A 115,343-nucleotide genomic window follows, 5' to 3' on the forward strand; every position below is an offset into this window, starting at 1 on the left:
GAATACCTTGGTCAACCACGCTTCATCTGCCGCGTCCAAGGTGGGGGTAATGATCTTCAAACAGGCTGAGCGAAACTCTGCGGCCTCAGTTTTCCAGGTTGACTGAATCAGCTCGCGCCCCTGCTGAGGATTGCGATCGCACACTTGCGTCAGCAGCGCCAATCGATCCGCTGTCGTGCCCGTCTCCCAGATCCTGACATCTAAGCGATTGCGATCGCGCGCATAATCCCAACTGTCGTTTTGAGCCGCCAGCCACTGGCCCCGCTTGCCCAGAACGAGCAGGATTGCGGGTCGGAGCGGCACGTTTTGCCGACCAACATCCAGTAGCTTAGGCAACATCTCTGGTGAAACTCGCTGACCCGCCTGTGCTGCCAGATTTAACCATTCTGGCAGTAATGCCCGCTCGTCCCCGGTCAGAATGCTCTCTAAAAGCTGAGTTGCGATCGCACTACAGCAGGGTAAATCAGTGCGATCGCAGGGTTCCGGTAGCGGTATATCCTGTTGCGGAGCAGTCCAGCTCGCCTGACGGTGTAAAGCCAGTATGCCAGCAACCTGTAGCATATGGGCAGCGGGTGAACTGGCATCGAGTTGAGCCAATACATTCGCCAGCGGTGAATCCGCCAAAGCGGGTAGAGCAAACGGCTGGCGGTCGCTGCCAATCAGGGCCGCCTTAACCACGTCTTGCCACACATCCATTAGTTAATCCCCCAATAGCGATTGTCGGCAAAGACGCCCAGCGGCGTGAAGTGGAGCTGAGCCCACTCCCCAAAGACCGTCACAGGTTGCCCACCTGCCAGAGCCACAATTTCCCAAAGTTGCGCGACAGGTAAACTCACGGGTAAGTAATCCCCTGCGGCATCGCGTACGCACCATTGTTCCCCGTCTTGCAGCAGATGTACCGTTTGCAGCGCCATTGGAAAAACGTCCAACCAGGGGTTTCGAGCCAGAGCTTGCCGCCAAGCCGTTAATGCCAGAGCAATCGCCCCATAGCCGGACATGCTTGTTAAAGATTCCGGGATTGCGTGGCGCGTTTTAACTAAAGCCCGCTGGGGATAAGCGCTCGGAAAAAAGACCAAATCTGCATCCACGTTCATCCCCGGCACAAAACTGATATCAAACGGCTGATTGGCCACCGAAAAGCTGAGCAGCAGCGCTGCCTGCTGAGTTTGCTCGCCCCACAGCCAGGTGCGCTGCACCTTCAACCGTTCTTCTTCTAAAACCCGCTTACCCAAAATGCACCAGCGATCGCGGATCACTTGGGCCGCATCATCAGCCAGCAACTCATCTTGGTTTTGCGTCCAGCCAACCAGCGATCGCAGATCAGCCTGCAGATCAGAAGGCAGTGATTCCAAGCGCTCATAGCCCGTCAAGGCCAAATACAACCGACCGAGATGCGCCAAGAGCCGCTCCGGCCACTGGGAGTTGCCGCTATAGGGCAGACTTGATGCTGCTCGCAGTTCACGGGCCAGTCCGGCAGCCTGGGCATCAATCAAGCGAGCCACTGGTGTTTCCCAAAAGCTGTAAGATTCAGACTGAACAGAGGCCAATCCCCGCCGCAGAACATCTTCTAGCCAGCGCTTCAGGTCAGCAATCCCGGCCTGAACTTTTTCTTCTCGCTTGGCCACACGCTTGGCCTGGGCCGCCGGATCTTTGGGAGCCGCTTTTTTCTCAGCTTGAGCCTGTTGACGCTGATTGCGCTTTTCCAACCACTCGGCCACCCAATCCGGCGGTTCTGCCGTTTGGAGCGTATCCGGTTGCGCCGCAAAAATCAAAAACAGCCCCAGACCGTGCTTGCAGGGGAACTTGCGGCTGGGACAGCTACACTTGAAAGCTGGTTCAGTCAGGTCAATTTGCGTCCGATACGGCTGCTTGCCGCTGCCCTTGCAGGCTCCCCAGATCGCCTGGTCATTTTGATTTAAACTCTCCCATTTAGTTGCGATCGCTAATTTTTTAGCGTTTTTGGTTGAGCTGTCATCGGGTGATAGAGCCAGAACTTGCTCTGTTGTCCAAGTTGGTGACATTCTGTCTGGAGATGGGTTACTAGATTCCATTGGCTACGGGGCCATGAGTGGATGAAGCCGTGATCTGAATATCAAATAGCTATCTTAAGTAAGCCCAATTTCGCTCTCAATACAGCACAGCACAGCCAGGTTTATTGTGTCTGCGGAATCATAGAATCGTCACCAGCCCGGTTGAGACATTTATACAATCCAACGTTCCCACGCTCCGACGTTCCCACGCTCTAACGCTCCAACGCTCCAACGCTCCCAGAGTATCCTGTATCCCAACCAACGCAGCGGTTTAACGTTAATCTCCCAAAACCTGAAAAAATACCGTCCGCTGCCGTGGCCCGTCCAGTTCTATCAAAAAGACAGACTGGTAAGTTCCCAGCGCTAGCTTGCCGTCCACAATCGGGATTACTTCGCTATTATTCAGCGTCATTGCCATCAGGTGCGAATGGGCATTTATCGGTTCATCTTCCGGCACATCTCGCAGATGCAGGTCATTATGCAAATAGCGATCGCACTTTGGTGCTAGCTTTTCCAAGTAAACCCGGATATCTTCAAGCAAGCGTTCCTCGTACTCGTTAACCGCCAGCGCCGTCGTCGTATGTCGCGAAAAGACCAGCGCCTGACCGTTACGAATCCCAGTCGAGTCAATAAACGCCTGTAGACGCTCATTCAGGTTATAAATATCAATCGATTTCTCGGTTGTGATCGCTTCAAGCGTGTGCAGAATGGGCATTTTAAATAGAAGCTCTAGCTATTGACCAATATTTTTCGAATCGTGAGGCGAGAGGAGTAAGGAGTGAGGAGTTCTAATTTTGAGTTTTGGCTCAGTACTCAGCACTTATTCCTTTCCCTCCTTCTCCACATAATTCCTCCATCCCCCATACTCCGTAATCTCCTTCTGATCTTGGCAGAGAATCGGTTCGCCAATTACGCCCAGTACTGTTTCGCCGTCTTCCAGTTTCACTTTGCCGATGCTGAGGCCGGGGGGTTCTTGGAGGAGAACTTGGGCGATACCGTCTGCTGGGATTGACCAAACTTCAACTGCGATCGCAACTCCGCCTTCGGGGACACGAATCATGGCGGGATGCACGTCGTTGATTGACCACAGCCGATAGGCAGGTTCGGTTTTGGCTTCTTTGAGGAAGGTGGCGTTGACGGCGAGGAGGTTGCCATTGAGGGCGAGGCCGCGCATGAGGGTGCCGTTGACAGCAAGTTTTAGATTCTCGGTCACTAAGGTTAGCCTTTGGAATTGGGAAAGCGGTTACGGAACTGCATTTTAAGTCAAAATTGCGCCACCCATTAGTTTGCGGTAGCGGTATTCGAGTTCCGCTCGCAGATCTGGCCACTGTTCCAGTTCTGAATCTTTAGCCAGCACCTTTTCCGCTGCTTCACGGGCAATTTCCAACACGGCTTGGTCTTCCACCAAACTGGCTAGCGCAAAATCGGGTAGACCGGACTGGCGGGTGCCCAGCACCTGACCAGGGCCGCGAAATCGCATATCCATTTCAGCAATAAAGAAGCCGTCCTGGGACTGAGCCAAAACCTGGAGTCGCTGACGTGCCGTATCGGCTTTGGAACTGCTCATGAGAATACAGAATGACTGGTCGCCGCCGCGACCGACGCGACCTCGGAGCTGGTGCAGTTGAGCCAAGCCAAACCGTTCAGCATGTTCAATCAGCATCACGGTTGCGTTAGGGACATCGACGCCGACTTCTACCACGGTGGTTGAAACAAGAACGTCGGTTTTGCGATCGCGGAATGCCTGAATCGCCTCATCCTTTTCTGCTGAGGTCATGCGACCGTGCAGCAGGCCAACCGCAAAGTCGGGAAAGACCACTTCCTGCAATCGCTGATGTTCTTCGATGGCCGAGCGCAAATCTAGCTTTTCCGACTCGTCCACCAGCGGCAGCACGATATACACCTGCCGCCCAGAAGCAATTTCGCGCCGAATCAGGTCATAGGCATGGTTGCGATCGCGATTACCCAGCACCGTGGTTTGAATCGGTTTTCGCCCCGGTGGCAGCTCGTCAATTTGGCTCACGTCCAGGTCGCCATGCAGGGTGAGTGCCAGCGTGCGGGGAATCGGCGTTGCGGTCAGGGTCAGCACGTGGGGATTTTCGCCTTTCTGCTGGAGCCGTGCTCGCTGCTGGACGCCGAATCGATGCTGCTCGTCAATCACCACTAGACCCAAGCGGCTGAACTGCACTGGATCTTCAATCAGGGCGTGGGTGCCGACGAGGAGCGGTAATTCTCCCGTTTGCAGTTCGCTGTGGATTTGTCGCCGCTTGCTGGTCTTGGTAGATCCAGTCAGTAGCTCGACGGGCAGGTGCAGCAAATTGAACCAGTTGACCAGCTTGCGATAGTGCTGCTCGGCCAGTACCTCGGTGGGAGCCATCATCGCTACCTGATAGCCGGACTGAATCGCCGCCAGCGCTGCAATCACCGCCACGATGGTTTTACCGGAGCCGACATCGCCCTGCACCAGCCGATTCATCGGCACGGGTTCCTGAATATCGTTCAAAATATCGTTCACCACCCGCTCCTGTGCGCCCGTGAGCCGGAACGGCATGATCTCGTAAAACTGGTCGATCAGTTGGCCTGTCGGTGCAAGTACGGCGCGAGTTTGCTCTTGCCGCTGCTCCAAGCGGCGACGTAGGAGTCCCAATTGCAGGTAGAAAAACTCATCAAAAATCAGTCGTCGTCGTGCCAGTTCCAGTGCGGCGCGATCCGGGGGAAAGTGAATATGCGCGATCGCAACTGGCAATTCCACCAAACCGTACAGTTCGCGCAGCTTGGGTGGCAATGGGTCACGCAGAAATACTGCCGATGGCATTGCTTCAACCACGGCTTTGCGAATCATGTAGGCTTTGGTATCTTCCGTCAGCGGATAAACGGGGACAATCCGCCCCACGGTCAGCGACTCAATCGAGCTGCCCGTATGATCCAGCACCTCAATGTCGGGATTGTCCAGCGTCAGGCCATACTTGCTGGCTTTCACCAGTCCCGATGCCGCAATCACGCAGCCACGGGGATAGCGGCGCTTTTCCTGCTCTTGCCAACCGCGACTGGCATAGCGATTACCGGGTAGAAACCGACTGATGCGGATTTGCCCTGTCGCATCCTGCACAAACAGCTCAAAAATTGTCAGCTTGCTGTTGCGCGGACTGGTAAAGCAACTAACTCGCTTCACCGTGCCCACCAGCGTCACCGTTTCCCCCGGTTCCAAATCTTTAATCGTCACCTGCCGCGCATAGTCAATGTGGTCACGCGGGAAGTAATACAGAATGTCCTTGACGGTATACAGCCCCAACTTGGCTAAGCGATCGCTGTTTTTGGGGCCAATCCCTGGCAGGTAGGTGAGCGATTGGTCGAGCTGCGGTTTGCGAGTACCGGACGGTTTCTGTTCAGTAGCGGGAACTGTTTTGGGCGTTTTCAGTTTACGAGTATGAACCGCCGTTCCTTGCCCCGACGCACTCGCACCATTATTCGCATTGGCTGCCGCACTGAAATCCAGCGTTGTCTGTGTTCCTTCCTCCAGCGTTTTCTGCGTCCGATGCAAAAAACGTCGCGTCTCTGCTACCAAATGCCGCCGCTGAGCAAAACTGTAGTCGGAATAGCTGGCATAGCTCTCCGAGAACTCTTGCCAGCGCCGCCGATCATCCGTAGGCAGTTCAGCCGGAGCCTGCTGAAAATTAAGCTGCAAGAACTCACTGAAACGGTACTGCTTGCCCTCCAGGTCATTGAAGCCTTTATCAGCTTCGACCGAGAGCGCTTTCTGTAGCCGAATCCAGTCGGGGGAGGAAGGCATTGGTCAGGTCAGATCAGGGGAGAGAGGGCTTAGAGGACTGTCAAGGGAGTCGAGGGAGAGCAGTTGAGCTGCGGTTAGCGAGGTTGTTAGGGAAAGGGAGTCCGGGGAGTTCGTAAGGTGCAGACAGGCGTTGGCGCAGCTTGAGCGCTGCTCGTAGTCGTAACGCACCACAATCAACAGGTGTTGTTTTTAAGCGTTATTCTATAGTTCAAGCGATCTACTTGTACCCATGATAAATAATCGGGTGAGATGTTGATCAATCAGCTTAAAGGTATGACTTTAATCGGCAATTCATTTTAGTACCGTTCGCTGTTGGTACGTTGGGATCAGCGGAAAATTATTGCGATCGCACCTTATTGGTCTATCAAATCATCACGTTCAGCCTATAAACCTCAAAGAGCGATCGCAGTATAGATGTGCGATCGCTCTTTTGTTGATATGCCCAAAAACAAACATCTGTAGGGGCAGGTTTAGCCAACGCGTTTTGATCTCAAACCCAAACGGATCAACAAAACCTGCCCTTACCATGCCTCTACAAAACCTCATAGGCTATAACAGTGGACAGAGATGGTTTACCAGCGGAACTCCCATTCTGCATCGTAGATCCAGCATTTGAGTTATGGCGCAATCCAAAATTGATTTTCAGCCTTATCTGCGATCGCTTTGTAATGACGAGGAGTATCGCGAATGGCAGGCTCTTTATACTCACACAACGGCTGAAGGTCGCAAACAGGTACCTCAGCCCAAATTTTCGTCTCGGCTCAAACTACAGGCAGAAACTGTAAAGCCAAAGGAAGAACAATCAGGAACAGAGGAACCGCAAGGACAATATAAGCAGGTAGAACAGTGGGATGTATTGGAGGGACTACGCAAGTATGCAGCAGAACATGTGCTGCTAATTGGTAAACCAGGTTCAGGTAAATCTACGTCTCTCGAACGGCTGTTGTGGGAAGAAGCCAATAAAGCACTACAAGATCCGGATGTCAGGATTCCAGTTTTGATCAAGCTTCGACGATGTACTTCAACGATTGAAGGATTGATTCAAGACTTTTTTCGTCGTCATCAGTTGCAGCTTGAGCTAGTTGATATCGATTGTTTACGGCAACAAGGCAAACTGCTGTTGCTATTAGATGGACTGAACGAATTACCCGAAACCTTCAGAACAGAAATTGCTAATTTCTATGATCGGTACCGTAAGACGACACATATGATCGTCTCTACTAGAGATTTGAGCGTAGGCGGCACTCTGGGTATTAACAAAAAGCTGAAAATGCTGCCTCTCACGGAACCACAAACACAAGAGTTTGTACAAGGATATTTGGGAGAAGCGGGTGATGGTTTGTTTCAGCAGCTCAAAGGTGATCGACTACGGAAGTTTGCTGAAACACCACTATTTCTATGGATGTTGTGTCGAGTCTTTGCGGATGAGTGTATTCGAGCGGAAGAGGAACAACGAAGCCCCAAGCTGCCTGAAAATCTAGGACTTGCATTTCGAGAGTTCACCCAACTTTATGATCAGGGAACGCAAGAACAACAAGCGATTCAAGAGGATGCACCCGTTGATTCGAGAAAACAGTGGCCGGGACTACTGCGTCACTTAGCTTTTGCTTTGATGCATGATCAGGAACTAGTCGAGTTTCGACTGTCGATGCCGAGAGAAGAAGCAGAGAACCTGCTAACAGCGTGCTTGCAAAAAGAAGGTAGAGATAATGCCAGAGCTTGTGCTGAACGTTGGTTACAAGACTTACTGGATTATCACCTGATACAGCCTGTAAGACAGCCCAATTTTGAAGAACATATTGAGTTTCGCCACCAGCTTATTCAGGAATATTACGCGGCGGAATATTTGCTGCGGCTGTTGCCAGAGTTGAGTGATGAGGAACTGAAGCGGGATTATCTCAACTATCTGAAGTGGACAGAACCCGTTGCGTTGATGCTAGCGCTAGTGGATGAGGAAGCGCAGGCGTTACATGTAATAGAACTGGCGCTAGAGGTAGATCCATATCTTGGAGCAAGATTAGCTGGGGAGACAAGGCAAAGTTTTCCAGAGCAAGCAATTAATCTATTTTTGGAAAGAAGTTATTCTGAATATTGTCTTATAAGACTCTTAGGATTTACACGCTCCAAAGAGGCTATTTCATATCTTCAAGATTTTCTAAATAGAGAAGCTTTCAATGAGCAAGAGCTTGTATTTACATCTTTGCAACAGATTGGAACTAGACAAGCAATTTCCAATCTGAAAGATGCCATATTTTCTGAGGCAGATATTACTACACGTCGAGCTGCACTTTTGAAGTTGAGTGAGATCCCAGATCAAGAAAGTATAGAAACATTAATACAGATCGTTTCTGACAAAAGTGCAGAGTCAGATCTCCGGTCGCACGCTGCCGCTTCATTAGGCAGACTCAAATATCAATTTGATGATAAAAAAGAAGATATAGACTCATTACTATGGTCAATCGCAGTAGATGGAAATGAAGACTCCAATATTCGCGCTAATGCAATGTGGGACATGAAGATCATTGATAATGAGGTTGACACCACAGGTTTAGATACAAGTATATTTGAAGGCTTATCTATAGTTTTACAAAGTGGAGATTTTCCTGTTAGCTGGATCGCTAGCATTATGCTGGGAAGGCTCGGAGGTATGGAGGCTATAAAAATTCTGAAGAACGCATTGAGATCTGAAAATGCCTATGTGCGTAAGAATTCAGCTTCTGGACTATCTGTAACTAAAGGAGAAAAAGCCTTACATGCCATCCTTGAGGCTGTTCAGGAAGAGTTTGGAAGAATAAGAGGATCAGACTTTTATATGGACTCTACTCCTCTCCCTGATATGATCCGTTGTTTAGGAGATTTTGGATATAATCCGAATCTTTTTCAATATCTTTGTGAACTAGCGAGACGTGAAGAAAATGTTGATATTTGCCGAAGCGCAATAGCTGCTTTAGGTAAAACAGGGAAAGAAGAAGCAATCCCTATTTTAGTTGAAGCCGCATCTGGAAATATTCATTCAAATACTTTTCTAGTGCCAATGACTGCCGCTGAGGCGTTAGGAGATACAAAAACTACAGAAGCTATCCCTATTCTAAACAGTCTGTTAGACAATGAAAATCCTCGGATACGTGAAGGTGCAATTGCAGGTCTTGAAAAATTTAAAAATGAAGAAATTATACCTGCACTCATTCAGGGGCTTAAAGATGATCATCCAACTATCAAGCGCAGAGCTGCTGCTGCATTTGATAATATTGCCCTAGATTTGAAGAATGAGTGTATTGATGCTATTGATTATCTAATCCAATGTTTAGATGAAGACAATACTGATGTTAGGTTGCATGTAGCTCAAGCACTTTGGAAAATCGGAGATACGACTAGAGCAACTGATTTTTTGATCAGGATTTTACAGAATGAAGACAATTCCAGATTGCGAATGACTGCTGCAAGGGCACTGGGTAAGTTTCAAATTACGGAGAATCAGGAAATTCTTGACATTTTATTGTCGCTACTTGAAGATTCTGATCTCGGAACACGAATGTGTGCTGCTGAAGCTTTAAGTGAGATTGCCAAACCATCTGTCATTCGGGTATGTCAAATAGATTGTGTCAAAGGTAAAAACTCAAGTTGGAAAGCGATCGCTGAATTCAATCGCGAAGCGGTTGAGAGCGGGTTTCCAGTCGCGAATGGGCATGGTCCACTTTTTGGCAATATTTTGAATTGCCAAGTAGATAACTTTTAGGGCAGATTCATCGGTTGGAAAAGCTCGGTGGTTTTTAATCACCTTTCTAAGAGTCATATTCATCGATTCAATCGCATTGGTCGTATAGATTGCTTTACGAATCTCCGGTGAAAAAGCAAAGAAGGGAATAATCCGCTGCCAATGATGAAGCCAAGACCTGCTAATGGTTGGATATTGCTGGTCCCACTGCTCGGCAAACTCAACTAAGCGCTGCTCTGCTTCAGTCTCAGTGCTGGCCGTGTAAATCAGCTTGAGGTCTGCTGCAACCGCCTTACGGTCTTTGTAGGACACATAGCGGAGTGAATTTCGTACCATGTGAACAATGCACAACTGCACCTGGGTTTGAGCAAAGACCGCTTCAATGGCATCGGGAAAGCCAGTGAGGCCATCACAGCAAGCGATGAAGATGTCTTTGAGACCCCTATTTTGCAGCTCTGTGAGCACTTGAAGCCAAAATTTGGCAGACTCGTTCTGGGTCATCCACATCCCCAAGAGTTCTTTGGTGCCAGACAAGTTAACCCCAAGCGCCAAGTGAATCGCTTTGTTGATCACCCGCCCGTCTTGTCTGACTTTGACCACGATGGCATCAAAATAGACGATGGGATAAACCGGGTCGAGCGCGCGATTTTGCCAAATTTTACGCTCCGTTTCAACCGCATCCGTGACGTTCGAGATCAGCCCGGCTGAGACCTCAACGCCATACAGGTCTTGCAGTTGAGCCTGAATGTCACGGGTACTCATGCCCCTGGCATAGAGGGACAAGATCTTGTCATCAAAGCCCTCGAAGCGGGTCTGCCCCTTCTTGACGATGATGGGTTCAAACTCACTGTTGCGGTCACGGGGAACATTGATTTGAGCTTCTCCAAACTCCCCTTTGATGGTCTTCTTGCTGTGGCCGTTGCGGCGGTTACGAGTTGGCTTGACGTCGCTTTCAGGCTCCGCCTGTTGCTCGTCCAGATGGGTTTTCATTTCCGCATTCAAGCAGCGTTCCACCAAAGCCGCCGTGAGCTGCTTAAGAATCCCTCCATCCCCCAGCAGGTCTTCGGGATTCTGATAGCCTTTAAGCAATTCATCCAGGAGTTCAGGTCGAAAAGTCATAGTACGAGTCTCTTAGGTTCAATAGTTCATTAGATCTCATCTCTGACCTTTGACACAATCTAATTTACAATCCCTGTCATTCCTGAACTTCAACATCTATCATCAAAGATTTCAGAAAACTATATAGACATTGCAATTGAGACCATTCAAAAAAGATACAAATTCTATAATTACGGCGTTGCTCAGCTTGAGCTAGAGGCTGATAAGCAATCTTCACTAGTACCTAGTCAACCGATTTTTAATATCGAATCACTTGGTATCCTAAATATCAATCCCACCATCCACGGTCATCAATTTGGCACAACTAATCTTCCTACACACTCAAACGATAATGAATAATACATCTAATAACCAACCTACCTTTCACATCAAAGAAGTCGGTACTATCAACAACGGAGATGTCACCATTGAAGGTGATCAGATCGGTATTCAAAACAATTATCCTGAAGCGAAAAGAAGTGAGGCAGAACAGCAGCTTCAGTCCTTGTTAGATCAACTCCGCCAAAAATATCCTGATAAACCCGATGAGCAAATCTTTCAGATCTTGCTCGATGGTTTTGCCACCATGCCTCAACGCAATCCGCAAAACTGGCAACGCTGGCGCGATATCTTCAGTATTCTCTTTGCCGGAGGTGTTGAAGGCGTCAAAATTTTAGTTCCCGAAGTTGGCATTCCTATCGAAGTCGGTAAGCGCCTCTACGAAATCTACGACCGAAACCGCCAGAATAAGCAACTCCCTGACAGTTAAGCACACTTAAGAGGACGCTTATGAAAGTTAGATATGATGCCGAAGCCGACGTGCTGATTTTCGTTATGAAAGAGGTTCCCCCCAGCAATGCAATCTCCGAACCCGGAGGCATCATTGTTAGCTACGACGAAAATGCTGAACCCGTGAGCATCGAATTTCTCAACGCTTCCAAGCGACAACTGTTTAACCCCAGTGAAACCAGCCTCCAAGTCTTTCAGTGATGGCAAACAACATTACCCTAACATTTGCAACATCTCCCAATCATGTCTGTCAATAAACCGTTATTGACTCCACAGAGCAAATCCCGTACTGTGAAATGTTAAGTTGCTAACGCAAACATCACCTGCATGGCAACTGGATACCAAAAATCTAGTCACGCGACCCAGAGTTGGTGGAACAACTCTGAGCCGCTAACCGCTACGTTGATCACGCCAACGCAGAGGCTTGGGAGATTATAACCCTCCTGTAGCCACCCTGCATTGCACTTCAAAGCGCGGGGTGGCTGGATTTTTGGCTTTCCTCTGAAAGTCAAAACCCAGGAGAACACAATGACAACTCTCTTCCTTGGTGCTGCACCCGATGCCGCACCACAAACCGCTGCGACTCAGCCCAGTTATCCGACTCGCGACGGTCGCCATCCCCTGCGGATTATTCTGCTTGGCTCTCGTCCTGACATTATTGTTACGATCAAAAACCTGCATCGACGCGGCTTTGCCGAAGCCAACGAATGGAGCCAGCCCATTCCCTGTCCCAGTGCCGGAGACGTGGCGCGAGTTTTGGCTCAGCGACATCCGGATGATCAGATTAGTATTCTTACCCGTTATCTGAACTAAATCACAACCCTACTGGGGACATTTCGATTGTCCCCAGACCTCGTCGAACACAACGTCCGTCCTGAACCTCGTCGAATGTCGGAAACTGCGTTTCTGAAGGTGTTGCTGTAAGTTTTGGGGGTGCGATCGCACCTCATCTGATTCATAGACTCAATTAGGTAGTGACTCCATCTAGGTAGAGATTCTATGGGAGAGGATGTTATCGTAAAGTTATGTGAAACGATTTTCAGAATTGTTGGTTTTTAATGGCCTCAGGCAGATGCTTAGAGCTAAACCAACTGATTAAGCTAATTAAGTTTGAGTCAGTCGCGTTCACTCCTAGCCGACATGAACACCCATTCTCATATGACAGCTCATCATCGAGTCCTATATGTTCGACTTCCGTGCAACCCGATTTTTCCAATCGGGGTTGTGTATCTAGCGGATCATGTTCATAAGCTTTTTCCGGGAGTTGAACAGCGCATTTTTGACTTAGGTACGGTGCCACCCTTGGATTTCAGCTCAGCGCTGGATGAGTGCATCGACCAGTTCAAGCCGAATTTGCTGGTTTTCTCCTGGCGCGACATTCAGATTTACGCGCCCGTAGGCGGACGTGGCGGCAATCCGCTCCAGAATGCCTTTGAGTTTTACTACGCTCGCAATCCGTTTATTAAGCTGCGGGGCGCAATCGGTGGCCTGAAAGTCACAACAGCTTATTATGCTGAACTGTGGCGCAACTTGGGCTTAATCAAACGTGGCCTTAAGCGGGCGCGACGCTATCACCCAGAAGTCCGAGCCGTTGTTGGCGGCGGTGCGGTCAGCGTGTTCTACGAGCAGCTTGGCGATAAGCTGCCCAACGGCACCATTGTTTCCGTTGGTGAAGGTGAAGCCCTGCTGGAGAAACTGCTACGGGGAGAAGATTTCCTTGACGAGCGCTGCTATGTGGTCGGTGAGACAGAGATCCGCGATCGCATGATCCACGAAGCACCGACTAATATTGAAAAAACGGCCTGCAATTACGACTATATTGATCAGATTTGGCCCGAGTTTGAATACTACCTGCAAGAGCAGGACTTTTACGTTGGCGTCCAGACCAAGCGTGGCTGTCCCCACAACTGCTGCTACTGCGTCTATACGGTGATTGAAGGCAAGCAGGTGCGGATCAATCCGGCGGATGAAGTCGTGGCAGAGATGCAGCAGCTCTACGATCGCGGCATTCGCAATTTCTGGTTCACCGATGCTCAGTTCATTCCGGCCCGTAAGTTTATCCCCGACGCAATTGAGCTATTGCAGAAGATTTTAGACGCGGGCATGGACGACATTCACTGGGCCGCCTACATTCGGGCTGACAATCTCACGCCGGAACTGTGTGACCTAATGGCGAAAACCGGGATGAACTACTTTGAGATTGGCATCACCAGCGGTTCTCAGGAACTGGTGCGCAAAATGCGGATGGGCTACAACCTGCGCACCGTGCTGGAAAACTGCAAAGACCTGAAAGCGGCTGGATTCAACGACATTGTCTCGGTCAACTACTCGTTTAACGTCGTAGACGAGCGCCCAGAAACCATTCGCCAAACCATTGCCTACCACCGAGCGCTAGAGGAGGTATTTGGTGCGGATAAAGTTGAACCCGCCATCTTCTTTATTGGGCTTCAACCCCACACACATTTAGAAGAGTACGCTTTCAAAGAAGGCATTCTCAAACCGGACTACAATCCTATGAGCGTCATGCCCTGGACGGCGCGCAAGCTGCTCTGGAATCCGGAACCGATGGGTTCATTCTTTGGCGAGGTTTGCCTGGAAGCGTGGCGGCGCAATCCCAATGACTTTGGCCGTGAAGTGATGGATATTTTAGAAGAGCGGCTAGGTCGAGCCGATTTAGAAGATGCGCTCCAGGCACCTGTTGAACCCAATCGTCCGCCGTTGATGACTACGGCTCGCTAAACGCGCCCATAACGCGCCAATTAAATGCTCACCGTTTTACATCGCTCAATTTTTCAAAACCGCTGAAAACTATCATTTAACCATTACCTATGTTAGAAGGATCGATTCTTCATCAACTGGCCGAAAAGCAAAAGTCTTCCGATTCCGGCGCATCCCAGCTCAACTTTGGAGTTTACTATAAGCACACACTGGTAGCCCTTTGCCATGCATTAGAAGACTGCATTCTCGCCACACAGGATAAGCCATTAGTGGTTACGGCCTTCCAGCAAGGGAAATGGTACTTACAAGAAGCGGAACGCTACGGTGCGATCGCAGATTGCGCTGATCACATCACGATCATGGCGACCCCCGGCTCCGGCTTCCATGAGCATCCCACCAGCCAGCGCGATAATGTGACGCTGGTGGATCTCGCTCCGGATGACCCCGTCGCTCAAGAGTGGCATTTGATAATTCTGTCACCGGAATACACAGCGATGGTACTTTGCCAGGAGTTGTCACCCGAAGAATACGGCCCCGAAGGCACGCCCGATGAAGATCATGCCCGCAAGTTTTACGGCTTTTGGACATTTGAGCCAGAGCTGGTGCTAGAAACCGTGAAACTTGCGATCGCGCATATCGGTGCCTACAACCCCGATCTACAGCAGCAGCTTAATCAGGCTGCCGAGCAGTTTACTGTCAATTTGCAGCAGTCGGACAACCCACCCCAAACGCTGGAAATGAGTGACGTGGTGGCGCAGGTGGTGCAGTATCTGCAAACCAGTCGGTCAGAATTAGGACAGGATTTGATCGCTCATACCCAAGCACTGGATTACAACCTGGTGTCGAATGAGCTACAGGCATTTTTACGACTGGCTCAACTGGTTGACCTGTCTGATCCAACCAATCCGGGTGGAGCCGGAGAAGTCGCGGCTCTGGCTGAAATGATGGGCCAACTCATCGATATGCCCGCATGGCAGCTCAAGCGACTCCGCCTAGCCAGCGTTCTACACCGAATTGCCCCCGTGCAATCGATGGATTCCCTGGCTGAAGAGGCAGGGCCTAGTTGCCAGTTGGATCCTGGAGTGCAGGCGTTACGCACCATGCCACGACTGCGAGCCGTGGCCGAGATTATCACCCACCAGCACGAATGGTGGAACGGCACAGGTCAACCCGCCAAGCTGGAAGGCGATGCCATTCCGCTCGAATCGCGCATCCTAGCGCTTGCATCTCATTTTCAAGCCGTTGCAGCCCAAGAACAATCGGGTAAAGCCGTTCCTGTCCTCTCATCTGAAGCGTCTGATCACCTGACTGCGGCTCTGGAAGCTTGCCAATCTCAACAGGGCGAACGCTGGGATCCCAAGCTAGTTGATCTACTAGCGCTGCTGGTGCAGGGCATTCAGCAGGGACTAAGCCTACCGAGCATTCCACCCAAGTTCACCGCAGGCGTGGGCCTACTCGATCCAGAAACATCAAATAAAGCAACAACCTCGACAACTTCTGCGTAAAATTTATTGATCATTTCTCATTAGATTTCCACTAAAGCAGTGGGGAGCACGTCATCCGCTGAGGAGATAAAAATATAATGGAGTGAGTGCCCTTATCGGATCCTGACATGACTCCAGACCAGCGCGACCAAATGCAGCATCACGTCAACGCTTTAGCACAGATCCTCTATGACGACGCCAAGGAACAGGGGATGAGGATGACGAGCTTAGGCGAAATCGAGCAAACGGTCCGTGAGCAAGTGCACCGTCATGTGTCACCCAACTTAGGTCTTTTTTTATCGACACAAGCGTCGGCAAAGATGAAGGAGAAACCCGAAAGCTAACCAGCATCCTTGGCATATTGCAGGTTGGCCGACAGCAGGCCAAGCGGCTTGGAGTCAAGCCCAGAGTCCAGTTCAGCCCCCTGGTCGAGCTGTGTTGTCTGCAGATGGGAGCAACGGTGTCCTTCGTGCAGGCGAGTCGGGATGTTGAACTGCTCACCGGGGTCACCGTGAGCGCCAAGAGTGTCGAGCGCATCGTAGGGCGCAATCCGATTGAGTCATCGGCTCCAGAGGAGACAGTCAAGGAGATGGCTCTCGATGGCGGGATGGTTCGCCTAGTGACTCCGAGCGGAGAGCCCAGCGAGTGGAAGCAGTACAAGGCGGTGCGGCTGGACGGTGACGGTGTGGGTATGGCCTGGTTTGACGACAATGATGCGCTGTTGGCCTGGCTCAGGAGCCTTTGCTGGGCCAGTGTTGTGTTCTGCTTAGGAGACGGACACAGCGGCATTTGGTCGCTCTACCAACAGATGGAGAGGCTCACTCGCCAGGAGGTCTTGGACTGGTATCACCTGATGGAGAACCTGTATAAAGTGGGCGGTTCCCTTCAACGGCTCAACCAGGCCAGACACCTTCTGTGGCACGGTCAGGTCGATGAGGCCAGTGCCCTGTTTGCGGGGCTCAACTCTCAGCAGTCTCAACGATTTGGGAGGTATCTGGAGCGACATCGCGCTCGGATTGTCAACTACAGGTACTACCAGCAAGAGGGGATGCCGATTGGCTCAGGCCCGGTCGAATCACTCATCAAGCAGATTGATGCCAGAGTGCAGGTCGCAGGTGCGCAGTGGAACCCTCAGAATGTTCCTCAAATTCTGGCGCTCCGCTGCGCTTACCTGAACAACCAGCTCAACCTTTATTCTCTCGCCAGCGGATGACGTGCTCCCAAGCAGTGGATTGATAATTCTGAGCGTATCTGCAATCAACTGCTCATGCTGCATATCTTCGGAGTACAGAATGCAGCAGTTGCTTTGTAGTGCAGTTGCAATGACTAAACTGTCCCAGTAGGAGTATCCGTAACGAAGATTGATTTCAATTGCCTGCCTAACTTCTGATGTATTAACTTCCAAAACAGAAAACGCGTCGCTTAGATCTAAGACAATTGCTTGAGCATCCACTTGTGAAAAGATACGTTTTCGAGTTAGGACATTGTACAGTTTTCCCAAAATCTGAGTGCTGATTATCAGTGATGCGGTCTGATTGTTGATGACTTCTGCAATCATTTCTCCCTTATCTGGTGGATCTTTTGCAAAAAAATAAACCCAGAGATTGGTGTCTATAAAGACCTTATCGTTCATGAGCTTCTTCTCGCTCAAACTTGTAACCTGTAGGTAACTTGGCGGAATATTGTTTTGCCTTGTCTAAAAATTGACGCTTACGTTTTTCCAAGTCGGCTTCAGATTGAGTTGAAGAATCAGTATTTTCAATCAGAATTAAGGTCAGTTTTTGGCCTTCTAAAGCAGCATCTAGTTTTTCATCCAACACCAAATTGCCATCCTGATAAGTTGCCCTTAAGACTTTACTCATATTCTGTACCTGTGATCATGGTTAAAACTGAAGCTAGAAACTAAATTCTAGTTGCTGTGAATGCATATGGTGTACGCATTCACAGCAACTATTTATATGGAGTCCGGTTGAAAACCCATGCTTTATTTTTTGCAAAATGCTTGCTAAGCAAGCATTTTGCAAAAAATAAATTAGGTTCTTATACGCAGACTTGATATTAAGGATTCTCAACCTAAATATGTTACTAGCGTTGCACAACCTCAACAGAGGTTTCAACCTCTTCGTTGTTGGTGTACTCGCCTGCGTAGGTCATTACGCAAACGTTACCAAAACTGGCATGAGGTTCACAGGCGACTCCAGTGACCTGATAATCTGGCTTCAGCAGCGTTTCCCGATGGCCGCGATCGCTAACTCCGTCATCAATCAGCCACTGAATCACGTGCCACTCAGCGGTATGAATTGGGCTGTAGCTGATATTTTCACCCGCGATATCGTGATAAGTCCCATAGCGGTTGATCCGCTCAAATGGATCACTGTCATCGCTGCCGTAATGTCCCGTCAGGTTATTCAAACCTAGGTCAACAGCATGATCGTTTGCGCCCAAAGATAAACCCGCCACTGGTTCAAGCAACGGTAGCGCATCGGTAGTCTGTAAAACTGCGATCGCTTCTTCTACTGCACTGATACCTTCCTCAGTTTCAAGAATAAATGACTGATTTGGCAGCTTGAGCTGCATACCGTCATAGTGGGGCAATAGCCGTTCCAGTTTCTCGGCATAGGCGGCTGGATTGGCTCGCAAAAGATTGGTTTCCTCGATCAAAGCCCGTTCCACTTCAGAAAGTTCAAAACTAGACGGACTAGCAGATGGAGGGGCTGCCGCGATTTCAGTAGCGTTTGCTTCTGGTGCAACAGGTGTGGCTGCTGATGAATCACTGGGAGTTTGAGCGTTATCTACAAAATCAGCATCAGAGTTGCTGTCAGTGGTTGCCTGCTCCAACTGACTTGGCTCAGGATCTGAAACGTTGGCATCAAGATGACTGGAAACGGCTGTCTGCTGATTTTGGGACGCCTGATCAGATATGTCCTGGTTGGATAATTCCTGCGCGGGTGCATCGTGAGCGGATGCAACGGGTTCTAGCGAGTCTTGATCGGCGGTAGGCGTTGCGGCGCGAGTAGTCTCGGTTCTGGTCGTACTATCAACACTGTCTACCTTACTGCTAACAGTTTCGACTGGCTCAACGGTTTCAGCACTGGCTTCAGCATTTAGGTTCTCGTTGCCTAAGCCCTCGTTGTCAGCATAGTCGCTGGCGTAGTCCAACACACAGAGCATTTGCTGGCTCATGCGATCGCAACTCACGCCCATCACCGTAAAGTCAGAGCGCAGCAGAGTCGCCCGTGACGTGCGGTTAGGATTGCCGTCGCTGATCACAAGCTGCATGACCAGTCCTGCCGCCGTTTGGTTGCCATAGTTCAATAATTCAGCGGCCTGACCAGAGAGTTCACCATAGCGACCCACTCGATCTTCAGGCTGACTGCCATCGCTACCTGTTAAGGTTAATGCCCCGATCCGCATCAGATCCTGAACGTGGTCATGAGCGGCAAGATTCAAACCAGCAGAATGTGCAAGCGGTGGCAGCGGATCGAGCTGGCTGAGAACTGCGATCGCATCATCGATAGCAGCGACTCCTTCCACAGTCCGCACGCGCGCCTCATTCGGAAACGCCAGCGTCGTGCCATCGTAGTACGCCTTCACCTCCTCTAACCACGCCGCATAGGCAGATGGATTCGCCCGCATTTGATTGATTTCAGCGATAACGGCTGATTCTAAGTCAGCCGTTGTTGAATCTACAGCATCTGAGTTTGCCGCTTGTGGCGTGGTTGCAGGTTGGGCAGAGGCTGCTTCTGGCAGCGTCACTGGGGCACAAAGTCCTAATGTAGTGACGGTAAGCAGCAGTTCAATCAATCGACTCCGTACACTCATGAATCAAATGTTTTGGATAACACAACAGATTCGAGCCGATTTGCAAATTTTTTGAGGTGCAAACCCTCAAGAAACGCAAAAGGTGGCTTCGTACCTACCGTGCCCAGGCTGATTCATGTATTTTTTGCAACTCAGTATTCTTGGCTTGATCTTCAAGTTCAGTAGCTATTTATCAAGTTTTGTTAAGTTGGCGAGATAAAAAGCTTGATTTTTGACGTGTAAAGGCGTTTGCGAGGAATTATAGTGCGATCGCACGTCACTCCTGGCCCTGAAAGGGCATCAAAAACTTAGGCGACACATAGCGAATAACCTCGCCCTCGCCCTTATCATCGGGATCATAGGCTGAGATTTTGACTCGCTTTTCCGTCACGGACAAGACCGTTGCCTTGACTGGAAAAAAGAAATCTCCTGATACGCGTCTTGCCCATACAACGGTGTCGCCGGGTTGAAACATAATCCGTAGCCTCCTGTAACGTTTAGAACAACTGGACAAAAACGCCGTACAGCAGCGGAGCCAACATTAGTCCGGGTAAAAATGAGGCAACGCGAATCTTGGCAATTTCTAGCAAATTTAAGCCAATCCCCAAAATCATCAGGCCACCAACCCCGGTCATCAGCAAAACCAAAGGATTGGTATCTGGATTGGGCAACACCTGCGCAAATAGACCAGCCCCCAGCGATAGCGCTCCCTGGTAAACCAGCACCGACAAACTCGAAAACGCCACTCCGGCACCGAAGCTGCTAGTCAGCGCGATCGCAGCAAAGCCATCCATCGTCGCCTTCAGCGTCAGCAGCGCATTATCCTTCAGTAAGCCATTGTTGATACTGCCCACCAGCGTCATCGGCCCGATGCAGAACAGTAAACTCGCTGCCACAAAACCTTCTGTAAACTGGCCGCTGCCCCGCACCTGGCGCTTCAGCCAGTCGCCTACCTGCCCCAGCTTCTGCTCAATCTGCGCCCATTCTCCCACAATGCCACCGAACACCATCGCTAGTAGGCCAATGATAATTCCATCCACCGCTCCCGCCTTCACATCCAGCAGCCGACCCGCCATTGTAATGCCCAGAAACAGCGTCAGCAGCCCAACGCCTTGAGTGATGGCCAGTAACATTGATTTGGAAATGCGATCGCGCAGCAACAACCCCAAACCTGCCCCCACCAGCACAGTCGCCACATTGATCCAAGTTCCACTCGTCCGTAACCACAGTTCAATCAACATGCGTCAACACTATCTACTAGCTCACCCTTTTCTTATCCATCAATTTCTTATCTGCTTTTTTAGGTATTCAGATAATGATTTTTGAGTGTGTGGGCACCGCCCACACACTCAAAAATCATTACCTTACAAGGACTACCATTTTCTTATCTATTCATCTATTAACCGCTTACCCTATCTACAATCTTCCTCACTCCTCACCTTAGGGTGATTTCATTTCATCAACAAAAAACTTAGAGCCTCAATTTGATGTTACATAGGGGCGAATAGCCATTCGCCCCTATGTAACATCAATGTCTTCGGGTTTTCTCTGATAAACATGTTCCCCTGCTCCTCACTCAAAAACAAAGGGGATTACTCATCAGCAACCCCCTCAGTCTAAGTATGAAATTTTAGTTCTGTCTATGAAAGATATTCGCGAATGATGGTTGCCTGCACAATCATCAACGAGCAGCGATTCTTTCCTAGCTAACCACTTCCAGTTCATCTTCCCGTAGATGAGCCCGGAACCGCTTGCTGAATTTGACATAGATCGGGAAATTGGCGCTCACAGGACGCCCTTTCCACTCTTTTACAATGTCAACAACTTCACCTTCCATACCTTGGATGTTGGTTTCGTTGCCCCGATTTTCAGGATTGTGATAGACAACGACAGTATCTTTTACTCGAACGCGATCGCCAATATTCATTGCTTCAAACAGTGTTTTCGTAGTCCTATAGTGCAACAAGGTTTACTGAATATGATTACTCATGACAACCCCACACAACTCATCATTGTGGCATAGGGTTGCGGGCTGAGTAGATTGTATTTATAAATACTTTTTGATCTTTATCGATCTAGTCGATTCCGAGCATATTATCAAGCTCGCGTATCAGAATCCAATTTGTTTTTGTGAAAGCTAAGCCAAGCCAAGCTTTCACAAAAACAGGGGTGGCTGATTTTATTCTGTAACGTCTGATGTGGACTCTGATCCAGGATCATCTGGATCTATGGTCGAACGGTTAAGCTGCCACCAGGCAATGGTACCGACCAATACTGTGACCAGAAGCGCGATCGCAATTCTGGCCACCCAGAACATGAGCTGTCGCTGTGGTGCAGGCGGCACGGGCTGATTCAGATCGGCAATGACCTCATCATCGGCTCCGGCTTCACCGTAGAGCAACGCGCGGGAGGCTTCTGTTAGCTCCGACTCCGGCGGTTCCGGTGCAGGTTCGGGCGCGGTCGCAGGTAGGGATGTGCCGGGATACCGAACTCCAGTTTGGTAGTGCATCAGCACGACGGCGATGTTGTCGTGACCGTTCTTTTCATCGGCTAGGTCGATCCAGGAGTTGACGACCGACTCCAGCGGCACCATTTCTTTGCTGATTAAGCCAATAAATCGCGCCCAGGACTGTTCGACCCGGTTGCCGTCACTCAACCCATCCGAGCAGAGCAGCAGTACCCCATCTTCATCCAGAATCAGCCGCTGAATGTGGGGATGCAAGAAGTCCGCATCGCGCGTTCCCAGCGCTTGAGTGAGCGCCTCGGCATTCTCTTTTTGCAGGGCAGCGGCATAGAGTGCTCGTCCGGCCTGGGTTTCCCGTGCGGCAATTACGTCGTCAACGGTCAGCAAATGACAGCCATTGGGCGTAATCCAGTAGGCTCGACTGTCTCCCACGGAGGCGAGATATAGCTCATGGGTCTGTCGCCAGCCATCGGCGGCTTGAATCCGCTGCGGCACCACTAGCGCCATCACCAGGGTTGTGCCCATCCGCTGTCGTTCTGCCCGACCGTAGGCATTGTTCTGAAAGTCAATCAGATTATTGACCACCCGAATCGAGGCTTCAATCTGGCTGATGATCGTATCCGGCGAAACCAGATCCGGCTGTTCGGCAATTTCTTTGAGTAACGCCTGCATTTGGGGACGCAGAGATCGCACGGCCATCTGGCTAGCCACCTCGCCGCCTTCATGACCGCCGATGCCGTCGCACACAATCGCCAACTGAGGCACTCGGGCCGGATCGTCCGGTGGCAACAGCTTCAGTTCTTCCGTATCGGGATAGCAGCAGTCTTCATTACGCGATCGCAGTCTGCCTGTATCTGTTGTGCCCGACACCGTTAAACGCAGCGGTAATTGCGATGCCTGCTCCAGCAGCAGATGATTCAACTGGCGTCGCACCTGTTCGAGGGAGGTTTGACCTGCTTTCATCTGATCCACGATGCTCTGTAGCGGCTGCATGACAGCGGCTTGAGCTTGAGGAATCCAATCTGTCCAGAGTTCAGCTAAAATCTTCAGCGCTGTTTCCGGCGGAATCAGGTCAGCCGTAGGATTGGGGATTAACTCACACAGCCGTAATCGCCAGCCATCGACCCGTACTCCTTCCAAGTTCAAAACGCTTTCAGAAAGCTGCAAGTCTGCTAAGTCAAACCACAACTCCAGCATTTGCCAAAGCCAATACACTTGCCGCACGGCAGGCGCTCCTGGCCACTGTTTATAGAGTGCGGGACGCAACTGACCTTTAAGGTCAAACGGTACGTTGTCCAGCAGCAAAATCGCATCGTTCGGGGATGCTGTATTTTTGTCGCTGTACCAAATCTCATAGAGTCCCGGTACGTGAAACCGATGAAAATGAGCCTTTAAGTAAGGTAAGGCGCGAGCCGGAACCGTGTCTGGAGTTTTGGGTGAGGCCGCAGGCCGGAGATTGAGCCAGGTACGGGGAGCCGCGACATAGTAGTGATCGCCCAAAACGGTGCCGACGCTGTATTGATCAGCATTGTCCCCAACAGCCCATAGGTAGCGATAGGGCAGTGGAGTTTCACACTGGATGCAAACGCGCTGCCCAAGCGGATTCTCCGCAAACAGGCAGGATTCCTCAACGCATTGGATTCGAGGCTCAGCAGTCATTACAGATCACCCAGGCAGACAAACAGAGAATAGGCGAGCTTAAAAATTAAAGCGATTCGGCAGCGAATTTTCAAGCCTAGGTTAGGCTGGAAGCGGATGCAACCGTTTGGGGGTACACCCTAAGGGGTTACGCCCTACTATAGGCGCGATCGCACCTAATGGTTCTCGATCAGTTGTGATATGCAACTAAACTCAAAAACTGGTAGCTCCAAAATCATTACCTTATACGAAATCCAGCTAGAAAGAACCCGAACTATTTTTTGTAAAAGTCAGGCCATGCCTGACTTTTACAAAAAATAAAAACTGGTTTTTATCAGCGGATTTCATATAAGCACCACTATCTGAGAACTTATCGGGAAAATCGGTTGCAGACATTGAATATATCTACAGTGGCACAGAGGTTTGTGCAAAACGACTCATGAGTTCACCTATGTTTTGGGTCGTGGTAGGACTCGTGTTCTGCCTGATGGAACTATTTCTACCCACCGCATTCATCGAATTTACGCTTGGCATCAGTGCATTAATTGTGGCCGCTGTGGCCCTCATTATGCCGAGCTTTGGCGCACAGGTCGTCCTGTGGATTGCGTTATCTGTACTTTGCAATCTATTACTGCGGCGCTTTTTGCCCACGTCAACTCCCAGAGAGCTGGAAGAAAGTCGTGAAGCTCGTACCCTGACGGCAATCCCGCCTGGAAAAACGGGACGGGTGATTTACGAAGGGAATTCGTGGCAGGCCCGCTGCGAAGATGACGAAATTGCGATCGCAGCGGATGAATCGGTACATGTCGTGCGGCGCAAAGGCACAACTCTATATGTTTTGCCAGATCGCTTATTGCGCCCATAATTTAGGCGTTTGACTCGCTACAGTAGTTTAAGGAGTTTCAACATGAATCCGTTCGCTTGGCTCATTGTTCTGGTTCTGGGTGGCAGCACCGTCGCCAGTTCGGTCAAGATTATTAACCAGGGAAATGAAGCTCTGGTGGAAAACCTAGGCCGTTACAACGGCAAGAAACTCGGCCCCGGTCTGAACATTGTCATTCCCGTCGTGGAGCGGGTTGTCTATCAGCAAACCATTCGGGAGCGAGTACTGGATATTCCGCCGCAGCAGTGCGTCACCCGCGACAACGTCTCCATTACCGTAGACGCAGTGGTGTACTGGCGGATTATGAACATTGAAAAAGCCTATTACAAGGTCGAAAACCTCCAATCTGCAATGACCAACCTTGTTCTAACTCAGATTCGATCTGAGGTCGGCAAGCTGGAGCTAGATGAAACCTTTACTGCCCGATCGGAAGTAAATGAGATTCTGTTGCGGGAACTGGATGTTGCGACCGACCCTTGGGGCGTGAAAGTCACTCGGGTAGAACTGCGAGACATTGTCCCGTCTAAAGCCGTGCAGGACTCAATGGAGCTGCAAATGGCCGCTGAACGGCGCAAGCGGGCCGCCATTCTCACCTCCGAAGGTGAACGGGAAGCAGTCGTCAACTCCGCCCGTGGTGCGGCAGAAGCCCGCGTCTTAGAAGCCGAAGCTCGGCAAAAGGCTGTCATTCTAGACGCCGAAGCAGAGCAGAAAACTATCGTCCTTAAAGCTCAAGCTCAGCGCCAACAGGAGGTGCTGCGGGCACAGGCCACGTCAGAAGCGATGCAGATCATCACGAAGACCATTAGTGCTGATCCACAAACGCACGAAGCCTTGAAATTCTTGCTCACGCAGCAGTATATGGCAATGGGAGCTGAGATTGGCACCAGCAACAGCAGCAAGGTGATGTTTATGGATCCCCGCAATATTCCCGCGACAATTGAGGGAATTCGGGCAATGGTCGGCAACACTGAGAATGGTTCAGCCAGCTAGCATAGGCTATACCAGTTCTATGAGCGAGTGTTACAGACGGGACAGTGCTGAAAATTAGTTTGTAGTCACAGTGTAGAGAAACGGTATTAACTCTTGCGAGCTGTTCGCCAGCATTCGCAATCAGTGATATTTCAATCCATGTGAGATCCTCTGAGTTCCCGGTAATAGGAATTCAGAGGATTTTTGTTCAGCACTCACAACTTAATCAACCCAACCGATGTCATCATCCGACAACATGCTGTTCTGAGTCGATTTAGCTGGGACGACAGACTGTCGCCGGAGCCGCTTCGGTTCAGGATGGTAGTACGACTGAGGATTAATGCCGTGACTAGCGACCGGGCGGGCTGGATTAGTGTCTTCCAGCTCAGGCACACTTTCTGGCTGTGCAGTCAAAGATGCTGAGGTGGCAACCGGACGCTGAATTGGGCCGCGACGAGGCACTATTGCTGCACCCGGGCGGGCTGGGGCTGGTGTTGAACGGGCTGGGACTGGAGCTGAAGCGGCTGAAGACTGTAGATTTTGATTGACTTCTGTAAGCTGCAAAATCGTTTGCTTCGCTTCTGCGAGTTCCTGTTTCAGCTGCTGGGTTTGGTTTAGTTCAGTCTGAAGCTGGTGCGTTAACTTTTGCTGCTGCTTCAGTTCAGCCTGCAAATCTTGAATTTGTTGCTGTGTCGGATCAAGCTTTGCCTGGAGCTGTTTAACCAGAACAGATTGCTCTTGTAAGTCAGCCTCTAGATCTTGCACCTGCTGATTGAGGGTTGATTCTGTTTCCCGTGCTGCATCCAGCTTAGATTCTAAATCGGTAATCATGTCGTTCAGCTCAGCTTTAGTAGTGCGGCTGGAGCGTTTAACGTGATCATCAGTGTCGTCATCCGCTTCATCGAAATCCGCCTCACTAGAGGTAGTTGAGGATTGATCCGATGGTTGATCGTCTACGTCTACTGCGGTGGTGTCTACCGTTGCGATCGCAGCATTTGTTTCAACCTCTGGCTCTGCATCGTTCGACTGATCAGGTGATTGATCAGTCGAGTCTGGGGCTTGAGCTTCTTCTCGTAATAAATCAGATAAGCGTTTCTTAGCCATTATGACCTCCAATCCTGCTGAATTTCGTTGGCAACTTGGCGATAATCTGCTTCGGCAGCGCGGCTTTGTTTGCCCCGCCATCGTACAATGGATGTCCCTTCTAATGCAGCCCGTTCATGGGCTTTGTAACTGCGGATAAATCCCTGGCAAGCGGGGATTTGGCATTCCGCCAGCGTCTCTTGAGCTTCTTGTGTTTCGCGAATGCTACGCGGATCGACGCGCGTCAGTAAGACTCGATAGCTTACCTTAGCGGGCTGCACGGCTGTGCGTACCGTTTCAATCAGTGCGGCCAAGTCCATTGCCGCTGGAGGGGTCGGCAGCAACAGATAGTCGGCGGCAGGAATAACAGCGGCCAGTGCCGCCGAAGCTAACGCCGGGGGCGTATCCACCACAATCAACTGGTAATCCTTCACCTGATGCAGTTCTCGCAGCAGTTCTGGATCGGTTTCCTGGGCCAAATCGAAACCCATGCCAGTGCGATCGCGATTGACCCACCAGCTTGCTGATCCTTGCGGATCGGCATCAACTAACAGAACAGACAGCTTTTCTGCCCAGACAGCGGCTAGATTCACTGCGGTCGTTGTTTTGCCAACACCGCCTTTGCCGTTGAGGACAACCAGAATTTTGGGCGCAAGAGATTGATTCACCGATGGTCAAACACAATGAAATAAAGCAGAAATGTATTTGGAATTCACGATTTTCTGCGGCTTCTATACCTAAGAATATCGAGATTTGGCAGCCTCAGAACGAAACCTTAACGTTTCTCCGATAAATTTCAGTCCGAGGTTTAGGCAAACCCGGTTTTAGAGGTATCTGAGGACATACTCTCAAACACCTATTCCCACAGCACGAACTATACCGCAGGTGCAGGAGCCGATTTTGTTTGATCGATGTTGACGAGACGTAAGAACTGATGGTGTTGGTCTTAGATTTCATGGATCTCATTGAATATAGGTGTAAGGGCGGGTTTAGCCGCTAGCTGATCGGCCTGAGTCCAAGCGAATCAACAAAACCCGCCCCTTGTCGTTAAGTGAAATTCAGCCAATCAATCCAAAATCTAAAATTCAAAATCTAAAATCTATTCGTCTGGTAAATCAAACAGCACCGTCGTCATATACCGCTCTGCCCAGGCTTCACCGAACGCTTTTTCCAGCACTCGCCGCGTCTTGTCGTTTTGGCGCTGTTGGGTGCAGTAGCGCTGCTGACCCGCCAAAATCTGCGATCGCAACTCCGGTGTTGCCGCTGTCGCCCGTGCCTGCTGGCAGTGAACGGTTAGCATCTGGGTCACGTAGCCCAGAAATGCGGCTTCTTCGGCTTCGCCATCGGGCCGGATGAACAGGCACACTTCGGAGAAAATATCGCCCCAGGTGGGCAAATCGCGCCGCTGGGAATAGTCAAACTGGGGCAAGTTGAGATTGTCTTTATAAGAAGCCGAAAGCTGACGGTCGGGACTGGTGGGGGAGAGATCTGCGATCGCGGCGCTAATTTGGCCTCGACCCCCGACGAGGTCGCAGCCGAACATTGGCAGGGCATATTCAGGATTGGGGAACATGACGCAGTGCAGAATGTCCAGCGACGTGCCGACCCTCGCCAGTTCCAGGTGCATTTTGCGAAATTCGGGCGACTGGTAGCAGCGATTTTCGATAATCAGCTTTTCCCCTTCTAAGCGGCCTTCGACGTAGCCCAAATCCTCAGGCAGTTGATAGGGCGACAGTTCCAGATGAGTGTGCCAAGTAGACTCAATCACGTCGGCCAGTTGACGAATCAGGGAATGTTGCTGCTGGCGCAACGATTCAGAAGAGGGAGAAGAAAGCGCTGACATGTTAAAACCAGAGTGCTAAAGAATGCGATTCTTTCAGAAGTAGCAGGATTTGGCGACCCGCTTAAATGGTTTCGTAGTGATTCTTAACGGTCTGAGCAGCGCGATCGCACCTTGAGCTAAAGGATATAACTTATAACCATAGAGTTTGAGTTTTCAGATTTCAGATTTTGATCGCACTAAAGCTGACATGAGGTTGCCTAGCGGCTACCAATTTGCTGAGGATCAAAATCTCCTAAAGGATGTTTTTGAAATAAGAGAAAAACTTTATTTCCAACCATTTCTCCTAATTGAGGAGTGATCTCAATCATCCTATCTCTAAATGCTTCAACACTATCTAACTTGAATGGTGCTAGCAGTTTTTGAGCATTCTTGATTCGATAAGCTTCAACTAAGTATCGTGGTGTTTGCTTTAAATAGATAAGACTCCATGCTGTCCAGCCCGGAAAACCATATGTCAAGTCAGTTTCTTGAAATGCTGCTCTCAAAAGCAAAAAGCAGTCAGCATCTATGAACTGTTGTATCGGGACGATTTCAGCAAAAGCACCTTGAGTATGGCGCTCATTCAGTAAATCGGCATGAATAGATACTCGATTAAGATTCAGGCGCTGATTTCTATGTCTTAAAGATTCAAGATATGAGCATATGCAAGTGAATGTAGCAGTAGTACGCTGATCGCTATTATCAGGTTTCAGAATATAAAAGTCTTTATCTAAAACCTCTGCTAGAATTTCCCACTGCTCTTCACGAATTAAAAACGAGGCAAATATGGTAAAAAATTCATGTCCTACAAACTTGTAAAAATCAAACGCCATTCTATAAAATGAACCAATGTAATTGGCTGGTGTATGATAACGATTAATAATTTCCTCAAATCCCTTACACAAGGCAACTGCGGCACTTGAGGATTTCATAAATGCAATAGTTTCAGAAAGACCAGCAAACTCTATACCTAATTCAACAGTTTGAGCTATGGAATCCACAATCATTTGGTCAGAAACGCTTGCTCTAAAGTCCGGAGCTATAGAATCTAGCTGCTCAACCAGATAACTCATATATCTTCGAATTAGAATCTCTTGATTTGGTTGAGAGTTTTCAATGGCTGCTTTTGCTTCCTCGACTGTAGATAGTGGCTGAACGACTTCTTCACTTTCAGTTGCATATAAATTTTGATTTGTAAAAACAAAATTTATAGCCTTGTATAAATCTTTTTCAAGCTTTCTACGCTCTTCAGCCTTCTCTGTTGAATTTTCTAATATGTTGTAAGAAATCACTCGCCTCGTTCGCAGATCGAACGGAAGATATTCCCTTACTCCAAATGCCATATTCATAACCATAATGACTCGTTCTGAGCCAAGTGTTTTAATTGCATATCCAAGCTCGATTAGAACATTTGGATTTGGCGTTAGGCGAGAATTGCTTCCCGGATTAATAATCGAAACATCGCATACAAAGACATCTGCTTGCTCAATCTTGGCAAAAATAGTACTTGCGATATCAGGAGAGCCTGGAACACCCGCTGTATCTCGATCTACAACTGGTTTGACTTCTATAGAGTCATCACTATGAATCGACTTCACTGCGTTTTCGAGGGCTTTTTGTATGAAGCCACGGTTAGTCGAGTTGGGTAAATCAGACTGCCATGAGTAAAAAACTTTGCACTCAGCCATATTAATGTATCTGTACTATTTCTACGGCAAAGATAGCACTACTATTTCTTGATGCAGGTTCGGAAAACCGTCTACTTAATAGGTTCTATGGCCATAGCGCAATCGCTCATTTCTTATATGGTGCATTGCTGATATGAAAACGCACTACACTGTGCTTATTTACTCCTAGATCTACTAAAGTATTAACTTAGGACATTTATTAATAGTGCGTTATACATTGCCAGTGCACCCTACAAGATCTGTGACATGCTGGGAGCAAATTGGAATGAACAATTTGGGTGATTATCAATTTAAGGGAAATGCAACTGCGATCGCGATCTCACCTTCCTCTGCGAATCCTAAATCCGGTTGGCGCGGCAAGCTGGCGCTTAATTACGCCGTTGCAGACGGTCAAACTCGCCTCATTCATCCCGAAACCCAAGCCCCGCTGCGGATTCAGCGACCGTTTTACCCAGAAGGAGCCGAAGTTTGCCACAGCGTCATGGTGCATACGGCGGGCGGCATGGTCGGCGGTGATCTGCTGGACTATCAGATTCGGCTCCAGCCCCAGGCTCATGCCCTGATTACCACTGCTGCGGCTCATAAGGTTTATCGCAGCACAGGTGCGATCGCGCAGCAAACTACCCAGATCCAAATTGCGGAACAGGCCAGTCTGGAATGGTTCCCCCAGGAAACGATTGTGTTCAACGCGGCGCAGTTTCAGCAGTCCTTGCGAGTCGATTTAGCAGAGAATGCCATCTGGTGCGGTTGGGATATTACCCGCTTCGGGCGCAGTGCTAGAGGCGAACAGTTCACCGAAGGAAATTGGCGATCGCACTTGGAAGTGTGGCAAGCAGGTCAACCGCTTTGGATTGATCGGCAGCGGCTAGAGGGTAGCCTGGCTCGAATCCAGAGTCCCCACGGTTTGAATCGTCAGTCTGTCGTCGGCACATTTGCGCTGGTGGGATATGCGGTTACGCCGGAGCAGGTTTCACAGGCGCGGCAGATTGGACTGTCGTTGCTGGGAAAATCTTCTGATCAGCAATCCGACATTGGTGTGACTCGTTTGAATCACGGTATGCTCTGTCGCTACCGAGGGACATCTAGCCAAGCTGCTCGCCGCTGGTTTGTCGCCGTTTGGCAACAACTGCGACCTGACTATTTAAATCGACCATCCTGTATGCCCAGAGTGTGGTGAAGAACAGATCAATCGTATAAATACTGGCTCCTTTCTTTAGGTATTTATAAATACGTAAATCCAGATATGTCTTAACCGTATAAACACGGTTGAATTAAAATGTTGTGCAGTGGTTAAGTTCAGTGCTATCGACCAAGCTAATTGACCGAATAAAGGGAATCCTAGTAATTAGGAATGATGACTGATCTAGGTTGAACTCGTTTCATCTATTCAGTGATCTGTACAAAACAATCATTGTATTTATGAAACATTAATTACATTCATCTAGTCAGTATTAACTGATTACGCTGAAAGGGAATGGTCGATGTCACATGCTACTAAGTTGGATTTTTTTGCCACTGCGATCGCACTAACAGCCACTATCATCGCAGTGACCGCCAGCTCAAACTGGCAAACTACAGGGAGCATCGAACCATCATTTGAGATTGCTAATTTAGAATCTCAACCCCAGTCCACAACCTTACCGACCTCAGCCCCGTCATTTTGGTCTGTGCTTAAATCGATTGAATCTCTTGGGGTCCATTCCCCGCCGCTCTGCGGCGTAAGATCTAAGAATGAGTGAGTACATCCACAAGAGTCATAACGTAACAGTTTTGCTATACCACTTAGTGTTTCCAGCAAAGTATCGACGGGTTGTGTTTGATGAGCAAGTAGATGCGGTTCTGCGAGAGGTCTGCCTCGAAATCGAGAAACGCTACGAGGTGAAGTTTGTCGAAATTGGAGTGGACAAAGACCATGTCCATTTTCTAGTGCAGTCCGTGCCGACCTATAGTGTGACCAAACTGGTAACGATGCTGAAAAGTTTAACTGCACGAGAAGTCTTCAAACGATGCCCTCAAGTGAAGCAGAAACTTTGGGGAGGCGAGTTTTGGAGTGATGGATATTTTGCGAGTACAGTAGGCCGCCACGGGGATGAAGGAATGATCGCCAAATATGTTCAAGCCCAAGGCAAAGATTACCTCAAATTGCATCGGGATAATCAACTTGCTCTTTTTTGATTCTGATACCCCGTCCGCTTGCGGCGGGGTATTTCATTTACCAAAATCAATATCATCAGACAATCAACCGTTGATTCGACAGGCAGCCGTTTACGGATGGATAAAGCCTGCATTAGCAGATTCGGCCCCCAAATCGTTAACGAGTGAGTTATCCGACACCGCACCAGCGGAGCTAAATGAAACGCTTGCTTATTTGAATCAACTTAAAACCTGCACGCCGTCTGAAGCTCAACACATGAGTGTTGAACGGCAAATTTTAGGTTGGCAAGGAAATCAATGTACTGTAGAAGCCCGATTTGCTGCGATCGCACATGATGGTGCCATCATTCATCAAACGCGCACCTGCCAATTTAACCAAGCCGAGATTAATCAACTCACCGCAACGGAGGTGGTGAATACGTTACAGGCTGGTGAAATGACTGGATTATACGAGCTGAGCCAACGGCTCAAGTCAATCACGGATTCATCTTGCATGACCACAGACGCTCAGTTTTAATCCTGCGTTTGTAAATCTATAAAACCTCAGACGGGAGATTTTGCAGCTGCAAAATCTCCCGTCTGAGGTTTTGTGTAACCTATAAGCCTTATTGGGCTGTTTAATTAAAACTAAATTTATTCAATTACTCATTCAATCAGCGGATCGCGTCTACAGCCCTGCAGAATTTTGCTGAGGCGGAGTTCAGTTCCGTGCGTATTCCACTGAACTTCGTCAAAAATCTGATAGAGTATCTGCAGTCCACGCCCGCATTCGCTAAGCTCGGACTCTATCTCGTCCAAATCAGGAGAATTGACGCAGGTCGTCGGCGGTGCAAATCCTCCGCCCTGATCCGATATAATCCACCAGTGCTGACCGCTTGATTTGGAATACCGGACAGAAACCTGCTTCTTCGGGTCTAAATCGTTACCATGCTTGGCCGCGTTGACCAAAGCTTCTTGCAGCCCCAACCGAAGCTCCGATTTCCATCGCGCAGGAATATCCTTTAGCAATAGATCCAAAATCGGACAGAGATAAAGGGTCGAAGCAAAGCTCACCGTACCCCATTCAAGTTCAGTCGCACGCGACGAAATGGCTATCACTCAAAACCTCTCAGTTTTCAAGTGCCCAATCCCCTGCATACCTGTAGAAGTGACCGACTAAAAGCGATCTACAAATATGCCAAGGCTTTCTAATAATGAAGTCCATACTATTGGACTCATCTGTCTCATAACATTCTGTACAGAATGCTACAGCAGCAAATATTAGTGCATAGCTTGAGCAAAGCTACTCTTCTATCTTATCAGATCACCCTAGAGACGTAGATCGGCTTTTACATTGAGATGCGTTGTGAACTGGATACCGAACATGGAATTTTGTACTTAGACCGAGGGCGGCAATGCCTCTACAAATAGGTGTGAACACCGATCTTTGTCGCGACGCATTCACTTCTACAATGCAAACAGCAGCTTCAGACAGTAGAGAGTAAGAGAAACCCTAACGTTGAGGGGATTCAGGCCATATGCAACCAACTAACCCCAATCAGTTTACAGAAAAAGCGTGGGAAGCGATTACCCAGACGCCGGACTTGGTGAAACAGGCTCAGCAGCAGCAGATTGAATCTGAGCATTTGATGCAGGCGCTGCTGGAGCAGGAAGGTTTAGCTATCAGCATTTTGAGTCGGGCGGGTGCCAACGTGCAGCAGGTGCGCGATCGCACATCAGAGTTTATTAATAAACAGCCCAAAGTATCGGGTAGCGGCGATTCAGTTTATCTAGGACGGTCGCTAGATTCGCTGCTGGATCGAGCCGATAATTATCGTAAGCAGTTTGACGACGAGTTTATCTCAATTGAGCACGTAGTGCTGGCCTATGTGAAAGATGAGCGGTTTGGTCAGCGGTTGTTCCAAGAGTTAAACCTGGACGAGAAAAAACTTAGAACCGTTATTCAAGAGATTCGAGGCAGTCAGAAAGTGACAGACAAAAATCCAGAAGGGAAATACGATGCGCTGCAAAAGTATGGTCGCGATCTAACCGACTATGCCCGCAGCGGTAAACTTGACCCGGTGATTGGCCGAGACGATGAAATTCGTCGCACCATTCAGATTTTGTCGCGTCGCACCAAGAATAACCCGGTGCTGATCGGTGAACCCGGTGTTGGTAAAACTGCGATCGCAGAAGGGTTGGCCCAGCGGATTATCGCCGGAGACGTGCCCCAGTCGTTGAAAGACCGTCAGCTCATTGCCCTGGATATGGGTGCGCTAATCGCGGGTGCTAAGTATCGCGGTGAATTTGAGGAGCGGCTCAAAGCGGTTCTGAAAGAAGTCACCGATTCCAAAGGTCAAATCATTCTGTTCATCGACGAGATTCACACTGTCGTGGGCGCAGGTGCAACCCAAGGCGCGATGGATGCGGGCAACTTGCTGAAGCCGATGCTGGCGCGGGGCGAACTGCGCTGTATTGGTGCGACGACGCTGGATGAATATCGCAAGTACATTGAAAAAGACGCCGCTCTGGAGCGCCGCTTCCAGCAGGTGTTTGTCGATCAGCCCAGTGTGGAAGACACAATTTCCATTCTGCGGGGTCTGAAAGAGCGCTACGAAGTCCACCACGGGGTGAAAATTTCCGACAATGCCCTGGTGGCAGCGGCTACCTTATCGACTCGCTATATTAGCGATCGCTTTTTGCCCGATAAGGCAATTGACCTGGTAGATGAGTCTGCCGCCAAGCTGAAGATGGAGATTACCTCCAAGCCAGAGGAACTGGACGAGGTGGATCGGAAGATTATGCAGATGGAGATGGAAAAGCTCTCGCTGCAAAAGGAAACCGATCCAGCTTCGTTGGATCGCTTAGATCGACTGGAGAAAGAGGTAGCTGATCTGAAAGAAGATCAGCGCCGCCTCAATGCCCAGTGGCAAAACGAGAAGGATGTAATCGAGAAAATCCAAGCGATTAAAGAAGAGATCGATCACGTCAACATTGAAATTCAGCAGGCCGAACGGGACTACGACTTGAACCGGGCGGCTCAGCTCAAGTACGGTAAACTGACTGACTTACAGCGGCAACTGGAACAAGCCGAGGCGAATTTAGCCGATGCCCAAACCAGTGGTAAAACCCTGCTGCGGGAAGAAGTGACCGAAGAGGATATTGCTGAAATCATCTCGAAGTGGACAGGCATTCCGGTCAGCAAGCTGGTTGAATCGGAAATGCAGAAGCTGCTGCACCTTGAAGATGAGCTACACGAGCGAGTTGTTGGTCAAGATGAAGCCGTTACCGCTGTGGCCGATGCCATTCAGCGATCGCGAGCGGGCTTGGCAGACCCCAATCGTCCCACCGCTAGCTTTATCTTCCTTGGCCCTACGGGTGTCGGTAAAACCGAGTTGGCGAAAGCGTTGGCCGCGTACCTGTTCGACACCGAAGACGCAATGGTGCGGATTGACATGTCAGAGTACATGGAGAAGCACAACGTTGCTCGCTTAATCGGTGCGCCTCCAGGATATGTGGGCTACGAAGAAGGTGGCCAGCTAACGGAAGCCATTCGGCGGCGTCCCTACGCGGTCATCCTGTTTGACGAAATCGAGAAAGCGCACCCCGACGTGTTCAACGTGCTGCTGCAAATCCTCGATGACGGTCGCGTCACCGATGCCCAGGGCCATACGGTCGATTTCAAAAACACCGTGATTATCATGACTTCCAATATCGGTTCCCAGTTCATTCTGGACGTAGTCAGTGATGATGATCAGTACGAAGAAATGCGATCGCGGGTTTTGGATGCTCTGCGTGCTCAGTTCCGACCTGAGTTTCTCAACCGAGTCGATGAGATGATCATCTTCCACGCTCTACGAAAAGAGCAACTGCGCGAAATCGTCAAGCTACAGGTTCAGCGACTGGAGCAGCGCTTGGCGGATAAGAAGATGGCCTTGCGGCTATCCGATGGCGCACTCGACTTCTTGGCCGAAGTGGGCTACGACCCCGTCTACGGTGCGCGTCCACTGAAGCGGGCCATCCAGCGCGAACTGGAAACGCAAATCGCGAAATCGATCCTGCGCGGACAGTTCGTTGAAGGAGACACCATCTTTGTCGATGTGGAAAATGAACGGCTGTCGTTCAAGCGGCTCCCGGCTGAACTCGTAACCACCTAAAAATTTCGCCCAAAATTCCAAAAACGAATAACGGGCTGCCGCGTTTGTGGCAGCCCGTTATTCGTTTTGAGTGTCAGCAAGATCACGATAGCGGTGGCCAGACAGGTTCGGACATGAACGTTACAAAAACGTTCCAAACAATGTGGCTAGCATTACATATATAACGGAGTGCTATCAGATGACAGATTTTAGGAGTGTTTGAGGAATACTGGAAGAAGAACCCCTTTTCCACAAAGGCTGACGCGTAACCCCCCTACATCAGCATGGAACGACTACACCAACGTCTTACATCTTCCACAACCACCGATATTCGTTCTGCCCAACGACTTCGATGGATCGAAATCTTGCAGTGGCCCTGGCATCAGATCGGCCTATTGTTCGTTAGCGATATTATTGCGATCGCACTGGCTTGGCAGCTCGCCAAACGCCTCAACCAGTTCTATTCGCCGATTCCGCAACAGTTAGTCTGGTGGACGTGGTTAGGGTTGCCCAGCTTATTTTGGGTTTTTATCACAATTACGCTACTGTTATTCGCCAAAGCAGGGCTTTATACTTCAATTAGCCAATGGAAAAATTACCTGCGGGCGGGTCAATTGGTGAGTTGGGTCTATCTTTTTACGTTAGTCGTCGCCTATTTTTATGACCCCAAGCTGGATGCGCCCCGCTCTCTCTTTTTTACGGCCTGGTTTAGCAGCGTCATCTTTGTGATTGGGTTCCGCTTAATTGCCACGCTGATTTTGCGCCAGTTTGAACAAAGCCAAGCTAAAGTACCGGTCTTTGTCATCGCCAGAGCCGAGCGACTGTCCAAATTGGCTAATGTGTTAAAACAGCGATCGCACTATAAGATTGTCGGCGCTGCTCTGTCCTCAACCGCGCACTCGCAGACAACTTTACAGTCCATTATCAACTCTCAAGCTCAAGAGGTGATTGCCGAAAGCTTGCCGAATACAGAGTTGGCCTCTGGCCTGTTCTGGCAGCTTCAGCGCTCTGGCATTACTCTACGCTTGTTACCCTCTAGCCGCGAAATGCTGCATCGACGCGGCGTACCGGAGGTGTTTGCGGGTCTGCCCACGCTGCGGATTGCCACCCCGGTGGTGCGCGGTCTCAGCTACCGGATTAAGCGCTGTATTGACTTCTTTGGTGCTGCTGTTGGTGTGATTATCTTAGCGCCGCTGTTTATCGGAGTTGCGATCGCAATTAAGCTTACTTCTCCCGGCCCCGTCTTTTTTCGTCAAGAACGGATGGGGTTAAATCGGCGCATCTTTCAGGTTTGGAAGTTCCGCACAATGGTCATGGATGCTCCGGGCTTACAAACTGAACTGGAAGCCCAGAATGAAGCCAATGGGGTGATGTTCAAAATTAAGGCCGATCCCCGTGTCACCAAGATCGGCAATTTTCTCCGCCGCACTAGTATCGACGAACTGCCCCAGCTGTTTAATGTGCTGATGGGGCAGATGAGTCTGGTTGGCCCCCGCCCGCTCCCGCTACGGGATATTCAGCATTTCACGGCCTGGCACCACATCCGCCATCAGGTGCTACCCGGTATTACCGGACTTTGGCAAATTTCTGGGCGTTCCGATATTGATGATTTTGACGATGTCGCTCGCTTAGATTTGTACTACATCGATAACTGGTCGCTGAACCTAGATTTGGAAATCCTGGTCGAAACGATGCGGATTGTGCTGTTTGGGCGCGGTGCCTACTAAATCCACTCGACTTAGTTGGTCTCTGGATGAGACGGCGAAAGTGCGATCGCAATGGCATCGACTAAGCGAGACACTTCATGTACCTCCATTTTCAAATCCGGTACGGATTGCCCTTTTGGCACGATTGCCCGCTTAAAGCCCAATTTATAAGCTTCCCGTAGCCGCAGTTCTACCTGCGAAACGGCCCGGATCTGCCCTCCTAGACCAAGTTCACCAATCAGCACCGTTTGCGGATCGACCATGCGATCGCGGAAGCTGGCCACAACTGCCACCGCAACTCCCAGATCGGCGGCGGGTTCGGCTACATTCAAGCCACCGGAAGAGGCCACATAAGCATCGAGTTTAGACAGGGGAATGCCGACTCTCTTTTCCAGCACCGCCAGAATTTGCAGCAGCCGATTGTATTCGATTCCAGTCGTCGAGCGGCGTGGAGAGCTATAGCTAGTGGTGCTCACTAGAGCCTGTAGTTCAACCAGTAAGGGACGAGTGCCCTCACAGGCCACAATCGTGGCGTTACCCGAAGCCGCCTCTTCGCGATTACCCAAAAACAGAGCCGAGGGATTGGGCACTTCTTCCAGCCCCCGATCAACCATTTCAAATACACCCAACTCATGGGTAGCACCAAAGCGATTTTTTACTGAGCGGAGTAATCGGTGACTGGCAAATCGATCGCCCTCAAAGTACAAAACGGTATCCACCAAGTGTTCTAGTACCTTGGGACCTGCGATCGCACCTTCTTTGGTGACATGCCCGACAATCAATAGCGTGATGTTATTGCGCTTGGCCAACCGCATCAGAGCTGACGTGCATTCCCGCACCTGGGAGACCGAACCTGGTGCCGAATTCAATTCGCTGAAATACAATGCTTGAATACTATCGATAATCGCCACGCGGGGCTGAAGCGATTCCAGCTCCATCAGCACTGCATCTAAATCCGTTTCCGGCAACAAATATAGATTGGGTTCTGCCAGTGAGGCACCAGAGTTAGCAGATGCGGCCAGATTAGCTGCGATACCAAGACGTTGCGATCTCAGTTTGACCTGCTGTCCCGACTCTTCGGCGCAGACGTAAAGGACTGGAAAATCCTGCGCCAAAAAATTAGCGCTCTGGAGCAGCAGCGTGGATTTACCAATTCCCGGATCGCCACCAACCAGTACAAGCGAGCCAGGCACCAGTCCACCACCCAGTACTCGATTCAGTTCTTCGTAACCAGACGATAACCGGGCTTGGGGATGATCTTCAATTTGGGCTAGAGTTTGAGCAAGTCGCGGCTGGGCTGGGCTAGCCTTAGCAGTAGCGGTAGCGGTGCCGGACGATCGCACCCGACTGGTGCTGCTCGATCCGGCAGTGGGTGTGGCGACCTGTTCAACTAAAGAGTTCCAGCTACTGCAAAATGGGCATTTACCGAAATATTGGGCGGATTCTGCCCCGCATTCATTACAAACGTAAACAGTACGGAGTTTAGCCATCAGAATCGCAACAAAATATTAACAATAATCAACATTTCTTCGTGTTTCGACCGAACCTTAAGAAACCTTAAAAAGCAGGCGGTATATAGGGTTTAACCGTGGAAAATTCAGCTAATTAACGTACTATTCTAATGATAAAGTACCAAAAATTAATTAACAGAAATTAGCCTTAAGGAGTGTAGGTCATTGGAAAGCCATAAGGAAAAGATCCTAGTTGTAGATGATGAGGCAAGTATCCGTCGGATTTTAGAAACTCGTCTATCGATGATTGGGTACGACGTTGTCACCGCGGCTGATGGGGAAGAAGCGCTAGAAACATTTCGACACGCAATTCCGGATTTGGTGGTGCTGGATGTCATGATGCCCAAGCTCGATGGCTACGGCGTTTGTCAAGAGCTACGGAAAGAATCCGATGTTCCCATTATTATGCTGACTGCGCTTGGCGATGTGGCCGACCGGATCACAGGTTTGGAGCTAGGTGCGGATGACTATGTCGTTAAGCCTTTCTCTCCCAAAGAGCTGGAAGCCCGCATTCGTTCTGTCTTACGCCGTGTGGAGAAGACGGGCACCTCCGGTATTCCAAGTTCCGGTGTAATCACTGTCAACAACATTCGGATCGATACCAACAAGCGTCAGGTCTACAAAGGCGACGAGCGAATTCGGCTCACAGGTATGGAATTTAGCCTGCTGGAGCTGTTGGTCAGCCGCTCAGGCGAACCCTTCTCCCGTTCTGAAATTCTGCAGGAAGTCTGGGGCTATACACCGGAGCGCCATGTTGACACTCGTGTCGTAGATGTCCATATTTCTCGCTTACGGGCCAAATTAGAAGATGACCCCAGCAATCCAGAACTGATTCTGACGGCAAGAGGAACAGGCTATCTATTTCAGCGAATTGTCGAACCGGGCGAAATGTAGATTAATCAGCCGATCAATTGACTCGACAAAAATCAACTGGATCAAATAGCATGAGAGCGATTTAAGTCTTTTTAAGCTGGTTCTTGCAGATATTCAAGCAAATTTGCCCAGAATCAACCTCATGCGAGCAATGCGATCACAGGCACCGCAGTAACTTTACATAATTTAGACAGAATCTTAGACCGCATCTACTATTCTGAAACTGGAGGCGGACTGCAGGTGCGATCGCGCATTGAGATTGTTTTGGGTGTTCAGTCAGGAATATTCGCTTAAAGCAATCGCTTAGAGCATCGCTGGAATATTGATTGGCGTATCTGGTGGAGGATTCGCTGAACCGCTATACTGCATCATTAGCATCGTGATACATCGTGAGATTTCAGATTCAGCCGCTAAACATTAGAGGCCATCTGATAAGATCTTTAAGGTTTCTATAGCTTTGAGTACATGGGATCAGGACAGGCAAGAATTGCAGTTGATGCCATGGGTGGCGACTTTGCTCCCGCCGAGATTGTCGCAGGCGCAATTCGGGCAAAAGCAGAACTTGGTGTCGATATCATTTTGGTTGGGGACCCAGACCAGATTAATTCTGTCATTCCCCACGCAGACAGTTTGAATGGCATTGACATTGTTCCGGCTGAAGGAGCAGTGGAAATGCATGAAGAAGCATTAACGGCCATTCGCCGTAAACCCAAATCTTCCATCAACGTGGCAATGGATTTGGTCAAGCGGAAAAAGGCTGATGCGGTGGTTTCCGCTGGCCACTCTGGCGCAGCGATGGCTGCGGCATTGCTGCGAGTTGGACGATTAAAGGGCATTGATCGCCCTGCCATAGGCACCGTGTTGCCAACCATTGTGGCAGGTAAGTCTGTGCTGCTACTGGATATGGGCGCAAATGTAGACTGTCGCCCGAAGTTTTTAGAGCAGTTTGCCCTCATGGGCACCATTTACTCCCGCGACGTTTTAGGTAATCCCGAACCGCGTGTGGGACTGCTCAATATTGGGGAAGAACCCACAAAGGGTAACGAACTGGCGATTCAAACCCATCAGTTGCTCACCGCCAACCCCAGCATTCCGTTCGTCGGTAATGCCGAAGGGCGAGATGTTCTCTCCGGTGAGTTTGATGTCATCGTCTGTGACGGATTTGTCGGTAACATTCTGCTCAAGTTTGCTGAGGCAGTTGGCAGCGTCGTGCTGCAAATCCTGCGCGAAGAATTGCCCCAGGGACTGCACGGTAAAGTGGGCACTGCACTACTCAAGCCGAATCTGCGCCGAATCAAACAGCGGATCGATCACGCTGAACATGGGGGCGGTTTGCTGCTTGGTGTTGCCGGTATTTGTATTATTAGCCACGGTAGTTCCCAAGCTCCTTCTGTTTTTAATGCCATCCGCCTCGCCAAAGAAGCGGTGGATAATCGGATCTTGGAGCAAATTCAGTCCCAATACCAAAACGCAATGGCTTCAGTCACAGACGGAGAGTAGCTTTGGATTATCAACTCATCGGAACCGCTATCACAGGCAGCGGTTCTGCGTTTCCTAACCAGGTGCTTGACAATCAGGGACTTAGCCAGATTGTAGATACCTCAGATGAATGGATTAGTAGTCGAACAGGCATCCAGCAGCGGCGCATTGCTAATCAAGACGAGTCTCTAGCCGATATTGCGGCTCAGGCAGCTCAAGCTGCGATCGCAATGGCCCATCTTGATCCGGAAGAGATTGATCTGATCCTGCTGGCCACCTCTACCCCAGACGATCTGTTTGGGACAGCCAGCTTAGTGCAGGCCAAGCTGGGTGCAACGAGAGCTGTGGCTTTTGATCTGACTGCTGCCTGCTCGGGATTTGTGTTTGGCATGGTGACCGCCGCCCAATTTATTCGTACCGGAGTATATCGCAATGTGGTGCTGATTGGCGGCGATATTCTCTCCCGCTGGACAGACTGGAGCGATCGCCGCACCTGCGTCCTGTTTGGCGATGGGGCGGGGGCAATTGTGCTCCAGGCTAGTGAGCGCGATCGCATTTTGGGTTTTGAACTGCGCAGCGATGGTAGCCAAAACGGTTGTCTCAATCTTGCCTATCAAGGACAATCCCGCGAGCTAGCCAATACAGTGGCTAGCCAAGGCAACTATCAGTTCATCACAATGAATGGTCGAGAAGTGTATCGCTTCGCCGTCAATAAAGTGCCTGAGGTGATCGAAAAGGCACTGTTCCGCGCTAATCGTTCCACTGCTGACGTAGACTGGCTGCTGCTCCATCAGGCCAACCAGCGAATTCTAGACGCTGTCGCTCAGCGGTTGAATATCCCGAATGAACGGGTGATTAGCAATATGACTCGCTACGGCAACACCTCTGCCGCCTCAATTCCGTTAGCGCTAGATGAGTGGGTTCAGGCTGGTAAAATCAAGCCCGGTGACACAATCGCCGCCGCTGGTTTTGGCGCAGGTCTCACCTGGGGGGCCACGATTTTCGAGTGGCAGTAAGCATTGGCCCAAATCACATTGACTCAATCAACCCCATCTAAAAGTTACGTCGGTTGAGTTGGATCAGGCGAAACCAATAATTACAGGGATTGTTCGGTCTCGCAAACTCGACAGTAACCAACAGCAACCGAATGGACGCACCACGCGGCTCAATTCGATTCTGTACGCTAATTCAAGTCACAAATTGAGCGTCACCAACCCTAGAAATGCTTTATAGGAGCAGGTTTTGTTCACTAACCTGGTTCAGGTTCTTACCGGGTAAGCAACCCCACCCTGACAACAGTGCCTATTTTTCTGTAAAGTACTCTAACGTAATAGATTTAATGGTAATGGTATTCAGGTGATGATTTTGGGGTGTATGGACACCACCCACACACCCCAAAATCATCACCTTTTGAGGGCTACCAATTTAAGTAACGACCAGAGCGATTGAAGGGCATTCGTATGAGTAAGACAGCATGGATTTTCCCAGGACAAGGATCTCAAGTCATCAACATGGGAGAAGATCTGTTTCGGTTAGAATCCCTACAGTTGCAGCTGGCTCAGGCGAATGACATTCTCGGTTGGTCAGTGGCCGAAATTTGCCAAGACCCAGACGATAAGGTGTCGCAAACGCTCTACACTCAGCCCTGTCTGTACGTCGTTGAAGCACTACTGGCTGAGCAACTGATGCAGCAAGGACAAACTCCTGATTTCGTTGCTGGGCATAGCCTGGGTGAATATGTGGCGCTGTTTGCAGCGGGCGTATTTGACTTTGCCACTGGCCTTCAGTTGGTCAAGCGACGGGCTGAACTGATGTCAACCGCCACAGGCGGCACAATGGCCGCGGTGATTGGCTTTAAGCGCGAAGAACTCGATGCCGTGATTGCCGATACGGACGGTGTAGTACTCGCAAATGACAACAATCCAATGCAGGTGGTGATTTCTGGTACTGTTGAGGGCGTCGATGCGGTTCTGGCCCAGGTGAAAAGTAAGCGCGCCGTTAAGCTCAACGTCAGCGGAGCGTTTCATTCACCGCTAATGGCTGATGCTGCTGCTCAGTTCCAATCAGTGCTAGAGACTATCGAATTCCAATCCGCCCGCATTCCGGTTCTATCCAATGTTGACCCCACGCCGGAAACAGACGGTACCCAGCTAAAGCAGCGGTTAACGCAACAGATGACAGGTTCTGTACGCTGGCGCGAAATTTCGCTCAAACTAGCTGATGAAGGCGTCGAGCGAGTGGTCGAAGTTGGCCCTGGTAATGTCCTAACGGGGCTAATCAAGCGCACTTGCTCCGGAATGACGCTGGAGAACGTACATGCGATCGCAGATTTAGCATCTGCCTGATTGGTTTACATCATCAGTCTCCTGAAACAGTTTCCTAAAATCCAAAATTTAGGCAATCTAAGCAGCAAAGCACTCTAGCAATCTAAATCAATGGGCAGAGAACGGGAACCTGCAATCAGCCTTGCGCTGTATCACCTCTTCAAGTGGTCGGTCGTTAGCCCGGTCCTGCATACCTATTTTAGGGGTCGCGTTTACGGTGCTGAAAACGTACCGAAGACTGGTCCCCTAGTCGTGGTCAGCAATCACGCTAGCGATTTTGACCCGCCCATTTTAGCGAACTGTGTTGCTCGTCCGGTTGCCTTCATGGCGAAGGAAGAGCTGTTTAAAGTACCGGGTCTGAGTCAGGCCATTCGTCTGTATGGAGCCTATCCGGTTAAGCGTGGCTCTGCCGATCGCAGCGCGATTCGAGCCGCATTACAATCACTGGATAACGGCTGGGCCGTAGGAATTTTTCTGCAGGGCACCCGTACACCGGATGCTCGTATTCCATCACCCAAGGTCGGGGCAGCCCTGATTGCGGCCAAGGCCAAGGTGCCGCTAGTGCCCGTCAGTTTGTGGGGAACTCAGGAAATCATTCAATCTGGCTCAGCCATTCCCCACCCGGTGCCCGTTACAATCCGGGTTGGAGCAGTGATCGATCCGCCCGCTTCAACCCAGCGAGCAGATTTAGAATCTGTGACGCAGCAGTGTGCGGCAGCGATTCATCAACTGCATGATTTGGGCCGCTAGAGACAATTCTCCTCCTTAGAGTAGTTGTCTATCCGATTCTTTACCTGTTGAATTTAAGATTAAAGCAGACATGGAGCAGCTTAGAAACCAGCTAACGGAAACAATGGAACTGGCCGAATGGAGTTGGCTAATGCCTCATGCTAAGCGAGACGCCATCGTGTTAGTTGATCCGGATCTGGACTTGATTGAAGTTGGTTTAGCCATTTCAACCGATAACGTTCCTGCTGTGCAGCGCTGGATTCAGGAAGCCATGTTGGTTAAGCCAACTAGCGAACAATTGAGCGACTGGAATCGTGATACAAGTAAGCAATTTAATACATTGATTGTGCAGCCCTATGTCTTGGTGCAAGAACTTACCGCGCCATTGGAATCCGAAATCTGATTCTAAATCCCAGAGCCGTCGATTGCAAAAGGTATACCATGCAGCCCTTTTGCACTTGGCGGAAACTGGTCTTTACTCACGGATTCGATACAGTATATGGATGTTCATTGAATGAGCGAATCTCCTCATCCGCTGTTTGAGCGCCTCAACAATTCCGCTCTGATTCGCTTCTTACTCCTGTTTGCCTGTGGATGGGCAGTGGTTGAACTGCTCGCTTATTTCGAAATGGTGGTAGTGGTTTTTAGCTGCGCTACCATTTTGGCGTTTTTGTTGAGCTATCCAGTGGGCTGGGTCAGCCGCTATTTACCCCGAGGAATAGCGGCTACGCTGGTGTTTAGCATTGCGCTAATTATTCTGGGAGTTGCGATCGCAACATTAGGGATTACCGTTTTATCTCAAGGCGAACGGTTAGTTGACAACATCACGGAACTGCTCGATTCGCTGAATCCACTCCTGAATCAGATTGAACAACGGCTGGAGCAGTGGAATGCAGAGGTCGATTTTGCAGCCATTGAAGATTCCCTGCGAGAGCGAGCAATTGGCCTGGTAACGTCTGGTTTGGCCGTCATCCAGGTAATGCTCACCAACCTTATCCATCTCATTTTGATTGCAGTTGTTGCCTTTTTCATGCTGCTCGATGGCAATAAGATCTGGCGACTGATCCTGCGTGCTGTCCCCTACCATCTGCATCGACGATTAACCGTTACGATTCGGCGCAATCTGCTGGGTTTCTTCTGGGGACGGCTGATTCTATCAACTTTTTTTGGCGCTTCCACCTTTATCGTGTTCTTACTTTTGGGAGTGCCGCACGCATTCATTTTCGCCGTCGTCGCGGGACTCTTTGACCTCATTCCCGGCATCGGAGCGACGATTGGCATTAGCCTGATCGCATTACTCATGTTGACTCAAAGCATTTGGCTGCCAATCCAAATTGTCGTGGTTTGCATCCTGCTGCAGCAGGTCGAAGAAAATATTTTGCTGCCCCACGTCATGAAAGGCTCGCTCAACATCAGTCCCGTTGTCATGTTTTTCGCCCTACTGGTTGGTGCTAGAATCGCAGGCATTCTGGGACTTTTCCTCTCAATTCCGATCGCAGGTATCGTGGTTAGCCTGCTTGAAATTGAGGAAATGAAAGCTCGACCTGTTCCGTTTGACAAAAAAGAGGATCAAAGCCGCGATCGCGATTTCATCAGCTTCAACAATTCGGACGGCGAATAAATCAAAAAATCAGGTTGATGAGCCTGCAGAATTTCGGGAGTGTTAAATCCCCAAGCTACCGCAATCATATTAATGGGCAGCACTTTGGCTGCTTCGACATCGCGCGTTTCATCGCCGACATAAAAGACATGGGTGGGCTTGATCTGATACTGCCGCAGCACCCGCCGCAGAACCTTCGCTTTACCAAACAGCGTCGTGCCGGAGTAAATGAAGCTAAACTGCTCAGTTAATTGGTGACGGACGAGAAAACGCTGAACATTTTGGGCCGAATTAGAGGTCACGATACCGAGTCGATGCTCACGAGCCAGTTCACGCAGAACCGGCTCAAGTTGGGCAATGGGTTGAATACTTTCAATTGATGCATTGAGCTCTCGGCGAACCCGTCTTACCAGGCGGGCAAACTGAAAAATGGATAGCCCAGAGTGGCGAATAATTTGCTGAGTACTCAGCCCCTGTAGCTGCTTGACATCATGAGAGGTCACCATCGGATAGCGATACTTGGTCGCAAGCCGATTCGTAATGGCTACGATTGCGTCCAATGTATCGGCGATGGTTCCATCAAAGTCGAAAATGATAACAGCCACAGTAGATTCTTAGGGTTACGAAACTAGAACATGCAGATAAAATTGAGTTGAAAAACCACTGCCAGATTTAAGCTGATCAAAGAGATGATGCTGAAAATGGTGTAACAGATTGTTTCATCTGAACACGTTCTCACGACACCTTTATAAGTGCCCTAAATCGGGATTGCGGCTGACTCTGAGCGCCTGTTTCCAGGATTCACCACCGCTGCTGGGATCGTAAAAATAGCAGTGAAAAGGTTAATCTAAAGTGTATAGTTTGACGCATTTTCAGCGCTTCATTTACAGCCACCCACCATCACTTACGCACAGTCACTTACATATAGTTACTCAAGATGTCTGATGTAACCGATCCCTTCAGACGAGCCAACGCTATTCTGAGACAGCACAGCTACCGACGCTGGCAGCGATTGCAGAGTAAGCAACAGATTTTGCGATCGCAAGTTGGCTTTAGTAATAGTACCCCCAGCCGCCCAGCCGCTTGCCGAGGCTGTGCCAATTATCATGGTATTGCTTACGGAACTAGCCGTGATCGGCGCAGCATCCTCGTTTGTGGCATGCACCCTTTTGGCTGGCAACAAGACAGCAATTGTCCGGATTGGCGGCAATAGCGTACTAGCCTCAACGACCTGCTTGAGCTTAGTATTCCCACATTTCTCATAGACTGATATTTTCCATAGCTGAAACAATATAAATCATGTGGCTTGGTTTATGACTCTGCTGGGCTAAGTTGGCGATGGATTGCAGCAAAGGTTTCAGCCGCTGTAATGGCGCTTGCGGTCGCAAATCCTTTGAGCGTTTTAGTTATCGGCTGCTGTGTCTGAGGATCAAATTCAGTCAGCTTGATCTCAATGGGTGCAATATCTAGATCCGGTGCAATGGAGTTAATCACTAGTGAAAGGATCTGAGTTTGGTTATTCTGGCGCGATCGCACAGAAAAAATGGTCTGGTCAAATCGAGCATCGGCGACAAACCGCTCATCATCATGACTTGTACCGCTTGTATCACTTGTACTGCGACTGTCTAGATTGCTATCGACATCTTGATCGACATTGTTATCGGTATAGTGGCGGTCTGTGCGGTCACCAGCCACAAATTCAGACGATGCTCCACCGTTTAGCACATCACAATCAAACGTTGCGATGCAGGCTTTGGCTGGAAGATTCAAGCCGTGTTTGGCTAGCTGTCGTGAAATTGCCAGTACCGTATGAGCGTGGTCTTCATCATTTTGGCGCTCATGCAGGCTTAAAATAGCGATTTGGTTGACGTAGTTGTCGTTGAGTTCCTGCAGATCCTGCATCTGCTGATTGAGCAGCTTGATCTCCACCTCAGCCTGCGATCGCATACTTTCATTAGCTTGCAGCTTTTGCTTCAGTTGCTTAATCATCTGAGTTGCCTGCGTCAATGCTGCTTCTACCTGTTTGAGCCGCTGCCGCAATTCCGGGCCTTCCAGTTGATCGGTTAGCTCGGTGATGCGCCGCTCCAAACGGGCAATGACTTGATTTTGCTTGGTAATTAACTGCTGGTAGATCGCCGCAGAATTAGATTCAGAGGAGCTGGATTCTACATCTTGCTGCAATCGCTGTTCAAATACTGCTCGCTTGGCCAATTCTGCGTCTAAAATTGCCATTAACCGCAGTCGCTTTTGGCCTAATGTTAGAGAACAGGGTCGTTTAGTTATTTGCTGGGCTGCCGTCTGAGCTGTCGTATTAAAGTCAGTATTTGCAATGATTTCAGCATCAGGAGTCATGTCACTATGGGAGTATGGCGTCATTCTTTCCTAGAATGGCCTAAGTTCAGCAGTTGGCGCTATGGGCAAGCTGCGATCGCAACGTATCGCAACTTTAGCTTGATGTTTGCTGAATTCGGCGGTATTTTAAGCTTTGACCAAATAATAAGAGTTAGATTGTGGCTCAAATTAACGGTCTCTTTCACGGACTTTTATCAGCACCAATTATCAACACCAAACGCTTGTCTCCCATGAATAATTGCCGCACGTGGGCATTCGCATCGCTTGTCTTAGGGGCTTTGGTTCTGCCTTCTCCACAGGCCAGTACGCTTCATCCACCGTCAGCCTCATCTTCAAGTGCCGAACTTCAGTTGCTCGACCAATATCGCTCATGGGGACGCTGGTTCATACTGACGCCCGCCGCCCAAGCCCAAACTCCACCCATTGATCGCGTTCCGCCAGAAGAGACCCTTCCCCCTCCGATTGAACCCGCCATTACCCCACCCCCTATTGATCGAGCTCCAATTCCTGAGCAAGTTACACCGACTCCGACGCCTGAGCCATTACCACCTCCGTCTGATCTGATCGAACCATCCGATGTTTTGCCAGACTCCACTGAACCTGGACTTGAAATCCCGGATCAAATTCAGGTGAGTCAATTTGAGGTGATTGGTAGCACCGTCTACGATGAAGACGAACTCCAGGATATTACTCAGCCCTATACAGGACGACCGATTACCTTTACTGAACTGTTGGAAGTCCGCTCGGCAATTACCCAGCGCTACATTGATGACGGTTATATCACCTCTGGCGCGTTTATTCCGGCTGGTCAGGTGATTGATGACGGAGTAGTGACCATTCAGGTGATTGAAGGCGAGTTGGCGGAAATCAACGTCGAAGGACTGAACCATCTACAGCCTAGCTACGTGCGTAGCCGCATTAGACTGGCGGCAGGCAGCCCGCTAAATGTAAATGACTTGCTAGAGGGCTTACAGCTCCTCCAGCTTGACCCACTGATTGAAAACCTATCAGTTGAGTTAGCAGCAGGCACCCGCACCGGGGAAAGTATCCTCAACGTGCAGGTAACGCCAGCCTCAACGTTTGATGTGATCGGCACGCTAGATAACGGGCGCTCGCCCAGCGTTGGCAGTTTCCGACAGCGGTTTCAGGTACGGGAAGCTAACGTGTTTGGCATTGGTGACGGGTTTGGTGCGAGCTATAGTCGCACCAACGGCAGCAGCACCTGGGATTTTGACTACACGGTGCCATTCAACCCGCGCAACGGCACCGTTGGCATCCTCTACAGTGCAACCAATAGCGAAGTCATCGACGAAAATTTTGATGTCCTCAATATTGAATCCGAGTCTGAAACCTGGGAACTGTCGGTGCGGCAGCCACTTTATCAAACGCCTAGTGAAGAATTTGCCTTGGGCTTAATCTTCTCCAATCGGTTTTCGAAAACCACGTTTCAGCCCGATGGCACTGACGAAGAACTGGCGTTTCCCATCGCTGGGTCAAATGAGGAGGGGGAAACGCGGCTGTCTGCCTTGCGGTTTACACAGGAATGGACAAGGCGAGGTTCCGCTCAGGTTTTAGCCCTGCGATCGCAGTTTAGCCTGGGGACAGACTGGTTTGATGCCAGCGTCAGCGATGATGGTGAACCGGATAGCCGCTTTTTTGCGTGGCAAGGACAAGCTCAGTGGGTGAGGCTGTTGAGAGAAGATACCCTGCTGCTGTCTCGGATCAACACTCAGCTAGCAACCGACTCACTGCTATCGCTTGAACAGTTTGGCGTTGGTGGACAAGGCAGCGTGCGGGGCTATCGGCAAGATCAGCTATTAGTCGATAACGGCGTTTTTGCGTCGGTTGAACTGCGCTATCCGATTGCGCGAATTCCGGAATGGGACAGCTTGATTCAAGTTGCTCCCTTTGTCGATTACGGCATCGGCTGGAATAATGGCGATCGCGATGATCCAAGTCCCAATGAGCTGTGGTCAGTTGGGCTAGGTATTCTGTGGCAATTCAGCGATCGGCTGTCCATGCGGCTCGACTGGGGAATTCCGCTCACCGATATTAATTCGGAAGGCGATTCGCTCCAGGAGAACGGCTTTTTATTCACGGTCACTGGCAGACTGTAAATTAGTTGCGAATCAGTTGATTAACTCTTCGTGAGGAGCTGTGCGATCGCACTTTTCAACGCACTCAGCCAGGTTACGGTTTCATCCGTTTCTTTACCTGCCTCAAGCGTGCTGCTGAATCGAAGAATCCCGTCTTGGTCAATCAAGTGGATCTGGGAAGCAGGTTCAATACCAAAACCTTCAGCAACTTCATGGGTGGCATCATGCAGATAGGGAAAATCGAACTGATGTTCCGAGGCAAACGCTTTCATGTGATTCAGTTCAAGTTGAGCTGAAATATAGGTATTGGAGTGAATGCCAACCAGGGCAATTCCCTGCTGACGCAGATCCTGCTGCACTTGATTGAGCCATTCCAACTGCGATCGCACTAGCGGACAGTGACAGTCAATAAACACCACGCAAACGGCTCGAAATCGCTCCAGATAGCGAGCCAAATGGTGTACCGAGTTGTCAATTCCCGGCAGCTCAAAATCGGGGGCATAGCGGCTTGGACTGGAGGTGGGGGTAGAGATGGCGACTTTCATGAATCTAGAGGGTAGAAACCTATATTGCTCCATCAGCGTATCAATTTCACCCTGGCTTCACCGCCGTGAATACCACAGGTACGCTGTTAACTCTTGATATTTAAGCACCCGAAATTACGGAGAAAGTTGTGACGGAAAATGGTGCGATTTCATTCTTCTTCTTAGCCGTGACGAAAGTAGGCGCAGAGGAACTTTATCTGTAATTAATCCACTACTCTCCCACCCTCCTACTCTCCCACGCTACCAACCCCTACACTGATCAATCGCACTCGCCCATCACGCATCATCAAACAGATACGATAGACTGCGTCTGGATATTTATATCTTGTATCGTGCAAACCAAGAACGCTTCTGGGTTTTAGTGCAAGATGTGAGAAGACCTAGATCTTGCACCAAAATCTAAAAAGGTTATTTTGCTGCCACATCGCGGCGGCAAAATAACCTCTCCGGGTTCTCAACGGGCAAGGTGCAAGATGTGACAAGACAAACGTGAGACGCAAGTAGAGGGCATGTGATCGATGAATCCAAGGTCAGTCATGGAATCGGGCAGCACAGAGAATCAGGCAAATGGACAGCGGGCAGCCCAGCAGGTCAACCATAAACCGTCAGAACAGCGAGCTTGGACAATTGAAGACAGTGAGGCTCTCTATCGAATTAAAGGCTGGGGTGAACCGTACTTTTCGATCAACTCGACGGGTCATGTCATCGTCACGCCACAAGGCGATCGGGGTGGTTCGATTGATCTGTTTGATTTAGTGGAAGCCCTGAAGCAGCGCAACTTGTCGCTGCCGTTACTGATTCGCTTTTCGGATATCTTGGAAGACCGGATTGAGCGCCTGAATGCCTGCTTCTCAAAAGCGATCGCACGTTACGACTATGACGGTATTTATCGGGGCGTCTTTCCGGTCAAGTGTAACCAGCAGCGCCATTTGGTGGAAGATTTTGTTCGATTTGGTCGTCCGCACCAGTTTGGTCTAGAAGCAGGTTCCAAACCCGAACTGATGATTGCGCTGGCGACACTGACCGAGCCGGGTAGCCTGCTGATTTGCAATGGCTACAAGGATCAGGAGTATATCGAAACTGCCATGCTGGCCCAGCGGCTGGGTCATCTCTCAATCATCGTGATTGAGCAGATGGAAGAGGTGGAGCTGGTGCTGAAAGCCAGTCAAAAGCTCAATATTCGTCCCGTCGTCGGTGTCCGAGCCAAGCTTAGCTCCAAGGGAACTGGACAGTGGAGTACCTCGGTCGGCGATCGGGCTAAATTTGGCCTGACGATTGCCGAAATGCTGCAAGCGGTCGAAATGCTGCAAGCGGCAGATATGATGGACAGTCTGCAACTGCTGCATTTTCATATTGGCTCACAAACCTCGTCGATCAGCGTGATTAAAGACGCGCTGCGAGAAGCCTGCCAAATTTATGTTGAATTGGCCCAGTTGGGAGCCAACATGCAGTATCTCGATGTCGGCGGCGGCTTGGGCGTGGATTATGACGGCTCGAAAACCAACTTTCGAGCCTCCAAAAACTACAGTATGCAGAACTACGCCAATGATGTAGTCATCGAGGTGAAAGAAGTCTGTGCTGAGCGTAACTTACCTGTACCAACCCTGATTAGCGAAAGCGGACGTGCGATCGCATCTCACCAATCCGTTTTAGTGTTCGATGTGCTGAGTGCCAGTGAGGTGTCCTATCAACCGAACCCGCTGGAGGGTGGTGAACACCTGATCATTCGCAACCTGCACGAAACCTATCACCTGATCAACAGCGACAACTATCAGGAAACCTTCCACGACGCCGTTCAGTTCAAAGATGAGGCCACCAGCCTATTTAATTTCGGCTACCTGCGGCTAGCGGAACGGGCGCGAGCAGAGCGGCTCTACTGGGCCTGCTGCGAAAAGATTTTGAACATTGTGCGCCAGCAGGATTACGTGCCGGACGAGCTGCAAGAGCTAGAGCAGGAAATGGCCTCGATTTATTACATCAACCTGTCCGTTTTTCAATCGGCTCCCGATAGCTGGGCGATCGATCAGCTTTTCCCGATCATGCCGATTCATCGGCTGGACGAGGAACCGACTCGTCGCGCCACGCTGGCCGATTTAACCTGCGATAGCGACGGCAAAATCGATCAGTTTATCGATCTGCGCGACGTGAAACCTGTGCTTGAGCTGCATCCGCTGAAACCCGATGAGCCGTACTATCTGGGCTTATTTCTAGGTGGTGCCTATCAGGAAATCATGGGCAACTTGCACAACCTGTTCGGCGATACCAATACCGTTCATATTCAGCTCACGCCCAAGGGCTACAAAATTGAGCACGTGGTGCGCGGCGACACCATTAAAGAAGTGCTGGGCTATGTGCAGTACAACACCGATGATCTGATCGAAAGCATTCGCTTGCAAACCGAGCGGGCGCTGCAAGATAAGCAAATCACCCTCAAAGAATCGCAACTGCTGCTCCAGCACTACGAAGACAACCTCAGCCGCTATACCTATCTAACCGATAAATAGCTGCATAGATTGGGTCTCGTAAGTTTGGTAGGGGCAAATGGCTATTTGCCCTCCATAACGTTAACGGTTGCAGATAGGCTGTGTAGCGTGTAGGTTGGGTTGAGCAATGCGAAACCCGACGATTTAAGGGATTGCTGGGTCTCACAAGCTCTCTACCAACCTACAAAAAATAGATTGAACGTATCCCTAATCCGGAGTTATCGACAACAGAATGGCTAGGGGTTCACCATCTTCTCCTACAATGCTATTCGGGGAGAGGACTTAGCCCCCATACTCAATCTGCAAGCAACTCCTCATTAATGACACCAATTTAGGGCTGGTGGGCACTGCCCACCCTACGGTGTTAGGAGTCTTTTGGGTCAGATTTAGTATGACTTAACCTATTGTTTTTGGATTTATCGCAGAGAGGATTGTTGTGGACTTATCGCGAATTCCTGCCCAGCCAGAACCCGGCGTACTGAACGTGCTGATCGAAATTCCGGGCGGCAGCAAAAACAAGTACGAATTTGATAAAGACATGGGAGCTTTTATCTTAGATCGCGTACTGTTTTCGTCGGTTGCCTATCCCTATGACTATGGCTTTGTCCCCAATACGCTGGCCGATGATGGCGATCCGCTCGACGGTATGGTGATCATGGATCAGCCGACCTTTCCCGGCTGCGTGATTGCGGCTCGTCCGATTGGCATGCTGGAAATGATTGACGGTGGCGATCGCGATGAGAAGCTGCTGTGCGTTCCCACCGAAGATCCGCGCTTTAAAGATGTCAAATCACTAAATGATATCGCTCAGCATCGGCTGGATGAAATCGCTGAATTCTTTAAAACCTACAAAAACCTTGAGAAGAAAGTAACCGAAATTTTGGGCTGGAAAGGCCTTGATGCCGTACAGCCTCTAATTGACGAGTGCATCAAAGCAGTCAAGTAAGTAGTACGAATTTAGATTAGAAGAGGCCGTTTGCCACGTGTTTTGATGGTAGACGGCCTTTTTGTCATCTAGGAAAGCATGCCAGCGAATATGCTTCACAAAAAATTTAAAGTTTGAACTATGTCACTATTTGGATCTCAATAACCGTCCAAGTCAGCAACTGCCTAAAATCTGACGGCACTAGGTGGAAAGGTATTGCCGGGTACAGAGTCAGAAATGCTAGTATCAGTTGAGTTGCGCGATCGCAGATTAACCCCGATTATTTTTAATTCTTCTAATTCACTATGATTTGACCGGGAATCGCATCTTGTCCCGTGTAGTTAGAAATTAAAGGTTTTCTTCAGGAACAAATGACAAGTTCCGGTAAAAAGTCCGAGTTAAGGGTGCAACGAATAATAACTCCAGGCTTAGTCTGGGTACTATGACTAATATCAAGTCCAGTGGAAACCCCAGGATCATTTCGTGAAAGGTCTGCGGTATCAGTTTTTCATGAAATAATCGGTTTCCTGTATGCGGACTTGAATGAATTGATGTACGATTTGTCAGCTTCAGCATGAACGGTAGTGCTGACGTGTTTCACTAGGCTTAATCTAACATGGCAGGATCGGACTCCCTTACAGCATTACAATCATCGTCGCTAGCGAATAATTCAACTACTCCCTTTACAGTTCAGTTTTGGGGCGTGCGCGGCAGTATTCCAACCCCCGGTGTTGAAACAGTCCGGTACGGCGGTAACACGGCCTGTGTTGAAGTACTTGTAGGCGGGCATAGGCTGATTTTTGATGGTGGAACAGGGCTACGGGTTTTAGGAAAGCACTTGCTCAATCAACCTCAGCCAGTCGAGGCCCACATCTTTTTTACCCATACCCATTGGGATCGGATTCAGGGTTTCCCCTTTTTTATCCCTGCTTTTATTGAAGGCAACCGATTTTCAATCTATGGTGCCACCGCACCCAATGGAGCTTCGATTAAGCAGCGGCTGACCGATCAGATGCTGCGCCCTAATTTTCCGACGCCGCTGCAAATGATGCGATCGCACCTATCGTTCTGCAATATTTCACCTGGAAGCGTCCTGTCGATTGGTGATGTGATGATTGAGACTATTTCGCTCAATCGCCCGAACAGCGCTTTAGGCTATCGAATAACCTGGGGTGATCATTCGCTGGTTTATGCCACCGATACCAATCATGCTGCCGAAGACGTAGATCAAAATCTGCTGTATTTGGCACAAACTGCAGATGTTTTAATCTACGATGGCACCTACGCCGATCACGCCTACTACGATTTGAATCTGACCCAGACTGTTAGCGATTCGGTTTGGCAGTCAGCCATCACATTGGCAAAAACCGCTGAAGTTAGCAAGTTAGTCCTGTTTTATCATGATCCTTATCAACATGATGATCAGCTAGATCAGATCGAAATGAACATTCAGGCCAGCCTACCCAATGCCGTGATGGCGCGAGAAGGCATGATCCTAAAAGTAAATCATCCCCAACCTCAACAGATTCGTTCCTCGTCCCTTTAATCTTCAACTTAATTGTCAACTAGCTCTTGAACTCAGCTCTTGAGCAATCGCTGCTTTAGCCGCTGCGGATCACCATGATCAACAACTTTCCCTTTTTCTAGCAGATAGGCTTGATCACAATAATCGAGTTCATCTAGGCGATGCGTGACCCACAGTGCCGTTAGATTACGCTCTTTGACCAGTTCACGAACGCGAGCGACCAAATCTAATTGACTGTCCGGATCGAGCAGTGCCGTTGGTTCATCGAGCAAAAGCACCTGACAATGACGTGCGATCGCACCTGCGATCGCAACCCGCTGCTTTTGTCCACCGCTGAGGGCATAAATCGGGCGGCGCTTCAAAAACGCCAAGTTGACAGCATCCAGCGACTCATCCACCCGCTGCTGAATTTCAAGAAACGAAAGCTTCTCTTCGACCAGTCCAAATGCGACATCAGCACCCACCGTAGGCATCACCAGTTGATGATCTGGATTTTGAAAGACAAATCCAACTGGCCCATCAACCTGTACTTCACCTGCCGTGGTCGAGAGCAAACCAGCTAAGAGTCTCAGCAAAGTTGACTTACCGCTTCCGTTGCTACCCAGTAACATGCAAAATTGCCCCTTGGGCACCTCCAAGGAGCACGCATGCAATACCTCATTGCCATTGCTCCAGCGAAATGTCAGATTGCGGATGGCAATAGCAGGAGGAGATATCGCATTACTCATAACGTTGATTCACAGCAGTCTTCGTTAGTCTTCGTTAGTCTTCGTTGTCCAACAGGTTATTTAGCATTTAGAGCTGGTCTATTCAGAAGCCAGCGCGAAGAAGCCGGGTGGGCGACCAGATGATGCTGCCGTACCGGACTTCTCAGACATTTGCACTGCTGAGATTTGGCTAACTAGGATGCAAACTTTTTTGTCTTTTTGGCGATCGCACGTTAGTTCAACAACAGTCGGATCACCTGACTTGAGAGCTGCCATGATTTCACCGTAAACGGCTTCAGCCCCTTCAACCGTTTCCCGCTGTATGGATAGCGTAACGGGTGTATTCTTCAGCGTGATGTCGATAATAACCATAAAAACAGTCGCGTCAGTACGAATAATGATGATGAGTTTGGGGTTGGAATTTGGCTGGTTTTGCTCAAAATGAGTAAAAACTATGCCCTAACTACATTAGCGCGTTCATTAACGCATTGGGGAGTTGACCCGACACCTAAATCTAATAACGGAGCGACAGCTTATAAGCAATAGCTTGCAGATGTGAGATCGCACCTCACCACAACTTGTTTTTCCATCTGGCAACCAGAAAAATGAGAAAACCAGGTTCAATTCTTAAATTCAATGGGTCAGGAACTGGTTTTTCAGACAAGATTGCAGCTTAACTCAGGCATGATTAATCCCGAATTTTGTTGGCGCAGAAATATTTATGTGGACAAAGGCGAATCAATGTGTATCGGTATTTATACTCATCCAGCCTATCGATAGAGACATATCAGAATCCTTTGCAACCATTGGCGTATAGCCCTTTCGAGATAAATGTGGTGAAAAACCTAAAAAAGGGATGAAAAATCCTTGCTCTATTCATATAATTCAATATAGTAAAGAAAAGTAAACTTCTACTCATCTTTCGCGACATCATAATAATTAGGGTTAAGCGCGTTTGCTGAGTTCGAAGAGAACTCATTTGTAAACATAATTTTTGGAGAATCCCGTTATGACCATAGCAATGGGACGGGCGCAGGCCAATCGAGGATGGTTCGACGTCCTCGATGACTGGCTCAAGCGCGACCGATTCGTCTTTATTGGTTGGTCTGGTCTTTTGCTATTCCCCTGCGCCTACATGGCGATTGGTGGATGGCTGACCGGCACCACCTTCGTTACCTCCTGGTATACCCACGGTCTAGCCTCTTCCTACCTGGAAGGCTGTAACTTCTTGACCGTCGCGGTATCCACACCCGCTGACAGCATGGGACACTCCCTGCTGTTCCTGTGGGGGCCTGAAGCTCAAGGTGACTTCGTACGCTGGTGTCAAATCGGCGGCTTGTGGAGCTTTGTAGCGCTGCACGGTGCCTTCGGTTTGATTGGCTTCATGCTGCGACAGTTCGAGATTGCTCGACTGGTGGGCGTACGTCCGTACAACGCGATCGCATTTTCTGCGCCGATTGCCGTTTTCGTATCCGTTTTCTTGATGTACCCCTTGGGCCAATCGAGCTGGTTCTTTGCACCGAGCTTCGGTGTGGCGGCCATCTTCCGCTTCCTGCTGTTCCTACAGGGCTTCCACAACTGGACATTGAACCCCTTCCACATGATGGGAGTAGCTGGTGTCCTGGGCGGCGCACTGCTGTGTGCAATTCACGGTGCGACGGTTGAGAACACGTTGTTTGAAGATGGCGACTCGTCGAACACCTTCCGAGCGTTCAACCCGACCCAGTCGGAAGAGACCTACTCGATGGTGACCGCGAACCGATTCTGGTCGCAGATTTTCGGTATTGCCTTCTCCAACAAGCGCTGGCTGCACTTCTTCATGCTGTTTGTGCCCGTGACGGGTCTGTGGATGAGTGCGGTTGGCATTGTAGGTCTAGCATTGAACCTGCGGGCCTATGACTTCATCAGTCAGGAAGTTCGAGCTGCGGAAGACCCTGAGTTTGAGACCTTCTACACCAAGAACATCCTGCTGAACGAGGGTATCCGTGCCTGGATGGCCCCGCAAGACCAACCCCACGAAAGCTTTGTATTCCCTGAGGAAGTACTACCTCGCGGTAATGCGCTGTAAGCATCAGTGGGTAACGCTACAGTCCTAAACGCTAGAAACTCTAAACGTTAAAGGACTTTAAATAGAGGGGGTGTGATCCGGCAGATCACACCCCCTTTTCAGATTTCACACCCCAGTTTGCTGTCGATATCGCGATGCCGAGCCTGCGTCTCTACGTAAACGTCTCCTCTGCTCCCTTGCTCTCTTTCTCCCAATCTTTAACTTTGCTGCGAAAGGTAATGCGAGACGATGTTTCCCACTTTTCCCCGAGGAATAAATTTGTATTTCCCCCGTTTCCAATTTAGGTGTGCTATCGTACCGATAAGCCTGTAAACAGATAATGTTGTTCGAACAACAACCGTTAAGAATTAAGGAGGTGATGCCCATGCAAGATAGTAGTAAACGCAAGGGTCATCAGGTTGAATTGAGCCGGCTGTGTGCCGGGGCTGTTCTCTAGGAAGTAACAACGATTTCCTCTTCGGAGCGAGTTCTGAGTTTAATCTAGAGTTCCTTCCGGCAGTCTGGTCAACCTGTTGATCCGCTACACCGCTCCCATCCAACGAAGAGTTTGCTTTTGTAAGCTTTTCCCCGGATGGGAGCGGATAGTCTTTTAAAGGGCTTTTTTTCTTGTTCTACTCTTCTGTCAGCCTATAGATGATAGTAGGTGGAACTCAACCTCTATTGTCGCTAGAGTAAGTGAAGACGCAAATTCTTGAGGTCTATCAAATATGGCTAACTTACTGTCTCAAGCAGAAGTGACAAATAAGCTCGGTAAATTAGACGGTTGGACTCAAGAGGGGCAAACGATTCAAACAACGAAGACGTTTGATGGTTTCGTAGATGCGATCGCATTTGTCAACAAGCTGGTTGAGCCAGCCGAAACCGCAGGACATCATCCCGATCTCTCAATTTCCTACAACAAAGTAACGATTACGCTGACATCACATGATGCAGGTGGCTTGACTGAAGCTGATTTCGCCATAGCTCAAACCATCTCTAGCCTGACTTAACGGCAACCTCACCACTTGGCTCTTCACTTAGGCAATCTGCGTCATCCCATTACTTAGACCGTCTAGGATTGCCTGAGATTCATAAATGTGATGGTTTATCACCGCAAAATCTTTATGTTCAAAGGGTACTCGTTTCCAAGTGCTTCTGCTAAGATGAATTCGGAGTGTGAAGTTATGCTGTATCCGTCAAGCATCTTAAACTTAGTAATACGGCTCGAACCATAGAATCGTATTTGTAAAGTTAAGCTCTTGATTAACGAAACAGCGTGTTGAGATAGGGAGCGGCAAAGCCGCCACGTCAATGTTCGATTGTGTAACCTAGTCTCTTTAGAAACAGGTGTGAGGATAATATGTCAAAAGTAATTTGGAAGTCATTGCTGGCCAGCCCAGTTTTGTTGGGAGCAGCGCTAGCATTTTCTGGATCTGCTGTTGCACAGGAAGCTACTGTAGATAGCTCTGTCAGCGTTACCTCTCTTGAGCAGATTAATGAATATAGTGCAGAGGGAAGCAACAGTGTTGCTCAGGTGACCTCTGTATCACAGCTTTCCGACGTTCAGCCTACTGACTGGGCATTCCAGGCTCTCCAGTCACTAGTTGAGCGTTATGGTTGTATCGCAGGTTATCCCGATGGAACCTATCGCGGTAACCGGGCTATGACTCGTTATGAGTTTGCCGCTGGTTTGAACGCATGTCTGGATCGCATTCTTGAAATTACCGGTCTGGGTGGAGTAACTGAAGAAGATCTTGCAACCATTCGTCAGTTGCAAGACCAGTTTGCTGCTGACTTAGCTGTCATCCGTGGCCGCGTTGATTCTTTGGAGTCTCGTGTTCTTGAGTTGGAAGCTAACCAGTTCTCCACTACCACAAAACTACAGGGCGAAGTTATCTTCAACGTTTATGGTGGTGGGCAAGATGAAGATTTTGTAGGGTTGCTTCCAGCAGAAGATGTTGGAACCGCTCTTTTCGGTTTGGGTGACGAAAATAACTTTGATGCGACCTTCGTTCCATCTAATGTTCCTGTTGATGTCGCTAATGAGGAAGAGGTTGCATTCGGCTATCGGGTTCGCTTGAACTTAATAACTAGCTTTACTGGTAATGACGAGTTAAAAACTCGTTTACAAGCTCGTGATCAACGCGCGCTTTTTAGTGACCCTACAGGGTTCTCGTTTGGAACCGGAGAAAGCAGTGATATTGTTCTTGATGATTTATTCTACAGCTTTGGTTTAGGAAGCCGAACATCAGTTATAGTCGGTGCAAACAGCCTAGGTGTAGATGATTTAGTAAGATCAACGATTAGCCCACTTGATGATTCTGGTAATGGTGGTTTAAACGACTTCAGCGGCCCAATTCAGTATGATTTGTTTGACTACGGCGATGTAGGGGCTGGGGCAAGCATTTTCTTGACTCGATCTGAAGATGAGGATGGCCCTGCTCTCAGTTTAGATTTGGGTTACACTGCTGGAGAAGGGACTGATCCAAGCGAAGGAGCTGGTTTGTTTAATGGCGATTACAGCGCTGTTGGGCAGCTTACGTACACGTCTCGTTCCATTGACGGTGCTCTGACTTATGTGCATAGTTACTCTGGCAATAGTTTAATTCCTGGAATTGACGATCCTTCTGGGTTGGTCTTTGATGGAGTGTATACCTCTAACGGTGGCTTGACTCCTCTGGCAGCACCGCGTGGAACTGTTGGCAACACTTTCGCAGGTCAAGTCAACTTTAAGCTTGGTTCTGTTGAAATTGGTGGTGGTCTAAGCTTCACTGATGCTATTCTGCTTGAAACTGGTAGCTTTGACGTTTGGTCGTGGAATGCAACCCTAGCATTTAGAGACCTTGGTGGAGAAGGCAACTTGTTAGGAATTTATGGTGGTCAATTGCCAAGCTTCGGTCCTGGTCTAAGCTTTATTGATGGTATCAACAGCTTGGATCAGCAATACTTAGTGGAAGCGTTCTATAATTACCAGCTAACCGATAACATCTCAATCACCCCTGGTGTTATTTGGGTAATCAATCCGTTCTATTCTTCAGAAAATGAAGATACTGTTATTGGTTCTTTGCGAACAACATTCACATTCTAAAGTTTACTGATCTCTAAGTGTGAGATTAGCTAAACGTTTAAAGCAGCCTTGCTATGACAAGGCTGCTTTTTTGTTGCAAATTTTGGCAAAGTCTTATGATAATCCTGCAATCCCCAGTGGGGAACCGGGATATACTAATGTCTAACATCTAATCCGTTGACGAGAACTAGCTTATTTTGTGCAATGCAGGTGGTGTATGAATTGCACAAAATAAGCTAGTTCCTAAACTGGGTTTCATAAATAATTATTATTGACAGTAACTGGTGCTCACGGGTGGAACTTTCGAGCAAGAGCGAATACGCGATTTTAGCTTTGATGGAGTTGGCAACACATTACGAAACAGGCGAACCAGTTCAAATTCGTCAAATTGCTGCACAGCAAAACATACCTGATCGCTATTTAGAACAACTTTTGGCTATATTACGGCGCGCTGGTTTAGTCCGTAGCCAAAGGGGAGCGAAGGGAGGCTATTTGTTGGCGCGTGAACCCTGGACCATCACGATATTAGATATCGTTAGTTGTATTGAAGGTTATGAGGCTAAATTCGCAGAGAGGCAGGCAGCTAGTGAGACGACTGAGTGCAGTTTGATCAGCGACATCTGGCAAGAGGTGATTCAGTCAACGGAGGCTGTTTTGCAGAAGTACACGTTAAAGGATTTAGCGGAAAAACGCGATGCTAAACAGCGTCAAGACATTATGTACTATATCTAGTCCATCTAACCCAAAGATTCCTTATGCGAATTGCAAGTAATATTACAGAATTAATTGGTCAAACTCCACTTGTTCAGCTCAATCGAATTCCTCAAGCAGAGGGGTGTGTCGCTCAGATCGTGATGAAGCTGGAAAGTATGAATCCTTCTGCTTCTGTTAAGGATCGGATTGGCACCAACATGATTGAGACAGCAGAGCGGGAAGGATTGATTACTCCAGGAAAAACAACGTTAGTAGAGCCAACATCAGGCAATACGGGAATCGCGTTGGCAATGGCGGCAGCGGCAAAAGGGTATCAGCTTATTTTGACAATGCCGGAAACAATGAGTTCTGAGCGACGAGCCATGTTACGTGCTTATGGTGCTCATTTAGAGTTGACTCCTGGTGTGGCGGGCATGGCGGGATGTATCCAGCGGGCACAGGAGATTGTTGAAAATACACCTGATGCTTACATGCTGCAGCAGTTCCAGAATCCGGCTAATCCAGCAGTTCACCGCAAAACAACTGCAGAGGAAATTTGGCATGATACAGATGGTCAGGTGGATATTTTAGTAGCTGGAGTGGGTACAGGAGGAACGATCACGGGAGTAGCCGAGGTGCTGAAATCTCGTAAACCGAGCTTTAAAGCGATCGCAGTTGAGCCTGTTAGCAGTCCGGTGTTATCAGGTGGTAAGCCCGGATCGCACAAGATTCAGGGCATTGGCGCTGGATTTATTCCCAATGTGCTCAAGATTGAGCTGATTGACGAAGTTGTAGTTGTCTCTGATGACGATGCGATCTCATATGGCCGCCGTTTAGCACGAGAAGAAGGCTTACTGTCTGGAATTTCCAGTGGGGCTGCACTTTGCGCTGCAATTCAAGTGGGTCGTCGCGAAGAGAATCGCGGCAAATTGATTGTAGTTGTGCAGCCGAGTTTTGGCGAGCGGTATTTGAGTACGCCACTGTTTCAAGATTTAGAACTCGCGGCTCCGGTATCTGCCCACTAGCGAGACTGCTCGCTAAAGTCAAGATTGTTGATTCGGATAATTCGCGTTCTAATAAACAAGGGGTGATGTTGCAGGCTGGAAGGCTAGAACATCAGCTCCAGTTCGGTGCTGGGACTTTTCGCAGCAAAAGTAGTCATCATGTCACTCCCTAATCATTATCAGACGTTAGAAATTGCAGATTCGGCTTCGCAGGCTGAGGTGCGCCAAGCGTATCGTCGCTTGGCCAAGCGGTTTCATCCGGACACCCAAAGCCAGTTTTCTGACCATGACCGGATTACGCAGATCAACGCGGCCTACGAAGTGTTGGGCGATCCGGCTCGGCGTTCGGAATATGATCGCCATCGTTGGCAGTCGGCCCAGCTTGAATCCGCAGGATTTGCGACCAATACGTCTAAGCGTAGCCGTCAGCAGCGAACGGCAGATATGCAGGCTCACTATCAACAGCGGCGTCAGAGCAGCTATGCTGCCGATGCCCAGTTTGATCAGTGGATTAAGCAGGTGTATCGGCCTGTGAATCAACGTGTCAATCGAATTGTGAAACCACTGCGATCTCAGATTCGAGAGCTATCAGCCGATCCGTTTGATGATGAGCTTATGGAAGGATTTCAGGCTTATTTGGAGAACTGTCGCCATGAGCTAGAAGATGCCCAGCGCATTTTCCAGTCAATGCCGAATCCGGGTACAGTGGCCAGTGTGGCGGTCCATCTTTATTACTGCATGAATCAGCTTGAGGATGGCATTGAAGAGCTAGAGCGTTTCACAATGAACTATGACGACAGCTATTTGCATACTGGGCAAGAGCTGTTTCGGATTTCGTCAGGCTTACGCAAAGAAGCGCAGGAAGCGTTGCGGAGTGTGTCTTAGGCGATTTTAGAGGGAGATTGATGGTAACCAAATCACGACGCTACCTTGTTACCATGTATTAGACTTTATCGGAAATTGTTTTGTAGCGCGGCTCCGCCGCGCTACAAAACAATTTCCGACCCCAAAAACTTTATTTCCAATAAAGTTTATTGAATTAATCGACACATTAATCTCGAATTCGACTGCAAGCGAACAATGACAGACAAGACAGCGAGGTTCTAGGTAGACACGATACAATGGGAACTCCGCCGTTGTTGTTTTCTAGTGCAGCCGACAGATCGTTTCGGATATGGAAACTGCTGATAACGCGGTTCCTGCTCATATTTAAGCGCTCGCTAGGAGGTCGCCGTGCCGCTGCCTGTTGTGGCCATTATTGGTCGTCCAAATGTTGGAAAATCTACCCTGGTTAATCGCTTTGCCGAAGTGCAAGATGCGATTGTGTTTGACGAACCGGGGATTACTCGCGATCGCATGTATCGACCCGCTTACTGGCAAGATCGCGAATTTATGGTAGTTGATACGGGCGGACTCGTATTTGATGATGACTCCGAGTTTTTGCCCCACATTCGCGAACAGGCGATGGCTGCACTACAGGAAGCCAGCGTCGCGATCTTCGTTGTAGATGGACAGTCTGGGCCAACGGCGTTGGATCAAGAGATCGCAGATTGGCTACGCCAGCAGTCTGTTCCTGTGTTTTTAGCGGTGAACAAATGCGAGTCGCCAGAACAGGGCTTAACTCAAGCCGCTCAGTTTTGGGAGTTGGGATTGGGTGAACCCTATCCCGTTTCGGGCATTCACGGCAGCGGTACGGGCGACTTGCTAGATAAAGTGATTGAGCGGTTGCCATCGGCGGATGAAGTCACCGTTGATCCAGAAATCAAAGTTGCGATCGTCGGTCGGCCCAATGTCGGTAAGTCGAGCTTGCTGAATGCGTTTGTGGGAGAGACCCGCTCTATCGTTAGCCCGATTTCGGGTACAACTCGTGATGCGGTTGATATGACGGTAGAACGAAAGGGCCAGATTTATCGCCTGATTGATACAGCTGGGATTCGCCGCAAGAAGCAGGTTGAGTATGGGCCAGAATTCTTTGGCGTCAACCGTTCGTTTAAGGCCATCCGTCGGGCTGACGTGGTGCTGTTAGTGATTGATGCCTTAGATGGTGTAACGGAACAGGATCAAAAGCTGGCCGGACGGATTGAAGATGAAGGTCGCGCCTGTGTCGTCGTCGTCAACAAGTGGGACGCTGTGGAGAAAGATTCCCACACCATTTATGACTTTCAGCGGGTGATTGAGTCTAAGCTCTATTTTGTTGGCTGGGCTGAGAAAATTTTTGTCAGCGCCCTAACGGGACAGCGGGTTGAAAAAATTATCGATTTGGTTGATGCCGCTGCGGAACAGCATCAAAAGCGTATCTCAACGTCTGTGATTAACGAAGTTCTGGAAGACGCGATTAGCTGGCACACGCCGCCCACGACTCGTCAGGGCAAACAGGGCAAAATTTACTACGGCACTCAAGTTACCAGCCAGCCACCGACGATTGCTCTATTCGTCAACGATCCGAAGCTGTTTGGGGATGGCTATCGCCGCTATGTTGAGCGTCAGTTCCGCGAATCGCTGGGCTTTGAAGGTACACCGATTCGCCTGCTGTGGCGGGGTAAGAAGGCGAGAGATGTGGAGCGAGGTAGTGCAAACCGCGCGACGCGAGTATAGGATACGACGGGCATGGACTTATTGCGATCGCTGCCAATTGGCCTTTATTTGGAACAGCCGACAAGCTGGCTGCATCGGCTTGATCCTCGGATTAAGCTGGCTTGGCTGATGAGCTTTCTGATTACGCCAGTGTTGGCTAATGCAGAATGGCGCATTTTCTTGGTCGTTGTGCTAATCGTTTTAACCATCAGCGCCCGGATTCCGCTGCGGGTTTGGCGGCAGCAGATGGGCTGGCTGCTGTTTGTGGGTGGCTTAGTGTTTTTGCTAACTGCGATCGCACCGGATGGGCTAGCCGTCAGCCATCAGCCTCGACTGCCTAACATGGAGCTGAATTTTCTTCATCCTGAAGTTGTATCTGATTCGCTGACGCTGCCACCTGCAACCGGATATGAGTATGTGCTGTTTCAACAGGGACCAGTGACGGTTAATCGGCGCTCGTTGGAGCTGGCGATTCGCGTCAGTACGCTGCTGTTTACCCTCATTTATGGCACCAACCTCTTCCTGCTGACGACGGCCCCAGAAGAAATCACGGCGGGACTGGAGAGCTTGATGAGTCCCTTGCGACGATTTAACATCCCGGTTACGGAAATTGCACTGACGCTGACGCTGTCGCTGCGGTTTATTCCGCTGGTGCTGGAAGAAGTGCAAAACATGGTGCGCTCCATTCGTACACGGGCCATTAACTGGAAAAAGTTAGGGCTGCGTGGTGCGGCTCAGGTCTGGATCATGGTCGTGGAGCGGATTCTAGAAAACTTACTGCTGAGAGCGGAGCAAATCGCTAGTGCGATGCAGGTGCGCGGTTTTACCAGTCCCAATGAGCATCGCGTCGTGTGGCATCGCTTGCGGCTCAAGTGGCTAGACTGGTTAGCCATATTGGGCCTAGTTCTGCTGATTGGTGGACGCTTCGTGTGGGGTAGTGGAGCGTGACGGCACCAGAGCAAACGTTGGATCAAAACCTGAAGCCATTACTCAATCAGTCATCGGAAAAAAAAGCGGAGACAGCATCTTTACAGCCTTGGCACTGGCGTTCCTACCCTTTGGTACAGCGCACGGGCTCTGATGTGTTTGTCGCTTTGGTGCCGCCGGAAACTGAGATCGCAACTCTGCTCGAAAGTCCCTATCCCTTACCTGCCGATCAGCAAGCAGTGGATGCGGTACAAACGATGACCCGCATGTCCATCTGCGCTGGCCCGCCGCGTCGAGATGCTGGTCAGTTAAAGCTGTGGACACCTGCAATTGGCGATATTCTGAATACACTACAGCAGCGGTTGATGACGGCTGCAACTGCTGTTAAAACTGAGATACAGCCGGATTTACCCTTCACAGGTGGCTGGCTTGGCTGGCTCGGCTACGATTTGGCCTGGGAAATTGAATGCTTGCCCAACTTAAACACTGATCCGCTGCCGTTTCCGGTGGCGTACTGGTATGAACCGGAGTGGTTCGCGGTACTGGATCACGCGCAGCAGCAGTTGTGGCTGGCTGTCACTGATCCCGAGCAGTTCAGTGATTTAGAAGAGCGGCTTGACCAATGGGATCAAGCCCAGCCATTCTTAGGGGATCGTGTTCCGGCTCATTCATTCAAAGCTCGGCAAGTCTCAACTTTGCGCTTTGGTACGTCCCAAGCTGCATATGAAGCTGCCGTCCGGCAGGCCAAAGCTTATATTCAAGCGGGTGACATTTTTCAAACGAATCTGTCGTTGCGGTTTGAATTGACGACCGAAGCAACGGGTTGGGAAATCTATCGTCAGCTCCAGCAAATCAACCCGTCTCCTTTTGCTAGTTACTGGCGGACTCCCTGGGGCGAAGTTGTCAGTTGTTCCCCCGAGCGCCTGATTCAACTTGAACGACGACAGGCGCAAACTCGTCCGATTGCGGGTACTCGTCCCCGTGGTGCCACGATTCAGGAAGACCAATCCTATGAGCAAGTCTTGCTTCAGAATCGCAAGGAAAATGCCGAGCACATTATGCTGGTGGATCTGGAGCGCAATGATTTGGGCCGAGTCTGCGATTGGGGTTCGGTGCAGGTGAATGAGTTACTCACTGTGGAGCGCTATAGCCACGTCATGCATCTGGTGAGTAATGTGATTGGAGATCTAAAGTGCGATCGCAATGCCATTGATTTAATCCGGGCCGTTTTTCCTGGCGGAACGATCACGGGTTGCCCCAAAGTCCGCTGTATGGAAATCATCGAAGAACTGGAACCCATACGGCGCAGCTTGTTTTATGGCTCCTGTGGCTATCTCGATCAGCGGGGACATCTCGACCTGAATATTCTGATTCGCACCCTGCTCATGGCACCGTCTAACTCCTCCTCAGGTGAGGAAACCGAGACATTACAAACCGTCTGGGGACAAGTGGGAGCTGGAATTGTAGCCGACAGCGATCCAGAGCGCGAGTGGCATGAATCGATTCAAAAAGCCAAAGCACAATTGCTTGCCCTTGGTTTAAAGAGTGGGTGGGTGAATGAGTAGATGGGTAGATGGATAGACAAGGTAGAAATGGGTGGGTGAGTTCCCAGCACCTAAAACCCAGAACCTAAAAGCCTAAAATCCAACACCTAAAACCCAACACCAACACTCAGTCCTAGAAACTTACGCTGTGAGCGCCAACGCTTCAGGCCTTGCTCCTCACTCCCAAACGATTGAGTTCTATCAACTATCAGATTAGAAAAAGTAGCAAAGGCAGTAATATAGGTCGGGATAGCGGTAATCTTGACCCAATACTATTTTTCACGCTTTAGAGACAATACCCTATTTTGAGATTCATTCGAGATTCTATATTTAGGCGTACTTTTAATTAGCTGAAACCCTTGCTATGTACTGAATACAGTCACAAAACAGTGTAAAATAGCTCCTCTAACCATTGATAGATTGCCCATGTTGAACATTCATCTGAAAGCCAAGCTTGAATGAGTGCTGAAACCTATTTAAATCATCCAACATTTGGTTTGCTGTTCCGGATCTGTGTCATTGATGAGAACAGCGAGCTATTTTCGACCCTCTATGCGCAACGTCTATTTTTCATTGTGACGATATCGGGTAGTGGAACGCGGTTTGATCCAACCACTCGCACCGACGCTCGTGTAGTCCTCGAAAATCGCCTGCGCCTGTTGAGACGAACGGGGCAGTATACCGAATATGACCAGCTTTTACAGACCTATAAACGTACATTTCAGTAACGAGTTACTGTTTTGCGGCTGTCTAACGCCCAATTTGATAGGTAGGCGGGCTAAATCATCAACTGATTATGGTTTTATCTAACTCTGAAATTGCTGATCAGATTGCTCAAGTGCGGCAGTCCATACCGCCGCATGTCTGTCTAATCGCGGTCTCTAAGCAAATTCCAGTGGAGGCCATGAAGATTGCGTATGACGCTGGACTGCGCGACTTTGGTGAAAGCAAAGTTCAAGAAGCGGCAGAGAAACAAGAGATCCTAACCTCTGCTGATATTATTTGGCACTTTATCGGTCATCTTCAGAGTAATAAGGCCCAGAAAGCACTAGAGCAGTTTGACTGGATTCATTCCGTCGATAGCCTGAAGCTGGCCCAACGGCTAAATCGGTTCGCCGCCGATTTAGAGCGAGTGCCGCAAATGTGCCTTCAGGTTAAACCACTGCCTGATCCCAACAAGTATGGCTGGACAATGCCAGAGCTGCGGCAGGATTTACCGGAATTACTCAAGTGTGAACATTTACCCATTCGCGGCCTGATGACGATTTTGCCGTTGGGATTAACCGAAGCTGAAACGGAACAGGGATTTATTCAGGTGCGGGAGTTAGCGCATCAACTGGCTCAAGAAACGGATTGGCCGATGGATCAACTTTCGATGGGGATGTCGGCGGATTATGCGATCGCAATTCGGGCTGGTTCGACGATGGTGCGAATTGGTCGCAGCCTGTTTGGACAGCGCATATATTGATCAGATTCTAGATTGAACCCAGATGAGACAGTAGGTGAAACTTCAGCATAGATACGAATTTGGCACCTTACCCCGTGTTCATCTCACAATATTTGACTGTCGTGTTCCATTTCTGATAAATAGTGCTATCCTTCAGCAGTAAGTGGAGAACGGCTCGGACAATCTCCCGATTTGTCTTGGCGGCTAAGCCGCACGCAATCTCAGTAAGAATTGGGACATTGTCCTCGATCGGTCTCAACGCTGATCTCAAAATCAGGGTCAAACCATAAAAATACAGATACAGTTGAACCCAGTTCCGATGAGAAACTGGAGTTTCTCATCAGGATGGGATATGGGCAGTTGTAATCGCTCTATATCTAACTTATCTGGATAATTTCACCACTAGTTTTATAGCTGTTGAGTTTAGCTCGGCAGAGATCTGTGACTTGTTTTTTCAGTTATCAGATCAGCTTTTGGCATGCATTTTCTTATTTAAGCTGACATCAGTCTTTATTTTGATAACGATGTCCGCTAAGTTTGTGCTGGCAATTTGTTAAATCGAATACGTTTTCAGTGATTGTTGAACCTTCAGATGAAAATTTAACAGAGCGTTAGAGGAATTAAGCTTGTCCAATCGAGTACTCCCCCTTCTCTTTCGAACCGTTAAGTGAATACAACGTCATTATTAAAATCTTAGATATACAACCATCCGCTCAACCCCTCGGCTGACAAGGGTTTGATCAGGTAGAACAAGAATTCTACAGGCTTGGATTAGCCATCATCGCCAGCTCAATTTTGACAAGAAATTAACAAAGGGTTGACTTTGGAAAATTGATGTATACTGTGGACTCAATGTTGAAAGACAACCAGCAAAAACGAGGCGAAGAAAGCCTTTAGCGCTTATTGATTTTCGGTTCGGATTTTTGGCAAAGTTGCGATCACATGAGCTGTACATACAGGCCTTAATTCTTGATTAAGAACAGCGCGAAACAGCTCATTGGAGAGACAATAGTCTCAATCCGAAAAAAGTTTTGCTTTTGTTTGGTTTTTGATGTTTAATCAATTTGCTAACTAGCGATTAGCCAAAGAATTGATTGAACTGTTAACTCTAGTCGTGATGGAGCGTGAACCGTGAGCAGTAGTATCTTCACGAAGTTACGGGATTTTGTGGGCTTAAGTGACCCAGCCGATTACGAATACGAATATGACGAGATGGATGGGGTCGAAGAGTATCAGAACCTTTATCAAGAAGAGCAGCATATGCCGCCTCAAGCGCCCATGCCTGTTGCTCCTCCTCCCCAGCAGCCTCAGGAAGAAATCCGCAGTCGTCGTCGAGTTAGAGATCGTGTAATGAATTCAGAACCCGGAATGGTATCTTCTATGAATAACGTAATCGGAATGCCCGGAGCCATGAATGGCATGTCAGAAGTTGTCGTCATGGAACCTCGTTCGTTTGAAGAGATGCCGCAAGCGATTCAGGCATTACGTGAGCGCAAGTCCGTTGTGCTCAACCTAACCATCATGGATCCGGATCAGGCTCAGCGTGCTGTTGACTTCGTGGCGGGTGGTACTTACGCCATTGATGGGCATCAAGAGCGCATTGGCGAGAGCATTTTCCTCTTCACTCCCAATTGTGTTCAGGTCAGCACTCAGCTTGATTTACAAAACGATATGCATGAGCCTCAGCCTCAGCCCCACATGCGCCCGCAGCAGGCTGCTCCCACTCCAGCATGGGGCGTTGAACCACAGGTTCGTATGGCGTAGATTAGCGAGTAGTTCTCAAAACGGTAATGAATTTAGGTTGTGTGGGCTGGCTCATACAACCTAAATTCATTACCTGATTACCACTACTGATGAGCGTAGATTATTCGATGTCGATTCAATTTGGCATGATTGGAGGCGGGGTAATGGGAGAAGCCATTTTATCCCGCCTTCTTCATCGGAACTTATATGCACCGGATGCTGTTTTAGTTAGCGATCCAGCCGAGAGCCGTCGGACGTATTTAGAGCAAACCTATGGGGTGCAAACGACGACAGCAAACATGCAGGTTGCTCAGGCTGAAAACATTGTGCTGCTGTCAATTAAGCCTCAAATCTTCCCCGTTGTTGCAGCTGAGTTGGCGGCAGCTGCGATCGCACCCACAGCTTGCGTATTGTCTATTTTGGCAGGCACCCCGCTCAGCCGTTTAGAAGCCGCTTTCCCTAATCAGGCGGTGATTCGAGCCATGCCGAATACGCCTGCTACAGTGGGGGCAGGCATGACTGCGATCGCACTGGGACAGCAGGTTCAATCCCATCATCTAACCCAAGCGCGACAGGTGTTAGAGGCGATTGGCGACGTAGTGGAGGTGCCGGAATATTTGATGGATGCAGTCACGGGCCTGTCGGGATCAGGGCCGGGATATGTGGCGCTGGTAATTGAAGCTCTGGCTGATGGTGGTGTAGCGGCAGGTTTACCGCGTCCGATTGCCCTACAATTAGCGATCCAAACCGTGCGCGGTACGGCAGAATTAATTCAGGCAGAGAGTTTACATCCTGGGGTGCTGAAGGATCGCGTTACCAGTCCAGGCGGTACGACCATTACGGGGATCGCCAAGCTGGAAGAGCTGGGACTCCGTTCGGCATTGATCGAAGCTGTCCGAGCTGCAAGTGCGCGATCGCAGGAGTTGGGTCAATCATAAGGGGGTTAGGACAATGGATCCGAAACAAATCCTCATTCAGCTCATCATTGCAGCCATCTGTGCTGCGATCGCAAATGCGCTGGTGCCACGCACAATACCGGGCAAGATTTTTGGGTTGATTCTCATCGGCCTTGCAGGCGTGTGGTTTGGGGCCTGGGCACATGCACTCGTCCGCAATCAATATGGAATCGACTTTGACTTTTTGAACTGGCAGTTCGAAGGGGTAACGATTATCCCGTCGATTATTGGCTCGGCCATTGTGCTTTACGTGGTCACGGCCTTATTGAGATGGGGACGATACACCTAACATCCAACAGAAGCGCGCAGTATTGCTGCGCGCTTTTGCTTTAAAGGTCATTCAGGTGATTGACGACTTGTCGTTTATCGAGTCCCTGTATCAGAACCTAACTTAAGATTGTGGATCAAATAGCCTGTAAACCGTTCCATTCGTAGGGACACGGCAGTGCCGTGTCCCTACCCCAAAGATTGCACCTTAATAAATCCGCGTTTCTTAGTGTCTGTGCAAGCTTGGCCTAGCCAAAGCTTGCACAGACACTAAGAAACGCGGATTTAGCTGGACTGCGTATCTGTTAAGGAGTAGCCCAGGGGTCGTCAATGACCGAATCGGTGGTGCGATCGCGGTTACTGGTGCTGAATGGTTCAGTCCCGGTTGCAGCAGGTGTAAACTCGGCTGTTCCAGGCAAGGCGGATAGCGAGTTGAACTGGTTGAGTAACGTTTCGACGATGCGATCGCGCACGATCTGATTGCCCGTCAAACTGAGGTGAATGTTGTCTCGATAGAGCGCCTCGGCGGATTCGGCCTGGCTAAACATCGGCAGATAGTCAATATAGGGAATGTTTTCGTAGCGCATAAAATCCTGTAGTCGTCGCCGCGCCTCTAGCTCATAGTCGCGTGGGCCCGGTTCACCCACTTCCCGCAGCAGCGGCGTCATGGCAATCAGCAAGAAGCTGTTGTTCTGCTGGGCAATCGCTTTAATCTGGCGCATCGCTTCCATATTGGCGGCTACCCGATCGCCACCTTCCTGCCGCAGTTCCTGTAGTTCTGGAATGGGATCAGGTTTAAGCGCATAGCGCTGAATCACTTCGATTATGGCTAGCGGAGGTTTGCTGGCGGGATAGTTGCGATCGCGGCCCACCTGTAGCGATGTCGGCGCAATCGTAAACAAATCATCGGTATTAATCAGCAGCACAATTGCTTGCGATTCAAACGAGCCAAACTTTGCCAGATACGCCAGTTCATTGCGTGGCCCCCAAGAGTTGGCTGAGGCGTTGAGCACTTCCACAGATTGCGGGGTTTCGCCGTTAACGGTAAGGGTTGAAAGGTGCGATCGCAACTGCTGGGTGATTTGCTCTGACAAAATATCCGCTTGATCTGTCCACCAGCCACCGTTGGCAATCGAGTCGCCCAGCAGCAGAATTCGCAGGGTGTTAGCTGGCCGAGTCGGCGTTATCTCGCTACTGCGCATGGAATACTGGTTGATTTGAATCCGATTGCCGGAGCGGCGCACGCTTTGATTGGGGGCAATTCGGTATCCGGTTTGCACATCGGCCACATAGAGCAGCGGATTGCCAAAGCCGTACATCCGTCGCAGGCTGAGTTCGAGAACAACAGCGACAACTAGACCAATCAGCAGAACAATAAGAGCAAGTTTCACAAGCAAAAGATTCAGGATAAGAGCTTTTAGTCAGAACTATACCTGTTGATGCCAAATCTGGTTTAGAAAACTTGGGTTGACTGGCCAAAATTGAATTGACGATTGCATGGCAGATCGCTCTGGAAAACACCAAAATGTTGCGTTTTGTAATGCCAAATTGCTTTTGCTAAAGAGCAAATTAAAAATCTAGTGATCCCAAAATTACTATGGCTAGCATAAACATATAGGCGGTTATCAGGTCATGATATTGAGCACCGCCACATAAATGATTTGTATGACTCACATCTTGTACTAAACCCAGAAGGGTTGTTTTGTTGCCGCATCGCGGCAACAAAACAACCTCTTCGGGTTTTCAAAGTGCAAAGTGCAAGATGTGAGTATGACGGATTCGGGCATAGCCACCATTTCAACTATTTCAAGCCAAAGGAGTAAAACTTGCTATGACTCAGCAAAATCGCGGCATCATGAAGTTTGACAATGCCGATACCTCACCTGCGATCGCAGTCTCTAGTGTATTTATTTTGGGCGGTATCTTGGTGCTTTTGTATTGGGCTATACATGCTGCTTATTAAGCTGCTGGTTAACAGCTAGAAAGAACCCCAATTACTGTTGAGACGGTCAGGCCCGGCCTGACCGTCTCAACAGTAATTGGGGTTTTATGCGCGGATTTCATATCAAATCTTGTCCAAAAACTCGAAGATCTGCATTTTGTAAACACGCTCCGGCGACAATGAGTGATTCTTCGGGATTTTTGATGGTTGATGTACCGTTTATTGGTATCGAAGCATACATAGGGGACTGTACCATTAAGACTCGTTGCAAAGCAGTAGCAGATCGGGAACTCGCTTTTAAGCTTTAGCTGATCTTTTTGTGGGCGGCATGGAAAACGGCATGATTTTTCTGGATCGCGCCAGCTTAGGAAGCGACTAATGGTTAGTTCTGTGTCCCGATCGGTAGTGATTTATGTTGATCCGCGTCGAGGTCGGGATCAGTTGGGCTATGGCAGCGCAGAACAGCCCTATAAGACGCTGACTTGGGCACTGAGCCAGGTGCAGGCCGGGGCTACAATTCAGCTCGAAGCGGGGCAGTATAATGCCGCCAATGGTGAACAGTTTCCGCTGCGGGTGCCGGCTCAGGTTGCGATCGCAGGCGATGAGGTCAACTGGGGACAGGATATTGTCATCACGGGGGGAGGGTTACACACCAGCAACGGTTTTGTGCCGCAGAACGTGGCGTTTGTCATGCAGTCTGGGGCGGAACTGCGCGGGATCACCGTTTCCAATCCATCGGAAAACGGTTCAGGCGTTTGGATTGAGTCTGCCGATCCGACGCTGGCCCACAATACATTTAGCCGCTGCGGGCGGGAGGGTGTATTTATCAGCGGCAATGCCAATCCGGCCCTAATTGACAATGTGTTTGAGCAAAATCGGCTCAGCGGCATCTCAATGGTGCATTCGGCCAAGGGTGAAATTCATCGCAATGCCTTTCGCCGCACCGGATACGGGTTGGCTATTGGTGAACAGGCTGCTCCGTTGGTAACTGCCAATCGAGTCACGTTTAATCAAGTTGGCATTCTAATTTGGGGACAGGCGCGTCCCGTTCTGCGGCAAAACGTGGTGGAGCAAAATCAGGCTGAGGGTTTAGTTCTGCTTGATCAGGCGGTGGTAGATCTGGGGCATCCGCAGAATCCGGGGCTGAATAGTCTACGCCGCAACGGTAACTATGACTTGCACAACGCCACTGAATTGCCTGTGCAATCCGTCGGCAACGACCTGAATCCTACCCGCGTGCGAGGGCAAGTCGAGTGGGTGGCCAGTGAAGTGTATTCTTCGCTGCCGCTGCAATCTAGGCCAAATCCGTCGAACGGTTCGGAGGTTGGAGGTGTGATCGCAAATCCAGTTGCAACCCGATTTCAGGATTTAACAGAACATTGGGCCGCTCCCTTTGTAGAAGGATTGGCTAATCTCAATATCGTACGCGGCTTTCTAGACGGCACCTTTCGGCCCAACGCCAAGATTACCCGTGCCCAGTATGCGGCGGTTCTGATGGCGGCGTTTCGCCAAGAAGCGGTGCGTTCGGCGAGTAACTTTGTAGACGTGTCGCCCCAGTTTTGGGCCTATGAAGCGATTCGGCAGGCAAACACAATGGGATTTTTGGCGGGATACCTCGATCGCTCGTTTCGGCCTGATGCCAACCTGACGCGAGTGCAGGGTTTGGTGTCGCTAGTAAACGGACTGCGGTTAACCGGGGGAGTACCGGATGCCCTGCGGATTTATCGCGATCGCGCCCAGATTCCACCCTATGCGATTGAAGCTCTGGAAATTGCCACTCAGCGTCGTCTGGTCGTGAACTATCCCCACTACGACGAGCTAAATCCTATGCGCGAGATGACGCGGGCCGAAATGGCGGCAACGGTCTATCAAGCGCTGGTTGTGCAGGGACGCGCCCCTGTAATTGCCTCGCCCTACATTGTGCGGCCCGATACCACCATTCCCTTCTACGCCGATACTCAAGATCACTGGGCCGCCGATTTTATCTACGGTTTGACCCATCAGCAGATGGTCAGCGGCTTTGTGGACGGCACGTTTCGGCCCGATTTGCCGATTACGCGAGCAGAATATACGGTGCTGATCAAGCGAGTCTTCGATCCGCCTGCGAAACGAAGCAGCATTGAGTTTACCGACGTGCCCGCCAACTTTTGGGCAGCGGCAGCGATTCAGCAAGCTTATCAGGCCGAGTTTCTGTCTGGTTTCCCTAATCAAACCTTTGCCCCGAATCAGCCGCTCTCACGGGTGCAGCTCTACGTCTCGCTGATTAACGGCTTAAACCTGGATACCGAAGACGAGTCAATCCTCAATTTCTATCAAGATCATCTCGAAATCCCAGAGTTTGCCCGCCCCTTTGTTGCCAGCGCCACGGTGCATCATTTTGTGGTCAATTTTCCCGATGTGCGCCAGTTGCGCCCCAATCATCCCGCTACTCGCGCGGAGGTAGCAGCAGTCATCTATCAGGCAGGTGTGTACGCTGGACGTTTTCCAGCCGTAACTTCGCCGTACATTATTAGCTAGCAGATCTCCAAATGAGCGAATGCCGCTACCGTTGAACGGTAGCGGCATTCGCTCATTTGGAGATCACAATTATCCCAGCATCGCTTGAATTTCGGAGTGCTTGTCTACCCCTTCCAAGGCATAGCGGTTATAGCCATTGCGCTGAATCAGTTCTTCCATATACTGAACCCTGGATTCTGACGTGGGGTGGCTCGACAGAAACTCAATTTGCTCTGACTGGGCACTTTGGCTGAGCGTCACCATGAAGTTGCGCAGACCATCGGCGGCGTATCCTGCGGTTGCCAAAACGCGGCTACCGAGAATGTCGCAATCTCGTTCTTGCTCACGGCTATATTGCATACTGATCAGTTCAGTCACGAACTCTCCCATCGGGATTTCATCTGAAAATTGAGAGAGCAGGTCATTTCTGAAAAAGCTTTGGATCCCGTGGGAGAAGACCACGTGAGCGGCTTCGTGAGCTAAGACTCCTGCCAGTTCAGCTTGAGAATTTGCGGCTAAGATGGCTCCCGTATTCACAAAGATTTTGCCACCGGGTAGGGCAAACGCATTAATGGCGCTATCGTTGACCACATAAAACTCATAGTCAAAATCGCGGCCCATCAGTTGAGCCACTTCTAAACCCAGTTGGGTAACGTAATCGACGATGACTGGGTCTTCCACCAGCGAAAGCTGCTGCTTGTACTCTTCGGCAATCTTTTCGCCAAATTCAGATTCATCCGATAGCATGAGTTGCACCATGTCATAGGTTTCTACCGCAGAATCCCAGGATTCCCAGGGCACACGGTCGCCAGAGAGCAAACCGCCGATGATGCTGGCTGCGCCGCCTAAAAGAGAATCACGCTTACGAGAATCGGTAAACTCGTCGAGTTCATCTTCGGCAATTTCTTCAAACTCACCGGCTTGAGGATGATCCAGGTTGAGAACGGCAAATTCGCGAGCTGCGATCGCAGCTTCTAAATGATCGCCTTCATCTGACAGCGCCTGCACCTGGGCCATCACCACATCAGCGGCATAGGGATAGAGGGTTGCGGCTTGTTCTAGGACAGCCAGGGCTTCGTCTTCCTGATCGTTCTCCTGAAGCAGCTCGACCAGTTGCAATAAACCTGGAATAAATTCCGGTTGAGCGGCATTGAGCTGCTGTAGGGCGGTAACGGCCCCAACTTCATCGTCAGCTTCTAGGGCAGTTTGGGCAGTTGTCCAGTAGGCCGCATTTTCCGCTGCCAGGGCTTCCGGTTCGTAAATCGGTTCTGGTGCTTCCGAGAAAGAGTGGGTGGCAAATTCCGGTTTCACCTGACGGTAGAGATCTTCTGCCGCCGCCACGTTGCCTTGACGATAAAGCTGATCGGCTTCAACAAACGTTGCTAGCCGATTGGCCGCCAGGGAAGATTGCGCCAATTCGAACGGTGGCGGAACAGAATAAGCGGGAGAACTAAACCGCAGTGACAGCGGCCCACCCCAGCAGGTAAACAGCAGGGCGCTCAGTGCAATTAGAAAAAAACGGATAGAACGTTTCATATCAGTACTGGTTAATGTCAGATTTATTGGTTTAAAGAAACAAGTTCTGTTTTTGATGCCAACCATTTGTAGGGGCGGATTTAGCCGTTAGGTGATCGGTCTAAATCAAAATTGGTGAACAAAACCCGCCCTTACGGAATGATTAGATTTGGGTGACGTACATTTGGGAATTGCGATCGCACCCTCAATCACGGCTATCAATCTACAAATCATCTACGGACAATACAGCGTGTAGTCCCATTGCGTACCTGATTCCTGTTGATTACCTGTGATAATCACTTCAACCCGACCGGATTTACCCTCAAACGGCACGGAAACGCGGTTGTTGCCTGAGACGAATCCCGTATTGAGCAGCTCTTTACCCTCGTAGATAATCTGCAACCGATCTGGTACGCCGTACATTTCATACTCAATTTCAATTTCGCCGCGATTGCTGCCCATTTGCACCGTGCGCTGATCGCCCTCTTGACCACCGCTGGCCTGTTCGCGATCGCAAAATGCCACCGATCCACCCGTCGTTGTGGTGCTAACTGCGCCTAAATTGGCTTCATTGCAGGCAGAAACGTTGAGGTTGTTGTCTGGATAGGAGGCAAAGGCGCAGAGCACTTCCATATCGATTGAGGTCAGAGCCTCATCGCGGTCAAACGTGGTTTGCGTGCTGCCGGATTCGGTATGAACGTATTGCTCACCTTCCCGCAGTAATCTCGGTTCCGCCTGATCGGTTGAGCGGACGTTGATCGCACCTTTTAGGACATCCACGCGCAGTCCATCAGCCGTTTCTCGCGTTTGCACCAAAATCTCATCGTCGCCCATTGCGGTCACGACATCATCCGGTGCGGGCACAATCACGAAATCCTGGGGTCGCAAGACTTGCAGGCTGCAAGCCTGACCCTGTCCCTGCTGGAGCAGGCCGGGAATTTGGTCGGCCAGTGATTCTCCTGTACCCGTCACCGAGAAGGATTGGTTATTGGCACAACTTAGCGTTGCCTGGAGATTTGCTTCATTCGTCCACCAGAATCCCGTAGTGAGGACTTCGCAGTTACCGTCTGGGCAGTCTTGGAGGGCAGTTGTGCAGGGATCGCTGGCGGATGAGGTGGCAAAGTTAACGCTGCCGCTGCTGCCTGCGGTGCTGCACCAGAAGATTTGGCGAGCACCCGCTTGAGCCAGTTGCTTGTTCGCCAGCATGAGGGCTGATTCCGGTGGTGACTCCAGCGCTGCCGTGGGCGATGGGTTAGGCATCTGAGCGCTGGTGCTGCCGCCGCGCACGACTTGCAGCCCCGTTTCGCAACCCCGCGACTCGTTGCGAGCCAGCCCCCAGCCGATAATGTAGTCGCCGCCGCGCACCTGGCAGGGGAAGTAGTAAATGGCCGACTCCGGATGGGGATTGGTCTGCATGTACATGTTCAGGTCGTCGCCGCTGCCGGACAGAAACCGCAGCAGGGCACGAGCGTTATTGGGCGGCACGGTAACTAGCGCATCGCGCACCTGTTGCAGCACCGAACCCGTTTGGGCTGATTCTCGCCGACCGCTGCGCCGAATCAGCAGTTCGCTGCTGTTGCCCAAGATGTCGTCAATGCTGGCTTGTTCGGGTGTGGATGCACGGGTTGGCAATGTCGCGAAGATGGCCAAACAGGCTAAAGCGGCTGTTGCTCGCCGCCAATGACGATAGTTCAACCGACGGGAAGGCTGGTTCATTACGGTACATCAAATTTTTGATATTGAATGGGTTCGTTTCCGGTATATCCGGTTCAAATCCGGTTTAGATAAGTAGGTTGGCATGAATAAACGCACTTAAAAACTTGGGGGAGCGCCCCTCAGGGGCGCTCCCCCAAGTTTTTAAATATTTATGTGCAGCTACTTATATGTCCAAGCAATTTGTTGCAATGCAGCCCGATGCGATGGTTTTGGATGATATCTGATATTGATCAACAGAGTTCAAAGGTGAGCCAATAGTTTGCATAAGATTTACACTTTGCGATCGCAGAATTCCGGATCGTTTTACAGCACTGAAATAGGACTTAATTAGCCTTCACAGTATTCTTCTCAGGAGATGGGCATGGGGAATCATCAAAGCCAATGGATTCAACCTGGACTTGGGCGGTGGAGCTGGTGTGGAAGTGCGATCGCGCTTCTGACCCTCCTCACTACTCCACAAGCAGCCCATGCCTCGGACTTTGCTACCCAATGCCAGCAGCGGGAAACCCTCGCTCCTTCTGCACAACAGACGCTTGATGCCCTGCTCCAAGTCGCGCAAACGTCGGACTGCCAGGAGGCGGGTCAGTTTTTGATTAGTCTCACAACGCTGACCGTGAATAATGCTCAGCTTCAGGATTTGAGCCTGTTGGCTTCACTCACCCAGTTGACTGAGCTGTATTTGGGCAGCAATCAGATTACCGATCTCACGCCGTTGTCAGGTCTGATCAATCTGCGGGTGCTGTCGCTCGATAACAATTCAATTTCGGATCTCAGTCCGTTGGCTCAACTCACGAATTTGCAAAAGCTGTATGCCAATCAGAATGACATTCAAGATTTGCAACCATTAGCAGCGTTAACGAATTTAGTTGAGCTAGATTTGGGCGACAACAAGATTCAAGATTTACAGGAATTAAAAAAATTGATCAATTTGACTCAGCTCTATCTACCCAGAAATCAAATTGTAGAAATTAATAGTTTATCTGAGCTGATAAATTTACAGATTCTAGTGTTGGACGACAATCAAATTTCTAATATTGAGCCGCTAGCCGGCTTAGGAAACCTGAGTAATTTACAGCTTAATTCAAACCAAATTGCTCAAGTTGATACGCTCTCGAATTTGGATCAGCTAGTTGAACTTTATCTTGAGAATAATCCTATTGAAGAAGTAAATTTGGTTGAACTTGAGCAAGCCGTAAATGTGAGGCGATTACAGGCTAGATACGACTGTGTGAGATGTAATCTTACTGGAATTAATCTCAGTGGATTAGATTTGGTTGGAGCTTATTTAGAAGGGGCGAATTTATCTGGCGCAAATCTAAAAAATACGGACTTAGTGGGAGCCAGCCTAGAGAATGCTGACTTGAGTAATACAAATTTGGCCAATGCTGATTTGGAATCGGCAATTCTAACAAATGCGGATTTAGAAGGGGCGAATCTACAAGGCGCAAATTTGTGCAATGCCATTCTGCCAAGTGGAGAGCGATCTAGATGTTAAGGATAAAGCAGCTACTTCAAACGGCTCCAGCAGTGCTGCTAATTTCAGCTAGTGCCTCTGCTTATTCACGAGCAAATGCACAGGAATTTACTCAGTTTCTTGATTGGTGTATCCAGCAGGATCAATTACCTGAAGTAGAGCAGCATACAGTTTCAGTTTTATTGGAAATTGCAGGCAACGAAGACTGCCAAACGGCTAACAATCAACTGCTTAGCTTGACCACCTTGGATTTAACGAATCGTCAAATTGCCAGTCTTGCTCCGCTATCTACTTTGCCCCAATTACAGTCTCTCTATTTGGGGCAAAATCAGATTTCCAATCTAAGCTCATTAGAAAATTTGGCGAGTTTAACTGAGCTGTATCTCCTAGATAATCAAGTTACAGATTTAAGCCCAATTTCTAATTTACAAAATCTTACAACACTGTATTTAGATAATAATCAAATTATCGATTTAAGCCCTCTAGAAAATCTGCGATCGCTAACTGTTCTCTATGCCAACAACAACCAAATCTCGTCAGTTGAACCATTAGCTAATTTGCCCAACTTGGCGGAACTCTATCTAGCTCAAAATCAGATTACGGATGTTGAGGAACTGCGATCGCAACTTCGGCTTACAAACCTCGACTTAGCCCATAACCGTATTACTGAGTCTGAACCGTTGGCGTTGCTGAATCGCTTGGTTGAATTGGATTTGAGCGATAACCAAATTGCTCAGGTTGAGGCATTGGCGGCGCTGCAAAATCTAGCGGAGCTGAATCTGAGGGACAATCCACTTTCGAGTAAAACCTGTCCGATTCGTCCGGCCACGGTTTGTTTATTCACGGACGATGCGGCTGACCTGTATCGCTTGGGTGAGCAGCAGATGGATCAGGGTGAATTTGCGGCGGCATTGGCGACGTTTCAGACAGCGCTTCAGGTGTACCAATCGGGCGGCGATCAGCTCCGAGTGAGCGATACGCTGGATCGGATTGGCAACGTTTATGACGAGATGGGGCAGTATGCAAATTCCCTGGACTACTATCAGCAAAGCGCCAACATTCGCCAAACCGTAGGCGATCCGCAGGGGGAAAGCGATACGCTGACGAATTTGGGTGTGACCTATATTCGTCTGGGTCAAACCGAGAAAGCGCTGGATTTACTTCAGCAGGCGTTAGCTATTCATCAGAACTTGACCAATCGCGATCGCAGTTGGCGGCGACCGGAACCGCGCGAGGGCATTATCCTCAGCAGCTTAGCTTTGGCCTACAGCAAAACGGGCGATCAGGCGGCAGCGCTGCGGTTTGCCAAGCAGAGCCTTGCCAGCTATCGGCGTGGCAACGATCCAGCCGGAGAAGCCAGAGCGCTCAACCGGGTTGGGGAAGCTTATCTCAGCCTGGGTGATGCCGAAAAAGCTCGACTGTATCTGGAAAAAGCGCTTGGTCTGACCCAAGCTCAGAATGATCCAGCCGGAACGGGACGCAGTTTGCAAAATCTGGGCGATCTGGCTGCTAGCTTGGGCGATTCAACCACAGCAATCGACCAGTATCGACAGGCGAGACAAGTTCAGCAGGCGATTGGCGATGCGGCGGGCGAAGGTGAAACCCTAAACGCAATGGGTGAACTGCTGTTGCAGACGGGTCAACAGGCAGCGGCAGTAGAAGCCCTACAAGCGGCTGTAACGCTGTGGGAATCGCTGCGACCGGGTCTGACCGACGAAGACAAAATTTCACTGGCTGAAACACAAGCCAGTACTTACCGCTTGTTGCAACAGGCGTTAGTTGATCAAACAAACATTGCAACAGCGCTGGAAGTCTCGGAACGAGGCCGAGCCAGAGCCTTTGCCGAACTGCTGGCCTACCGTTTGGCCCTCCAAGGACAAACTCCGCCACCCGATCAGTTTGAACCACCCACGGTTGACCAAATTCGGCAAATTGCCCAAGCCCAAAACGCCACGCTGGTTGAATATTCTCTCGTTGACGAAGAGGTCTATATCTGGGTTGTTCAACCCACGGGGGAAATCTATTTTCGGCGACAGTCTCTAGACGAAAAAGCGATCGCAGATTGGGTAACGGGCAATCGGCTAGCGTTGGGCGTGCGCGATCGCGGCATTGCCGTTGTGCAAAATGACGGTGCGCCTATGATTAATCCTGAAACCGTTGAAGCTATTGAAGCAGCGGATCAGGCGAATCGCCAACAGCTCTATCAGTTACTCGTTGAACCCATTGCTGAACTGTTGCCCACCGAGCCAGATGCGCCGATTATCATCATTCCCCAAGGCGAGTTGTTCCTCGTTCCCTTCCCTGCTTTGGCAGATACGAACGGAACAGACCTGATTGAAAAGCATTCGCTGCTGCTGGCTCCAGCCATTAGCCTGCTCGTGACCGACCCTGCCCAGCGCGAACCGCTCCATATCGGCACCGATCCAGCTCTGGTCGTCGGCAACCCGATTATGCCCAATGATCCATCGACTCGCTCACCCCTTCCCCCCTTATCCGGTGCGGAGCAAGAGGCATTAGATATCGCGCCAATTTTGAACACCGAACCGCTGATCGGCGCAGCGGCAACCAAAGCGGTAATTGTCGAGCAACTGAGTGAAGTTGCGATCGCGCATTTTGCAACGCATGGGTTACTGGATGATTTCGGCACGGGTATTCCTGGAGCCTTAGCCTTAGCTCCAACACCAAACGATAACGGCTTTCTCACGACTGCCGAGATTTTCGCTTTGCCCACTCCAGCGCGATTAGTGGTACTCAGTGCCTGCAATACCGGACGCGGCAACATTACAGGCGATGGCGTTTTGGGCCTGTCGCGATCGTTTCTGACAGCGGGTGTAGAGAGTGTGGTTGTTTCGCTATGGGCCGTGCCGGATGAACCGACGGCTTTGCTGATGACGGAGTTTTATCAGGCGCTCCAGCAAAACCCCAACCGAGCGGTTGCTCTGCGTCAGGCCATGCTGGCTACGCGATCAGCTTATCCTCAACCCGTCAACTGGGCCGCATTTACATTATTTGGTCGCATTGATGAATGACCAATTTTGGGCAGAATAAATATGCAGCATTTTTCAAAATTGCAGAAGATGAATTGGCATATTGCGCTGATTCAGTATTGAATCAGACGTAGAGAAAAATAGTTACATTTAGACAAGTTGCCCGATCGGTAGCTACACATATTGAAACATTGAAAAACAGAGTGCTCCCCAGTTTTCTGGTTGAGTTGATCTAGACCAGCCAACTTATCAAATCTGATCAAAAGTTCACAGTTATTTTTTGTAAGAGCTCGCACTGCAAGCTTTTGACAAAAAAACAGTCGGGTTCTGACACATGAACTCGCTAATTGTCCAGGATCAATAGTAGATAGATCGTTGTCATCATCTGGCCGCTCCACATGATCGATCCCACTTCCGCCTCCAATTCCCATTCCGATGAAGACTGGCTCACGCAGGCTAATCAGCAGCAAATGTTTACGCTGATTGAGCAACTGCTGCCCTTGGAAGCTTGTTTGTACTACCGCGTTCTTCCTTTATCTCTCGATGGCAGCCGACTCAATTTGGGCATGGTCGACCCAGACGATAAAGCAGCAGCAGATTATGTCAGGCGCTTACTGTCTTACATCAACTGTTCAATTGTGCCCCGCCCAATTTCCCTGGATGGGCATCACGCGATGCTAACTCAGTACCTGAATTATTCACAAAGAGGCGCACCAGCGCTGTCGGGTGGTCATTCAGCCAGCACAACCAATCAGCGGACTCCGGCTCATTCTTTTCCGGTTAATCCCGATCAAAACCAGCAGAGAACGTTTATTGTGGATTCTCCAGAGCAGATCGAAGAACTGGAAGATCTAGAAGATCTGGACATTGAGTTTTCTGAGCAATTTGCTGAACCAACTGCATCAGCTTGGCTAAATCATGAAGCGGAATTAGATCAAACCTTAGCGCTGGACGAGAGTGAATTCAATAAACCGATTATTCCCGAAGAGTTCCAGTCACCGAATGCATTTACTCCTTCTACCCAGGCGAAAACACCGCCCGACTCGACAACACATGAACCACCTGAAAATTATTCAGATGAAAAATTTTCGTCTGAGTTAATACCTAACCCATTCGAACCACCTCATTCGGCTGTCAAGCACACCAATACGGCCAAATCATCCGCCCCATCTCATCATTTAGAGCCACCTTCTCCTCCTGGACAAACGAATCCGCTAGAGCTTAGTATCACGAGCTTTTCATTGCCTTTGGACTCGTTGCCGCAGCAGCAACCCAAGACGATTTTGTATGAACTACTCGGACAAGTGTTAAAAGACGGCATTGGTCGGCTGTATTTTGAACATCATCAACATCAGGGCCGCATTCTCTGGAGCCAAGATGGGGTGATGCAGTCGGCGATTGAGAAGTTAGATGTACCGCGATTTGAAGGAGTCGTTAGCGAACTGAAGCGACTGGCGGGATTGCCCATGCTGCCCGTGCAATCAATTAAGCAAATCGAACTAGAGCGGATTTATCAAGGATCACGGCTCCTTCTTCGGTTTCGGGTGATGCCGGGTAAACATGGCGAGGAGGCGACGCTACAGGTACTACGTGGGGCGGCACTCAAGTTCTATGAGCGGCAGATTATTAATCGCTTAGGACGTGATGCCTTGGGTCTAGCCTACAAATTACAGCAGCAACTGAATGAAATTCGCAGCCGGGCACGGGATGAACTGGCGGCTCAGCCACTCAATGTCGAATCGCTCCCCGCTCTGCGTGAACTACTCAAGCAGCTTGATCAACAAATTCAAGAACTGATAGCTGAGCAGGGCCGAGATCGATTATAGGGATTAGCAATGAAGATGGGCTGTAGAGAGTGGTTGTGCCGCTTCTGGGATAGAAAAGCTGCGATCGCAGCTTTTCTTCTTTACAATGGAGGTGAGTAAAGATTTGTAACAGCAACTTACCGCCATGAATCAACCACAACCATCTACTACACCCAACTTTCAAGATCCTAAGCTTGGCTTCAATCGCTATGCCGAACGTTTAAACGGTCGTGCTGCCATGATTGGTTTTTTGGCGACCCTAGCAATTGAATACTTCACCGGCCAAGGACTTCTGTCCTGGTTAGGTTTGGGCTAATCCCAAAATGGTCTGTCAACCAAAGAGTAGGGAAGGGTGCCGCAGCGCGGCACCCTTCCCTACTTTGATTTTGATTCAGTGTCTGAGTTTGATGAAATCACCAACTGCTGTACCTGCTGAATAATCGGGTCGGCTGGCGGGATCGCTAGCAGCAATGACTGTAACTGCTGTAAAACCGTTACATTGACCTCGTTAAACTGATTCATGACCGTGCTGGCTGCATAGTACGACACACCGGGAATTTCAGTCTCACTGGTGCATCCGGTGCTAAATTTGCGGCTTTGGCAATTCCAAGTGAGAAAGTACCCCTTGAGTGTGAGTAGTAGCGCTGCGATCGCACCATCGGTTTGTACTTCAACCGTCAAATCAAAATAAGGCTCGTTTCCCTGATACCAAATTTTGGTTGTTCCCGTCGATGCACTTGAACGAGTCGGTTGATGGATGCGTCGCAGAGATCGAGCCAACTGCTTGATCTCAGAATCCTCTAGAGGAATCATATGAAAATCCTAGCCCGGAGGCACAAAGTATAGCGTTGGCTAAATTGCTTACCGCACCGAGCAATGTCAACAATGTTAAACATTGATTTCATAAGCAATCTGGCTCATCGTAGCCATAAAGACTACAACTGCGGCCAATACAGTCGCAATATCAGCCGCTATTAACTGCTTTCAAATGATCGGTGCCGATCTCCGGAATATCCCAGCAACATTTAGAGCAGTTCTAGGTAAGAGCGAGAGAGGAGAGTGCCTCATCATGAGGCACTCTCCTCTCTCGCTCTTACCTGGAATCACTATAGATCTGTAGCCAGCTAAGTTAGGCCACGGACGTTGAGAAATTCTGAAACCGTTCAAGCGTTTCCAAATTCTGCCTCCCAAGTCCTGCGCTTGATAGAAGGCGGCTTTGTTGAGATTTGTTAATCTAAAATCGTCGTTACGCCCAACTACTTTATGACTGCTACAGCTGATCCAACAGCACAGGCTTTAGCTGAACAGAGCAATGTTCTTCAACCCGAGCAGCTACAGCACGGAAAAGTTGCGATCGCACAGCAACACAATCATTACCAGGCCCAAGTTCTCGCCGATGCGAGCGCAGATACGGCATGGGTTGTGCTCAATGACTTTGAAAGTTTGTCTAACTTTTTGCCTACAGTTGTTTCCAGCCGCATTCTAGATGATCGGGGAAATCAGAAAATTGTGGAGCAGGTTGATCGTCGTCAGATCCTGATGATGAATGTAGACTCCACCATTCGTACTCAAAATGTAGCTAAGCCAGATGAGCGCCGGATCGATTTTCGCTTAATCGATGGCGATTTGAAAAAAATGAGCGGCTACTGGCAAGTTGATGCTGTTGCCACTGAAGCAGCCGAGCAGGCATTGATTACTCAAGTCGTAGAAGCGGATGCCGAAGCCGGGCTGTTCGACGGCATGTTTCAGAAGATTTTTGCCGACAGTTTGCAAGAAAACATGCTGGCCATCAAAGCCGAAATTGAGCGGCGCAGTTAATGCGCAACCGCCCATTGGTTGAAAAAAAGTTAGCTTGCCGCTGCACACAGCGGCAAGCTAACTTTTTGGGGATTATGAACGTAAAGATCAAGCAGGACTAACGTTGCCAGTCCTGCTGGGTACTGAACTCTTTAAGAAATACGTAGAAGTTCAACATCAAAGATTAGCGTTGCATTAGGCGGGATCACGCCGCCAGCGCCGCGACTGCCGTAGCCCAACTCTGGCGGAATGATCAGCCGCCGCTGGCCACCAACCTTCATCGTCGCGATCCCCTCATCCCAACCTTTAATGACTCGGCCTGCACCTAACGGAAACGAAAACGGTTGGTTGCGATCGCGGGAGCTGTCAAATTTTGTACCGTCTTCCAGCATTCCTGTGTAGTGAACCACTACCGTTTGTCCAGATTGAGGTTGGGCACCATCGCCCTCAACGACATCAATGTACTGTAACCCAGAATCTGTGGTTACAACATCAGCGCCTTCAGTTGCAGAGTTTGTCTCTTCAGCAGTCATATCAGTTTCAGAAGAAAGGTCTAAATCAGCAGCGGAACCCTCGGCCACAAAAAAACTGGGACGGGTCAGGTCAGAACTGTTATCAAGCTGGGTCGCAGTGGGCATATTACTGTTTAGCTCCTCTGCGATCGCGCTATCCTGTCCCGTTGTCGTAATTTGGCCAATGACTAACACTAAGCAGCACACGGCGAACACACCGAAGCTGATTAATATCTCACGCACAGCAGTTCTCCTTATTAATCACGATTCTCTATCCTTCATCCTAAGCTCTGAGCAGACCGTTCATCTGCGATTCGTCTAAATTTTTGCCGATTCCCAATCACCCCACAGAGCGTAGACGTTCTACCAGGCTTTACCCCCTTTTGATAGAAATTGCCATCGCCAGTAGACAACTGAAGAGTTGTCACATGCTGCTTTAAGGTAACGAATCATGGCTTTTAAGATAAGACCTGGATTTTTAAGTCCAGCAGCTAAAATCGCAGTCACCGAGTTTTTTGCTTAAACTTTCGCTAAATTTATTCCTATTTGAGGAACAAATCCAATTGTTATTCAATCGATTGGATGATGAAACATCTTGTATCAATGCCGTAAGTTTTGTCGATTTACGTCAATTAGCTCACAAGTATCTACAGCACTCTATCCATCGATTTGTAACGCTATTACATAAGAGCTGTGACATATTTTGAAGCTGTTGTTACCCTGATGTTGCTAGTCCTGATAGTCCTGAGTAGCAGTAGTCTAAGGCACGAACGATCTAGTAACTGTGCTCAATAATTGCCGATGGAAATTGCGCTAAGCCGTAAAGAGATAGCAAACATATAAGCTCATATAGAAATGTTTTGATTCGTTTCTGAGCCTGCTGTATTTCGAGAGCTGGATCGTAGAGGTTACCGATGCAAAACTCAGTGAAACCGGGTTCATTTCCTTCTTTGGTGGGGCGACAGGTGATGTCTGGTCTATGTGCGATCGCACTGGTCGGCAGCCTCATGTTCTATCAGCGGATGGTAGTGGCCGATCCGCTTACCGTTGCACAACAGCACTGGCAGGCCATAGCCACGCAAGACACCAGTCAAGCCCTGAATCGGTATCATAAGGATGCCGTGATCCTATGGCAGGAAGGGCTTAATCAGAAACGATACCAAGGTAAAGAAATTCCAAAGGCTTGGGCGAAGTTTTTGCACCGATATCGCATTCAAAACTACCAAATCTTGTCTCAGGGTAAAAATAGCGATCGTTTAGTTAAAGCAGATGTTGTTTTAGTTGCTGATCAAACGAATGGCCATCAAGAAGTTGTCATTGTCTCTTACTCCGCTCATATTGATGCAGGTGGGAAAATTATCCGAGAAATTTGGCATGCCACTCCACGCTTCAGCGTCTAGAATGGATAAGAACGATAGTAAGTTAGTCATACGTTAAAGCTAAATTACTCCTCGTTTTGAACAACAAGCTTTACTGGTTTTTACTGGTTATTCGAAGCTAAGCTGTTCGGTCGCAGTCTCATCACTTATCGGCTAATCCGTTCTGATTTTGGATAATTTGTATGAAATTTGAGGATATCTATCGTTTTTTCCAGAATCCCCCCCCGGTTCATCTCAATAAAGAACTTGCCGTATGCTACATTCTTGATGTTCTTCTGCACCGAGACTCTTACGGAACAGAATTGATTCAGATGTTGGAGCAGGACTACTCATCTTATCGCTTATCTGACACCGTTCTTTATAGCGCTTTAAGGTTTCTGGAAGAACAATCAGCAGTCATAGGGTACTGGAAAAAAGTTGAAGGTCGTGGGCGTCCCCGCCGCATGTATCAAATCCAGCCTAACTGGAGAGACAAGGCGGAAGAATTAGCTCAATTGTGGAGGCAGTATGCCAAATTGAACCAATCTCAAGTTTATGTCGGCATCGACTCCTAGCTTTGGGAGCTAATACAAACTTTCTATTTTGCTCTTGTTTAACCTACAACAAGAGATTTGGTCGAAAACCCCAGAATAATTTTTTGCGAAATGTGTAACGCCCAATTTCGCAAAAAATTATTCTGGGGTTTTCTAGCTAATTCGGTATGCCTCAAGAAAATCAACTGTTCCTTGGTATAGCTCTACTGAATTGCTAGTGAGCTGAGTTGATTATGTAACAGGCTGCCCCAGCGGGGCGGCCTGTTACATAATCAACTTAAGATGGCTGTACAACACAATCAGCGTACAAATATGCTGATTGGCTTCCAATTTCCGGTAGGCTAGAAGACTAAACCTTTCGTTCGTTTGGGAGAAGGAGAGTCTAACACTGTGGACAGCCCTGTTCTCGCATCAACATTTTTACTAACCTTACTGCTTCTGGTCGGTTTATTCTTCTTTATCCGGGCATCAGTCAAAGATCGGACTGAATCGGCTCAATTTGTAGTAGATCAACCCGAAACAGAAATTGCCCAACAGCTGCAGCAACATTTCCAGAGCCGCGCTTATGAAGTTGATCCTGCAGCTGCAAGCGAGACTTCTAGCAACGCATCTGCTGTGACGCTGACTGGATTTGTTAGACCCAGTTTATTTTTAGCCATTTTCCTCAGTCTATTAGCAGCAATTGGGTTCTTTTGTCTGGCTCTAGTCGTCAGCCTATTGTTACCCTCCCAGTTCCAGTGGCCGTTTATTTTTCCTTTATTAGCCCCACTGGCCGGATTCTTTTACTGGAAAGGAGCCGCGCGTACTGAAACCGTACAGTTTTCAGTTCAACCTTCACCCACTAACCGCGATCGCAACCTTTCAGAATCGTTCGTCACTGTTGTTGCTCATCGGGATGAAATAATTGCTTTGCAACAGGCTCTATCACTTCAGAAAAAAGAGGCAGAATCATAGCGATTCTGCCTCTTGGGAGAAGTTTAAGTAGATTAAGTACATTTGGCCCGACTGACCAACAATCTCCAGTTGGCGGGAAATGGGTCAGTAACAGTGACAAGTAATCCTAGTTTCAAGCCATCTACCTATTACTGTTTACTGTGCACTAATTAATTACTGCACATTGAACATCCAAGTAGCTATGACTGCTTTGCAACTGCAACAGCTACGCTTCCCATCTCCTCTTCTTCATCTTCATCTACTTTCAGACTTGGGAATAAGAAGTGGTTTTCTTCAACATACTGAGCTCCGAACAACCCCTTCTCTGCCCAAAAATATCGATCTGTCGTGTGTTCGTTGCGCTTGACTAGCAAAAGGGCGGGGGGGAAATTCCTTCAGCGTGAATATACTTCCTAGCAGCCGTGACAGGCTTATCTTCTCCGCTCTCAATGCTAAATTGAGGCACACTCTCTAAAATGCGTCGCCCCTCTAAACGACGACGGCTCTTGCGCTTACGTCTCCTTGCCAACCTCTTTACCTCCTCTCTAAACTTTGTGTCAAGTGTAGTTATGGTTACAAAAATGTGGGCCGTGCCAAGTATATCGAGTTCAATTAGAAATTTCAACTTCTCTTAACATTCCCTACAACAAGCTTAAACCCCTGCTGTATAAGGGTTTGACTGGGTTTGACAGACCATTAACAGTAGAGAAAAATGTCGGTTTTTTTACAAAAGTAAAGCAAATGGGCCTGATTAAATGAGGATAAAGGTCAGAACTTGCTCCTTTCGGCTGCATGTAGCAGAACTGTAATCAGCGCTACTTGTACAGCACTACCCATTATACAGCCGTCGCTATTGGGGGTAAGATATTTACGAAATTCAACGTTTAAGCGTTGGAACAGTTTCGGTATTTCCCAACGTACCAACCAATGTGACTACTGCTGTATCTGTCAGCAATCAACGTAACAAGCTTAACGGAAACAATCCGCTAGAAGGTGATGCAAGAAGCAACCGATTTCCTAGCGGATTGACCAATATTTGGATTAGATCGTGAATTAGGCGGCGGCAAGTGCTATTAAGTCACTAATACAACCTAATTCATAATGACTTAGACACTAACTTCGCCTAGCTCACGCGCCATGTATTCGAAGGGAGCGTCAACGAACTCAGCATTATCAATTCCAGCAGATGCTACGCGCTCTTTGACAATATCTTTCAAGATTTGAATGCCGATGACGGTTGGGCCAATGGGAACGTTAAGAGAGTTGTAGGTTTCTCTCAAGCCATTCAGAACACGCTCATCCAAAATGTCCATGTCGTCTGCAACGAGAGCATAGCTACCGTACCGCAGGTAGTAGTCCATATCGCGCAGGCAAGCTGCATAGCGACGAGTGGTGTAAGCGTTACCACCTGGACGAATCAGTTCAGGAAGTTGTTCAAATAATTTAGAACCTGCCTCTTTGACGATCGCAGCTGCGTCGGATGTAATGACTGCGGCAGCTTGAGCCCGCACCAAACCGCTATCAAAATAAGACTTCAGCGTATCGAGTGCTTCGCGATCGAGGTAGCGACCGGTTGCGTCGTAATTCCGAATTAGGGTGGTCACTGCGTCCCGCATTTAAATCTCTCCTACATCGCTATCTGAAATTAATTTGCGTATTTTAAGGTATGACAAGACCCTATCAGTCACATATGGTAAACCCTAGCGCCCCCTAATCAGGCTTTAAACTGAGGAGAGCTTAATAGAGTGAAACAATATTAGGATATTGCTTCATATACTTACGAAATAGGGTGCTGCTCAGCATGAAGTAATCGACTGCTGAAATCCCCTAAGATCTCTTCTCACTTTGGATACCGAGAACACGAGAATGTAGGCTTAAGTGTATCATGCTCTCGGTCTTCGAATTCGCAGGGAAACTGTTCAGATCCGGCCCCAGAACGTCCTAATAAATTCCAATATTGGCTTGTTCTTGTGTACACAAATCTACACATTCAAAGAACAATTCTTAAAACTACAGCAAGCTTAAGTTGATTAGCTACTTAGTTGTTTAATAGAGCCGTGACAGTTATTGTTTGGATCTTAATTAAGCCTGATAAGTCTGAAAACGCAAAACTGCACTACCTGAAACATGTGTCTACTTTACGGCACTTGCTTTGATGTAGTCTTTTACAAAGCCGGGGGAACCTTGCCAAACAAAATCAGGTTTAAGAGACGGGGCGTTGGCTGCACGCTCTGAACGATGATCTGCGGAACGCGTTGCAGAGTCAGAGGATTCAGGTTCATGGTCTACGGGCTCAGCGAGAGAGCCATCAGGTAAGGTGTCAGGTGTTGCCCCTAGATGTGAATCAGCGGTAGAAATATAGGGTTCGCTGCTCGGATCTGAGGCAGAGTCAAATGGGTCAGACACTGTAGAGTCAGCAGTCTGATCAGCAACCGGATCAGAAATAGACCACGACTCCTCTATATACGACTCCTGAAAATCAATGCGATCGCGCATACGCGAATTCGAAGAATTGGAGTATCGAGATTGCGCGATCGCAGATTGGCGTCTCGCCAACTGTACCTGTCGATTGACATGATTCAGGCCAATGTCACCATGCCAAAGTACCCTCTGTGCGGCATCGTAGAGGTCTGCCTGTAGAGGTTGGGCAATCTCAGTTCCATCTGGCTGTTTGAGTGCTTGTTCCGCGCCGATAAAACCAGTAGCAAAGGATGCCGTGGCCACACTTGCGATCGCAATTCCAATTGTCCGCTTTGATAACAAGCTAGTTTCCTCCTCGGGCCACACTGGGTTAATCAGGTTTATCGGGCTGTTGTGTCAAGTCTGTTCACAAACTTGAAGCCACTGAACTCACGTCAAAAGGCGATTTCATCAGCTTTTCGCGCAAATCTACTATAGATTTGCGAATTTGTTCGTGTAACGATTCAGTTAAACGCTTCATCAAACTATGACGAAAGTTTAAGAGCTTAGTTACGTTTTGTATTGTCTCAATATAGTTTACCCACTGAATAATGTGTGGATAACGGTCATTGGGCAGGGATAGCAATCGTCCTATAGTCAGGATCGCATCTCGTTAAGTTATATGAACTTCATCTGCAAGAACCGAATAGAGCGAGAGTTTCATCGAAATTGATTCGGTTCTTCAAGACTCCGTATTAATGGCATCCCGTGTTGTGAGGAGACGTTGCTGAGGTGCTTGAACTAGGATTCTGGGCTGGTTTCATTTGTGGCATCGCGGCACTGATTCTGTTTGCGATCGCACTAGCCCTATTAGTTGCCTTTTGGTGTAGCCGCTATCTTCACGATTTCTTGACCCCAAATCAGCCGCTCTCGACAAACGTGCTGATTGTCGAGGGTTGGGTCCCCGATCGGGTTGTGAAGCAGGTAGCGCAGGTAATTAACGAAGGCAATTATCAGCACGTGCTGATTTCTGGATTGCCGCTGTATCAGGGCGCATTTTTGACCCAGTACCGCACCCATGCGGAGGTCACAGCAGACAGCTTAATTGCCCTCGGCATTGAGCGCGATCGCATTGTGGTGATTAACTGTGACCATACCAATCATTACCGCACCCATGCGGCGGCGTTGGTGATTCGCGACTGGCTGGAAGACCAACGTTGGCCCATCGACCAGATCAACCTTTGTACGGTTGGGGCGCATTCTCGACGGAGCTGGCTAATTTATCAGCGTGTGTTTGCGCCGCAGACAGCCATAGGAGTACTGACATTAACCGATCAGCTTTACGATCCGGCTACCTGGTGGCGATTTAGCGCGGGATTTCGAGTTGTTGTGGCAGAAACGATTGCCTATATCTACGTTCGCTGGCTGAACTGGAGCGCTTAGGAACATTTAATCTCTGTGGGTCTAATTCCCCGTGGCTTGCCACGTTAGTGGTAGCGCGGGAGTGCGTCCCGAAGGGCAAATTCCGTAATGCCCCGTCCGCTTGCGGCGGGGATAGGAATTTGAGCGCCCCGCGAGATTTACTTAGATGAAATCTTGCGTTAGGGACACGGCAGTGCCGTATCCCTACGGATGGAACGGTTTACAGGCTCTTTAAATCCACAATCCTTAGTTATTTTGCGCTACTAGCGCTTGCCACGGCATTTGGGCATGATTGGCCAGACGACGTGCGATCGCAGCAGCACCATAGCGGTTAATGTGGCTGGGATCGGCAAAGAACTGGTTTTGCATCAGGTTGGACTCCAGCAAATCCACATAGGTGAAACCGTAGGCTTGGCTCTTTTGCTGGAGCCACTGCCGATAGCGCCCCTCATAGCGACTGCGCGTGTTGTCTAGATAATCTTGGGTTAGCGGCAAGTTGACGTATACCAAATCAATGCCGCGACCTTTGGCAAACTGCGCGAGCGATCGCAGACTGTTATCCTGCACGCCATTCAGTTGAAAGTTCTGATAGTCGCCATCGTATACACCGGATACCCGTGGATACTGTCGATAATATTGCGCCGGATCAAACTGTTCGGAAACGGTGATAAATCCATTGGCGTTGGCATCCAGCAAGCTTTGCTGCGGTGCGTCAGCAAACGATTCCGGGGTGGCAAACTTCAGCAATGAGGGAGGCTGAGTGCCCTGCATCACCCCCTGATAGCCTGGAGATTCTAAAATCGATGCAAAGGTGCGGTCAAAGCGACTACTGTTTAAGGCTCGCGAACCCGCTGGCCACACAATCAGATTCGGCAACTGGTCGGGTAGAATCTTCTGCACAATGAAATTTACAACTTGAGCCGTCGCTCCGTAGACGCCAAAGTTGTATACCGTGGCGTTTGCGTAACCTTTCCCGGCCAATGCAGCCTGTAGCACGTGTGGATCAACGCCCTGCAAAGCCCGCGAACTACCAATCACCAGTACGTCTGGTACGCCTACGGTTGCGACATAGGATTTGTACAGCACAAGCTGCTCATCTAGGCTGGAGCTGCCAAAACTGGGCGACATGCGCGGAAAGCTGCTGCGATCGGCATAGCGTTGGGCAATCGACAGATTTTGCAAGTACTCGCGAATTTTGCGCTGGGCGAAGACCCGCTGGGGACTCTTGGGCGGGATACTAAATAACTGGGCTATCGCCGCCATCCAGTTTTCGGCGACTCGATCCCACTGTTGAGGAGAAGTCGCCGTTTGTGCTAAAACAGCAGCCGTATTGGCATACTCAATCGACTGGCGAAAGGCGTCAATCGAAGCCGCTCGGCTGGCCTCCGTTTGTTCCGGTTCATCGTTGACCTGGGCAAGTGTCGGCAGCTCATCCGACTCGTCTAAGGCGCTCTCTGCCAGGATAAACGCTGGATGACTGGTTTGAGCACTGAGTAAGTTTGATGGATCAATCGCAATTTCAGGAGCGGGAAAGGACGAACCTCGGCTTTGAGCTAGTCCTAAGACCAACAGCAAACCGAGCAGTAAGCTTAAACCAGATAACCAATAGCGACGTATGGGTTTACTAAACATCGTTCAAAACGACTACTTTGTCGTGCTGATGGTTGTCAATCGATTCTTCGGAAAGTTTCAGATACATTCTCAATGCGTTCTCGATACGTTGAGACATGCTGAATAGTGAAATTCGGATAACGCGTACTGTGGCGACTTCGTCCTGCAACCTAAAATTATGGTCTGTGCAACTTGTCTGTTGCAATTAGTTGCAGACGACTAGACGCTCCTGTCCGATTCTAGACCGATATGTGGGGAATTGTTTAGCCCCCGTGTATTGGCATTCTCCACTCTTGGGCATACTAAAGTCGAGCAATATCTTGACGATATCAACATGCGATCGCACTTTCTACAACAAACCTTCTATGACAAATAGGTGGGACAACAACGGCAAATTTGCGATCGCTATTACTACATTACAATCACAGCATTACAATCACAGTACACGGGGCACAGTCGTGGTCGTCGTGCAACGCGTTTAGGAACCAGAAGGGCAAATCAATGACTCAGGAAAGTGCATATAAGTTTCTATCAGATGCCTCTCACGATGAGCATCTACGCGATAAATTCCAGCACGTTGCAAATGGGCAAGAGTTTATTCAAACCTGTCAGTCATTAGGGTATGACTTCACAATTGAGGAGTTACAGGAAGTGATCCAGGAGAACAGTGAAGGAGTTGAAGTGCGTCGTAAAACCGGCGTTTGGACATGGTTGCGCCAGGTTAACTGGAGATAATTTCTCCTTCACCCCTTACTCCACCCTTTCAATCACTGCCATCGCCTTTTGAATGACCTAAATATCTGGAGGAATAACCCCAGAGAAGCTATTTCTGCCGCCGTAGCGGTAAGTTTGCTTTCTGGGGTTTCGCATTGAATTGCTCTAAAGTTCACCAAAATTCTAGGCTGGCTCGTTAAACTGGTAAACACAAACACCTCAGTTTTCCAGGAAGCCCATGATTGCTGAACTCTCCAGCGTTATTGAATCATTGCCTTTTACAGCTGATTGGATTGGGATTCGAGCCGTCAAAGAAGCTCAAACCTACCGCTCTGTTCGTGATGGTCAGCCTAAATCCAATTCTCGCCAGCTCACTCAAGGCGCAATGGTTGAAGTGCTAGCCGATGGCCAAATTGGCTATGGTGCCACGAATCAATTAACACCAGAGGGTTTACGCACCGCTGCGGAAATTGCTCATAAAAATGCGATCGCAGCGAGCCAGTGGCGAATTCATCACTGGACACCACAACAGCGGCCCAAAGTGGTTGGTGAATATTATTCTCCCGGTGTGAAAGCGTTCAATGCGCTCACGCCAGCCGAAATCAATGATATCCTGATTCGCATTTGCCACAAGCTCAAAGTGGCGGATGCCGTCGTGCAAACAAACGCCACGGCTGTGACCAGCGAATTGGAATCTTGGTTTGTCAGCAGTAATGGGTCGGAAGTGTATCAGCGGTTTAACCTACTCACCAGTCACTACGGTGTAACCGCACAGGATGGCCCAGTGGTGCAAAATCGCACCAGCAATGGATTTTGGGCCCGCAGCTACCAGGGTGGCTGGGAATTATTCCCCGATACGCAGCTCTGGGATCAGGTAGCCCAAACGGGCGAGCAGGTGATGGAACTGCTTTCAGCCGAAGACTGCCCCACAGATACGATGACGCTGGTATTAGCTCCCGACCAGATGATGCTGCAAATTCATGAAAGCATCGGTCATCCCCTAGAACTCGATCGCATTTTGGGTGACGAGCGTAATTATGCGGGCGGTAGCTTTGTTAAACCCAGCGACTTCGGTACGCTGCAATACGGGTCTAAATTAATGAACATTACCTTTGACCCATCTGTGGCCGGGCAGTATGCCAGCTACCGTTTTGATGATACGGGCGCACCCGCCACACGAGAATATCTGATTCGGGAAGGCAAGCTGGAGCGCGGCATCGGCAGCTTGGAAAGTCAGGCACGATTAGGAGTGAATGGTGTCGCGAGTGCGCGGGCTAGCTCGTGGAACCGTCCTCCGATTGACCGAATGGCTAATATCAACCTAGAACACGGCGATCAGTCACTTGACGAAATGATTGGCAGCATCGAAAAAGGTGTGTACATGGAGGCCAATCGCTCGTGGTCTATCGACGATCAGCGCCACAAGTTCCAGTTTGGCTGTGAATACGCCAAGCTAATCGAGAACGGGAAGGTCACTAAAACGCTACGAAATCCCAACTATCGAGCCACAACGCCCCAGTTTTGGCATAGCTTGGTTGCAGTTGGCGATCGCAGCACTTGGGAAATTTTTGGTACGCCATTCTGCGGTAAGGGCGAACCGAATCAGGTAATTCGCGTGGGTCATGCCTCACCTGTCTGCGCCTTCGCCAATATTGAAGTGTTTGGCGGCGACAGTTAAGGGTTTAAAGAGTTATAGCCTCAACCAGTAGCGCTAGCCACATTGGTTAAAAATGCCAATGGTGAGCAATAGACCTTATCGGAAATCGTTTTGTAGCACGGCAGAGCCGTGCTACAAAACGATTTCCAACCCCAAAAACTTTATTTCCAATAAAGTCTAATACCTACCATTGGCTTACTATCTGAGTAAGGTTAGGGTGGACGTTGCCTAGTCTTAAACGGATCAAGACAGCAACAAAGAGGAGATACTCAGTAACGCTTGGTATCTCCTCTACTAGTTGAAGCGATAGATTGCAAGTTTAAGTAGATATGCAGCCCAATTTGGGCAAACTGGACTTGAACCTAGAACATGCCAGAAGGAATTAATCCTGCGGCAACTTGAAGCAGAATAATCGCCAGAATTGCGGAGAAATCGATACCACCTATAGGAGGAATGATTGAACGGAACAGGTTTAGATACGGATCGGTAATCTGGCTAAGAGCTGCGAAAGGCTGACTGTACCAATCAACATTAGGGAACCAAGATAGCAGAACCCGGATGAAGATTAGGACGGTGTAGAACGTGAGGAAGGTGCTCAGGGTTTGAAATACGAGCGCTAACGGAGAAGCAGAAACCATATAACTAAACCATTACTAGAAACTTACAATGACAGTGGGTGAACGCGCCGAATAGCAACATCTCCCATTTGCCCTAGTGTAACGGATACTGTCTCGAAACACTGTAGTGTTCGATTAAGATTATGCTTCGGTTTTCCGACCGTGATGTTAATCCATCTCATCTGACTCATGCGCTGTGGCTGCCTGTAAACCTGTCGATGCTGTTTCCAGGATTAGGTCAGCTTTACACAGGCCAGATTGGGCGGGGAATTGGCCTATTGCTGATTGAGCTAGGGCTGATTGGACTGGCATTTTGGTCGATTTTTTCAGCGACGGGTAATACGGCTTCTGGCCTACTAATGGGCAGCCTAGCCGTTTTTTTGTACATCATTAACGTGTTTGATGTGTATCTGTATGGCAAACGGCGCACAGGAACAGCGCAATACGCTTTGACCGACATTGCTAAACAGACCAAAAATCCCTGGTTCGCCGTTTTTCTCTCCCATATTTTGCCGGGACTCGGACAGCTCTATTTACAGCAGTTGGTTTGGGCGGCGATGCTGCTGAGTGCAGTGATGATCACATCAACTCTCTCAACTGTTTTTCCTAGTTTGTTACTGCTGCCGCCGCTGATTTGGGGAGTGGGCTGCTGTCATGCCTACTACGCTGCATCTCAGATTCTAGCTAATGCGGGATCTAAGGTGCGATCGCAGTCATCTCAACCATCCCGATCGCGTCGATCTATTAAATGGATTCTAATTGTCACAGTTGCGATTGTCGGTCTGCGCTTCACCTTTGCCTACTTACCTATTTGGCTCAACCAAAACATCAACTGCTTTATTGTGCCGAGTGAATCAATGCTGCCTGCGCTCCAGGTAGGAGATCAAATTTTCGTCAGCCACACCTCCAACGCCCCCTTGCGAAGTGGGGATGTGATTGTGTTCCGGGCACCAGAAGCGGCGCAAGAGCTTCCTACCGTCACAGATGAAACCTTTTTTGTGAAGCGTGTGATTGCGACGGCTGGACAAACGGTTGAAATCCGCGATCGCACTGTTCTCATCAACGGTCAGCCCTTACGTGAGACTATTGCTGTCACGCCGCCGGACTATACCTGGGGGCCAGCTACAGTGCCCGATAATGCGCTGTTTGTTCTGGGCGATAACCGCAATTACAGCGCGGATTCGCATGTCTGGGGCTTTTTGCCAGAATCAGATGTGGTAGGGAAGGCGTATAAGATTTACTGGCCGCCTGCTCGAATTCAGCCGATTTAGGTTCGGGAACGCTTGGAGTGTAGTACTGCGGGTTGATTTTGGTGAGGGCAATTTGAGACGCTAAAAAGGCCAGCATTGCTGGCCTTTTTAGCGTTAGTTAACTAAACAACTGCGGGGGCGGGCTGGGGCCAGCGCTGCATGGCTTGACCGACGATGCTGAGTTCTTGCATCAGTTCATCGAATCGGTCGGGAGTCAATGACTGGGGGCCGTCCGAAAGTGCTTTGGCGGGATTGGGATGTACTTCAATCATGAGTGAGTCAGTTCCGGCTGCGATCGCAGCTTTAGCCATTGAGGGCACATATTCGGCTCGTCCGGTGCCGTGGCTGGGGTCAATCATAATCGGCAGGTGAGTTAGCGATCGCAGCACTGGAATGACCGACAAATCCAGTGTATTGCGAGCGTACTGACGATCAAAGGTACGAATGCCCCGCTCACAGAGAATGACGTTCGGATTACCTGCTGCTAGAACGTACTCTGCCGCCATCAGCCATTCTTCAATCGTGGCCGACATGCCGCGCTTGAGTAAAACGGGCTTGTCCTGAGCGCCTACCTTTTTCAGCAGAGCAAAGTTTTGCATATTGCGTGCGCCTACCTGGAGCACGTCTGCCACCGCGCCAATTTTCTCGACATCGGCGGTATCCATCACTTCGGTGATAATGCCTAAACCAGAAGCGTCTCGCGCCGCCGCTAGCAGCTCCAGCGCACTTTCGCCATGTCCCTGAAATGCATAGGGTGACGTGCGGGGCTTATAGGCACCGCCGCGTAGAAAATGCGCTCCTGCCGCTTTAACTCGCAGAGCTGTTTCCACGATCATCGTTTCGTTTTCGACTGAGCATGGCCCAGCTACCACTGCGATGGGCGAATGCTCACCAATGGGGACTGCACCGTTGGGCGTGTTGATAACGACCGTGCTGGCTTCACCGTGGCGGAACGTGCGGCTGGCTCGCTTGAACGGCTGCTCAACTCGCAAAACCTGTTCAATCCAGGGACTCATATCCTGAATTTGGAGGGGATCAAGCTCCACGGTGTCGCCCACTAGACCAATCACGACTTTGTGTTTGCCCACGATCTGCTCTGGCATGAGGCCCCACGATTGAAAGTCAGCATCCAGCCGATCTATTTCGGTCTTGGGCGCACCGCTTTTCATGACTACGATCATGCTGGAATTCCCTCCATACAACAGTTAAGGCTAGACCTGAGTTGCGATCGCACCTGCATCTCGCATGGACTCAAAATCTAGCCTTATTCTAGTGGGTCTTTTTCGGATCGTCTGATTGCAGTGCGTACCCTATGCACTTAACATCAGAGCCAAACATGTCAGTTCGTATATTAGCTAGCTTGTGGTTAATTACGTCATCAACATGAATGACCAATGACTAGGACTGCTGCTTGCGAGCGTCTCGCCAGGCTGCCGTCATTCGTCCTAGATTTATCTTAAACTCGCCGATGCCAAGCAGCGTACCGGGTGTCTCTTCTTCCCAAGAAGCCGATAATACACCGTAGCTGAGACCAATTACCCCTAACCCGAAGCAGGCCATACTGACCAGTACGACAGCACTATTGGGCAGATCGAATACGCCATTTACCACGATGAAGTAGCTGGCGAAGAACGTACTCACGCCCAGGGCTGTAGGAATCCCGCAGAACACTGCCATCCGCCGAATCATGCGCTTGCCGACGGCATCTGGAATCCGCGTCTCGTCAAGCGTTCGCTGATTGGCTGAACGACGAGCGGGTGGAGCAGACTGCGACTTTGCGGGTGACTTAGCCTGTGATTTAGCAGAAGCAGATTTGGTCGGCTTATTGGTAGCTGACTTAGCGTCTTTTGGCTTAGATTCGGCCTTTTTGCGGCTTTTCTGGGGTTCGAATGGTAGCGGCTTGCGCTCAGAATCGGAAGGCATAGTTCAGAGGCGAGTAACGAAATCACTGAGTCAATCGTAGAGCGCTATAGCCACGTTATGCAGACATAACGCAACGGCGATCTAGCGGCTGGTTCACTTGTGAATGCCTTAGCGACGGATCCCGAGGCGCTGAATGAGAGCCAAATAGCGTTCGTTATCTTGCTTTTGGATGTAGGACAGTAGACGCTTACGGCGACCAATCATTTGCAGCAGGCCGCGTCGAGATGCGAAGTCTTTTTTGTTTTGTTGGAGATGCTTAGACAGGCGGTTGATGCGCTCGGTCAGCATCGCAACCTGTACGTCAGCAGATCCAGTATCGGTCTCGTGAATTTGATACTCAGAGATGATTTCCTGTTTACGGTCTTGCAGCAGTGCCATGAACCTATATTCGTCCCGAATTAAAATTACAGCAGTCAACTATATTAGCACAGTGAGAGGACTTAATTTCATTGGCTAAGCCATGCGATCGCAGCTCGAATCCACTGCTCAGCGTCGCCGCTTTTGGAGAGAGCTGTTTGCTGACCAACGGTTTGCAGAGCGGTTTGGATTTCGGTTTGAGTGTAGCCCAGGGCCAGCAGCGTCATTTCGATATCTTCTTGGAGGCTGGGAGTCGGGGCCGCAGAGGGAGATGTGCTCATGCCCGTGTGGGTGCGCCATTCGGCTAGTTTGGCTTTCAGTTCTAGGCATAATCGTTCCGCTGTCTTATTCCCGACACCAGGAGTTTGAGCCAGTCGGCGGGTGTTGCTGGTGACGATGGCCTGCACCATGTCTTGTAAACCCAGAGTATCGAGCAGCGCGATCGCAAGTTGGGCCCCGATGCCGCTGACGCTAGTTAACTGGCGAAACACATCTCGTTCGGCCCGTGACTCAAAACCGTACAGGATCATCTGATCTTCGCGCACTTGCAGGTGGCAGTGGACTTGGGCCGTTTCGCCAGCATCCGGCAGGGTACGGGAAAAGCGAGACGTAATCTGAAGCTCGTAGCCAACGCCGTTGACATCTAGCAGCAGCATGACGCGATTCGAGGGTGTTTTTTGCACACCTGCGATCGCGCCTGTGAGAAAACTCAGCATAGTGGTTGAACAAGTTAGTCTAGAAGACCAAAGTAGTTTAGCCCTTCTGTAATCCCGCCAGCACAGTGAGCCTTCGCCAAGTAGCGAGCAGCGGATGGATTGGCATGATGCCAGTCTAGAAGCTCTGATTGGGCATTACCGACAATAATGCCGAGAGATTCATTCACCGCGAACATGGCCTGATCGTTGCCAGAATCACCGCAAACGACGGTTTCCTCCCGCTCCATGCCCAACGCGTGGCGCAGAAAGATCAGGGCTGAGCCTTTATTGCCGCGTGTCGGTAAGATATCCAAATCGTGGTTGCTGCTGTAAACAAACTGCACATCTAGCTCATGTTCTAGCATCAAGTTTTTGAGGCGTGGAATCAGTACGGCTGCTTGTTCTGGCTTCACATAAAAGCTCACCTTAAACTCGTTCTGTTCAGAGGCAGGCTGAAAAACGAGTTCGGGAAAGGGCGCGGTAATCGATTCGATGCGAGCGCGATCCCAACCTTGAGATAGAATTTCATGCCAGGTTGAGTCAGACGTATGACTGCCCTTGTGAAAAATCAGGGTACCCACCGCTAGAATCAAAGCGTCTGGCTCTAGGAGTGATTTTTCAGCCCTGAGCTGATAATACAGTTCACGCGAACGCCCTGTAGAGTAAACCAGCAGACTACCGTAGCGTTTGCGATGCTCTGTTAGCCGATGATTGAGTTGATCGAGCGCCTCATCATCACCCACTAATGTGTTATCCAAATCAGTAATTAGCAGAAACTTGGGCATCGCTATTGAAATTCGTGAGTTGGGTTTGCAAAGCGTTTCCTTTCGAGTCTAATGGAGAGGCGCTTGCGTGCATACCATCTTTGCTACATATTCATTATGAAATTCATCGGTCAAAAAATTTTGAACTGGCTACCACAGCTTGACCGACGAATCTGGATTTTGTCGGCTGGACGATTGCTGTCGCAGCTTGGGGTTGGCTTTGTTCTATTTTATGCTCCCATCTTTTTTGTGGAGGAAGTGGGCCTATCCGCAACGCTGGTGGGGATCGGTATTGGCAGCGAGTCCATCACCGGGATTCTGGGCCGGATTCTGGGCGGTTCCTGGTCTGACTCCCCTCGATTTGGTCGTCGCAAAGTCTTGCTGATGGCGGCGGCGATTTCTGCGATCGCAGATCTGGTGCTCACCTTTACCAACAGTTTTCCCACGCTGCTGATGGGGAATTTGCTGATGGGACTGGGGATCGGCCTCTACTGGCCTGCGTCGGAGTCGCTGGTGGCGGATTTAGCCAGTGATGAGCAGCGCAATGAAGCCTATGCGATTGTCCGATTGTCCGACAGTTTAGGATTGGGTTTGGGAGTGGTGCTGGGCGGCGCGATGATTTCTCTGACGGGGCTGTATCGGCTGCTGTTTGTGGTGGATGGCATCACCTATGTCTTCTTCTTTGGCGTAATTTATTTTGCGATCGCAGCCATGCGACCGATTGCTGACGATATTCCGTCCTTTTTTAGCGGCTGGATGACGGCCCTGCGCGATCGCACCCTGCTGGTGTTTGCCTTGGTCAATGTGCTGTTCACGACCTACATTGCTCAAACCCAAAGCACACTACCGCTTTATTTCAAGCAGTTCGTCGGTGAAGGTCGGACAACTGAGGAACTGGGCTTATCGGCAGCGATGATTACCGTGCTGTTTACTTGGCACGTTGCGCTGCTGGTCGCCTTGCAGATTCCAGTTGTACGCTTCTTAAAGCGGTTCCGTTATGCTCAAGCACTGATTTTGTCTGCTCTCTGTTGGGGACTCGGATTTTGCCTAACCAGTCTGACAGGTATCGTGTCTACCGGGGCCATCCCAGTTGCGCTGGTGATGCTAGCGGTTGTGTCTCTCGCCAATGTCGCGTATACTCCCTCTTCGTCATCTCTGGTCGTAGACTTAGCGCCCGATAATCTACGCGGGGTTTACTTTTCAATCAACTCTCTTTGCTGGGCAGTGGGCTATGCGATTGGCCCGCCCATCGGCGGTTGGGCCATTGATCAGGGTGAACCGTTCATTTACCAGTTTTGGCTGATTGCCGCTGCCAGTATTGCGATCGCAATTGCCATTTTGATCAATCTCGATCACCGAGTTATTCAACGTGACAAACAGTAGGTATGCCGAAGTTATGCCGAATTTGTTCGACCTGCCAACCAACTTGCCCCCAGACGAATACTTTGAAGTTCTTGCAGCCAGTTCGCAATGCCGGATTGAGCGCATCATCTCGACTGGGCATACGACACCGCCTGGAGAATGGTACGACCAGGCACAGGATGAATGGGTAGTTTTACTCCAGGGAGAGGCAGAACTGGCCTACGAAAATGGCGAACGAGTGCATCTAAAAGCCGGGGACTATCTGTTCATTCCAGCGCATCAGCGTCACCGAGTTGAATCCACCACAACCAATCCCCGCTGCATTTGGTTAGCCATTCACGGCAATCTCAGTTAGCTATCGTGAGGCGTCTGGACTGGAGGGCGGGTTTTGTTGAGCAATTTGGACTTGTAAGGGTGGGTTTTGTTGAGCAGTTTCGATTTGAATCAAAACGTGATGGCCAAACCCGCCCCTACACATAAGGTTGGCCCACATCTTGTATCAAAACCCAAAAGGGTGATTTTGCCGCCGCATCGCGGCGGCAAAATCCACCTCTTCCGGTTCTATTGTGTTCTATTGTGAATGGTGCAAGATATCCGTTTACCGAATGAAACATGGTATCCGTACCGCTCACGATAGGATACTTAAAATTGAGACTCTTGATGTTGAGGGCTATCCAGTTCTGAACATTCGTTGAGCCGAGCGAGATTGAGTGCTGCCGAGATCCCATTCATTAATTCATGAAAGACACGTTAATCAACTGGTTAAACTGGCTACTGGTCGCCAACATCTTTTTCGTCCTAGCAAGCTTTACCTGGTTTGCGATCGCATTAGTTGGACGAGCGACAGACATTCCACTAGGCTTTGATATTTGGTATTCCCTCTGGGAACCCATCTTTATGCCATCCATCGGTATCCTAATGGCCGGAGCGCTGATCAGCGGCGCAATTAGCTGGGTATCCAAGCGATTTAGTTCGGCCAAGTAGCGGGGAGTGCTGAGCAGTAGCCGTCGCGTTTAAGTTGTCACAGTTACAGAATCCAACGTTGGAACGTTCGAACGTTCCAACGTTTAAACGTTTTCAGAATTTCCTGATGTCTCAACCAACCAGCTATCAATAACCCGCCAAAATACCGCGTTGTTTTGCTCGACGTTCGGCCCAGCGGAACAGGAAAAGCCCCAGTAGAAAGTAACCAAAACCATTCGCAAAGGCTAATGAGAACTGGGCGAGGTCTAAGCCTTCTCCTCGCGCCATTAAGCTACGTAGCAGTTCAACGCTGGGAATCATCGGGATGGCAAGGGTAATCCAGTGCATCCAGCCCGTCCAGGTTTCCGTGGGAACAGCCAGCAGGAAGAGCAAGACGAACTGGAACAGTCCTAGTAACTGCTGGACGCGCTTAAACAGCAGCGCACAGGACCCCATCGTGAAGGCTAGACCGTAACCGCCGAGCAGCATCGTCGCCAGCGGCAGCACCAGCGTGGGCGGAAACTGAAGGCGGCTGCCCGTGATGGCGATGATAATGCTGAGAATAATCGCGATCAGGCTGAAGCGTAGGGTTAAACTTGCGATCGCACGGGCGAGAAACACTTGGGGCGCACCAAAAGGAGAGAGGAAAACCTGCTCCAGGGTACCTGTCTGGGCTTCGAGCTGGAGGTTATTGGCGATGTCGTTGATCAGATAAATGGTCAATGTCCACAGCACGTAGCCAATGACGATGGCATCTAACCGATCGCCAAACTGGGTGGCGGGGCCAGTCATATAGCGGGCGCTGAGAAACAGACCGTAGAACACCGACGTGATGATAATAATGCCGCCAATCACCTCTGCCGGATAGCGAATAAATTCCGTCCAACTGCGGCGCAGTTCAGCGATTAGAAGTTCAATGAAGTTCATAGGGAAAATACACTACACGAATTCTGGATGAAAACCCGTGATCTATTTTTTACGAAACTCTCGCTTAGCGAGAGTTTCGTAAAAAATAGATCGGTTTCAGTACACAGACTGGACATTACATTGCCGAGACATCGCTGCGCACCAGCTTGAGAAATACCGCTGTTAGATCGGCGGCATCTTTCTTCACCTGAACAAACGGCAGCGGCTCCAGGATACGCAGAATTTGATAGAGACCAGCGGGTTCGCCCGTGTAGGTAACGTGCCGAGCATCCACCACGGCACCGAGGGCCATAATCGCCTGCTGGCGAGCGGCATCCAGATCGTGCTCTAACTCAATCCGATAGGACGAACCGGAAAACTCGCGAATCAAGTCGCGGGTGGGGCGCTGAGCAATAATTTCGCCTTGACGGATAACTGCTACCCGATCCGACAGTTCTTCCGCCACGTCTAACTGATGGGTAGTGAGCAAGATGGCACAGCCTGCTTTGGCAACCGCTCGTACCAGTTGCTTCACATGTTCACTAGCTTCCACATCCAGCCCCAGCGTCGGCTCATCCAGCAGCAGCAGCCGAGGTTTATGCACCAGAGCAACTGCGATCGCAAGTTTCTGCTGCATCCCTCGCGACAGGTTTTTCACGGGCGTTTTACGCTTATCCATCAGGTCGAACTGCTCCAGCAGCTCTAGCCCGTGGCGATGGGCTTGGCGGCGGGTCAACCCACGCAGAACACCGAAATACGCTAAATTTTCCAGCGGCGTCAGTCGCCAGTAGAGATTGCGGTTGCCTTCCAAAACAGCTCCGACCAGCCGCAGCGCTTTTGGGTCGTGATGAGGATCTTGGCCTGCAATTTTCACCCAGCCCTGATCGGGACGGATCAGCCCCGCAATCATCTTGATTGAGGTGGTTTTACCCGCGCCGTTTGGCCCCAAGAAGGCCAGAACCTCACCCAAATGCAAATCCAGGGAAACATGCCGCACCGCCTCTACCCGCTGCTTGCCGTTGCCATAGCCTTTTTTCAAACCGGATGCTTCTAACGCGATGGGAGTAGTGGCAGGTGGGGGGACTGCTGTTGATCGAGGAATCTCTAGGGTCATAAGGTTGGGATGCGGGTCTAAGAATTGCCGATACGCTTCTTAATATTTGCTTCTATCCTAACGAATTGCGGTAAACCCCCGTTATGTCCGAATCTCACTTTCTACATCAGCAATCCTTCGATAAATCGGAGGACGGCCTGCTCATCGAGGGGAACTGTTTGGCGCGGCAGGTTAACTTTCAGGGCTTTCATCAGCTCTTCGTCGAGGTTTAGCGATTGCTTACCAAACTGAAGGTTTTGGTGTATGCGGAGTTGGCGATCGCAGGAGTTGGTCAGCAGCGTTTGAGTCGGCATTTTTAAGAAATCCGCCACATCCGTATCCACAACTGCCTGCGGGCTAATTTCCATGTGTTTGAGTGTATCTTGAACCTGAGTCAAGGCTTGAATCATTGCCTGAATGCGATCGCAGGCGGTATCTTGACGAATCAGCGTTTTGTTTTGACTCAGATTGGCCAATGCCAGCAAATTTTTTTGCGTGGTTGCTGCATCCTGAAAGGGTGCGATCGCAGCGTATGCAGTAGCTAACAGCGCATCATCTTGGGCGACGTGAAAGAGTAAGCGGGTACGATGACGGCCAATTTCAATATTGGGCGGATGATTGAGTCCTACCTTCTGCTTGGCTAGCTGGTGATAGGCTGCCGCCAGTGCAAGATGAGTGGCAGGCGTCAGCACTGCATCAATCACGATTTCAACCGTCGGCGAAACCTGATTAAAAAATTGATAAATCGCTTCTGCTGACTCAAAATGATGGCGCTGCGTGTTGTCGCCATTGGGACTCAAGTCAATCCAGTCGCACTGCATGTCCTGGCCCGTCAGCCGAAACCGAGCGACGTTGTATAGCTTGGCCCCGGTTAGGGTCGTTCCGGTCAAATCGGCTCCGGTCAAGTCGGCGTTGATCAGATTTGCCTGAGCCAAATCAGAATGAACCAGACTCGCGTTAGTTAAATCGGCATCCGTCAAGATTGCGCCCACCAATGTGGCTCCACTGAGTTTAGCCTGGCTCAGATCGGCTCCCTGCAAATTGGCACCGCTGAGATCGGCCCAGCGCAGATTAGCCCCGGCTAAGTTGGCCCCCATTAGGTTGGCCTTGACCAAATTGGCGTGGCGCAGTTCGCAATCCCGTAAGTCGGCTCCCCGCAAATCTGCTCGCCCCAAATCCGCCATATGAAAGTTGGCCTGACTGAGATAGGCTTCTGTCAAAACTGCGCCCCGCAAGTCGGCTTTATTCAGATTGGCGTTGAGCAAATTGGCCCGACGGAGCTTGATTTCTCGTAAATCGGCCTCACTCAGGTCGCTATTCTGCAATAAACCGCCACTCAGCTCAGCCCGAATCATCTCAGCCCGGACGAGAGAAGCATTACGAAGATTAGCGCCTAGCGCGATCGCTTGAATTAAATTAGCGACGTTCAAACTTGCACCGAGCAAGTTGCTATGGCTTAAGTTCGCACCATTCAATCGAGCCACATTCAGCTTGGCCTGGCTCAGATTGGCGCGACTCAAATTCGTGCCTGAAAAATTGGCCACCGTCAGTGTCGCCTGCTGCAGATTGATACCCGATAGATTTTGACCAATACATTTCGCTTCACTCAGTTCAATCCCGACAAAGTCTCGCTGACCCGCAGCATATTGTCCGAGCAGTGTTTCAATCTTCATGGTGAGACCTCTTTAAGCAATCGAGATGCGATCGAAATGCCGCTAAAATTCAATTCCAGGGCTGTTTATATTGAATCCGAATCGAAAGAACCTAAATTTTTTTGATGAGCGCCAGATACAGCCTGACGTTCACAATCAATAAAAACTAGTTTTTATCAGCAGATTTTGTACTCAGACAGGAGATTGAATCACTTTAGAATCAGCATTTTTACTGACGAATTACGCATGGCAACGGGCATTTGATACTAAATGGGTTAGTACAACCAATTTTAGGACTGATGCAGGCGATGTGCCGCTCCGTTAACCAAACTCTCATGGCGGCATTTTCTCGGAACGGCTCAAACGACCCAACCTAAATTATTTAAAAATAAGGGTGGGCAAGGCCCACCACTGGCTTACTGTCTAAGTTCTAAGATCATGGAGGGCAATGCCCAACCTACGCAGATACTTGATTGCGATCGCAGTTCAGCATCACCCTTCGCGTAATTCCGTATAGCAAAAGTAAAACAATAGGCTGTCAGCGATTGCAGCAAGAGAAATTTAGATTGATCTGCCCAATATCAGCAAATTCTTTTAATGGGAGCCGTTTGATTTCGACTATGCACTCAATGGCGTAATTAGCTCTGCACCATCATGTTGGGCATTGTTGACTGCCGGATCGACTTCGTACATCTTCAGCACATCCTTGCCTGCGGAGTGCAGCACCTCATACGCCTCATTCGAACTGGCGCTTAGCCAGGTGTCAGAATCCTGAGCTTCAATCACCACGGGCATCCGGTTATGCACCTCGGCGGCCATATTGCTCGCTGCGGTTGTGATTACGGTGCAGGTCAGCAGTTCGTCCTTCCAGAACTCGAACAGTCCCGCCAGCCGTATAAAGTCGCCATCCTGCCGCGAAAAGTAAAACGGCTGCTTCTTACTGCCATTCCGTCGCCATTCGTAATACCCATTCACCGGAATCAAGCAGCGGCGATACTTAAACGCGCCCCGATAGGCAGGCTTTTCCCGCACGGTTTCAGCTCTGGCATTGAAGGTTTTGAACGCCAAAGATTCATCTTTAGCCCAGTGCGGCAAAAGTCCCCATTTGGCCATCAGCAATCTGCGATCGCGACTGTCTCGCCGCGATTCGCGTTCTGAACCCTGCTCCATCTCGCACACAATCGGCACGGGTTTAGAGGGCGGCAAATTGTAGGAGGGTTCATAGCCATACTGGGCGCTTGGATCAAGCGTTGCTCCCAGTGCTTCACTAATTTCTTCGAGTGGCGAATAGCAGACAACTCGGCCACACATGATGATTGCCTCTGGCGATACGTTATTGATTATTTTAACTAATTCAAATGAACTGCTAGGTGTTGAGCATTGGTAGGAGATAGTCAGCACATCATCGGTTAATCCCAAGCCGCTCTACTGGGGGCATTTCGATTGCGCCCAGACCCCCTCGACCAGGACGAACGACCGTCTTAGATCTCGTCAAAGGTCAGCGGAAAGTAGTTTTCTTAATCAAGTCCGTGTATGTCCGCCCAATGTATTTTTGCCCAATGCTTACGACGCAAGCATTGGGCAAAAATACATAATGGGTTTTCAACTAGACTTCGTATTAGAACACAAACGATGTCTCAACAGCACTGTTGAGTTCAGCCACCGTCACATCTTCGATCGTGATGAACTTCGATCGACCGGGGCCGCCGAAGCCTTCAATGCGGGTGCCTGCGGCTCCTAGCTGGCGGAGCGTAATCACACCATCTGCCAGCGGATTGCTGCCTGTGTAGCCAATGCTGTCTAACAGATCAGTGAACACTAGCTGATCGACACCGACTTCAAAATCGGTGATGCGATCGCGCAATTCGTTGGCGCTTTGATAGACGAACAGGTCTGCTCCTGCGCCTCCGGTTAGGCAGTCGTTACCACCTAGACCTAAAATGCGATCGCGCCCATCTGTGCCAACGAGAGTATCGTTACGATTGGTGCCTGTGACCTCGTTAAAGAAGAACAGGCTCGCTAACACCGGATCGTGGTCGCTGGCCCGACTGTCTGTTTCAGCAAACTCGGTGTTGACATGGACAATGTCAATCTCAGCCTCGTTCAGCAGGCTATCACTGACCAAGATGTGGTCTAGCTGCTGGGAGTTGCCCTGGAAAATGAAGCTGTACCGCTCATCCGGGTCAATGTTGTTGATCAAGTTGGTCAGAACGGCAGCTTCACCCGTGGACTGAATGGCCTGTCCAGCGTTGAGGCTCTCGACTGTGCCCGCCAAGATATCGAGCGGCGAGACAAACTCAAACTCATTTAGGTCACCCAGCACGACCACGTTAGCATCCGCATCATTAGCGAAGAGGCCGTCTACAAAGTCGTTAACGGCCTGGGCCTGTTCGCGCCGCTCATTCAGGCTGCCATTCACGTCCGGATCTTCCTGTAGCTCCTCAAACGGCTGCTCTGTGCCCAGAATGGGAGCGCTACCGCCTTTTGACGAAAAGTGATTGTCAACGACGGTGATTTCCTGACCGTTAAAGTCAAACGTCGCCACCAGCGGCAAGCGAGCGCCAGCAAATGTCGCTCCGGGAGCTTGGCTGCCAATGGGCTGCACCGATCCCTCTACCAGGTCAACCCGGTCAGGGTTGTAGAGAAACGCGGTGCGGATGTTGCCACCGGGTTGTCCACCGCTCTGACCGTCGGTGATGAAGGTATTGTCGATAAATTCATACTGGGGACCACCTGCGGCTGCGATCGCATCTACGAGCAATTGCAGCGTCTCACTGGCCGATGTCGTGCCGTCATTGACTGAACCGTTATTGTCCTGGATCTCCTGCAAACCGATGATGTCTGGAGAATTGAGACTGTTAACAATCTGGGCAGCAATGGCCGCGAACCGACCATCGGCGATATCCGTGTCGCCATCCGCATCATTCGGGTCGAGGTTCAGTACGTTGTAAGAGGCAACGGTGAGATCGTTGATGCTGCCCGTGATGCTGCTGGATTCAGCCTGGAGCGTGCTGTCCTGGATGGTAGCTGTAAAGTCTTCGGTGGGATAAATCTCGAAGTTGCCAAAGCTGTAGCCGACAACGCCCGTGACATCGCCCAGTTCCGCCCCCACATCGACCGTCGGAAACTCAAAGTCGAAGAGATCAGAGTCTTCGTTAATTTGAATACGCTCTGGATTGAAATCATCAGGGCTGATGTTGAGCGTGCCGCGATCGCTAATTCCGCTTGCATTAGTATCAGCTGCGATCGCAAAAATTTCGCCAAAGCCGTTGGTGCCAGCCACAGCCACCAAGTCCTGCGCTGTTACCCGCATAGCTTCTAGGGATTCAAAGAAGTCGATGCCGTCTTCAGTTGGGTCAAAGCTAGAGAAGTCATCGTCGTCAATGCTCTCTGAAGGCAGAATGCGACCGTTGGCACCAATAATCACGGCCTCTGGTAATGCGTTGCCCGTACTCAACGTCGTGATCGTCAGACTACCGCTGATTTGCGTCGTGGATAGGTTA

Annotated in this window: 99 protein-coding genes and 2 pseudogenes (2 of these 101 cut by a window edge); 57 read left to right on the top strand and 44 right to left on the bottom strand. The window is 49.6% G+C overall.

Annotated elements, in window-relative coordinates; translation table 11 throughout:
- From AC286M_RS16800 to recG, 5 genes are all read right to left on the bottom strand, one after another.
- A protein-coding gene (locus AC286M_RS16800) for a DUF5691 domain-containing protein (RefSeq protein ID WP_488205482.1) crosses the window boundary here: on the bottom strand, positions 1 to 696 show its 5' end (the start). The gene continues 852 nt to the left of window position 1, outside the view; the window shows 696 of its 1,548 coding nt (coding positions 1-696); it begins with the start codon at positions 694 to 696; its stop codon lies beyond the left edge, outside the window.
- Complete coding sequence (locus tag AC286M_RS16805) at positions 696 to 2,021, bottom strand: SWIM zinc finger family protein (protein WP_488205483.1); 1,326 nt, start codon at positions 2,019 to 2,021, stop codon at positions 696 to 698. The genes AC286M_RS16800 and AC286M_RS16805 overlap by 1 nt, the downstream gene beginning before the upstream one ends.
- 286 nt (positions 2,022 to 2,307) lie before the next feature.
- Entirely contained in the window at positions 2,308 to 2,745 is a 438-nt protein-coding gene (locus AC286M_RS16810; protein WP_488205484.1) for a secondary thiamine-phosphate synthase enzyme YjbQ, read from the bottom strand.
- 105 nt (positions 2,746 to 2,850) lie between these two features.
- A complete protein-coding gene (locus tag AC286M_RS16815) occupies positions 2,851 to 3,243 on the bottom strand; it encodes an allophanate hydrolase-related protein (protein WP_488205485.1) in 393 nt (130 codons plus the stop codon).
- 45 nt (positions 3,244 to 3,288) lie between these two features.
- Positions 3,289 to 5,820, bottom strand: coding sequence for an ATP-dependent DNA helicase RecG (gene recG, locus AC286M_RS16820; protein WP_488205486.1), 2,532 nt, complete (start codon positions 5,818 to 5,820; stop codon positions 3,289 to 3,291).
- Positions 5,821 to 6,439: 619 nt separating this feature from the next.
- Between recG and AC286M_RS16825 the strand changes: the two genes are divergently transcribed.
- The gene (locus AC286M_RS16825) at positions 6,440 to 9,556 is read left to right on the top strand and encodes a HEAT repeat domain-containing protein (RefSeq protein WP_488205487.1); all 3,117 of its coding nucleotides are present in this window, start codon (positions 6,440 to 6,442) and stop codon (positions 9,554 to 9,556) included.
- On the opposite strand, the gene AC286M_RS16830 is transcribed toward AC286M_RS16825, so the two are convergent.
- Positions 9,437 to 10,654 carry an IS256 family transposase gene (locus AC286M_RS16830; RefSeq protein ID WP_488202914.1) on the bottom strand — a complete coding sequence of 406 codons (1,218 nt, stop codon included), beginning with the start codon at positions 10,652 to 10,654 and terminating at the stop codon, positions 9,437 to 9,439. The genes AC286M_RS16825 and AC286M_RS16830 overlap by 120 nt on opposite strands.
- Before the next feature lie 295 nt (positions 10,655 to 10,949).
- Between AC286M_RS16830 and AC286M_RS16835 the strand changes: the two genes are divergently transcribed.
- The 6 genes from AC286M_RS16835 to AC286M_RS16860 all read left to right on the top strand — a co-directional run bounded on the left by AC286M_RS16835 (position 10,950) and on the right by AC286M_RS16860 (position 16,837).
- Positions 10,950 to 11,402, top strand: a complete 453-nt coding sequence (locus AC286M_RS16835; protein ID WP_488205488.1) for a hypothetical protein — start codon at positions 10,950 to 10,952, stop codon at positions 11,400 to 11,402.
- A gap of 20 nt (positions 11,403 to 11,422) precedes the next feature.
- Positions 11,423 to 11,623 (top strand): DUF2283 domain-containing protein, encoded by a 201-nt coding sequence (locus AC286M_RS16840; protein ID WP_488205489.1) that lies wholly within the window; start codon positions 11,423 to 11,425, stop codon positions 11,621 to 11,623.
- Positions 11,624 to 11,950: 327 nt separating this feature from the next.
- Positions 11,951 to 12,235 carry a hypothetical protein gene (locus AC286M_RS16845; protein ID WP_488205490.1) on the top strand — a complete coding sequence of 95 codons (285 nt, stop codon included), beginning with the start codon at positions 11,951 to 11,953 and terminating at the stop codon, positions 12,233 to 12,235.
- Positions 12,236 to 12,580: 345 nt separating this feature from the next.
- Entirely contained in the window at positions 12,581 to 14,161 is a 1,581-nt protein-coding gene (locus tag AC286M_RS16850) for a photosystem II high light acclimation radical SAM protein (protein ID WP_488208845.1), read from the top strand.
- A gap of 89 nt (positions 14,162 to 14,250) precedes the next feature.
- A complete protein-coding gene (locus tag AC286M_RS16855; protein ID WP_488205491.1) occupies positions 14,251 to 15,645 on the top strand; it encodes a DICT sensory domain-containing protein in 1,395 nt (464 codons plus the stop codon).
- A 107-nt stretch (positions 15,646 to 15,752) separates the two neighbouring features.
- Positions 15,753 to 16,837, top strand: a protein-coding gene (locus AC286M_RS16860) for an ISKra4 family transposase (protein ID WP_488203071.1) whose coding sequence is annotated in 2 segments (ribosomal slippage) — positions 15,753 to 15,939 and positions 15,939 to 16,837 — 1,086 coding nt in all. Because the reading frame shifts where the segments join, the coding sequence is not laid out codon by codon here.
- A 69-nt stretch (positions 16,838 to 16,906) separates the two neighbouring features.
- On the opposite strand, the pseudogene AC286M_RS16865 reads toward AC286M_RS16860, so the two are convergent.
- The 7 genes and pseudogenes from AC286M_RS16865 to AC286M_RS16895 all read right to left on the bottom strand — a co-directional run.
- A pseudogene (locus AC286M_RS16865) lies at positions 16,907 to 17,257 on the bottom strand (PIN domain-containing protein); the annotation flags it as partial.
- A complete protein-coding gene (locus tag AC286M_RS16870) occupies positions 17,247 to 17,486 on the bottom strand; it encodes a hypothetical protein (protein WP_488205492.1) in 240 nt (79 codons plus the stop codon). The pseudogene AC286M_RS16865 and the gene AC286M_RS16870, both read right to left, overlap by 11 nt.
- 223 nt (positions 17,487 to 17,709) lie before the next feature.
- Positions 17,710 to 19,446, bottom strand: coding sequence for a CAP domain-containing protein (locus tag AC286M_RS16875; RefSeq protein WP_488205493.1), 1,737 nt, complete (start codon positions 19,444 to 19,446; stop codon positions 17,710 to 17,712).
- A 256-nt stretch (positions 19,447 to 19,702) separates the two neighbouring features.
- Positions 19,703 to 19,900: a hypothetical protein gene (locus AC286M_RS16880; RefSeq protein WP_488205494.1), complete on the bottom strand. Its 198-nt coding sequence runs from the start codon at positions 19,898 to 19,900 to the stop codon at positions 19,703 to 19,705.
- A gap of 22 nt (positions 19,901 to 19,922) precedes the next feature.
- A complete protein-coding gene (locus AC286M_RS16885; RefSeq protein ID WP_488205495.1) occupies positions 19,923 to 20,666 on the bottom strand; it encodes a DUF554 domain-containing protein in 744 nt (247 codons plus the stop codon).
- Between the two features lie 461 nt (positions 20,667 to 21,127).
- Complete coding sequence (locus AC286M_RS16890; protein ID WP_488205496.1) at positions 21,128 to 21,352, bottom strand: ferredoxin-thioredoxin reductase variable chain; 225 nt, start codon at positions 21,350 to 21,352, stop codon at positions 21,128 to 21,130.
- 252 nt (positions 21,353 to 21,604) lie between these two features.
- On the bottom strand, positions 21,605 to 23,548 hold the full coding sequence (locus AC286M_RS16895; RefSeq protein WP_488205497.1) for a protein phosphatase 2C domain-containing protein: 1,944 nt from the start codon (positions 23,546 to 23,548) through the stop codon (positions 21,605 to 21,607).
- Positions 23,549 to 23,966: 418 nt separating this feature from the next.
- Here AC286M_RS16895 and AC286M_RS16900 point away from each other — a divergent pair, with 418 nt between their 5' ends.
- Together AC286M_RS16900 and AC286M_RS16905 are read left to right on the top strand one after the other, a co-directional pair.
- Entirely contained in the window at positions 23,967 to 24,392 is a 426-nt protein-coding gene (locus AC286M_RS16900) for an NfeD family protein (RefSeq protein WP_488205498.1), read from the top strand.
- Positions 24,393 to 24,434: 42 nt separating this feature from the next.
- The gene (locus AC286M_RS16905) at positions 24,435 to 25,400 is read left to right on the top strand and encodes an SPFH domain-containing protein (protein WP_488205499.1); all 966 of its coding nucleotides are present in this window, start codon (positions 24,435 to 24,437) and stop codon (positions 25,398 to 25,400) included.
- A 201-nt stretch (positions 25,401 to 25,601) separates the two neighbouring features.
- Here AC286M_RS16905 and AC286M_RS16910 read toward each other — a convergent pair whose 3' ends face one another.
- The 4 genes from AC286M_RS16910 to AC286M_RS16925 all read right to left on the bottom strand — a co-directional run bounded on the left by AC286M_RS16910 (position 25,602) and on the right by AC286M_RS16925 (position 29,972).
- Positions 25,602 to 26,483, bottom strand: coding sequence for a hypothetical protein (locus AC286M_RS16910; protein ID WP_488205500.1), 882 nt, complete (start codon positions 26,481 to 26,483; stop codon positions 25,602 to 25,604).
- Positions 26,483 to 27,130 carry a ParA family protein gene (locus AC286M_RS16915; protein WP_488205501.1) on the bottom strand — a complete coding sequence of 216 codons (648 nt, stop codon included), beginning with the start codon at positions 27,128 to 27,130 and terminating at the stop codon, positions 26,483 to 26,485. The genes AC286M_RS16910 and AC286M_RS16915 overlap by 1 nt, the downstream gene beginning before the upstream one ends.
- Positions 27,131 to 27,561: 431 nt before the next feature.
- On the bottom strand, positions 27,562 to 28,305 hold the full coding sequence (locus AC286M_RS16920) for a phycocyanobilin:ferredoxin oxidoreductase (protein WP_488205502.1): 744 nt from the start codon (positions 28,303 to 28,305) through the stop codon (positions 27,562 to 27,564).
- A 197-nt stretch (positions 28,306 to 28,502) separates the two neighbouring features.
- Entirely contained in the window at positions 28,503 to 29,972 is a 1,470-nt protein-coding gene (locus tag AC286M_RS16925; RefSeq protein ID WP_488205503.1) for a hypothetical protein, read from the bottom strand.
- 265 nt (positions 29,973 to 30,237) lie between these two features.
- On the opposite strand from AC286M_RS16925, the gene AC286M_RS16930 reads away from it, so the two are divergent.
- The 3 genes from AC286M_RS16930 to AC286M_RS16940 all read left to right on the top strand — a co-directional run bounded on the left by AC286M_RS16930 (position 30,238) and on the right by AC286M_RS16940 (position 32,643).
- Positions 30,238 to 31,149, top strand: a complete 912-nt coding sequence (locus AC286M_RS16930) for an urease accessory protein UreD (protein WP_488205504.1) — start codon at positions 30,238 to 30,240, stop codon at positions 31,147 to 31,149.
- Positions 31,150 to 31,703: 554 nt separating this feature from the next.
- Positions 31,704 to 32,147, top strand: a complete 444-nt coding sequence (tnpA, locus tag AC286M_RS16935; RefSeq protein ID WP_488202591.1) for an IS200/IS605 family transposase — start codon at positions 31,704 to 31,706, stop codon at positions 32,145 to 32,147.
- A 70-nt stretch (positions 32,148 to 32,217) separates the two neighbouring features.
- Positions 32,218 to 32,643 carry a hypothetical protein gene (locus AC286M_RS16940; protein ID WP_488205505.1) on the top strand — a complete coding sequence of 142 codons (426 nt, stop codon included), beginning with the start codon at positions 32,218 to 32,220 and terminating at the stop codon, positions 32,641 to 32,643.
- A 128-nt stretch (positions 32,644 to 32,771) separates the two neighbouring features.
- Here AC286M_RS16940 and AC286M_RS16945 read toward each other — a convergent pair whose 3' ends face one another.
- Positions 32,772 to 33,224, bottom strand: coding sequence for an ATP-binding protein (locus AC286M_RS16945; RefSeq protein ID WP_488205506.1), 453 nt, complete (start codon positions 33,222 to 33,224; stop codon positions 32,772 to 32,774).
- A 419-nt stretch (positions 33,225 to 33,643) separates the two neighbouring features.
- On the opposite strand from AC286M_RS16945, the gene clpB reads away from it, so the two are divergent.
- Together clpB and AC286M_RS16955 are read left to right on the top strand one after the other, a co-directional pair.
- A complete protein-coding gene (gene clpB / locus AC286M_RS16950; protein WP_488205507.1) occupies positions 33,644 to 36,262 on the top strand; it encodes an ATP-dependent chaperone ClpB in 2,619 nt (872 codons plus the stop codon).
- A 263-nt stretch (positions 36,263 to 36,525) separates the two neighbouring features.
- Positions 36,526 to 37,968, top strand: a complete 1,443-nt coding sequence (locus AC286M_RS16955; protein ID WP_488205508.1) for a sugar transferase — start codon at positions 36,526 to 36,528, stop codon at positions 37,966 to 37,968.
- Between the two features lie 11 nt (positions 37,969 to 37,979).
- Here AC286M_RS16955 and radA read toward each other — a convergent pair whose 3' ends face one another.
- Positions 37,980 to 39,437, bottom strand: a complete 1,458-nt coding sequence (gene radA, locus AC286M_RS16960) for a DNA repair protein RadA (RefSeq protein ID WP_488205509.1) — start codon at positions 39,435 to 39,437, stop codon at positions 37,980 to 37,982.
- 186 nt (positions 39,438 to 39,623) lie between these two features.
- Here radA and rpaB point away from each other — a divergent pair, with 186 nt between their 5' ends.
- The 7 genes from rpaB to AC286M_RS16995 all read left to right on the top strand — a co-directional run bounded on the left by rpaB (position 39,624) and on the right by AC286M_RS16995 (position 46,484).
- The gene (gene rpaB, locus AC286M_RS16965) at positions 39,624 to 40,352 is read left to right on the top strand and encodes a response regulator transcription factor RpaB (protein ID WP_488205510.1); all 729 of its coding nucleotides are present in this window, start codon (positions 39,624 to 39,626) and stop codon (positions 40,350 to 40,352) included.
- Between the two features lie 444 nt (positions 40,353 to 40,796).
- Positions 40,797 to 41,831 carry a phosphate acyltransferase PlsX gene (gene plsX, locus AC286M_RS16970; protein ID WP_488205511.1) on the top strand — a complete coding sequence of 345 codons (1,035 nt, stop codon included), beginning with the start codon at positions 40,797 to 40,799 and terminating at the stop codon, positions 41,829 to 41,831.
- A 2-nt stretch (positions 41,832 to 41,833) separates the two neighbouring features.
- Positions 41,834 to 42,826, top strand: a complete 993-nt coding sequence (locus tag AC286M_RS16975) for a beta-ketoacyl-ACP synthase III (RefSeq protein WP_488205512.1) — start codon at positions 41,834 to 41,836, stop codon at positions 42,824 to 42,826.
- A 444-nt stretch (positions 42,827 to 43,270) separates the two neighbouring features.
- The gene (gene fabD / locus AC286M_RS16980; RefSeq protein ID WP_488205513.1) at positions 43,271 to 44,155 is read left to right on the top strand and encodes an ACP S-malonyltransferase; all 885 of its coding nucleotides are present in this window, start codon (positions 43,271 to 43,273) and stop codon (positions 44,153 to 44,155) included.
- Between the two features lie 90 nt (positions 44,156 to 44,245).
- Positions 44,246 to 44,884, top strand: a complete 639-nt coding sequence (locus tag AC286M_RS16985; RefSeq protein WP_488205514.1) for a lysophospholipid acyltransferase family protein — start codon at positions 44,246 to 44,248, stop codon at positions 44,882 to 44,884.
- A 70-nt stretch (positions 44,885 to 44,954) separates the two neighbouring features.
- Positions 44,955 to 45,266: a DUF2288 domain-containing protein gene (locus AC286M_RS16990; RefSeq protein WP_488205515.1), complete on the top strand. Its 312-nt coding sequence runs from the start codon at positions 44,955 to 44,957 to the stop codon at positions 45,264 to 45,266.
- A 111-nt stretch (positions 45,267 to 45,377) separates the two neighbouring features.
- Positions 45,378 to 46,484: an AI-2E family transporter gene (locus tag AC286M_RS16995; protein WP_488205516.1), complete on the top strand. Its 1,107-nt coding sequence runs from the start codon at positions 45,378 to 45,380 to the stop codon at positions 46,482 to 46,484.
- Here the strand turns inward: AC286M_RS16995 and AC286M_RS17000 are convergent.
- The gene (locus AC286M_RS17000; protein ID WP_488205517.1) at positions 46,433 to 47,068 is read right to left on the bottom strand and encodes an HAD-IA family hydrolase; all 636 of its coding nucleotides are present in this window, start codon (positions 47,066 to 47,068) and stop codon (positions 46,433 to 46,435) included. The two genes, AC286M_RS16995 and AC286M_RS17000, sit on opposite strands and share 52 nt — an antisense overlap.
- Before the next feature lie 332 nt (positions 47,069 to 47,400).
- On the opposite strand from AC286M_RS17000, the gene AC286M_RS17005 reads away from it, so the two are divergent.
- A complete protein-coding gene (locus AC286M_RS17005; RefSeq protein ID WP_488205518.1) occupies positions 47,401 to 47,676 on the top strand; it encodes a hypothetical protein in 276 nt (91 codons plus the stop codon).
- A 98-nt stretch (positions 47,677 to 47,774) separates the two neighbouring features.
- Here AC286M_RS17005 and AC286M_RS17010 read toward each other — a convergent pair whose 3' ends face one another.
- Positions 47,775 to 48,815, bottom strand: coding sequence for a hypothetical protein (locus tag AC286M_RS17010; RefSeq protein ID WP_488205519.1), 1,041 nt, complete (start codon positions 48,813 to 48,815; stop codon positions 47,775 to 47,777).
- Positions 48,816 to 49,093: 278 nt separating this feature from the next.
- On the opposite strand from AC286M_RS17010, the gene AC286M_RS17015 reads away from it, so the two are divergent.
- Positions 49,094 to 50,932 (top strand): ShlB/FhaC/HecB family hemolysin secretion/activation protein, encoded by a 1,839-nt coding sequence (locus tag AC286M_RS17015; RefSeq protein ID WP_488205520.1) that lies wholly within the window; start codon positions 49,094 to 49,096, stop codon positions 50,930 to 50,932.
- A gap of 20 nt (positions 50,933 to 50,952) precedes the next feature.
- On the opposite strand, the gene AC286M_RS17020 is transcribed toward AC286M_RS17015, so the two are convergent.
- Positions 50,953 to 51,456, bottom strand: coding sequence for a redoxin domain-containing protein (locus AC286M_RS17020; protein WP_488205521.1), 504 nt, complete (start codon positions 51,454 to 51,456; stop codon positions 50,953 to 50,955).
- Between the two features lie 518 nt (positions 51,457 to 51,974).
- Between AC286M_RS17020 and speA the strand changes: the two genes are divergently transcribed.
- From speA to AC286M_RS17035, 3 genes are all read left to right on the top strand, one after another.
- The gene (speA, locus tag AC286M_RS17025) at positions 51,975 to 53,960 is read left to right on the top strand and encodes a biosynthetic arginine decarboxylase (protein WP_488205522.1); all 1,986 of its coding nucleotides are present in this window, start codon (positions 51,975 to 51,977) and stop codon (positions 53,958 to 53,960) included.
- Between the two features lie 415 nt (positions 53,961 to 54,375).
- Positions 54,376 to 54,885 (top strand): inorganic diphosphatase, encoded by a 510-nt coding sequence (locus AC286M_RS17030; protein WP_488205523.1) that lies wholly within the window; start codon positions 54,376 to 54,378, stop codon positions 54,883 to 54,885.
- A gap of 595 nt (positions 54,886 to 55,480) precedes the next feature.
- Complete coding sequence (locus AC286M_RS17035) at positions 55,481 to 56,410, top strand: MBL fold metallo-hydrolase (protein WP_488205524.1); 930 nt, start codon at positions 55,481 to 55,483, stop codon at positions 56,408 to 56,410.
- A 32-nt stretch (positions 56,411 to 56,442) separates the two neighbouring features.
- On the opposite strand, the gene AC286M_RS17040 is transcribed toward AC286M_RS17035, so the two are convergent.
- The gene (locus AC286M_RS17040; RefSeq protein WP_488205525.1) at positions 56,443 to 57,117 is read right to left on the bottom strand and encodes an energy-coupling factor ABC transporter ATP-binding protein; all 675 of its coding nucleotides are present in this window, start codon (positions 57,115 to 57,117) and stop codon (positions 56,443 to 56,445) included.
- 78 nt (positions 57,118 to 57,195) lie between these two features.
- Positions 57,196 to 57,468 (bottom strand): UPF0367 protein family, encoded by a 273-nt coding sequence (locus tag AC286M_RS17045; RefSeq protein WP_488205526.1) that lies wholly within the window; start codon positions 57,466 to 57,468, stop codon positions 57,196 to 57,198.
- A 637-nt stretch (positions 57,469 to 58,105) separates the two neighbouring features.
- Between AC286M_RS17045 and psbD the strand changes: the two genes are divergently transcribed.
- From psbD to AC286M_RS17115, 14 genes are all read left to right on the top strand, one after another.
- Positions 58,106 to 59,164: a photosystem II reaction center subunit D2 gene (gene psbD / locus AC286M_RS17050; protein ID WP_488205527.1), complete on the top strand. Its 1,059-nt coding sequence runs from the start codon at positions 58,106 to 58,108 to the stop codon at positions 59,162 to 59,164.
- 707 nt (positions 59,165 to 59,871) lie between these two features.
- Positions 59,872 to 60,153 carry a 4a-hydroxytetrahydrobiopterin dehydratase gene (locus AC286M_RS17055; RefSeq protein WP_488205528.1) on the top strand — a complete coding sequence of 94 codons (282 nt, stop codon included), beginning with the start codon at positions 59,872 to 59,874 and terminating at the stop codon, positions 60,151 to 60,153.
- A 350-nt stretch (positions 60,154 to 60,503) separates the two neighbouring features.
- Entirely contained in the window at positions 60,504 to 62,231 is a 1,728-nt protein-coding gene (locus AC286M_RS17060) for an iron uptake porin (protein WP_488205529.1), read from the top strand.
- A gap of 273 nt (positions 62,232 to 62,504) precedes the next feature.
- Positions 62,505 to 62,942, top strand: a complete 438-nt coding sequence (locus AC286M_RS17065) for an RrF2 family transcriptional regulator (protein WP_488205530.1) — start codon at positions 62,505 to 62,507, stop codon at positions 62,940 to 62,942.
- Between the two features lie 23 nt (positions 62,943 to 62,965).
- Positions 62,966 to 63,928 carry a cysteine synthase A gene (cysK, locus tag AC286M_RS17070; RefSeq protein WP_488205531.1) on the top strand — a complete coding sequence of 321 codons (963 nt, stop codon included), beginning with the start codon at positions 62,966 to 62,968 and terminating at the stop codon, positions 63,926 to 63,928.
- A 138-nt stretch (positions 63,929 to 64,066) separates the two neighbouring features.
- A complete protein-coding gene (locus AC286M_RS17075) occupies positions 64,067 to 64,792 on the top strand; it encodes a J domain-containing protein (protein WP_488205532.1) in 726 nt (241 codons plus the stop codon).
- A 348-nt stretch (positions 64,793 to 65,140) separates the two neighbouring features.
- Positions 65,141 to 66,502: a ribosome biogenesis GTPase Der gene (gene der, locus AC286M_RS17080; RefSeq protein ID WP_488205533.1), complete on the top strand. Its 1,362-nt coding sequence runs from the start codon at positions 65,141 to 65,143 to the stop codon at positions 66,500 to 66,502.
- A gap of 12 nt (positions 66,503 to 66,514) precedes the next feature.
- A complete protein-coding gene (locus AC286M_RS17085) occupies positions 66,515 to 67,429 on the top strand; it encodes an energy-coupling factor transporter transmembrane component T family protein (RefSeq protein WP_488205534.1) in 915 nt (304 codons plus the stop codon).
- Positions 67,426 to 68,973: an anthranilate synthase component I gene (locus AC286M_RS17090; RefSeq protein ID WP_488205535.1), complete on the top strand. Its 1,548-nt coding sequence runs from the start codon at positions 67,426 to 67,428 to the stop codon at positions 68,971 to 68,973. Before AC286M_RS17085 ends, AC286M_RS17090 begins: the two co-directional genes overlap by 4 nt.
- A gap of 437 nt (positions 68,974 to 69,410) precedes the next feature.
- Positions 69,411 to 69,680 (top strand): transcriptional coactivator PipX, encoded by a 270-nt coding sequence (gene pipX, locus AC286M_RS17095; RefSeq protein WP_488205536.1) that lies wholly within the window; start codon positions 69,411 to 69,413, stop codon positions 69,678 to 69,680.
- 68 nt (positions 69,681 to 69,748) lie between these two features.
- Positions 69,749 to 70,420 (top strand): YggS family pyridoxal phosphate-dependent enzyme, encoded by a 672-nt coding sequence (locus AC286M_RS17100; protein ID WP_488205537.1) that lies wholly within the window; start codon positions 69,749 to 69,751, stop codon positions 70,418 to 70,420.
- Between the two features lie 1,110 nt (positions 70,421 to 71,530).
- Positions 71,531 to 72,163 carry a cell division protein SepF gene (locus AC286M_RS17105; RefSeq protein ID WP_488205538.1) on the top strand — a complete coding sequence of 211 codons (633 nt, stop codon included), beginning with the start codon at positions 71,531 to 71,533 and terminating at the stop codon, positions 72,161 to 72,163.
- 89 nt (positions 72,164 to 72,252) lie between these two features.
- Complete coding sequence (gene proC, locus AC286M_RS17110; RefSeq protein WP_488205539.1) at positions 72,253 to 73,080, top strand: pyrroline-5-carboxylate reductase; 828 nt, start codon at positions 72,253 to 72,255, stop codon at positions 73,078 to 73,080.
- Positions 73,081 to 73,093: 13 nt separating this feature from the next.
- Complete coding sequence (locus AC286M_RS17115) at positions 73,094 to 73,387, top strand: hypothetical protein (RefSeq protein WP_488205540.1); 294 nt, start codon at positions 73,094 to 73,096, stop codon at positions 73,385 to 73,387.
- 283 nt (positions 73,388 to 73,670) lie between these two features.
- Here the strand turns inward: AC286M_RS17115 and AC286M_RS17120 are convergent, their stop codons facing one another.
- The gene (locus AC286M_RS17120; RefSeq protein WP_488205541.1) at positions 73,671 to 74,756 is read right to left on the bottom strand and encodes an SGNH/GDSL hydrolase family protein; all 1,086 of its coding nucleotides are present in this window, start codon (positions 74,754 to 74,756) and stop codon (positions 73,671 to 73,673) included.
- Between the two features lie 440 nt (positions 74,757 to 75,196).
- On the opposite strand from AC286M_RS17120, the gene AC286M_RS17125 reads away from it, so the two are divergent.
- Positions 75,197 to 75,328 carry a hypothetical protein gene (locus AC286M_RS17125; protein ID WP_488205542.1) on the top strand — a complete coding sequence of 44 codons (132 nt, stop codon included), beginning with the start codon at positions 75,197 to 75,199 and terminating at the stop codon, positions 75,326 to 75,328.
- A gap of 357 nt (positions 75,329 to 75,685) precedes the next feature.
- Positions 75,686 to 77,824 (top strand): S-layer homology domain-containing protein, encoded by a 2,139-nt coding sequence (locus AC286M_RS17130; RefSeq protein WP_488205543.1) that lies wholly within the window; start codon positions 75,686 to 75,688, stop codon positions 77,822 to 77,824.
- A gap of 69 nt (positions 77,825 to 77,893) precedes the next feature.
- Here the strand turns inward: AC286M_RS17130 and AC286M_RS17135 are convergent, their stop codons facing one another.
- Entirely contained in the window at positions 77,894 to 79,339 is a 1,446-nt protein-coding gene (locus tag AC286M_RS17135; RefSeq protein ID WP_488205544.1) for a M48 family metallopeptidase, read from the bottom strand.
- Between the two features lie 213 nt (positions 79,340 to 79,552).
- Positions 79,553 to 81,034 (bottom strand): hypothetical protein, encoded by a 1,482-nt coding sequence (locus tag AC286M_RS17140; RefSeq protein ID WP_488205545.1) that lies wholly within the window; start codon positions 81,032 to 81,034, stop codon positions 79,553 to 79,555.
- 361 nt (positions 81,035 to 81,395) lie between these two features.
- Here AC286M_RS17140 and AC286M_RS17145 point away from each other — a divergent pair, with 361 nt between their 5' ends.
- From AC286M_RS17145 to AC286M_RS17160, 4 genes are all read left to right on the top strand, one after another.
- Positions 81,396 to 82,529: a leucine-rich repeat domain-containing protein gene (locus AC286M_RS17145; RefSeq protein ID WP_488205546.1), complete on the top strand. Its 1,134-nt coding sequence runs from the start codon at positions 81,396 to 81,398 to the stop codon at positions 82,527 to 82,529.
- Positions 82,523 to 85,537 (top strand): CHAT domain-containing protein, encoded by a 3,015-nt coding sequence (locus AC286M_RS17150; protein ID WP_488205547.1) that lies wholly within the window; start codon positions 82,523 to 82,525, stop codon positions 85,535 to 85,537. The genes AC286M_RS17145 and AC286M_RS17150 overlap by 7 nt, the downstream gene beginning before the upstream one ends.
- Positions 85,538 to 85,893: 356 nt before the next feature.
- A complete protein-coding gene (locus AC286M_RS17155) occupies positions 85,894 to 87,321 on the top strand; it encodes a GspE/PulE/PilB domain-containing protein (protein ID WP_488205548.1) in 1,428 nt (475 codons plus the stop codon).
- 124 nt (positions 87,322 to 87,445) lie between these two features.
- Positions 87,446 to 87,616 carry a CAB/ELIP/HLIP family chlorophyll-binding protein gene (locus AC286M_RS17160; RefSeq protein WP_488205549.1) on the top strand — a complete coding sequence of 57 codons (171 nt, stop codon included), beginning with the start codon at positions 87,446 to 87,448 and terminating at the stop codon, positions 87,614 to 87,616.
- A gap of 59 nt (positions 87,617 to 87,675) precedes the next feature.
- Here the strand turns inward: AC286M_RS17160 and AC286M_RS17165 are convergent, their stop codons facing one another.
- The gene (locus AC286M_RS17165) at positions 87,676 to 88,080 is read right to left on the bottom strand and encodes a hypothetical protein (RefSeq protein WP_488205550.1); all 405 of its coding nucleotides are present in this window, start codon (positions 88,078 to 88,080) and stop codon (positions 87,676 to 87,678) included.
- 483 nt (positions 88,081 to 88,563) lie between these two features.
- Between AC286M_RS17165 and AC286M_RS17170 the strand changes: the two genes are divergently transcribed.
- On the top strand, positions 88,564 to 89,118 hold the full coding sequence (locus AC286M_RS17170; protein ID WP_488205551.1) for an SRPBCC family protein: 555 nt from the start codon (positions 88,564 to 88,566) through the stop codon (positions 89,116 to 89,118).
- Positions 89,119 to 89,249: 131 nt separating this feature from the next.
- Here AC286M_RS17170 and AC286M_RS17175 read toward each other — a convergent pair whose 3' ends face one another.
- Positions 89,250 to 89,852: an FKBP-type peptidyl-prolyl cis-trans isomerase gene (locus tag AC286M_RS17175; protein WP_488205552.1), complete on the bottom strand. Its 603-nt coding sequence runs from the start codon at positions 89,850 to 89,852 to the stop codon at positions 89,250 to 89,252.
- 671 nt (positions 89,853 to 90,523) lie between these two features.
- Here AC286M_RS17175 and AC286M_RS17180 point away from each other — a divergent pair.
- The 3 genes from AC286M_RS17180 to AC286M_RS17190 all read left to right on the top strand — a co-directional run bounded on the left by AC286M_RS17180 (position 90,524) and on the right by AC286M_RS17190 (position 92,475).
- Positions 90,524 to 91,009 carry a nuclear transport factor 2-like protein gene (locus tag AC286M_RS17180; RefSeq protein WP_488205553.1) on the top strand — a complete coding sequence of 162 codons (486 nt, stop codon included), beginning with the start codon at positions 90,524 to 90,526 and terminating at the stop codon, positions 91,007 to 91,009.
- A 161-nt stretch (positions 91,010 to 91,170) separates the two neighbouring features.
- The gene (locus tag AC286M_RS17185) at positions 91,171 to 91,542 is read left to right on the top strand and encodes a PadR family transcriptional regulator (protein WP_488205554.1); all 372 of its coding nucleotides are present in this window, start codon (positions 91,171 to 91,173) and stop codon (positions 91,540 to 91,542) included.
- 369 nt (positions 91,543 to 91,911) lie between these two features.
- A complete protein-coding gene (locus AC286M_RS17190; protein ID WP_488205555.1) occupies positions 91,912 to 92,475 on the top strand; it encodes a cofactor assembly of complex C subunit B in 564 nt (187 codons plus the stop codon).
- Positions 92,476 to 92,654: 179 nt separating this feature from the next.
- Here the strand turns inward: AC286M_RS17190 and AC286M_RS17195 are convergent.
- The 3 genes and pseudogenes from AC286M_RS17195 to AC286M_RS17205 all read right to left on the bottom strand — a co-directional run bounded on the left by AC286M_RS17195 (position 92,655) and on the right by AC286M_RS17205 (position 95,217).
- Positions 92,655 to 92,920: pseudogene (locus AC286M_RS17195) on the bottom strand (DUF3155 domain-containing protein).
- Between the two features lie 640 nt (positions 92,921 to 93,560).
- The gene (gene apcB, locus AC286M_RS17200; protein WP_488205556.1) at positions 93,561 to 94,070 is read right to left on the bottom strand and encodes an allophycocyanin subunit beta; all 510 of its coding nucleotides are present in this window, start codon (positions 94,068 to 94,070) and stop codon (positions 93,561 to 93,563) included.
- A 517-nt stretch (positions 94,071 to 94,587) separates the two neighbouring features.
- On the bottom strand, positions 94,588 to 95,217 hold the full coding sequence (locus AC286M_RS17205; RefSeq protein ID WP_488205557.1) for a hypothetical protein: 630 nt from the start codon (positions 95,215 to 95,217) through the stop codon (positions 94,588 to 94,590).
- 429 nt (positions 95,218 to 95,646) lie between these two features.
- Between AC286M_RS17205 and AC286M_RS17210 the strand changes: the two genes are divergently transcribed.
- On the top strand, positions 95,647 to 96,297 hold the full coding sequence (locus tag AC286M_RS17210; protein ID WP_488205558.1) for a YdcF family protein: 651 nt from the start codon (positions 95,647 to 95,649) through the stop codon (positions 96,295 to 96,297).
- 225 nt (positions 96,298 to 96,522) lie between these two features.
- Here the strand turns inward: AC286M_RS17210 and AC286M_RS17215 are convergent, their stop codons facing one another.
- Positions 96,523 to 97,908 (bottom strand): SGNH/GDSL hydrolase family protein, encoded by a 1,386-nt coding sequence (locus tag AC286M_RS17215; protein WP_488205559.1) that lies wholly within the window; start codon positions 97,906 to 97,908, stop codon positions 96,523 to 96,525.
- Between the two features lie 480 nt (positions 97,909 to 98,388).
- Between AC286M_RS17215 and AC286M_RS17220 the strand changes: the two genes are divergently transcribed.
- Together AC286M_RS17220 and AC286M_RS17225 are read left to right on the top strand one after the other, a co-directional pair.
- A complete protein-coding gene (locus AC286M_RS17220) occupies positions 98,389 to 98,622 on the top strand; it encodes a Nif11-like leader peptide family natural product precursor (RefSeq protein ID WP_488205560.1) in 234 nt (77 codons plus the stop codon).
- Positions 98,623 to 98,839: 217 nt separating this feature from the next.
- Complete coding sequence (locus tag AC286M_RS17225) at positions 98,840 to 100,279, top strand: TldD/PmbA family protein (protein ID WP_488205561.1); 1,440 nt, start codon at positions 98,840 to 98,842, stop codon at positions 100,277 to 100,279.
- 341 nt (positions 100,280 to 100,620) lie between these two features.
- Here the strand turns inward: AC286M_RS17225 and AC286M_RS17230 are convergent, their stop codons facing one another.
- A complete protein-coding gene (locus AC286M_RS17230) occupies positions 100,621 to 100,896 on the bottom strand; it encodes a YggT family protein (protein ID WP_488205562.1) in 276 nt (91 codons plus the stop codon).
- A 122-nt stretch (positions 100,897 to 101,018) separates the two neighbouring features.
- Between AC286M_RS17230 and lepB the strand changes: the two genes are divergently transcribed.
- A complete protein-coding gene (gene lepB, locus AC286M_RS17235; RefSeq protein ID WP_488205563.1) occupies positions 101,019 to 102,146 on the top strand; it encodes a signal peptidase I in 1,128 nt (375 codons plus the stop codon).
- A gap of 101 nt (positions 102,147 to 102,247) precedes the next feature.
- Here the strand turns inward: lepB and aroF are convergent, their stop codons facing one another.
- The 5 genes from aroF to AC286M_RS17260 all read right to left on the bottom strand — a co-directional run bounded on the left by aroF (position 102,248) and on the right by AC286M_RS17260 (position 105,885).
- The gene (gene aroF / locus AC286M_RS17240) at positions 102,248 to 103,306 is read right to left on the bottom strand and encodes a 3-deoxy-7-phosphoheptulonate synthase (RefSeq protein WP_488205564.1); all 1,059 of its coding nucleotides are present in this window, start codon (positions 103,304 to 103,306) and stop codon (positions 102,248 to 102,250) included.
- A gap of 217 nt (positions 103,307 to 103,523) precedes the next feature.
- On the bottom strand, positions 103,524 to 104,048 hold the full coding sequence (locus tag AC286M_RS17245; RefSeq protein WP_488205565.1) for a PAM68 family protein: 525 nt from the start codon (positions 104,046 to 104,048) through the stop codon (positions 103,524 to 103,526).
- A 108-nt stretch (positions 104,049 to 104,156) separates the two neighbouring features.
- Complete coding sequence (gene rpsO, locus AC286M_RS17250; RefSeq protein ID WP_488205566.1) at positions 104,157 to 104,426, bottom strand: 30S ribosomal protein S15; 270 nt, start codon at positions 104,424 to 104,426, stop codon at positions 104,157 to 104,159.
- A gap of 68 nt (positions 104,427 to 104,494) precedes the next feature.
- The gene (gene ruvA, locus AC286M_RS17255; protein WP_488205567.1) at positions 104,495 to 105,121 is read right to left on the bottom strand and encodes a Holliday junction branch migration protein RuvA; all 627 of its coding nucleotides are present in this window, start codon (positions 105,119 to 105,121) and stop codon (positions 104,495 to 104,497) included.
- A gap of 14 nt (positions 105,122 to 105,135) precedes the next feature.
- Entirely contained in the window at positions 105,136 to 105,885 is a 750-nt protein-coding gene (locus AC286M_RS17260) for a sucrose-phosphate phosphatase (protein WP_488205568.1), read from the bottom strand.
- A 96-nt stretch (positions 105,886 to 105,981) separates the two neighbouring features.
- Here AC286M_RS17260 and AC286M_RS17265 point away from each other — a divergent pair, with 96 nt between their 5' ends.
- From AC286M_RS17265 to AC286M_RS17275, 3 genes are all read left to right on the top strand, one after another.
- Entirely contained in the window at positions 105,982 to 107,247 is a 1,266-nt protein-coding gene (locus AC286M_RS17265) for an MFS transporter (RefSeq protein WP_488205569.1), read from the top strand.
- A complete protein-coding gene (locus AC286M_RS17270) occupies positions 107,234 to 107,581 on the top strand; it encodes a cupin domain-containing protein (protein WP_488205570.1) in 348 nt (115 codons plus the stop codon). Before AC286M_RS17265 ends, AC286M_RS17270 begins: the two co-directional genes overlap by 14 nt.
- A gap of 383 nt (positions 107,582 to 107,964) precedes the next feature.
- Positions 107,965 to 108,210 carry a DUF8620 family protein gene (locus AC286M_RS17275; RefSeq protein ID WP_488205571.1) on the top strand — a complete coding sequence of 82 codons (246 nt, stop codon included), beginning with the start codon at positions 107,965 to 107,967 and terminating at the stop codon, positions 108,208 to 108,210.
- A 126-nt stretch (positions 108,211 to 108,336) separates the two neighbouring features.
- On the opposite strand, the gene AC286M_RS17280 is transcribed toward AC286M_RS17275, so the two are convergent.
- The 5 genes from AC286M_RS17280 to AC286M_RS17300 all read right to left on the bottom strand — a co-directional run.
- A complete protein-coding gene (locus AC286M_RS17280) occupies positions 108,337 to 109,116 on the bottom strand; it encodes an ABC transporter permease (protein ID WP_488205572.1) in 780 nt (259 codons plus the stop codon).
- 115 nt (positions 109,117 to 109,231) lie between these two features.
- A complete protein-coding gene (locus AC286M_RS17285) occupies positions 109,232 to 110,209 on the bottom strand; it encodes an ABC transporter ATP-binding protein (RefSeq protein WP_488205573.1) in 978 nt (325 codons plus the stop codon).
- A 101-nt stretch (positions 110,210 to 110,310) separates the two neighbouring features.
- Positions 110,311 to 111,861: a pentapeptide repeat-containing protein gene (locus tag AC286M_RS17290; protein ID WP_488205574.1), complete on the bottom strand. Its 1,551-nt coding sequence runs from the start codon at positions 111,859 to 111,861 to the stop codon at positions 110,311 to 110,313.
- Between the two features lie 597 nt (positions 111,862 to 112,458).
- Positions 112,459 to 113,151 carry an SOS response-associated peptidase gene (locus AC286M_RS17295; protein WP_488205575.1) on the bottom strand — a complete coding sequence of 231 codons (693 nt, stop codon included), beginning with the start codon at positions 113,149 to 113,151 and terminating at the stop codon, positions 112,459 to 112,461.
- Positions 113,152 to 113,458: 307 nt separating this feature from the next.
- Positions 113,459 to 115,343 carry the 3' portion of a DUF8508 domain-containing protein gene (locus AC286M_RS17300; RefSeq protein ID WP_488205576.1) on the bottom strand. It continues 1,352 nt past the right edge of the window, so only the last 1,885 of its 3,237 coding nucleotides appear in the window; its start codon lies off the right edge, out of view; it ends in the stop codon at positions 113,459 to 113,461.

This window comes from Thainema salinarum CENA647 (assembly GCF_057732415.1).

Excerpts from the sequence above, each read along its gene's own strand:
- AC286M_RS16805 (WP_488205483.1), bottom strand. The coding sequence starts at position 2,021 with ATGTCACCAACTTGGACAACAGAGCAAGTTCTGGCTCTATCACCCGAT.
- AC286M_RS16810 (WP_488205484.1), bottom strand. The coding sequence starts at position 2,745 with ATGCCCATTCTGCACACGCTTGAAGCGATCACAACCGAGAAATCGATT.
- recG (WP_488205486.1), bottom strand. The coding sequence starts at position 5,820 with ATGCCTTCCTCCCCCGACTGGATTCGGCTACAGAAAGCGCTCTCGGTC.
- AC286M_RS16825 (WP_488205487.1), top strand. The coding sequence starts at position 6,440 with ATGGCGCAATCCAAAATTGATTTTCAGCCTTATCTGCGATCGCTTTGT.
- AC286M_RS16830 (WP_488202914.1), bottom strand. The coding sequence starts at position 10,654 with ATGACTTTTCGACCTGAACTCCTGGATGAATTGCTTAAAGGCTATCAG.
- AC286M_RS16840 (WP_488205489.1), top strand. The coding sequence starts at position 11,423 with ATGAAAGTTAGATATGATGCCGAAGCCGACGTGCTGATTTTCGTTATG.
- AC286M_RS16845 (WP_488205490.1), top strand. The coding sequence starts at position 11,951 with ATGACAACTCTCTTCCTTGGTGCTGCACCCGATGCCGCACCACAAACC.
- AC286M_RS16850 (WP_488208845.1), top strand. The coding sequence starts at position 12,581 with ATGACAGCTCATCATCGAGTCCTATATGTTCGACTTCCGTGCAACCCG.
- AC286M_RS16855 (WP_488205491.1), top strand. The coding sequence starts at position 14,251 with ATGTTAGAAGGATCGATTCTTCATCAACTGGCCGAAAAGCAAAAGTCT.
- AC286M_RS16870 (WP_488205492.1), bottom strand. The coding sequence starts at position 17,486 with ATGAGTAAAGTCTTAAGGGCAACTTATCAGGATGGCAATTTGGTGTTG.
- AC286M_RS16875 (WP_488205493.1), bottom strand. The coding sequence starts at position 19,446 with ATGAGTGTACGGAGTCGATTGATTGAACTGCTGCTTACCGTCACTACA.
- AC286M_RS16880 (WP_488205494.1), bottom strand. The coding sequence starts at position 19,900 with ATGTTTCAACCCGGCGACACCGTTGTATGGGCAAGACGCGTATCAGGA.
- AC286M_RS16885 (WP_488205495.1), bottom strand. The coding sequence starts at position 20,666 with ATGTTGATTGAACTGTGGTTACGGACGAGTGGAACTTGGATCAATGTG.
- AC286M_RS16890 (WP_488205496.1), bottom strand. The coding sequence starts at position 21,352 with ATGAATATTGGCGATCGCGTTCGAGTAAAAGATACTGTCGTTGTCTAT.
- AC286M_RS16895 (WP_488205497.1), bottom strand. The coding sequence starts at position 23,548 with ATGACTGCTGAGCCTCGAATCCAATGCGTTGAGGAATCCTGCCTGTTT.
- AC286M_RS16900 (WP_488205498.1), top strand. The coding sequence starts at position 23,967 with ATGAGTTCACCTATGTTTTGGGTCGTGGTAGGACTCGTGTTCTGCCTG.
- AC286M_RS16905 (WP_488205499.1), top strand. The coding sequence starts at position 24,435 with ATGAATCCGTTCGCTTGGCTCATTGTTCTGGTTCTGGGTGGCAGCACC.
- AC286M_RS16910 (WP_488205500.1), bottom strand. The coding sequence starts at position 26,483 with ATGGCTAAGAAACGCTTATCTGATTTATTACGAGAAGAAGCTCAAGCC.
- AC286M_RS16920 (WP_488205502.1), bottom strand. The coding sequence starts at position 28,305 with ATGTCAGCGCTTTCTTCTCCCTCTTCTGAATCGTTGCGCCAGCAGCAA.
- AC286M_RS16925 (WP_488205503.1), bottom strand. The coding sequence starts at position 29,972 with ATGGCTGAGTGCAAAGTTTTTTACTCATGGCAGTCTGATTTACCCAAC.
- AC286M_RS16930 (WP_488205504.1), top strand. The coding sequence starts at position 30,238 with ATGAACAATTTGGGTGATTATCAATTTAAGGGAAATGCAACTGCGATC.
- tnpA (WP_488202591.1), top strand. The coding sequence starts at position 31,704 with ATGAGTGAGTACATCCACAAGAGTCATAACGTAACAGTTTTGCTATAC.
- clpB (WP_488205507.1), top strand. The coding sequence starts at position 33,644 with ATGCAACCAACTAACCCCAATCAGTTTACAGAAAAAGCGTGGGAAGCG.
- AC286M_RS16955 (WP_488205508.1), top strand. The coding sequence starts at position 36,526 with ATGGAACGACTACACCAACGTCTTACATCTTCCACAACCACCGATATT.
- radA (WP_488205509.1), bottom strand. The coding sequence starts at position 39,437 with ATGGCTAAACTCCGTACTGTTTACGTTTGTAATGAATGCGGGGCAGAA.
- plsX (WP_488205511.1), top strand. The coding sequence starts at position 40,797 with ATGGGATCAGGACAGGCAAGAATTGCAGTTGATGCCATGGGTGGCGAC.
- fabD (WP_488205513.1), top strand. The coding sequence starts at position 43,271 with ATGAGTAAGACAGCATGGATTTTCCCAGGACAAGGATCTCAAGTCATC.
- AC286M_RS16985 (WP_488205514.1), top strand. The coding sequence starts at position 44,246 with ATGGGCAGAGAACGGGAACCTGCAATCAGCCTTGCGCTGTATCACCTC.
- AC286M_RS16990 (WP_488205515.1), top strand. The coding sequence starts at position 44,955 with ATGGAGCAGCTTAGAAACCAGCTAACGGAAACAATGGAACTGGCCGAA.
- AC286M_RS16995 (WP_488205516.1), top strand. The coding sequence starts at position 45,378 with ATGAGCGAATCTCCTCATCCGCTGTTTGAGCGCCTCAACAATTCCGCT.
- AC286M_RS17005 (WP_488205518.1), top strand. The coding sequence starts at position 47,401 with ATGTCTGATGTAACCGATCCCTTCAGACGAGCCAACGCTATTCTGAGA.
- AC286M_RS17010 (WP_488205519.1), bottom strand. The coding sequence starts at position 48,815 with ATGACTCCTGATGCTGAAATCATTGCAAATACTGACTTTAATACGACA.
- AC286M_RS17020 (WP_488205521.1), bottom strand. The coding sequence starts at position 51,456 with ATGAAAGTCGCCATCTCTACCCCCACCTCCAGTCCAAGCCGCTATGCC.
- speA (WP_488205522.1), top strand. The coding sequence starts at position 51,975 with ATGAATCCAAGGTCAGTCATGGAATCGGGCAGCACAGAGAATCAGGCA.
- AC286M_RS17035 (WP_488205524.1), top strand. The coding sequence starts at position 55,481 with ATGGCAGGATCGGACTCCCTTACAGCATTACAATCATCGTCGCTAGCG.
- AC286M_RS17040 (WP_488205525.1), bottom strand. The coding sequence starts at position 57,117 with ATGAGTAATGCGATATCTCCTCCTGCTATTGCCATCCGCAATCTGACA.
- AC286M_RS17045 (WP_488205526.1), bottom strand. The coding sequence starts at position 57,468 with ATGGTTATTATCGACATCACGCTGAAGAATACACCCGTTACGCTATCC.
- psbD (WP_488205527.1), top strand. The coding sequence starts at position 58,106 with ATGACCATAGCAATGGGACGGGCGCAGGCCAATCGAGGATGGTTCGAC.
- AC286M_RS17055 (WP_488205528.1), top strand. The coding sequence starts at position 59,872 with ATGGCTAACTTACTGTCTCAAGCAGAAGTGACAAATAAGCTCGGTAAA.
- AC286M_RS17060 (WP_488205529.1), top strand. The coding sequence starts at position 60,504 with ATGTCAAAAGTAATTTGGAAGTCATTGCTGGCCAGCCCAGTTTTGTTG.
- cysK (WP_488205531.1), top strand. The coding sequence starts at position 62,966 with ATGCGAATTGCAAGTAATATTACAGAATTAATTGGTCAAACTCCACTT.
- AC286M_RS17075 (WP_488205532.1), top strand. The coding sequence starts at position 64,067 with ATGTCACTCCCTAATCATTATCAGACGTTAGAAATTGCAGATTCGGCT.
- AC286M_RS17085 (WP_488205534.1), top strand. The coding sequence starts at position 66,515 with ATGGACTTATTGCGATCGCTGCCAATTGGCCTTTATTTGGAACAGCCG.
- pipX (WP_488205536.1), top strand. The coding sequence starts at position 69,411 with ATGAGTGCTGAAACCTATTTAAATCATCCAACATTTGGTTTGCTGTTC.
- AC286M_RS17100 (WP_488205537.1), top strand. The coding sequence starts at position 69,749 with ATGGTTTTATCTAACTCTGAAATTGCTGATCAGATTGCTCAAGTGCGG.
- proC (WP_488205539.1), top strand. The coding sequence starts at position 72,253 with ATGAGCGTAGATTATTCGATGTCGATTCAATTTGGCATGATTGGAGGC.
- AC286M_RS17115 (WP_488205540.1), top strand. The coding sequence starts at position 73,094 with ATGGATCCGAAACAAATCCTCATTCAGCTCATCATTGCAGCCATCTGT.
- AC286M_RS17125 (WP_488205542.1), top strand. The coding sequence starts at position 75,197 with ATGACTCAGCAAAATCGCGGCATCATGAAGTTTGACAATGCCGATACC.
- AC286M_RS17130 (WP_488205543.1), top strand. The coding sequence starts at position 75,686 with ATGGTTAGTTCTGTGTCCCGATCGGTAGTGATTTATGTTGATCCGCGT.
- AC286M_RS17135 (WP_488205544.1), bottom strand. The coding sequence starts at position 79,339 with ATGAAACGTTCTATCCGTTTTTTTCTAATTGCACTGAGCGCCCTGCTG.
- AC286M_RS17140 (WP_488205545.1), bottom strand. The coding sequence starts at position 81,034 with ATGAACCAGCCTTCCCGTCGGTTGAACTATCGTCATTGGCGGCGAGCA.
- AC286M_RS17145 (WP_488205546.1), top strand. The coding sequence starts at position 81,396 with ATGGGGAATCATCAAAGCCAATGGATTCAACCTGGACTTGGGCGGTGG.
- AC286M_RS17150 (WP_488205547.1), top strand. The coding sequence starts at position 82,523 with ATGTTAAGGATAAAGCAGCTACTTCAAACGGCTCCAGCAGTGCTGCTA.
- AC286M_RS17155 (WP_488205548.1), top strand. The coding sequence starts at position 85,894 with ATGATCGATCCCACTTCCGCCTCCAATTCCCATTCCGATGAAGACTGG.
- AC286M_RS17160 (WP_488205549.1), top strand. The coding sequence starts at position 87,446 with ATGAATCAACCACAACCATCTACTACACCCAACTTTCAAGATCCTAAG.
- AC286M_RS17170 (WP_488205551.1), top strand. The coding sequence starts at position 88,564 with ATGACTGCTACAGCTGATCCAACAGCACAGGCTTTAGCTGAACAGAGC.
- AC286M_RS17180 (WP_488205553.1), top strand. The coding sequence starts at position 90,524 with ATGCAAAACTCAGTGAAACCGGGTTCATTTCCTTCTTTGGTGGGGCGA.
- AC286M_RS17185 (WP_488205554.1), top strand. The coding sequence starts at position 91,171 with ATGAAATTTGAGGATATCTATCGTTTTTTCCAGAATCCCCCCCCGGTT.
- apcB (WP_488205556.1), bottom strand. The coding sequence starts at position 94,070 with ATGCGGGACGCAGTGACCACCCTAATTCGGAATTACGACGCAACCGGT.
- AC286M_RS17215 (WP_488205559.1), bottom strand. The coding sequence starts at position 97,908 with ATGTTTAGTAAACCCATACGTCGCTATTGGTTATCTGGTTTAAGCTTA.
- AC286M_RS17220 (WP_488205560.1), top strand. The coding sequence starts at position 98,389 with ATGACTCAGGAAAGTGCATATAAGTTTCTATCAGATGCCTCTCACGAT.
- AC286M_RS17225 (WP_488205561.1), top strand. The coding sequence starts at position 98,840 with ATGATTGCTGAACTCTCCAGCGTTATTGAATCATTGCCTTTTACAGCT.
- AC286M_RS17230 (WP_488205562.1), bottom strand. The coding sequence starts at position 100,896 with ATGGTTTCTGCTTCTCCGTTAGCGCTCGTATTTCAAACCCTGAGCACC.
- lepB (WP_488205563.1), top strand. The coding sequence starts at position 101,019 with ATGCTTCGGTTTTCCGACCGTGATGTTAATCCATCTCATCTGACTCAT.
- aroF (WP_488205564.1), bottom strand. The coding sequence starts at position 103,306 with ATGATCGTAGTCATGAAAAGCGGTGCGCCCAAGACCGAAATAGATCGG.
- AC286M_RS17245 (WP_488205565.1), bottom strand. The coding sequence starts at position 104,048 with ATGCCTTCCGATTCTGAGCGCAAGCCGCTACCATTCGAACCCCAGAAA.
- rpsO (WP_488205566.1), bottom strand. The coding sequence starts at position 104,426 with ATGGCACTGCTGCAAGACCGTAAACAGGAAATCATCTCTGAGTATCAA.
- ruvA (WP_488205567.1), bottom strand. The coding sequence starts at position 105,121 with ATGCTGAGTTTTCTCACAGGCGCGATCGCAGGTGTGCAAAAAACACCC.
- AC286M_RS17260 (WP_488205568.1), bottom strand. The coding sequence starts at position 105,885 with ATGCCCAAGTTTCTGCTAATTACTGATTTGGATAACACATTAGTGGGT.
- AC286M_RS17265 (WP_488205569.1), top strand. The coding sequence starts at position 105,982 with ATGAAATTCATCGGTCAAAAAATTTTGAACTGGCTACCACAGCTTGAC.
- AC286M_RS17275 (WP_488205571.1), top strand. The coding sequence starts at position 107,965 with ATGAAAGACACGTTAATCAACTGGTTAAACTGGCTACTGGTCGCCAAC.
- AC286M_RS17280 (WP_488205572.1), bottom strand. The coding sequence starts at position 109,116 with ATGAACTTCATTGAACTTCTAATCGCTGAACTGCGCCGCAGTTGGACG.
- AC286M_RS17285 (WP_488205573.1), bottom strand. The coding sequence starts at position 110,209 with ATGACCCTAGAGATTCCTCGATCAACAGCAGTCCCCCCACCTGCCACT.
- AC286M_RS17290 (WP_488205574.1), bottom strand. The coding sequence starts at position 111,861 with ATGAAGATTGAAACACTGCTCGGACAATATGCTGCGGGTCAGCGAGAC.
- AC286M_RS17295 (WP_488205575.1), bottom strand. The coding sequence starts at position 113,151 with ATGTGTGGCCGAGTTGTCTGCTATTCGCCACTCGAAGAAATTAGTGAA.